A 115,343-nucleotide genomic window follows, 5' to 3' on the forward strand; every position below is an offset into this window, starting at 1 on the left:
GGCAAAATTCTGCCGTATCTGGACATTCCGTTGCAGCACGCCAGCCCGAAAATTCTGAAAGCGATGAAACGCCCCGGCGCAATCGACCGCACTTTGGAACGGATCAAAAACTGGCGTGAGATCTGTCCTGAATTAACATTGCGATCCACCTTTATTGTCGGCTTTCCGGGGGAAACCGAAGAAGATTTCCAATTGTTGCTGGACTTTCTACAACAAGCCCAACTCGATCGTGTCGGTTGTTTCAAATTCAGCCCGGTAGACGGTGCGCCGGCAACAGAAATAACGGAACAAGTCCCCGAAGCCGTGAAAGAAGAGCGGTTCCACCGCTTTATGCAGTTGCAACAACAAATTTCAGCGCAACGATTGCAACAAAAAATCGGCAAAACGTTGGCGGTTATCATTGATGAGATCGATGCCGACGGTATTATCGGTCGCTCCATGGCGGACGCACCGGAAATCGATGGTGTGGTCTATCTGGAAAATCCGCAGCAAAGTGCGGTCAAAGTCGGCGATATCGTTCGGGCGACTATTCGTCATGCGGACGAATACGATTTGTGGGGAGACATTGTCGCCTAACCCAAACCGCACTTTGGATTTAAAACCAACAAAAAACGGCAGCCGATTACGGGCTGCCGTTGTTATTCGGCCAAGCATTACTCTTCTAAAACGACTTTGCCGATATAGCCCAAATTACGGTACTGCTGGGCATAATCAATCCCAAAGCCGACGACAAACTCATCAGGAATGGCAAAACCGACCCAGTCGACCGGCACATCGACTTCACGGCGAGAAGGCTTATCTAATAACGTACAAATCGTCAATGATGCCGGTTCCCGCAACAACAGGATTTGACGGACTTTGTCCAGGGTATAGCCGGTGTCGATAATATCCTCCACAATCAGCACGTGCTTGTCTTTGATATCACCGTCCAAATCTTTGGAAATTTTGACATCGTGGTTGGAATACATACCTGTACCGTAACTGGTCGTCGTCATAAAATCCAGTTCGGTCGGAAGATCAATTGCACGCACCAAATCCGCCATAAACATAAACGAACCTTTCAGCAAACCGACTACAACCATTTTGTCGGCATTCTGATGTTGATAAAAACGGGTGATTTCAGCGCCCAGCTCCTGCACGCGAGAGGCAATTTCAGCGGTTGGAATCAGGGTTTCAACGTGATGTTTTTTCATTAAAGCTACCTTTGTCTAGTCAATTTCGCTGGGCGCTATCATAGCATAGTAACGCGCCGCTAAACCAGAATCAGCATTTCCGTCTGCGTATTTATTCTGTCTTTCAGCAAAAACAAAGGCTGGAGCAAGCTCCAGCCAGTGACCCTAACGAATTTACTTTTTACTCTACATCTGCTCGACTGCTATCACAATCTTTGCGGACTTTTTGTTACACCCTGTGTAACTGGCATTCATCATAACAGCTTAAGCTAAGTTGTCAATGATAATTATTCTTATTTGATAAAAATAATTTAATTGCCTGAAATTTTCATGTCGTCCAGCAGAATCGATCCGGTCTGAATATTAGAACGATGCTCCACATCGTCCGCCGTCGCCACCAGATTCGCCAACATGGTTTGCAGTTGTCCGGCAATGGTGATTTCATGTACCGGATACTGAATTTCGCCGTTTTCCACCCAGAAGCCGGAGGCGCCGCGCGAATAATCCCCGGTTACCAGACTGACACCCTGCCCCATTAAATCGGTGACCAGCAGACCGGTTCCCATCTGTTTTAAAAGTGCGTCCAACCCGCCTTTGCTGTTCGGTTTCACCAGCCAGTTATGAATACCGCCGGCATGTCCGGTACTGCGCATACCCAACTTTTTGGCGCTGTAACTGGTGAGTAAGTAAGTTTGCAAAATACCCTGTTCGACAATATTACGCGACTCGGTACGCACACCCTCACTGTCAAACGGCGAGGAAGCCAGCCCGGCAAGCAAGTGCGGTCGTTCACTGATTTCGAACCAAGACGGCAAAATTCGCTCGCCCAGCTTATCCAGTAAAAAGCTGGATTTACGATAAATACTGCTGCCGCTTGCTGCGCCGACCAAATGCCCGATTAAGCCGGCGGCAACATCATTATGAAAAATCACCGGCGCCATTCGAGTGGTCAATTTTTGTGCCGATAATCGCGACACAGTTTTTTGCGCACACTGTTCACCAACCCATTGCGGCGATGCCAAGTCCTGAAAGCGGCGTGAAATAGTGTATTCATAGTCCCGTTCCATTTGTTGTTCCGCCGCCGCAATCACGCTGCATGACAAAGAGTAACGACTGGAAAGATAGCTGTTCAATACACCGCGCTTATCGCCATAGGTATTCCCGTAAACCCGAATTCCGTAATGCGCGTTAAAACCGGCGCCCTCGCTGTTAACAATACGGGAATCGCTTTCTAACGCCTGTTTTTCCGCCTGCACCGCCAACTGTACCGCACTTTCCACCGCAATCTCATGCGGGTGATAAAGATCCAGATCAGGCGGTGAAACGGCCAGTAAATTCTCATCAGGCAAGCCGTTATACTCATCTTCCGACGTATATTTGGCAATGCTTAAAGCCGCCTCGACCGCACTTTGCACCGCTGGCGGTGATAAATCGGAGGTCGATGCATTACCCTTCCGCTGCCCTAAATAAACCGAAATACCCAACGCCCCGTCATTATTGAATTCAATATTTTCAATTTGTTGCAAACGGGTAGAAACCGACAAGCCCGAACTTTTTGTCGCCCCGACTTGGGCTTGCGCACCGGCACGCTGCGCCAATGTCAACGCCAATTCCGCCGCCGCCAATAAATCATGCTGTTGTGATCGCAATAAATCCTGTTTATGTTGTTTCATATCTTGTTCCGTCTCTGTTTTTGAGCGCTATTCTATCCTATTTTGTCGCCTTTTTCCCAATTCTCTGTTAGCGTAAAATTCAGCATTGCCATACGCAAAACCGGCCGGCAAAATTCCCCGCCCCGTTTCACAAAAATTTATGCTATGATGAGCCACTTTATGCTTTAGCAATAAGCGATATTAACCAAGAGCCATACCATGAAGAAAGAGCAAGAAACCGATTTTTTAGACCACGACGAACAACAAGACGAGATTATCTGGGTCAGTAAAAGCGAAATTAAACGTGATGCCGAAGCACTGAAAAAATTCGGCGCTAAACTGGTGGCGCTGACACCGGCGAATCTGGAAAAAATTCCGTTGGACGAAAAACTGGCTGATGCTATTGCTTTGGCACAACGTTCGCAGCGCGGTGCTTTGCGCCGTCAATTGCAATATATCGGCAAACTGCTGCGCAATACCGAAGTTGAACCGTTGCAAGAAGCGCTGGATAAACTGGAAAACAAGCATAATCAGCAACAAGCGGTCTTTCACCGTTTGGAGCAGCTGCGCGATCGTTTACTGGAGAGCGGCAATAACGACACGTTATCACAGCTGATTGCCCAATATCCCGAGCTGGATATTCAACATCTGCGCAATTTGATTCGCGGCGTACAAAAAGAGCGGGCAGAACAAAAACCACCTAAATTTTACCGTGAAATTTTCCAATATTTGAAAACATTGGAAATCGGCGAATAACCTGACGGAATACCGACAAAAACCAACAATAAATCTCAATTATTAGCATAGGTCAGCATTTACTCAACTTGCGTAATCGCATAAAATTCAGCGCGTTATTTTAAGACTAAAATACTGCAAATGAATAATTCGATTAGATTTCCATCCGCAAAAACCATGTTTCCGCTTGCCGGAAAAAAATTAACCAAAGCGGCGCTGATCCGCACACGCTATTATTTGCGTTACGCGCTCAGTGCCCGCTATTGCAACGGTTTTGTGAATTTCCTGAATGCCCATTCTTTATGGAAATCACTTTTTTATCAAAACCCTTACCGTTTCAACAGCATTCTGTATCGCTTTTGCGACAAGCGCTTTAGCCCGAAACAGCGGCTGACCGCACTTTGTTATAATTTTATATTTGCCGAACAGTCTGTCGGCGTTTCATTGTGCCGAAAACTGGTCAATGAAGAGTCGGTATTACTTACCGCACTCGGCGATGAAGTCTCTGCCTATCTCAATATCAACAAAATCGATCCGCTGGAAGGTTTTTTTTCAATCAGTTTACGCAATCAGCATCAGCAGCGTTTATATGATCTGTCGTTTTCATTTCTGCCTCGACGCCGCTTGTTGATCACGTCCATTCAGGGACCGAAAGGCCAAGAGGCGCAAGAACAAGTACGCCGCCTCACCAAACAGCTACACGGAGTGCGTCCGGCTTATATGTTGCTCACCATGATAAAAATGATCTGTCAGGCACTGAATTGCAGCTTGTTGGGAATAAAACACAAAAACCAGGCAAAATACCGCTGGAACGATCATTCGCGTCTATTGTTCAATTATGATGAATTTTGGGCTGAAAATGGTGCGATACTCAATCCGAAAACACAGTATTGGCAATTGACGACCGCCATTGAACGTCGTGATCTCAATGAAATACAAAGTAAAAAACGCAGCATGTACCGTAAACGTTACGACATGTTTGATCAGTTGCAATATGCGGTCAATGCACTATTCACGCCGGGAAGGCGCTGACCGCACTTGGCACTCAGCGAATTTCCCGACGCCCCAAAAACGAGTGCGAGAGCGTTGTTCCGTCAACATTCTCCAGTTCACCACCGACCGGAATGCCGTGCGCAATCCGCGTCACATGAACCCCGAATTGCCGACACAGCTCGGCAATATAGTTGGCCGTTGCATCGCCCTCTACGGTAGGATTGGTAGCCAGAATCACTTCCTCAAACGCATCTTGCTGTAATCGTTGTTGCAACAAATCCAATCCGATATCGCGCGGGCCAATGCCGTCTAGCGGCGAAAGATGTCCCATCAACACAAAATACCGGCCGGAATATTGCCCCGTCAGCTCCAATGCCTGAATATCCGACGGCATTTCAACCACACACAATTGCTTGTTTTGCTGGCGGCGGGGATTTTTACAAATAGCGCAAGATTCTTCTTCGGTAAACGTTCGACATTGACTGCAATGCCCGATTTTACTCATTGCTTCCTGTAAAGCCTGCGCCAAATTGATGCCGCCGCTCCGATTGCGCTGCAATAGATGATAAGCCATGCGCTGCGCCGATTTCGGCCCTACGCCGGGCAGGCAGCGCAACGCTTCCATCAAGTGTTCCAGTAACGGGCTGATTTGCATAAATGATCCTTAACAAACAAAACCGCACTTGAAAGTGCGGTCGATTTTACGCTGAACGGCGATTAAAACGGCATTTTAAAGCCCGGCGGTAATTGCATACCGGAAGTAACGGAAGCCATTTTCTCTTTTTGTAGCTCTTCCGCACGGCGCACCGCATCATTGAATGCAGCGGCAACCAAATCTTCCAGCATGTCTTTGTCGTCTTCCAGTAAAGACGGATCAATTTCAACTCGGCGGCAATTATGCGCCCCGTTGACCGTCACTTTCACCAAACCGGCACCGGATTCGCCGGTCACTTCCAATTTGGCAACCTCTTCCTGCATCTTCTGCATCCGCTCTTGCATTTGCTGGGCTTGCTTCATCAAATTACCCAAACCACCTTTTCCAAACATAATTTACTCTCTTTTTGTCGGATTGTTTTTGAGGCGTCATTTTACCTTAAATTTATAAACCAGAAAAGAAAGCATATGTGCAACTAGCCGATGATAGTTTTATTCTTTCACCATCACAGGCAAAAAAAATTAGATAAAAACCAAAAAACAATGCATTATTTTTAATAAAAATAATTACAACCGCTTTTTTATTAAGAAAAATTTCATTCATTTCGTTTTTATGATAAAAATTTAAACATGCTCCCGAAAGAGCGTGGAAATTGGACAGGGTTCAATCAAGTAGTTTTAAGTGTATAGGTGTTATTATGTCACAAGCTAAAAAAGGATTATTTTCTTTTTATTTTCAATCAAATTTATTAATCAGAATTTTAATCGGATTAATTTTAGGGGCGATTTTCGGGATTGTGTTCCAAAACGCCACCGAAATGATCGCTTTTTTAACGCCGTTTGGCGATTTATTTATCCGTTTGCTCAAAATGATTATGATCCCGGTTATCGCCTGTACTCTAATTGTCGGCGCAAGCACCATCTCCCCTGCCCATTTAGGCAGAGTAGGCAGCAAAGTCATCGTCTATTATATGCTTACTTCACTCTTTGCGATTATCATCGGTCTGGCGGTAGGGGTGGTTTTGAACCCGGGATTGGGGCTTGAATTGACCGCCAACCAAAGCACAACCATAAAAGAAACCGTTGCGCCAAGCCTGTTATCGATTTTACTCGATATTATTCCGACAAATCCGATGAACTCATTCTCGGAGGGCAAAATCTTACAGATTATTTGCTTCTGCCTGTTTTTCGGGATCGCCTTAGCGTTCGGACGCGACAGCAATGATGAAAAGATCCAATCGGCTTCAGACACCGTCTACCATTTCTTTGAAGGTGCCAGCCATGCCATGTTCAAGGTAGTCGGTTGGGTCATGCAGTATGCACCTATCGGGGTTTTTGCCTTGATTTTCATTGTTTTTTCCCAAAACGGGGCGGCTGCTTTCGGCTCTCTTGCCAATGTCACATTCAGCGTTTACGTCGGATTAGTTTTACAAGTCGTTTTAGTCTATTGCGGTATCTGTTTACTGTTACGCCTGAGTCCGATAACTTTCCTTAAAAAAGTCAGAGCGCCGATGATTACCGCCTTTGTAACCCGCTCTTCAGGCGCCACGCTCCCGGTTTCCATTGAAACCGCAGAAAAGCAAATGGGCGTGCCAAAAAGTATTTACAGTTTCGGTCTGCCGGTCGGTTCAACCATCAATATGGACGGAACCACAATCTATTTGGGTGTCTGTGCGATCTTTATTGCCAATGCCGTCGGCGTGCCGCTGGATTTCAGTCAACAGCTCACCATTGTCTTGACCGCTGTTTTGGCTTCCATCGGAACGGCCGGCGTACCGGGCGCGGGCGCAATTATGCTATTGATGGTGCTTGAATCGGTCGGGCTGAAAGTCGAAGCCGGTAGTATGGTTGCCGTCGCTTACGGTATGATTTTAGGCATTGATGCCCTGCTCGATATGGGGCGTACCTCAATGAACGTTGTTGGTGACGTTATGGGCGTTGTCGCTGTCGCCAAAAGTGAAAACGAACTGGACGAAGAGGTTTGGAACAGCTAAATGAAGCGCCTTGGCATTATGGGGGGGATGGGGCCGCTTGCCACCCTTGACTTATATCAGAAAATAGTCGCAATGACGGCGGCTCAAAAGGATCAGGATCATATCCCGGTCATCATCGACAGCTATCCGCAAATCGAGGATCGCACGGCTTATATTTTAGGGCATGGAAATACACCGCGGCCGAAAATGCTGGAAAGTGCGGTTCGTTTACGAAATGCGGGCGCACAAGCACTGCTCATCGCCTGCAATACAGCCCATTATTTTGCCGATGACATCGAAAAATACGTGAATTTACCGGTCATTCATATTGCTAAAGTCAGTATCGAAGCCATAAAACAACGTTACCCCGATGCACAAAATATTGCGGTGATCGCCACCGACGGCACGCAAAAATCAGGCATTTACAGCACGCTTTTAAAGCAAGACGGCTTCAATTGCGTTGAATTGAGTGAGCAGCAACAAAAAAAGGTGATGGCCTGCATTTATGACGGTGCTAAAGCCGGAAATGTGGAGGGTTATCAGGCACTGTTTAATCACGTGATTGAACAGCTCGATGCCGATATCTTTATTGCAGCCTGTACCGAAATCCCGTTATTTTTGCCGAAATTGGAAAAGGCGACGCTATTCCTCGATGCGACATCCGAATTGGCGGCTCAGGGGATAAAATTCGCATGCTCATAACGCCGACGCAGGCGCAGGCGTTTTTTTCTAACCGACCGGGCGAATGCTGTCCGGTTCCAATACCGCATCAAACTCCTGTTGCAGCAAGTGGATTTGCGGATCTTGCTGCAACATTTCTCTGGCCTGATCGCTGAGTTCCTGATAAATCAGACGTCGCTGTTCCAACGGCGTCAAGCGTTGCGGATCGGCTTCCGTCACGATATTCAACCGCACTTCGCGCCGATAAAACGTGCTGAGTTGCTGTTGTAGTACATTGATATAGCGCACATTATTCAAATTCGATTGTTCAGGGCGCAATCCCAAGGTAACAGAATCCTCATCATGCTGTAATAAGAGGGAATTAAGTCCCAACTGTTTCACCATGCCGCTCAGCGCTAACTGTTCAAGAACATTCGACCAATGATCCCTTTCTGCACTCAATTTAAGTACTTTAGCAACCAATTCCGGCGTTCTTTCCTGCAAAATAGCCTGCTTGATATCGGAAGGGCGTAAGCGGTTACCGCTCTCTTCTTCCAATTCCGGATTAAGCCACTGCCAATGGTAATCTTCGCCGACAGCGTCCGTTTCATCATGCGGCAAACGCTCGCTGTCCTCTTCGGGTGCTACCGCCACGGCAGGTTGTGAAATCGGTGGTTGCTGTCCCGCACTGATACGGCTCAACCTTTCCATCAACTCTAATGATTTATCATTTTTGCCGACGGCAGTTTCAAGGGACGGCCGAACGGAAGCAGGGACTATGTTTAGCTTGTCGGTGTGTTCAACGACAGGGCGGGAATCACGGTTTTTTTTTTGCAATTGCTGACGGGCGCGTAAAGCTCGTAAAGCGGGAGAATCCGCTTCCGCGATGTCATTGACAGGCTGCACCGCACTTTGCACGCTTTCAGCGGCTGCCGCTGTTTTTGCTCCGGCTTCGACCGCACTTGGCGTTTGCACCTTCGCCGAAATATGCGGCGGCTGAAGTTCGGTCTCCGTATCAAGCTGCGAACTCGCCCTGACAGCAGCTGTTTCCTGTTGCGGTAATTGCTGACGGATTCGGTTTAAGTGGTCGGCGGTCTTGTCCGCCTGCTCCGCTTTTACTGTCTGAGTTGCCTCGGACGCCTCGGTATATTTGTCGAATCGGAGCAATTTCGGGTGAAATGCCAATGCACGCAACATCGTCATTTCAACGCCACTGCGTTGATCCGGTGCAAAAGGCAGCTCTTTTCGCCCGTTTAACATCAATTGGTAATAAAACTGGACGTCTTCCGGTGCCAAGTTTCTCGCCAGAAAATCGAGCCGATCCGCACTTTCGGCACTCGGCTGCAATAACTGGCGCATCGCAATCCGGTGCAAATCCGCAGCCACTTGCTGCAATAGCTGATCCCATTCTACCCCGTTGTCCGCCACCTGTTGTATGCTGCGCATCAGCGCTTCACCGTCCGCCAACTGTAAAGCCTGAATAATATCCAGCGCCTGTTCGCTGTCCAGCGTGCCCAACATCCGATGCACAATCTCGGCCGTAATATTGCCCTTACTCATCGCTATCGCTTGATCGGTCAGGCTGAGCGAATCCCGAATACTGCCGCCGGCGGCTTTCGCCAATTGCTCCAAAGCGGCAAATTCGTAAGGTATTTTTTCTTGCAGCAGCAGATATTCCAGATGATCGGCGATCTGCTGCGTATCCAATGCTTTCAGATGAAACTGAATACAACGTGACAGAATGGTAATCGGTAATTTATGCGGATCAGTGGTCGCCAACAAAAACTTAACATAGTCCGGCGGCTCTTCCAGTGTTTTCAACAGGGCATTGAAGCTATGTCGGGAAAGCATATGTACTTCATCGATCAGATAAATTTTATAACGTCCCTGCACCGGTTTATATTGGACGTTATCCAACAGCTCGCGCGTATCCTCCACTTTGGTACGCGATGCGGCATCAATTTCCAGCAGATCAATGAAACGGCCTTCTTCAATTGCCTTACAATTTTCACATTCGCCGCACGGCTCTGCCGTCACCCCCCGTTCGCAGTTCAATCCTTTGGCAAACAGGCGGGCTATCGAGGTTTTCCCCACACCGCGGGTTCCGGAAAACAAATAAGCATGATGCAGCCGATTACTTTCCAGCCCATTGGCAAGTGCGGTCAGCACATGTTCCTGCCCGACAACTTGTGAAAAGCGTTGTGGTCGCCATTTTCTGGCCAGTACCTGATAACTCATAGCGCTGTTTTGCCTTGGTGAAATACGAATTAATGGCCGTCGAAACTGACCAGATGATAGCTGTCGATGCCGACTTTTTTCAGACGTTCCGCACCGCCCAGCTCCGGCAGACTGATGATGAAAGCGGCATTTTCCACTTTGCCGCCCAAGCGACGAATCAATTTGACGGTCGCCTCGACCGTACCGCCGGTCGCCAACAAATCGTCGATGATCAGCACATTGTCTTCGGCGGTTATCGCATCAATATGAATTTCCAGCGTATCTTCACCGTATTCCAACTGATAGTTTTGTGAAATGGTTTCGCGCGGCAGTTTACGCGGCTTGCGTACCAGCACAAACGGCAAGCCCAATGCCAAGGCAACCGGAGCACCGAAAATAAACCCTCTGGATTCCGTTCCGACCACTTTGCTGATACCATGATCCTTGTAATGTTCGGTAATCAAATCAACCGTTGCCTGAAACGCCGCCGGCACTTCCAGCAGGCTGGTAATATCACGAAAAATAATCCCTTGTTTCGGATAATCCGGAATAGATTTAATAGACGCTTTGACTAATTCTAATGTTTGGCTCATGATTATGACCTAAATAAACGTTCTGGATATGTGTTGTGTTCGCAACACGACAAGCAGTTAAGCATAGCAAAACTCCTGTCTGCTGCAAATCGTTTCTTTACGGCATGTTATAAATATCTTGTCCGTCTTTACGGGTTTTCAGCAAGCGCAGAATCCAAACATACTGTTCCGGTGTTTGCGTGACATAGGATTCGATTTCCTGATTCATCAACCTTGCCATCTCGGCATCATTATCGCTCAATGCCATCGGCGGATGAATATCCAGTTGATATTTGCCGGTTTCGGCATCATAACGCGGGAACATCGGGATCACCACCGCCTTTGCAACTTTTGCCATTTTGTTCAAGCCCGGCAAAGTCGCTTTATAGGTAGCAAAAAAATCGGCATAGACACTCAACTCCTCACCGTAATCTTCATCGGGTAAGTAATAACCCAATTCGCCGCGGCGTACGGCATTCAAAAACGGTTTAATACCGTTCTGGCGCGCATGCATTTTACCGCCGAACCGCACTCGGGTAATATTCCACAGCCAGTCTACCAACGGATTACGGTGCGGATTATACATGGCTGCCATCGGCATGCCTTGTGTGTGCAAAATAATTCCCGAAGCATCAATCGCCCAAGTATGCGGCACCAATAAAATGACGTTTTTCCCTTCGTTTCTGGCTTGGCGGATATGCTCTATTCCCAGAAATTCCGTCCGTTTTTGCAAATGTTGTTTGGAACGAACCGCCACTTCGCCGATACCCAGCATAACTTGCGTCACAACAATAAACATTCGCTCAATCACTTGATTTTTTTCCTCGTCGCTCCAATCGGGAAAGCAGTAAGAAAGATTGACCATCGCTTTATGGTGCGGTTTTTTGGCTTTATGGGCAATCACTTTTCCTAACTTCGCCGCCAATCTGTCACGCCAGCGATAAGGCACATATGCCAACAGCACCAGGCCGAAAATCCCCAACCAAATTCCCCAGTATTGCGGCAACAAATATCGCCAGGAAAAGTGCGGTTCATACCCGACCCGCGCAGTCATTCGCTTGTGCTGTTGCGTCATTAGCCAAACCATCCGTAATCAAATGCCAACTTTGTTGCCATGATAAATGCCACGACAACCACCATCGGACGTATCAATTTTTGCCCTTTGCTCAATACCATTTTTGCGCCTAATCTAGCGCCGAGAAACTGCCCCAGCAACATAATGAATCCCAAAAACCACATGACCTGCCCGCCGATGATAAAAAAGATTAACGAAGCAAAATTAGAGGTGAAATTCAATACTTTGGCATGTGCCGTTGCTTTCGCCAAATTAAAACCGAGTAAGGTCACAAATGCCAAACTGTAAAACGAGCCGGCGCCCGGCCCAAAAAAGCCGTCGTAAAAGCCGACACCGAAACCCGCCGTAACGGCAAAGCCCCAATAAGAAATACGGCGCTGTTTATCACTTTCGCCCAGTTTTGGTGTTACCAAAAAATAAATACCGATGGCAAAAATCAAAAACGGCAGAATTTTTCTGAGAAATCCGGTATCAATTTGCTGCACCAGAATCGTGCCTGCTACAGCGCCGAGGAACGTCAGAACGATTAAGATGGAAATCTCGTTTAAATTGACTGCTTTCCGCCGTACAAAATACCAGCTGGCTGACAGTGAACCGCCGCACGCCTGTAATTTGTTTGTGCCCAATGCCATCGCGGGCGGCATACCGACAGCGAGTAATACGGGAATCACAATCAATCCGCCGCCACCGGCAATCGCATCAATAAAACCGGCTATCACGGCAACGGCAAACAACAAGGCATAAATATCAACGCCGAACTCCATCTTGCTTTACCCTCTTCCCTGTTGGGACAAAATCATCTGGCATAACTGCGGTAACGGCGGCGGTATTTTCGGTTTGCCGGTCGTCGGTTTCTGCGGCTCAAACCATGACATTAATTCGGCACCGCATCCTTCACCGGCCGGCACCGGCGATTGTGCTTCGCAATAGCTTGCGCCCTGCGGGCAAGTCAATCTCACATGCAAATGCGCATCATGACCGAACCACGGACGGATTTTACGCAGCCAAGTGCGGTCGCCCTGCACAGTTTGACATAATTTCAACTTAATTGCCGGATTAAGGAAAATACGATCCACTTTCGGATCCTGCGCTGCCAAGCGAATCAGTGTCGTTTGCTGATCACTCCACACTTTTTCATCCACCCGTTGCGCCTTACGATTAACCATCAGCGTTGCCGTCGGGTTTAGTGCCTGTTTATCCGTCAATGGTCCGAAACGGAGCCAAATATCGGCGTCCAGTCCGGTTTGGTGACTGGCATGGCCACTCTTAAAACGCCCGCCTGCCGGCATTCCCATATCGCCGACCAGCACATTCGGCAAGCCGGCTTGTTTGGCGTTTCTGCCCAAGCGGATCAAATAATCCAATAATTCAGGATGTCCGTAATAACGGTTCTTTCCGGCACGGATCACTTGATAACCCTCGCCGCGCAACGCCAGCGGCTTCGCCCCGATAATACAGCCGTTGCTGTAACCGCCGACCGGATTCGGCTCGCCCTGCACCGGCGCTTTAATTTGCTCCCACGGGGAAGCCGAGACAGCCCCCGAAATTCCTGTCAAGGATAACAGCAGGATTTTGAATATCTTGTTATTTAACACAATTCACTCCGTTTTGCGCCCGCTGACGCAATAGATGATCCAACAACACTATCGCCACCATCGCTTCGGCAATCGGTACGGCTCTGATACCGACACAAGGATCATGCCGCCCACGCGTCACAACTTCTACCGCCTGGTTTTCCAAATTGACGCTCCTGCCCGGAATCGTAATACTGGAAGTCGGTTTCAAGGCAATATGCGCTACAATCGGCTGCCCGTTGCTGATGCCGCCCAGAATACCGCCGGCGTGGTTGGAACAAAAACCTTGCGGCGTCATCTCATCACGGTGATCCGTGCCTCTTTGCTCCACCACGGCAAAACCGTCACCGATTTCAACACCCTTGACCGCATTAATGCCCATCAGCGCATGTGCCAAATCGGCATCCAAACGGTCAAATACCGGCTCTCCCAACCCCAGCGGAATATTTTCCGCCACTACCGTTAATTTGGCGCCGACCGAATTCCCCTCTTTTTTCAATTCACGAATTAATTCGTCAAACCGCGCGACCGCACTTGGATCCGGACAGAAAAACGGATTATTGTTGACCTGCTGCCAATCAATCTGATCCAACGCTTGCTCCGCTATTTTAACCGTGCCGATTTGGCTGAGAAAACCCCGCACTTCGACACCGAATTGACCGCGCAAATATTTTTTCGCCACCGCACCGGCCGCAACCCGCATTGCCGTCTCCCTTGCCGAAGAGCGGCCGCCGCCGCGATAATCGCGCAAGCCGTATTTTTGCTGATAGGTATAATCCGCATGTCCCGGACGAAAACGATCCTTGATTTCGCTGTAATCCTGCGAACGCTGATCGCCGTTTTTGATCATCATGCCGATACTGGTTCCGGTGGTTCTGCCTTCAAAAACACCGGACAGAATCACCACTTCGTCATCTTCACGGCGGGGAGTAGTGTAACGCGATGTTCCCGGTTTTCGCCTGTCCAAATCGGGTTGAATATCCGCTTCGCTTAAAGCCATTCCCGGCGGCACGCCGTCAATAATACACCCCAGCGCAATACCGTGCGATTCCCCGAACGTGGTTACTCTGAACAGTTGTCCAATGCTGTTTCCTGCCATGTTTCGTTATTCCTTGATAAATTTATTTCTCAATCTGTAGCTGCTGCCCGTTGTCCAGATTTTTAATATAGACATCCAACTGGTTAAAGGCAATATCAATCCCGTTTTCGGCAAATAATTGATCAACCCTGCGGTTTAAAAAATCTACCGTTGGATTGCGTTCGTGCGTTTTACTGACATAAACCCGTAATTCATGATCCAGCGTACTGGCGCCAAATGCGAGAAAATAAACCACCGGTGCCGGATCGTCCAATACATAAGGCGATTCGTCCGCCGTCTGCAACAACAGTTTTTTGGTTAATTCGACATCCGAACCGTATGCCACGCCGATCTTCAAGACAACCCGAGTAGTGGTGTTGCTGAGCGACCAGTTTGTCAAACGCTCGGTTACAAAGGCTTTATTCGGCACAATCACCTCTTTGCCGTCAAAATCGATGATAGTGGTCGCTCTAATACGGATTTTCGATACCGTTCCGCTGAATTCACCGATTGTGACCAGATCGCCAATCCTCACCGGGCGTTCAAACAGGATAATAATCCCCGACACGAAATTGGCGAAAATTTCCTGTAAACCGAATCCCAAACCAACCGATAATGCCGCAAACAGCCATTGCAATTTGCTCCATGACATGCCTAAGCTGGAAAATGCCGTGCCGGCACCGATGGCGACGAAAAGATAGCTTAAAATCGAGGTGATCGCATACGGCGAACCTTGTGACAAACGCATACGGGAAAAAATTAAAATTTCCAACACCCCGCTTAAATTGCGCACGACCAAATATGTTCCCCATAAAATCACGATTGATGTCAACAAATTGAGTAAGGTGACCGATTCGAGCACCGAAGCGCCGTTTGCATCGGTTGAGGTCTGTTGCCAGAGACTGATATTGTCCAGATAATAAGCCACACTGAGCAAATCCGCCCAAACCCAGTAAAATAATCCCAACAGCAACAGCCATAGCCCGATATCCGTGATTTTAGTAACCTGCCGGTTGACTGTCGACAGTGCGATTTTCTCGTCCTGCGCATCAATCACCGCATCTTCTCCATGCAACTCATTGCGCTCTTCCCGCTCTTGCGCACGCTGTTCTTTCAAGCGGCGATATGCCAACTGGCGTGAAGAAACCCGAATCGCACGGTGGGTCATTTCACGCAGGTTGACCCACAGAATCAACACAACGTAAGTAGAAATAGTATGTCGAATCAATATCAATGCCGTGTAATAATAACCCAATCCGATTAACACAATTAACGCAATCGGTATCAATAGCAACAGCAGTCTTAAAAATTTGAACAGCTTTGAATGCGGCGCTTCTTTCTGTTCTTCCCGGCTGTCGCGCGGAAGAAGCTGATTAACACTGTCAATCGCACTGCTCACCCCAGGTCTGATTTGGAACAGAAAAAACAAAAGTGCGGTAATGATCAATACTTGTCCCAACACATCATTGGCAATCCCTGTCGCCTCAAGCGAAGTAAATGCGGAAGCATTCAGCAATACCACTAAAATCGGGATCGAACGTTTCAAGGTGTGACGAAACTGAGCATTGGTTGTGGCCGAAAAATCAAAATGACGATAGGCGATCCCGTTCGGGCGCAACAATGACAGCGTAAACGCAATAAAAAACCAAAATGCCGACATTTTCAATGCCCACGGCAACAGCCCGAACGGATTTTGAAAACAGAAATAAATCACCAAAATCAAGACTGATAAAAATAACAGCGTACTCGGCAGCGCAAGAATCAAGGTATAAAACAATACAATTAAAGTGCGCCACTGATTGTCACCGCTCAAGGTATTGACCTTGCTGTTATGCCAACTGATTTGACGTTTAATCCACTCTTTGCGCCAACTGATACCTGCCGCCGCCAACAGCAAAAATCCGACCAAAGAACCGATCGGCAGTAGATAATCACGCCAATTGCTGAAATCCAATAATTTGACTATCTGATCCAGCTGTATTTTTGCCAATGATGAAAAATGGGCAATCCAGTCAACATCGATCGGATTATTGCTTTTTACCCAAAAACTTTGCTGTTCCAGTTTCGATTGCAGCGCATTGCTGATACTGATGACCTGTTGCTGGTTTAAGTCGATATTAATGGATTGGTTTAACTGCGCATTCAATTCGGTAATAATGTCCGTCAGCAATTTACGCCGATCTTGCAAAATCGTGGTCAACTGCGTTTTTTCCGCCTCATCAAAAGTCGTTTTTTGATCTTTTTCCAGCTTCTCAATATAACTTGCCGTATTATACAATGCGTCTCGGCGCTCATTAATATCAAAGATCTGTACCCGTAAATCGGTTATCCGCTTCGATAATCCGCTGATCAAACTGTCTTTCGGCAAATCCTGACGCTGTTTATTGATAATACGCGACAACACCAGCGTGCCTTGCAATGCGCTGATCTGTTCATCAATATTGCGCTGGGTTTGCAGCAAATTATCCAACGTATTGCGAATACGCAGCCCCTCTTGCACCAACTGATTATGATTATTAGTCTGCTCAAGTAAAAAGCGGCTCAGTTGGCGATTGCTCTCCGCCTCCTGCCGTAACAGCGGATTATCGCCGTCATTACCGCTACCACTGCTTTGCTGTAACTCGTCGACCTGCTGCTGCGATTGCTGTAAGCGCAGATTATTGATTTTTTCGATCAGCACCGCCTGAATCGCCTGCTGCTGTTTTTGCTCCAGTGTTTTTTCCGCCACTTGCGACTCATACAGCGAGGTCAATTTAGAATTACCGCTCAGGCTTAATTGATTATATTGGTTTTTAATCTCGATCAGCCGTAATTCCGCATGGTATTTATTTGCCAATGAAGGGCTGACCTGAGCGCTGAACAATAATTTATTCAACTGCTGCGTTCTTGCCAGATTCTGAGCCAGTGCCGCCTGCACCCGCTCCGGCACCGAGCGCTGTGTCACCAACATGCCGTTCAAATTGCCCAAATCAAGCTGGATCTGCTGTAGCGTCTGTTCGTTTTCAAGCTGCCGTTTAGCGAGCGCCTCCAGCGACAAGGAATCCCACTGTTGCGACAAAGATTCAACGTTCCCTTCCGCATTCAGCCGATTCAAATCCTCCTGACTTTTTTGTAACGACTTGTCTGCCTCATCAATATTTTTTTGCAGCGTTTCGATACTGTTTTTTTCCTGCTCTATTTGATCGAGCAGTGCTGCCGTATCACGCAAATTTGTGAGCAACAATGCCGTATCCGGCGTTTTATTTTCATTGGCTTCCGCCGCGCTGATGGCAGCTTCAAGCTCGGCCTTGTCCGGCAATACAATATCTGCGGCCAATATATGCCCGCTTAAAAACAGTACGCTAAAGAAAGAAAAAAGAATGCCGACGCGCTTTTTCATAATTGTCCTTTATCACTGATTATCCAATCGCCGTTGCAAATCCAGCTGCAACTGACGGCGTGAAATTTTCATTTGGTTCGGCGAGGCGGTTAACGGATAGTAAGCAACCGGTTGTTTAAAACGTTCAATTTTGTCTTGCAGCCAAAACCGCACTTGTTCCACCAACGCCGTTGAAAACGCAGCGTTGAAACGCAGCATCGCAACCGGTCTGGCGCCGAATTCCTGATCCGCCAACGGCAATACCACCGCCTGTTCGATCTGCGGAAATTGCTGTAACACCGCTTCAACCTCTTCCGGCTGAATATTTTCGCCACCGGAAATAAACATATTATCGATCCGCCCCAGCACCTGCAATTCGCCGTTGTGCCGGCAGCCTCGGTCTTTCGTCTGATACCAGCCTTCTGCGTTCAACAGCGGGACAATCTTTCCGTCCCGCCAATAACCTTGTGCCAAGCCGGCGCCGCGCAGCCAGATTTCACCGTCACGGATACACAGCTCCCGCCCGTGCAATAACCGCACTTCAGGCATCAGCGGATGATTTTTGCGGACATATACCGTCGATGCCATCTCGGTCATGCCGTAACCGCTAAAAGTAGTCAAACCAAAGCGCTCCGCGCGGCGACACAACGCCGGAGCGATATAACTGCCGCCCAACAAAATGGCTTCGGTCAGCGGTTTTTCGTTATCCGCCCCACTGTTGGACAAATAGTCCAAATAGCGCTGCAATTGGGTCGGGACCAGTGATACATGGCTGACTTTGCCGACCGATGCATAAAAATCTTCACCGCTAAAATGCAAAACAGCGCCGCTGCTCAACCAGCGCCAAATAATGCCTTGTCCGGAAACGTGATACAACGGCAGCGACAACAGCCACGATTTGCTGTGGTTAAACGCTAAAAAGCGGTTTACGCCCAACGCATTTTGCCAATGGGCTGACAAATCGTGCACCACTGCTTTCGGATCACCGCCGGAGCCGGAAGTCAACGTTAAGGTCAGGCTCTGTTGCCATAAATGCGGCGAGGTTCGTCGATAGCCGATTAAGCGGTAATCTACCGCACTTGGCACAATCCGCTGCGCACTCGTGGTCGGCAATGGCGGCGCAACATAAAATCCGATTTGGTTTTGTTGCAGAATCCGTTCGATTTTCTGCGGCGGAAATTGCGGATTCAGCGCCATCACCCGTGCGCCCAGCGATAACCCCGCCAAATACAACATCAATTGCTGTACACTGTTTTTCCCGACCAACGCCAAGCCTTCACCGGATCGCACCCCCTGCCCCGCCAACTGATCGGCAACCTGATCAATCGCACAAAACAGCTGCGGCCAATCGGGTTCAAGTGCGGTTTTCCCCGCCTTCGGCAAAGACGACAAAAGCAAGCCAGAATCCGATTTCTCACTTGCTTTTTGAGCCGGGCAATAAAGTGCGCAACGTTTTTCTTCGGCTAAACGAAAAAGGCTGCTGACAACGCCATCCATCGTTTAACCCGAGAAACAAGCTCTAACTTCGTCAACCAATTCCGCCGGCAAATGCATCGACGTCATTGCGCCTTCTAACATTAACATTTTACGCTGACTGTTGGTATTGGTGATCACCCAGTACGGCGTTTCCGGAATCTGTTTCGGCTTAGTGTGATTGCCGGCTTGTAACAACGTGGCTTCATCGCGGGCAAAATAAATACGGGTGCGGCCTTGCAGCGATTCGGCCGCTTGAGCGAAGCTTTCCGGATTGGCTCGATAAAGTGCGGTCAGAATCATCAAAAAACGCACCACGCCTTTGCTTTCCTGTTGAAAATCCGCCGACTGTAAGACCTTGCTCAAACGGTTTACGACAAGCTGAATCGCTTCTTGCGACTGTTTTTTCGGCGTCGCTTCAGCCAATTTTTCATCTGCCGCGGCGAACGGTTGCGCCGGCGGCCGGCTCAAGATTTGCGTTTCACGATTTTCCGCTGTTACCGCCAATGTTTCCTTCACGGGGTTTTTAGACGATGAAAAATGCAGCAAACGGCGCAGAATATCGGAAGCGCTTTCGCCAATCGACTGTGTATTGGCGGCAATATATTGATAAAGTTCTTCATCTACTTCAATAATTTTCATCGTTCTCTCCTTTCTTGTTCTATTGTCCGTTGCCGGGCGGCGATGCCTTTTCCCTGTCGGCTTGAACAGACGGCTTGATTCCCTGGCTAATTTGGCACATTATACCGATTTCATCAACATTAAACCATGACTTAACGGTAGCAAATGACTGAAAATCCATTATTAAACCATCAATTACAACAACCGCAACAGCCCGACCGAAAATTGCCGACGCTGGTTTTTTTGCATGGTCTGTTCGGTGACATGAATAATCTCGGCGTGCTTGCCCGTGCCTATTATGAACGCTTTCCGATACTGCGGGTTGATTTGCGCAATCACGGCCATTCGTTTCACAGCGACCAAATGGATTATGCCTTAATGGCGGAGGATGTCATTCGACTGCTGGATTGGTTGCAACTGGACAATATTATCTTAATCGGACATTCAATGGGCGGTAAAACGGCAATGCGTGTCGCCTCGACAATTCCGCAGCGGGTAGAAAAGCTGGTTGTGCTGGATATCGCCCCGATCAGCTATCAGGAACACCATCATGACGATGTGTTTGCCGCGCTACTGGCGGTTCAAGCCGCCCGCCCCGCCAACCGACAACAGGCTAAGCCGATTCTAAGTCGTTATATCCAATCGGAGGGCATTCAGCAATTTATGCTGAAATCCTTTTCAGCACAACACGAACAGGCTTTTTTGTTCAATCTGACCGCACTTTATCACTGTTATCCCGAATTGATGGCTTGGCAGCCGGTTGCTTGCGACGTTCCGACTTTATTCATAAAAGGCGGAAAATCCGACTATATTCTGCCGCAGTACCGCGATACGATCTTGGCGCAATTTCCGAATGCGACATCATTTACTATTGCACAAGGCTCGCACTGGATCCATGCCGATCACCCAAATGCGGTCATCAATGCGATTAACCGCTTCTTATCGCTTGGGTAAGGTCGCTCGCGGCGATTTATCTTTATGACAAATTGTGCTATAGTGCGCCAACTCAAAATCATTCTCAATTAAGCGGCTTATCGTATTTGGTTTATGGCAAAACAAGAATCAGATTGCATTACGTTGGATTTATTCCATAATCTTCCCAAAGTCGGACGGCCAAAAACCAATCCTTTAACCCGAGAACAGCAGGCTCGGATTAACAAGCGTAACCAATTACGCCGTGATCGCGCCTCCGGTTTAAAACGGGTCGAGTTAAAACTGCACACCGGCCTTATCGATCGCTTACAGCAGTTAGCCGAACGGCAGGGCATTAATCGGGCGCAGTTGATTGAGAACGTACTGACCGAATATTTAAGCATGACGGAACAACAAAAATAGGATAGAAAACATGGCAATTGTTGGTTTATTTTATGGCAGCGACACCGGCAACACCGAGAATATCGCGAAAATGATCCAAAAGAAACTGGGCGATAACGTGGTGGATATTCGTGATATTGCCAAAAGCAGCAAAGAAGATATTAGCGCCTACGATTTTATTTTAATCGGCATCCCGACGTGGTATTACGGCGAGGCGCAAGCCGATTGGGACGATTTTTTCCCTACGCTGGAAGAAATTGACTTCACGGATAAAATTGTCGGCATTTTCGGTTGCGGTGATCAGGAAGATTATGCAGAATATTTCTGTGATGCCATGGGCACCGTCCGCAATATCATTGAACCGCACGGTGCGACCATCGTCGGTCACTGGCCGACCGAAGGCTACAGCTTTGAAGCCTCGCAAGCCTTGGTTGACGGCAATACCTTTGTCGGGTTGTGTATCGATGAAGATCGTCAGCCCGAGCTGACCGAACAGCGTGTCAGTGCCTGGGTTAAACAAATTTATGACGAGATGTATCTGGCTGAACTGGTTTAATCGTCGGAACCTATCAGAATTATTTTAAGTCACTATTTGCAATTGATAAGTATTCCCCATAGAATATGAGGACTATGTACAAATTTATAGCGACTTTAACCGGATTTCATTCCGCCAAGCAACGACAGCTATTCGATACGAGGTTAATATGTCTGAAGAGAACATTAAATTACTAAAAAAAGCCGGGTTGAAAATTACCGAACCGCGCTTGAAAATTTTGGCGTTGATGCAAAATAACCACAACACCGAATACCAACATTTCTCTGCCGAAGACATCTATAAAATGTTGTTGGAGCAAGGGGAAGAAATCGGGTTGGCAACGGTATACCGCGTGTTGAACCAGTTTGACGAGGCCGACATTCTGACCCGCCACAACTTCGAAGGCAACAAATCCGTATTTGAACTGGCGCCTGTCGATCACCACGATCATATCATTTGCATGGACTGCGGCAAAGTGATTGAATTTAGCGATGACGTCATTGAAAAGCGCCAACGTGAAATCAGCAAAGAATACGGTATTCAATTGGAAAACCACAGCCTTTACCTGTACGGCAAATGCAATAACATTAAAAATTGCGACGAGCCGAACAAGAAATAAGCGAAAATTGTTCAAACCGCACTTTGAAAGTGCGGTTTTTAATATTCGGCTTCGGACTTAAAATAGCTCTTTCAAGTGCCCCAGATTGCTTTTCGCCGTATCCACCACGTCAGCAACTTCACCCGCATACAGTTTTTTCGTCATTGATGTCATAAATCCCCGCATTTGCGCCAAGCTCGGATGTGGCGGCAGGCTCAACGCATCAGAATTGGTGTAAATATTCACCAATGCCGGACCATCGTGGGCAAACGCCTGTCGCATCACCGCCTCAACTTCTGCGGTCTTGTGTACCGCAAAACCTTTGATATCCATCAGGTCGGCAATTTTGTCAAACGGCGGGTTCACCATATCCGTTTGCCAATCCACCAAGCCCGACACCTGCATCTCCAGTTTCACCATGCCCAACGCGCGATTGTTAAACAAAATAATTTTGATCGGCAGCTTATATTGCATGATCGTTGCCAAATCGCCCAGCAACATCGATAACCCTCCGTCGCCGCACAAGGCAACTACCTGCCGCCGGCTCGATACCGAAGCGCCGATTGCCATCGGCATTGCATTTGCCATCGAACCGTGGTTAAACGAACCGGTCAGATAGCGGTTTTTCTTACGTTTGATAAAACGTGCAGCCCAAACGGATGTCATGCCGGTATCGACCGTAATCACCGCATCATCGGCTGCCAATTCACTGACCAAATGCGCAACATATTCAGGCTGAATATGGTCTTCACTGCCTTTATTTTCAATATAATGTGCGAAATTGGCTTCGGATTTTCGGAAAGCCTGTTGCATACTGTCCAGAAAAGTGCGGTCGGTATGTTGATCCAGCAACGGCAGCAAGGCACGAACGGTATCACCGACATCGCCTGCTAAACCCAAATCCACTTTGGCACGGCGCCCCAAACGCGCAGGCTCAATATCGACCTGAATAATTTTGTTGTCGGTCGGCAGGAATTCGGCATACGGAAAATCACACCCCAACATCACCAAGACTTCAGCTTTGTTACAGGCATCATAACCGGATTGGTAACCCAACTGACCGTTTAAACCGGCACGATATTCATTATCATCGCTGTCAAAGAAGATTTTTCCTCTAAAGGTATAACAAATCGGCGCCTGCAACTTCGCAGCCAGCATTTTGACCTCTTCGACCGCATGTTGACAGCCGTGACCGCAATACAACGTAATATTTTTATAGTGATTCAACAGTGCGGCAGCCTGTTGCAATTGGCTGTCGCTCGGGCGATAAACCGCACTTGGAGGATAAGTGATTTCCGAAGTCGGAATTTCCACCGCTTTCGCCGAAGCGACATCCCCCGGCAACCCCACTACCGATACGCCTTTTTGCGATATTGCCGTCTGAATCGCCGATTGCATCATGTGTGGGAATTGTTGCGCCGTGTTCGCTACCGCAACAAATTTACTGCAATCCTGAAACAGATAATAAGGGTTGGTTTCTTGAAAATAATCTTGTGCGAATTTGTGAGAAGGGCAGGTACTGGCAATCGCAATCACCGGATTGCCTGAACGATTGGCGTCATATAATCCGTTAATCAAATGAACATGACCGGGGCCGGAACTGCCCATACAGCAACCGATGCCGTTCAGCTCGGCATCCATTGACGCGGCATATGCCGCAACTTCTTCATGCCGAACGTGAATCCACTCTAGTTTTCCGCTGCTGCGAATAGCCGCATTAACCGGATTCAAACTGTCGCCGGTAATCGCATAAACCCGTTTTACGCCGGCCTGTAACAACATATCCACCAACTGATCCGCCACTGTTTTGCCCATATCTTCCTCCTGTTGAAGATTATTTTTTAATCGACAACAAAAAAAATAGCAAAAAAACAACGGTATTAAAAGGATATTTTCCGCAACAATGCGGTTTATTTATGTTTGACCGCCAACATATAATTAGCCCTCACATCTTGATTCAGACGAAAACGACCGCTTAACGGATTATAGTGATAACCGACCATATCCACACACGCTAAATCCGCTTCATCGCACCAGCCCAACAGCTCCGACGGTTTGATAAATTTCTCATAATCATGTGTGCCTCGCGGTAACATTTTCAACACGTATTCCGCCCCGATTACCACCAACGCCCAAGCTTTCAATGTGCGGTTTATCGTAGAAAAAAACAGCACGCCGTTTTTGTTCAGCAGTGCCCGACAGCTTTGCACAACCGCACGGGGATCCGGAACATGTTCCAGCATTTCCATACAAGTAACAACGTCAAATTTTTCAGCTTGTCGTTGCTGTAAATCCGTTAAAAAATCTTCGATTGTGGTTTGACGATAATCAATTTGCAACCCGCTTGCAATCGCATGTTCACGCGCGATTTGAAGCGGCTGCGGCGACATATCGATTCCGATCACGCTTGCGCCTTGTCGTGCCATGCTTTCCGACAAAATACCGCCGCCACAGCCGACATCCAGCACCCGTTTGCCGAATAAACCGCCTGCTTGACGCAGAATATATGCCGAACGCAATGGATTCAAGCGGTGAATCGGCTTAAAATCCCCCTCCGGATCCCACCAGTTTGCCGCCATTCCGGCAAATTTTTCTATTTCTCGTTGATCAACATTTTGCATGATTGTATCCATTTCTCGTTATGACCGATACCGCACTTCGCCTTCATTTCAGAGCGGCGGACAAGCTTTTCATTATGCAGAATTCTTGCATAAAATTCACTATAAAATTAGGGAAAGACTGGCCTTTATGCTATAATTTTTCCACTTTTCATTAACGGTTTACGACTTGAGCAAGCCGTTTTTTGAGCTTTATATTCAGTCAATCAGGAAAACTTTGAATGAGCGAATTTGCAAGTGACATCACTCCCGTCAACATTGAAGAAGAACTAAAATCCTCCTATCTTGATTACGCCATGTCGGTTATTGTCGGGCGCGCCTTGCCCGATGTGCGTGACGGCTTGAAACCGGTGCATCGCCGAGTGCTGTTTGCGATGGGTGTCGGCGGTAACGATTACAACAAGCCGTATCGAAAATCGGCACGTATCGTCGGGGAAGTGATCGGTAAATACCACCCGCACGGCGATAGCGCCGTGTACGATACGCTGGTGCGGATGGCACAACCGTTCTCATTGCGTTATCCGTTGGTGGACGGTCAAGGTAATTTCGGTTCGGTTGACGGTGATTCACCGGCGGCAATGCGTTATACCGAAGCCAGAATGACCAAAATCGCACACTCGCTACTGGCTGATTTAGAAAAAGAAACCGTCAATTTCCAACCGAACTATGACGGCTCGGAACAAATCCCTGAAGTGTTGCCGACCCGTATCCCTGCACTGCTGGTCAACGGTTCAAGCGGCATTGCGGTCGGAATGGCAACCAATATTCCGCCGCACAATTTGGGCGAGGTGATCGACGGCTGTCTGGCTTATATCGATAACAGCAACATCACTATTGATGAATTGATGACTTATATCCCCGGTCCGGATTTCCCGACGGCAGCCATCATCAACGGCCGCAAAGGCATTGAAGAGGCTTATAAAACCGGCCGCGGCAAAATTTATGTCCGCGCCCGTGCCGAAGTGGAAACCGATGCCAAAGGCAAAGAAACCATTATTGTGCATGAAATTCCATATCAGGTTAACAAAGCCCGACTGATCGAAAAAATTGCCGATTTGGTAAAAGAGAAAAAAGTGGAGGGCATCAGCGCCCTGCGTGACGAATCGGACAAAGACGGAATGCGGATCGTCATCGAAATCAAACGTGACGCCGTCGGTGAAGTGGTACTCAACAATCTGTATGCCCTGACCCAATTACAGGTAACCTTCGGCATCAATACCGTTGCGCTGGATCACGGTCAGCCGAAACTGCTGAATTTAAAACAATTAATCGAAGCATTCGTGTTACACCGTCGCGAAGTGGTTACACGCCGCACCGTATTCGAATTGCGCAAAGCGCGCGAGCGTGCGCATATCTTAGAAGGATTGGCGATTGCATTGGCGAACATTGATCCGATTATCGAATTGATCCGTCAGGCGCCGACGCCGGCAGCCGCAAAAGAAGGCCTGTTGTCAAAACCATGGCGACTGGGACACGTTTCGCAAATGCTGGAAGCAACCGGTGTAGACGCCGCCCGTCCGGAAGATTTAGCCCCCGAATACGGTATTCGTGAAAACCTCTATTATTTGACCGAAGTCCAAGCACAGGCAATTTTGGATTTACGCCTGCAAAAACTGACCGGACTGGAACATGAAAAACTGCTGGACGAATATAAAGGTTTGTTGGATATCATCGGCGAATTACTGTTTATTCTGAACAATCCTGAACGCTTGATGGAAGTAATTCGTGAAGAATTAAACGAAATCAGACAACAATTTGACGATCCGCGCCGTACCGAGATTACCGCCAGTTCGGCGGATATCAGTCTGGAAGATTTGATTGCGCCGGAAGATGTGGTGGTAACGCTTTCCCATGAAGGCTACGTGAAATATCAGCCGCTTTCCGACTATGAAGCGCAACGCCGCGGCGGTAAAGGCAAATCCGCCACTAAAATGAAAGAAGAAGACTTTATCGAACGCTTATTAGTCGCCAACACCCACGATACCATTCTGTGTTTCTCCAGCCGCGGCCGGCTCTACTGGCTGCGGGTGTTCCAGCTGCCTCAAGCCAGCCGAGGCGCAAGAGGCCGACCGATTGTCAATATTCTGCCGTTACAGCCGGACGAACGCATCACTGCGATTCTGCCGGTCGCCGAATATGCCGAAAACAAATATATCTTTATGGCAACCGCCAGCGGTACGGTGAAAAAAACCGCCCTGACCGAATTCAGCCGTCCGCGCGCCAGTGGTTTGATTGCGATTAACCTGCGTGATAATGACGAATTGATCGGGGTTGACATCACCGAGGGCAACAATGAAATCATGCTGTTTTCATCGCAAGGCCGCGTAGTGCGCTTCAGCGAAGAGGCAGTACGTGCGATGGGACGTACCGCAACCGGTGTACGCGGGATCCGTCTGGCACTGACTAATGATTTAAATGCGGATGAAAACGACAATGATGACGCCAATGTCGCCGACGATGCGGAAACCGCACTTGATTTGAGTATTGATAAAGTAGTTTCGCTGGTGGTGCCGAAAAATGACGGTGCGATTCTGACCGCCACCCAAAACGGCTACGGCAAACGTACCTTATTGGGCGAATACCCTGCCAAATCACGCAACACTAAAGGCGTAATCTCAATTAAAGTCAGTGAACGCAACGGGAAAGTCGTGGCGGCGGTACAAGTGGCAGAAAACGATCAAATTATGTTGATCACCGATGCCGGCACATTGGTTCGCACCCGCGTGAGCGAGGTCAGCACTATCGGCCGTAATACTCAAGGCGTTCGTCTGATTCGTACTGCCGAAAACGAACATGTCGTTGGTCTGGAAAAAGTCTGTGATTTGGATGAAGAAGATGAAACCGATGAGGTCATAGCCGAAACCGAAGCATAACCACGTCTCAATAAAACGGGCGCAAGAAAGTCAATCTGCGCCCGTTTCTTTTGCTTCAAAACCGCACTTTAGCGGTTAATATCGATAATCATCACTTCCGATTGCGATCCGATTCGGAAAGGAATTCCCCAAAAGCCGTAGCCTGAAGTCACAAAGAAATGCCGTTCGTTCAAATTCAAATAACCGTGATCAAGCGGATAAATAAAGGCGGTGATCAGATTCGCCGGGAAAACCTGTCCTTTATGCGCATGACCTGAAACCTGTAAATCCAACGCCAACTCTGCATTTTGTTTGATATCATCCGGTCGGTGATCAAGTAAAATGCGTAAACGGCCGTCTTGCGGCAATCGGCTGAGTAATTGATCCAGCGGTAAACGGCTTTTGTCGAGATGATCGTTACGTCCGACCACAATAAACCGGTTATCAATCATCACCGCTTCATCAGCCAACACCTGAATACCGGCTTGTGTTAATGCTTGATAAATCTGACGTTGAGCGCCAAAAAAATCATGATTTCCCAACGTTGCATACACACCTAACGGCGCTTGCAATGCCTGCAAGTGCGGCGGCATATTTTCCGCCAGATAATAGTCCAGATTATCATCCATAATATCGCCCGGCATCAGGATAATATCCACCTGTTGTTCGCGCATAATCTCCGCCAGTTTATCCAATTGTTTGCCGCCGAACCATTTTCCCAAATGCAAATCCGCCACCATGCCAATCCGTAAACTGCCCTGTAATTTTTCACTTTGAACGGCATAATGCCGGACATACGGTGTATAGGCGTTATACAGCCCCAAACCGATAAAAAATACATATAATAACGGCGCGGCGACACGCAAAGTGCGGTTCAGTTTCGGTGCCGATATCCATTTCCTGGCGATTAACCACAACAACCATAAAGCCAGAATCAGCATAAAAGCATATGCCAGTAAAAACAGCACAAGTGCGGTTAGCCTGAACTGCGGAAAAATGCGGCTAGCGGTAATCGCCATTAATGTATTCGGTATGATCCACAGCAATAAACTCAGTGCCAGACCGCACTTTTGCCCGCCTTTTGGTTTAAAACAGGGGCTGAAATACCAGCGCAAGCCACGTTGGGTTACATAAATAAACAGTTGGGCGGTAATCATCACAACCGCAAAAATAATCAAATAACGTGGTGGCATGGCAGACTCCGAAAATTAGCGCCGAAAAATGCGTTCAAAAAAATCCCTTAGCAAGGGCTAAGGGATCACAAGTATAAACGTTTAACTATAAATTTTACACTGCCGTCTGGAAAATTACCTCATCGGCTTTTTTCACATAACTGTTAATCTGGTCAAAATTCATATAACGGTAAGTATCCTCTTTATCCGTTTGCAGTTCGGCCGAATAGTCGAGGTATTCTTCAACGGTCGGCAGTCTGCCCAATAATGCGGTAACGGCCGATAATTCCGCCGAAGCCAGATATACATTGGCACCCTGCCCTAAACGGTTAGGAAAATTTCGGGTCGAGGTAGAAACCACCGTAGCGCCGCTCGCCACACGCGCCTGATTGCCCATACATAATGAACAGCCCGGCATCTCCATTCTGGCACCGCTCTTACCGAAAATGCTGTAATAGCCTTCTTCAGTCAACAGTGCCGCATCCATTTTAGTCGGCGGTGCAATCCATAAACGGGTCGGAATCACATCTTTGAATTTATCCAACAACTTGCCTGCGGCACGAAAATGCCCGATATTGGTCATACAAGAGCCGATAAATACTTCATCAATTTTGTCACCGGCCACATCCGATAATTTGCGTGCATCATCAGGGTCGTTCGGTGCGCACAAAATCGGTTCTTTGATTTCATTCAGATTAATCTCAATCACCGCCGCATACTCAGCGTCCGCATCGGCGGCCATCAGCTGCGGATTAGCCAACCATCCCTGCATTCCTTTGATTCGACGTTCCAAAGTACGCACATCACCGTAGCCTTCGGCAATCATCCATTTCAACAAGGTGATGTTGGAATTAAGGTATTCGATAATCGGTTCTTTATCCAATTTGATGGTACAAGCCGCCGCCGAACGTTCCGCCGACGCATCGGAAAGCTCGAACGCCTGCTCGATTTTCAGTTGTTCCAAGCCTTCGATTTCCAAAATACGTCCGGAGAAAATGTTTTTCTTACCTTTTTTCTCAACAGTCAGCAATCCCTGCTGAATCGCATAATACGGAATAGCATGCACCAGATCACGCAACGTGATACCCGGCTGCATTGTGCCGCTAAAGCGTACCAGAACGGATTCAGGCATATCCAACGGCATGACGCCGGTTGCTGCGGCAAACGCCACCAGTCCCGAACCGGCCGGAAATGAAATACCGATCGGGAAACGGGTATGGGAATCGCCGCCGGTACCGACAGTATCCGGCAATAACATACGATTTAGCCAGGAGTGGATAATGCCGTCTCCCGGGCGCAGGGAAACGCCGCCACGGTTCATAATAAAATCAGGTAATGTATGGTGTGTGGTAACATCTACCGGTTTCGGATAAGCCGCCGTATGACAGAAAGATTGCATCACCAAATCCGCTGAAAATCCCAGACAAGCCAGATCTTTCAGCTCATCGCGTGTCATCGGTCCGGTTGTGTCTTGCGAACCGACTGAGGTCATTCTGGGCTCACAATATTGCCCCGGACGAATCCCTTCCACACCGCAAGCCCGTCCGACCATTTTTTGCGCTAAGGTGAATCCTTTATTGCTCTTTTCCGTAGCTTTCGGTTTGGCAAAAACATCGTTTTCTTCCAATCCCAATTCATGCCGCGCTTTATGGGTCAATCCGCGCCCGATAATCAGCGGAATCCGTCCGCCGGCACGCACTTCGTCCAACAGCACATTGGTTTTCAAACCGAATTCAGCCAATACCTGATCAGAATCATGTTTACAAATTTTGCCTTGGTACGGATAAATATCGATCACATCGCCCATATTCAAATCGGCGACATCGACTTCAATCGGCAGTGCGCCCGCATCTTCCAGCGTATTAAAGAAAATCGGCGCAATTTTACTGCCTAGCACCACACCGCCGGCACGCTTGTTCGGGACAAACGGGATATCGTCGCCCATAAACCATAACACCGAATTGGTCGCCGATTTACGTGATGAACCGGTTCCGACCACATCACCGACATATGCCAACGGAAAGCCTTTTTCTTTCAATGCATTAATCTGTTTAATCGGCCCGATTACACCGGCTTCGTCCGGTTGAATACCGTCTCTTTCATTTTTCAACATCGACAGCGCATGTAAAGGAATATCCGGTCGTGACCAAGCATCTTGCGCCGGCGACAGATCATCGGTATTGGTTTCTCCGGTCACTTTAAATACCGTCACCGTGATTTTTTCGTCTAATTTCGGGCGTGACAAATACCATTCCGCTTCCGCCCACGATTTCAGCACCTGCTGCGCATATTGATTACCTGCTTTTGCCTTTTCCACCACATCATGAAAGCTGTCAAACATCAGCAATGTAAAAGAGAGGGCTTTTGCCGCCAACGGTGCCAGCGTTTCATTGTCCAACGCTTTTAACAGCGGTTCGATATTATACCCGCCCTGCATGGTGCCGAGCAGTTCCACCGCTCTTTCGGCGGAAATCAGCGGCGAATCGACATCGCCGCTAGCCAGTGCCGACAAAAACGAGGCTTTGACATAGGCCGCTTCATCAACGCCGGCCGGTATGCGATTTTCAAATAATTCCACTAAAAAGGCTTCTTCACCGGCAATCGGTTTTTTCAATAATTCCACCAATTGTGCGGTTTGTTCTGCGTCCAGCGGCTTGGCAATCACGCCTTGTTGTTCCCGTTCCGCGACATGGGCTCGATAATTCTGTAAGAAATCGGACATCATTACACCTCGTCATCATGATTGTGAGTAAATAGAGTAAACAGTGTTTGAGTGACAACAGACATTCGTCGGATCTATTGTTATTAAATTGTTACATATTACACCCTACAGCGCACTATACCAGCACTTTATGTGAATTCTTTGGGCTAGATCAAGGATTTTTAACAAGAAAATCAGTTTTTATTCCTAAGGTATGCCGCAATCGATAGGCTGTCGATGTTATCCATTCTGTTTAGGTTGTAGAAGTGCGGTTTAAAATGACAAAAAAGCGTATTTTATCAAATACGCTTTTAAAATAATTATTGTGTTATCAGCCGCTTAGGATGAATTACATTATCCGTGATTTCCGCCATGCCCAAAAAACGGGCATCGTCGGCATATAACCGCACTTGCCCTTGTAATTGTTGCGGATTGTCGAAGCGGATACGCCGCCCAAAGCCGATTGCCGTTGTTTGCTCCGTATTCAGCCTCAATGCCGGCAGCCTGTCGACCGCCGTGTCTGTCGACAACAAATGACGATCCAGCAGCGACAAATCCTGTTGTTGCGCCAATTGCTGCAACTGTTCCAACGTTACCATTCTGTCAGCGGGATAATCGGCTACCGCACTTCGCCGCAGCACCGTTACATGGGCGCCACACCCCAGATATTCGCCTAAATCGTCAATCAGAGTACGAATATAGGTTCCTTTCGAACAATGCACATCAAGGGTTAAAAACGGGGCTTGGTAGTCGACAAATTCCAATGCGAAAATGGTAATCGGACGAGCTTCCCGTTCCACATGAATACCGGCGCGGGCATATTCATACAATGGCTTGCCTTGATGTTTCAAGGCTGAAAACAAGGTCGGCACTTGCATGAGTTTGCCGCGAAAGTGCGGTAATGCCCCCAGAATGGCGTCCTGACCGCACTTTACTTCTTTTATGGCGACAAGCTGACCTTCGGCATCGGAGGTGTCGGTACGTTCTCCCAATTTTGCCGTCACTCGATAACGCTTATCCGCATCCAGCAGAAACTGAGAAAATTTGGTCGCTTCGCCCAAACAGATCGGCAACATGCCTGTTGCCAACGGATCAAGCGCCCCGGTATGTCCGGCTTTGTTGGCTTGATACAACCGTTTGACTTTTTGCAGTAAATCATTGGAACTCAGCCCTTGCGGTTTGTCCACCAGTACCACACCGTCAATATCACGCCCGCGTTTTTTTGGTTTCGACACTTGCTTTCCTACTCTTCGCCCGACTCATCTGTTTTATGTTTCGCTTTATCTTCATTCAGCACTTGGCTGACCAGATTCGACATTCTCATGCCTTCTACCAACGAATTGTCATACTCGAAACGCAATTCCGGCACAATCCGCAAGCGCATGGCTTTGCCCAGCAAAGAGCGGATATAACCCGACGCTTTATGCAAACCGTCCATACCTTGTTTTACCGCCTGCTCATCCTGATCAAACAGGAACGTAACAAATACTTTGGCATAAACCAAATCCCGCGATAATTCAACATCAGAGACGGTGACCATGCCGATACGCGGATCTTTCACTTCGCGCTGCAAAATGACCGCGATCTCTTTTTTGATTTCTTGCGCCACTCGCTGTGAGCGGCTAAATTCTCTTGCCATATAATATTTTCCATTCTCAATAGAATAAAGGCGATCCGATGATCGCCTTTTCAAGTTTGCTGCGATTAAATGCTGCGCTTGATTTCAACGGTTTCAAACACTTCGATTTGATCACCGACACGCACGTCATTGTAGTTCCTCACGCCGATTCCGCACTCCATGCCGTTACGTACTTCGCCGACGTCGTCTTTAAAGCGGCGCAGGGATTCCAGCTCGCCTTCATATATAACCACATTATCACGCAAGACACGGATAGGATTGTTGCGTTTCACGATTCCCTCAGTCACCATACAGCCGGCAATCGCGCCCAACTTCGGTGATCTGAACACATCGCGCACTTCCGCCAAACCGATAATCTCTTGTTTGAATTCCGGTGCCAACATGCCGCTCATCGCCGCTTTCACTTCATTGATCAAGTCATAAATAACCGAATAATAGCGCAAATCAATATTTTCCGCTTCGATGACTCGGCGTGCAGAGGCATCGGCACGCACGTTAAAGCCGACCAGAATCGCATTTGATGCGGCGGCCAGTGTGGCATCGGTTTCAGAAATACCGCCGACACCGGAACCAACAATTTTCACTTTCACTTCATCGGTTGACAACTCGACCAAAGATTGACAAATCGCTTCGACAGAGCCTTGAACATCGGCTTTCACCACAATATTTACTTCGGCAACATCGCCTTCCGTCATATTGGTGAACATATTTTCCAATTTGGCTTTTTGTTGACGTGCCAATTTCACTTCACGGAACTTGCCCTGACGGTGTAACGCCACTTCACGGGCTTTTTTCTCATCACGTACCACTGTCGCTTCGTCACCCGCCGCCGGAACGCCGGAAAGTCCTAGAATCTCAACCGGAATAGACGGCCCGGCTTGATCGATTTCTTTCCCGTTTTCATCACGCATGGCTCGTACACGTCCGTATTCCAGACCGCACAGGACAATATCGCCACGATGCAAAGTACCGGATTGAATCAATACCGTCGCCACCGGACCGCGCCCTTTGTCGAGGTAAGATTCGATCACCACACCGCTTGCCATCGCATCGGTTACTGCGGTCAGTTCCAAGACTTCGGATTGAATCAAAATCGCTTCCAATAAATCGTCGATTCCCAATCCTTGTTTCGCCGAAACATGCACGAACTGCGTATCGCCGCCCCATTCTTCGGAAATCACATCATATTGCGACAATTCGTTTTTGACCCGATCCGGATCCGCTTCCGGTTTATCAATCTTGTTTACCGCGACAACCAATGGCACTTTGGCCGCCTTGGCATGTTGAATCGCCTCGATGGTTTGCGGCATCACGCCGTCATCGGCAGCCACCACCAACACCACGATATCCGTTGCTTTTGCACCACGGGCACGCATCGAAGTAAAAGCGGCGTGTCCCGGCGTATCTAAAAACGTGATCATGCCGTTTTCGGTTTCAACATGATACGCCCCGATATGCTGGGTAATCCCGCCGGCTTCGCCGGACGCCACTTTGGTTTTGCGGATATAATCCAACAATGAGGTTTTACCATGGTCAACGTGTCCCATAATGGTCACCACCGGTGCACGCGTCATTTCCACCGCATTGCTGTCTCGATCGCTCAACAACGACTCTTCCAGCTCGTTTTCACGGCGTAAAACGACTTTATGTCCCATCTCTTCGGCAACCAGTTGTGCGGTTTCCTGATCAATCACTTGGTTAATGGTCGCCATTGCGCCCATGCCCATCATCGTTTTGATCACTTCAGTGGCTTTAACCGCCATTTTGGCAGCCAATTCACCTACTGTAATGGTTTCTCCGATAACGACTTCACGGTTAACCGCCTGAGTCGGTTTGGTAAACTCCTGTTGTAATGAGCTGCCGCCACGACGCGGGGTTTTACCGCCCTTGATATTTTTCTGATTACGACGATTAGCTTCACGCTCGGTTTTATTGGTGTCGTCATCACGTCCGCCTTTTTTGGCTTTATTGATTTTTTTGTTACGACCCCGCCCTTCCTTACGACGGGTTTCTTCGTCCTCCGCTTCCTGCGCATAACGGGAAGTCAAACGGGCATCCACCACCGCCGCCGTTTCTTCTGCTTTCGGCGTTTCGTCCTTATCAGTGCTGATTTCTGCCAAACGGCGGGCTTGTTCCGCCGACTCACGGGCTTTTTCTTCCGCTTTCTGTGTCGCCAACTCTTCGGCCTTACGACGTAATTCAGCTTCTTCCGCTTTCAATTTTTCTTTTTCCGGATCCGCTTTTTTACTTTCGACCGCACTTTGCTCCGCTTTGGCAGCAGCTTCCTGTCTGGCTTTTTGCTGTGCTTCACGTTTGGCTTTTTCTTCAGCCTCGGCACGGGCTCTCGCCTCCGCCTCACGTTTCGCCTGCGCTTCGGCTTCTTGACGAGCTTGCTCTTCCGCCGCTTTTTTCTTGACCAAGTCTTCCGCCGATGTCGGGTTGATCACCCGTTTTTTGCGTACTTCAACCTGAACTTCCTTATTTTTACCGCCCGAACCGGCAATTTTCAACGTACTGCGTTCTTTGCGCTGCAAAGTGAGTTTCTTCGGCTTAACGCCTTCACCGCTCAACGACTGTAACAGTCGTCCTTCTTCTTCCACACTGATCGGATCGTTTTCCGTTTTGCTGATCCCGGCATCCGACAATTGTTTTAATAACTGTTCAAGCGGGGTGCTAATCTCATTAGCAAGCTGTTTGACTGTTTTACTCATTGATTCCCCCTAAAATTTACTCTGCATTGTTAAACCAGCAGATGTTGCGCGCCGCCATAATCAGCTGAGCCGCTTTTTCTTCACTCAATTCTTCAATATCGGACAAATCATCAACACTCTGCTCCGCCAATTCTTCCAAATCCGTAATCCCTTTCTCGGCAAATTTAAATGCCAAATGGCGATCCATACCTTCCAGCTCCAGCAATTCCTGTTGGATATTGGATTGCGAAAGTTTTTCCTGTTCAGTCAATGCAATCGTCGTTAAAGCGTTTTTCGCTCGATTGCGTAGCTCTTCGACCAAATCTTCGTCCATTCCGTCAATTTCCAGCAAATCTTCCGTCGGTACATAGGCAATCTGCTCCAACGAGCTGAAGCCTTCGTCAACCAACAATGCGGCAAAATCTTCGTCGATATCCAGATGGCGGATAAACAAATCCAAGGATTTACCGGTTTCTTTTTGGTGCTTCTCACTCAATTCATCGGTGGTCATCACGTTCAATGTCCAGCCGGTCAACTGTGTTGCCAGACGAACGTTCTGCCCGTTACGCCCTATAGCCTGTGCCAGATTGCCGGCTTCCACCGCAATATCCATCGCGTGTTTGTCTTCATCAACTACAATAGAGCTGACATCTGCCGGCGCCATGGCGTTAATCACAAATTGCGCCGGATTGTCATCCCAAAGTACGATGTCCACCCGTTCACCGCCCAATTCGTTGGTAATCGCCTGCACACGAGCCCCGCGCATACCGACACACGCCCCGACCGGATCAATACGGCGATCATTGCTTTTCACTGCAATTTTGGCACGCGATCCCGGATCGCGCGCAGCGCCTTTAATTTCAATTAGTTCTTCGCCGATTTCAGGCACTTCGATACGGAACAGCTCGATAATCATTTCCGGTTTGGCGCGGGTTACAAATAATTGCGCCCCTTTCGCTTCCGGTTTGATTTGATATAACACCCCGCGGATACGATCGCCCGGGCGGAAATTTTCACGCGGCAGCATATCTTCGCGCATAATCACCGCTTCCGCCTGATTACCCAAATCCAACTGAATCGTATCACGACTGACTTTTTTCACCACGCCGGTAACGATCTCGCCTTCTTGGCTGCGGAATTGTTCCAATACTTTATTGCGCTCCGCTTCACGGATTTTACTGCTGATCACCTGACGGGCGGTTTGCATGGTGATACGATCAAATGCAATCGATTCGATTTGATCTTCAACATATTCCCCCAACTGGATTTCAGGCTCTTCATAACGTGCCGCTTCCAGCGTAATTTCTTTAGTCGGCGCCGTCACTTCCTCTACCACCAGCCAGCGGCGGAATGTCTCGAAATCGCCGGTTTTACGGTCAATCACCACCCGCACTTCAATATCCATTTCATGTTTTTTCTTGGTAGAAATTGCCAGTGCGTTTTCCAACGCTTCAAAGATTTTCTCACGAGGTAATAATCTTTCATTCGATACGGCTTCTGCCGCCAGTAAAATTTCTTTGCTCATTTTTGCCTCTGTCTTGATCACCGCGCATCATCGCGCCATAACCACAATTAATGTTCAAATTTATAAATGATATTGCCTTTCTGAATATTGCCGAATGCAAACGCATACGGATTATCGTCGACAAGCAGCGTGATCACATCTCCTTCCACACTCTCCAGCTTACCGCTCCATTTACGCCGATCCGATACCGGCACGCGCAAATGAATCGCGACGTCCTGCCCGATAAAACGCTGATAATGTGCTAACGTAAACAGCGGTCTGTCAAGGCCCGGCGAAGAGACTTCAAGATTGTATTTATCCGCAATCAAATCCTCGACATCCATAATCGCGCTCACTTCACGGCTCACATCGGCACAGTCATCGACACTGACGCCGCCTTGTTTGTCGATATACACCCGCACGGTCAGATAGCGCCCGCTACGCTGGCATTCGATACCGACCAGTTCGCAATCCAGTGCATCTACCGAATCTTGAATCAATTCCTGTATTTTTTGTTCCAAAGTTGCCAAGACAACCCCCAATTCAATCAGTACAATAAAAAATAAGATATAAAAAAAGGGCTGACAGCCCGCTTTAAAATTGCCCGGCACAGGCCGAACAGTCAAAATAAACGCACAAAAAAACCCCGTATCGGGGCTTTATAGGCTAGAACCGGAAGCTCATCTTTTTGTTTTAAAACAGCTAAAACAAAGCACCCGTTGCATTTTGGCTTAACATTAATTTTATCAAACGATAAAATTAATTGGTTGCGGGGGCTGGATTTGAACCAACGACCTTCGGGTTATGAGCCCGACGAGCTACCAAGCTGCTCCACCCCGCGTCCGAAAATATGGGCGTATTGTAATGAGTTCAAAGGCAAATAGCAAGTTTTCAACCGAAGAAAGCGGAATTTAAAATGCTTTTCGGGCAAAAGTGCGGTTTTATCAGAACCCGATCCCGCCGGAAATCCCGAAAGAACCACCGACGCCGAGACTGCCACCGCCAACGTTGCCGTTGACACCGCTGTTGCTGCACCCAGCAACAGCCAGTGCCAGAAAAACGATCATTACCCATTTCATTCGGCTATTCCTCCAGCAAATATGCAAATAATTTTAAACTTGCCAGCAAATCTTTACCGGCAATCGGATAAAACGGTCTGAACAAGCGATAGAATATCCGCCATTCCTTGACGAGTGCAACCGCCTGCTGCCAAACCTGCTCACCGTCATGTCGGCGATAAGTTGCCACCGCACTTTCGATCATGTCTTGCGGCAAGTTGCCTTGGCGGTAGAGGTCATGAATAAAAATCAATAAATCACGAATTTTATTCCGCTGTAAACGCCTAATTTTCAACTTCGACTCAAAATCGATAAAACGAACATTTCCGTTCGCCCACCCCATATCGCGTGTTGCCGGTCTACCGTGCACCAAATTCAGGCGGTGCAATTCCGCCAGCGCACGGGCGCAATCATTGAGAATGTTGGCTTTTTTCGCCTCGCAAACCGTTGGGTTCTCCAACCATTGATTGACCGTCGTGCCGACATCTTTCAACACTAGATAGCCTTCGCCTATCGCCACCAGTTCCGCACAGGGAGCGTCGAGTTTATTCAAATGCTGTAACGCTTCCGTTTCGTGCCGCAATGCCTGTTTCGGATTGGCTTTCAACAAGCACATAAATCCGCTCAGATGCTCCGTTTGTTTGAGCCAGTATTTTTGATTGTCGAACTCAAACGAGACAACCCGCACATTGCGATTCTTATCCAATACCCGACTGATGGTTTCTGTCAGATTCATAACGCTTAAAAACCAAAAGAACGGTATTAAACCGCTCTTTTGATACTCCCGATAAAACTATTTTTGTGTCAGCGTCAAGCCGGCAACACGTTCGCCTTCCAGCTGACAATCCATATTATAATATTGATTACCGTTTAAACGGACATCCGCAGTCAATCGGCTGCTGCTGTTGGCTTTATTCGCGGAACTACGGAAAACCCGTTTGGTCGAAGCCACTTGCTGAATCTTGGCGATACACAGATAATTCAGTTTGGCATCACCGCCGGTTCTGACTGCGCCGACACCGCGATCAGCGGCATTGGTACCCAACATAGCCGATAATTTTTTGCCAAGTGCGGTCAGCTCTTGTTGTTTTTTCGCCAATTCTTGCGCAGAAAGCGTCACCGCTTTACCGTTGCCGTCCAATACGGTAACCAATTTTCCCGCCGCATCGAATTCATAACTTCCGTCCGCATCTTGCACGCCATACAATTTCCCGCCTTTATAGAAAACTTTACTGCTGCCGTCTTTGGTTTGTCGGCTGATATAATTCACACTGCCGCCGCTGAGATAAGCCTGATAAACATCATCGTTCAAGCGGTATTGAAAACGGTTTTGCGTGGCGGCCGCCTGCTCCAATTGAGCAAACGAACGGGTCAGTGCCGTGTCCGCCGCCGAAGAAGTTGAACTTGTTCCGCTTTCGCCGGTCAAACTGCTACACGCAGTCAAGGCCAATACTGTCGATAATAACGCTGCTTTTGTGATAGAGTGTTTCATATCATTCCTTACTGGGTCAAAACCAAGTGGTTAATAGGGTTTGTCGTGTAAAACGGCTTTATTCTATCTTTTTTTTCTGTGAATTTAAACCGTCGAGGAGACTTTTATGCTGGCAATGCGTTTTATCAAAACAGGGTTTGTCCTACTTGCGCTCGTGTTGTTTTCCGCCTTTCCGCGACAAGCTCAAGCGGGCAATTTTGAAATCAGCGAAGGGCAAATTAATCAATACCTCACGAAAAAACTGGGCTTTAATGATCAATTCAATCTGCCCGGCATCCTGAATATCCGTTATCAAGTGGATCAAATGCAGGCCAAAGTGGGAAAGAATAGCAGTAATAAAATCGAGCTGGACGGCATTGTCAGCGCCGGTTTCAGCTATAACGGCGCTGAATTCGACAGTCGGATCAATCTGGTGTTGGATGTCGAACCGGAATACGATGCCGAGCAAGGTGCGGTCTATCTGAAAAACCTGCGTATGCTGCGCTGGTCGTCGGAGCCGCAGCAATATGCCGATCAGCTGCAACTGATTATGCCGATGCTGAACGGCACGGTGCAATCCCTGTTAAACCGCTTTCCGGTTTATACCTTGAACAGCGCCGATCCGACACAGCATTTAATGAAAAACATGGTGAAGAAACTCACCGTCCGTGAGGGCAAAATTGTGTTGGAAACCGCACCCGATATTCTTTAAATATTCCGGCTGCCGCCGCGGCACGGAAACGGCGGCTTATTTTCGACCCCGAACCGAAGTGCGGTCTAACGGCTTAAGAACAGCGCCGCCGCACCGCGTACGCCGCCGGAATCACCGTATTTGGCTTTTTTAATCACCGGCACAACCGCACTTCGCATCAAATGTGCCGGCAATGCTTTCGGCAACGCTTGATATAAATAATCGAAATTAGACAGGCCGCCGCCGAGTACAATCATGTCCGGATCAAGTGCGGTGATGATATTGCCGATACTGATTGCCGTCAGTTCTACAAACATCTGCACAAATTTCAGCGCAGTTTGATCGCCGGCATAAAACCGTTCAATGATCACTTTTGCCGGTAACGCTTCCCCTTCCAGATCACGATACAACATCTCGAAACCACGTCCTGACAAGTAAGTATCCAAGCAGGCTCGATTGCCGCAACCGCATTCATAAATCGGCGCATTATCCCAACCAAGCAGTTTTAACGCATGATAGTTCAGTTGGATATGCCCCAATTCCCCCGCCATGCCGACATGCCCCGAATGCGCCTTTCCGTTAAAAACCAGCCCGCCGCCGAATCCCGTACCCAAAATCAACCCTAATACGAACGGATATTGCTGATTTTCTTCCGCCCACGCTTCGGAAATAGCAAAACAGTTGGCATCGTTTTCGGCGCGCACTTCACGTGCCAGTCGCTTGCTCAAATCAAAAATGATCGGGCGGTTGTCTGCGGCACGAATGTTGGTGATTTCCGCCAGACCGGTTTCACGATTCACAAAACCGGGAATGCCGATCCCCACCGTTCCCTTGCAGTCAAAGCGGCTGTCGGCACGTTCAACCAGCCCGGCAACGGCTTCAATCCACTCGTGATAATCCTCTTTCGGGGTGTTTACCCGCTCGGAATGCAATTTTTCCAATTTTTGATTAAAAACCGCCAGTTCGATTTTCGTACCGCCGATATCCAAACCGTAATAGTACATGGTAAGCTCCTTCGTTGTTTTTGCCGATTCTACCGAAAATTTTCACATTTTTCTTTGACTAACCGCACTTTCTGCAAAAAAGATAACGGGTTGCGGCATTTGCTTTGCGTTTGGTTTTATCGTCTTAATCAACAATGGTTATCGGTGCAAGATTAAAAAAAGAGATAATCAATGCCGCTGAAAGGGGTTATACTGAGCGCCGTTAAAACAGATTCCCGACAGATTAACCAATCATCTCATGCTTGAGGAAAAATTCATGTCCAAAATTCAATTAGTCGCAGAAGCCAAACTCCCCACTAAATTCGGGATTTTCCGAATGGTAGGCTTCGAATTTGCCGACAGCCGTAAAGAACACGTTGCTCTCGTGATGGGCGACATCAGCAACAGTGAAGAGCCTGTACTCGCCAGAATCCATTCCGAATGCTTGACCGGTGATGCGCTGCATAGTCTGAAATGCGATTGCGGTTTTCAACTGGAAACGGCGCTGACCCAAATCAGTCACGAAGGGCGCGGTGTTTTGATTTATCACCGTGAAGAAGGACGCGGCATCGGTTTAATCAACAAAATTCGCGCCTATGCGCTGCAAGATCAAGGCATGGATACGATTGAAGCGAACGAAGCGCTCGGCTTTGCCGCCGATGAACGTAACTTTGCCGTCTGTGCCGATATTTTCGATTTATTGGGCATTCATAAAGTGCGGTTGCTGACCAATAATCCGAATAAAATCGACACCATGCGGAATGCCGGTATCAATGTGGTGGAACGTGTGCCGCTGAATGTCGGCGAAAACCGTTACAATACCGCCTATCTGACGACCAAAGCTGAAAAAATGGGACATTTTATCGTACATGACGAACAGCATGACAACCATCAGCACGGCGTTTGCTGCTCCTGCCAGCAAGAACAACTCAAATCGAAATAATCCAAGCTGCCGACCGCACTTTAGGCTTTGACGATGAGAGGTGCGGTCTCAGGGTTGAGCGACCCTACGGTACAAATCCTGACTATAAATTCCGCTGTTGCCTTGCGCATAACCAGCCAAATCACGTTTAATCAGATAACGGTTATAGTATTGGAACAGCGGCAAGACCACCTGCTCGTCATTCGCCATTTTCTCTATTTCAGCATAGCGCTGTTGCCGCTTCGGTTCGGTCATATCGCCAAGGCTTTGCTGTAGCCCTTCGTCCAATCGAGCGTCGGAGAATCCCGTTTTATTATTGCGGCTTTGGCTATGCAGAATATTCAAAAATGCCGACGGGTCGTGGTAATCGGCGCACCAGCCGGCACGAATCAAGTCAAAATCACCTGCCGCCCGTTTTTCCAACAACTGCTGACGGCTTAAGGCTTCTCCTTGAATGTGAATCAAATCCGATTGTGACAACATTCGAATAATCTTTTCGGCGATTTGCGGATGCACGCCCTGCTGTTCGTAACTTAAGCGTAAACGCAATGGGTTTTGGCTGTTGATACCGGCTTGTGCCAGCAGCCGTTCAACAATAATCGGCGTCCAGCCTTCTTCACTTTCCTGCCCCTGCATTTGACGCGGTAAAAATTTGGCATTGGCACGCACCTGCGGCATATCGGCGACAATTTCCGGCAACGAAATCATACCGGCAATCGCTTTGCGTACCGCACTTTGCTTTAATTGCGGATGGCGAAAATTAAATTCATAATAATAATTGCATAATGACGGTAACGACAGCAGCTGCATATCCGCCGAATCCGCCGTAAGTGCGGTAGCCTCGAATGGAAGCGGCACAAGATCAAGTCCGTCCGGCAAACTCGGATCCGATTCAGCATTTTCCGCCAACGCAAGATAGCTGACATGGCGAAACGAAACGCCGTCGGCATGCCAATAGAACGGATTTTTTTCCAATAGCAACGATTGCTCATTGCCGTAAAGGAGACGATAAGCGCCGTTCGTTACTGCCGTGCCGTTATCTTCGCCCTGATAAAGCGGCGAGAGTGCAATATGGCTCAACATCTGCGGCAGATAAGGAACCGCCTGCGATAAACTCAGCTGTAAGGTTTTATCATCCAGCGCTTTAATGCCGAGCATTTCAACACCGACACGCTTATCCAACACCTCGTCCACATTTTCCAACGCCATAAAGCGCAAATATTCGCTCAGCGGATTTTGATTCCCCTGCACTGCCAAGGCATACCAGCTTTGCACGAAATCCTGTGCCGTTAACGGTTCGCCGTTCGACCAACTTAAGCCCGCTCGCAAATGAAATGTCCAAATTTTATTATCCTGCTGCTGCCAAGATTCCGCTGCGCCGCCTTGCACAATGCCGTGCTTATCGATGCGCACTAAGCCTTCGTACAAATCCTGCAACAGCGGTAACTGCCGTTCATCATGCAAATGTTGCGGCTGCAGATTAAAAGAAGCGCCAATCAACCCGCGTTTTAACAGTTGGCGGTTTTCATCACTTTTCGGCTGGGTTTGCGGCGTTGTCTCCTCTGTTTTACGCCCGGAAAGCGATGCCCACCAATCACAACCGCTCAGGAACAGCAGCAGTAACAGCGCCGAATAGCGCCACAACCGTTTTAACGGGGTAAGCTGCGCCATCATCAATGTACCAACCCCGGAAACAGATTGCCGATTCCGGCGGCGGCAACCTCAATTCCCAATGCCATTAAAATCACGCCCATAATACGGGTCACCACGTTACTGCCGGTGGTGCCGAGTGTTTTTACCACAAACGGCGCCGACCGGAACAGAAAATAGCACAGTAGCGCAAACACTAAAATCGCCACGGTAAATCCGATAAAATCAAGCCAGGTAGGATAACGGGACGCCCAAACGATGGTCGAGCTGATCGTGCCGGGCCCGGCCATAATCGGCATCGCAAGCGGCACAACGGCAATATTGCCGTAATCGGACAAATCGGTACTTTTTTCTTCTTTATTTTGTTTCTGTTCGCCCAGTTTACCGCTGATCATGCTCATTGCGATCGACACGATCAGAATACCGCCGGCAATGCGGAAAGCATTTAGAGAAATGTTAAACAGATTGAGAATGATTTGCCCCAAATACAGGCTGGTCAGCAGAATCACCGCAACCGCAATACACATCTGCAAATTGGTTTTATTGCGTTGCGCTTCGTATTGATTGGAGGTCATGCCGACAAAAATCGGCAATACGCCGAAAGGATTCACCACGGCCACTAAACCGATAAAAAACTGAATATAAATCGAATAATTAAAATCCGGCACAGTACGTTTGTCCTTTTTTCAATAGCGCTTTTTTCAATAGCGCACACTGGTGTGGCTATTATGCCATATCAAGCGAAAAACCGATCACTTAAAATCAACCTAATTGATTCAGCAGAACGCTGTAACCGATAGCAAGCGAATGATCGTCTTCTTTGATTAACGTAGCCGAACACACGGCATTTAACAACCAGCGTTGCGCCGTACCGCGTGCCGGCTGTTGCCAGGCGATGTCGGGGGCAAAAACCTGCGTTTCGCCGGTGCCTGCAGTATAGGTATATACGATCGCCGTCACATATTCGCTTTGCCGACAGTTATAAATATTCAAATTGGAATAGATGTTGTTTTGATCGCTGGAACCTAACGTCGCAATGCGCAGATGGCGGAATTTTCCCAATCCGATCCGCACTTTTCCCAAACGCACGTTATAGTCGTCAATGTACAGATAGGCATTGGGATTCACACTATCCACATCGTCCAACGCGATCGGTGACTGCTGCTCGACAGCAATACTCTCGGCATCAATCTGATTGAGCCGTTGTCTGGCGCTCTGCAAACGAGCCAAGTTCTCCTGTTCAACCCGATTGCCGTTAGCCGCACTAAGCACATATGAAATTTTAATCACCTTTTCGGTATTGCCGCCCACCCGTACAACCGGATGAGCAGTTGTCGCATTATTCCATTTTGTTATCCCGCCGGTCTGGCAGGCGGTGACGAACAGAGATACTGTTACAGCCAACAGAATTTTAATCCAATGCATTTTTTCTTAGACCACTATTATTTATTCGAATTTTATTCAGGTTTGTTGATAGCAAAAAATTCACGCAACGCAACCATCACCTTAAGTTCGCACCATTCTATAAGCAAACCCCCGAATGCCGAAAGACTTTTTTCAGCCCGTTCGCAATTAAAACCGATTTCTTGCCGACAGCCGCAATTAAAATTACCTGATCCCCCGCAGGTTTGGTAGAATTAGCTCTATTTTTTAACCTTGAACTGAGATAATAGAAGTTGATATGGCGACTACCTCGAATTACCAAGCTGACGATATTACCGTTCTGAAAGATCTGGAGCCGGTGCAACTGCGTCCGGGCATGTACACCGACACCACCCGTCCCAATCATCTGGGACAGGAAGTGATTGACAACAGCGTCGATGAAGCCCTCGCCGGCCATGCGAGCAAGATCGATGTCATATTACATGACGATCAATCATTGGAAGTGATTGATAACGGACGCGGTATGCCGGTGGATATTCACCCGATCGAAAAAATCTCCGGTGTCGAGCTGATTCTCACCAAACTGCACGCCGGCGGCAAATTTTCCAATAAGAACTACCAGTTTTCCGGCGGTTTGCACGGGGTTGGCATTTCCGTGGTCAATGCGTTGTCCGATCGAGTGGAAGTCACCGTCAAGCGCAACGGCGAAATCTACAAAATCGTGTTTGCCAACGGTAAAAAAATTGAAGATTTACAGGTAATCGGCAGCTGCGGACGGCGCAACACCGGCACCACGGTGCGTTTTTGGCCAAACCCGAAATATTTTGACTCCGCCAAATTTTCTGTACAACGCTTGAGCCATTTATTGCGCGCCAAAGCCGTTCTCTGCCCGAAACTGGAAATTTCGTTTCTTGATAAAATCAACGGCACGCAACAAACTTGGTGCTATCAGGACGGTTTGTCCGATTATTTGCAAGAAAGCGTACAAGGCTTCGACACCATTCCCGACACCCCGTTTGTCGGTCAATTCAATGCTGAAACCGAAACCGTGACGTGGGCATTGATGTGGCTGCCGGACGGCGGTGAATTATTGGGCGAAAGCTATGTCAATCTGATCCCCACACCGCAAGGCGGCACACACGTCAACGGCCTGCGCCAAGGACTGCTCGATGCCATGCGTGAATTTTGCGAGTTCCGCAATTTATTACCGCGCGGCGTCAAACTGACTGCCGATGACATTTGGGAACGCTGCGCTTATGTGCTGTCACTCAAGATGCAGGATCCCCAATTCGCCGGACAAACCAAAGAGCGGTTATCCTCCCGCCAAAGTGCGGTTTTTGTCGCCGGAACGGTCAAAGATGCGTTCAGTTTATGGTTGAATCAAAACGTGCAACAAGCCGAATTACTGGCGGAAATGGCCATTAATTCGGCACAACGCCGCCTGCGTGCCGCCAAAAAAGTAGTGCGCAAGAAACTGGTCAGCGGCCCCGCCCTGCCCGGCAAACTGGCGGATTGCAGCAGTCAGGATTTGAACAAGACTGAATTGTTTTTGGTTGAAGGGGATTCTGCCGGCGGCTCCGCCAAACAAGCGCGCGATCGCGAATTTCAGGCAATTCTGCCGTTGCGCGGCAAAATTCTAAATACGTGGGAAGTCTCTTCCGATCAAGTACTCGGCTCACAAGAGATCCACGATATTGCCGTTGCGCTGGGAATCGATCCCGACAGCGACGATCTGTCTCAGCTGCGCTACGGTAAAATCTGTATTCTGGCCGATGCCGACTCGGACGGCCTGCATATCGCCACCTTGTTATGCGCGCTGTTCCTGCGCCATTTCCCGAAACTGGTACGCCAAGGGCATGTGTATGTCGCCATGCCGCCGCTTTACCGCATTGATTTAGGCAAAGAGGTGTTTTATGCACTGGACGAAGGCGAAAAAGACGGCGTTCTCGACCGCCTGAAAGGCAAACGCGGCAAACCTAACGTGCAGCGCTTTAAAGGCTTGGGCGAAATGAATCCGCTGCAATTGCGCGAAACCACCATGGATCCGAACACTCGCCGCCTGGTGCAACTGACTTACGAACTACCGGACGAGCAAAACAAAAATCAGGCGCAAAGTGCGGTCAACGGCATAAATGAAACGCTGGAATTAATGGATATGCTGTTGGCGAAAAAACGTTCGGAAGATCGCAAAAGCTGGCTACAAAATAACGGCAATCAGGCCGATCTCACCGTCTGAGTGTGATGAATAAAGGATAAAAAAGTCATGAGTGAAGAGATTAACTACGAAGGCGTCGAGCAAATGCCGCTGCGGCATTTTACCGAAAAAGCCTATCTAAACTATTCTATGTACGTCATCATGGATCGCGCCCTGCCGTTTATCGGTGACGGCCTGAAACCGGTGCAGCGGCGAATTATTTACGCCATGTCGGAACTGGGGCTGAATGCTTCCGCCAAATATAAAAAATCCGCCCGTACCGTCGGCGATGTATTGGGGAAATTCCACCCGCACGGCGACAGCGCTTGCTATGAAGCAATGGTGTTGATGGCACAGCCGTTTTCCTACCGTTATCCGCTGGTTGACGGTCAAGGCAACTGGGGGGCGGCGGACGATCCGAAATCCTTTGCCGCAATGCGTTACACCGAATCACGGCTGTCGAAAATTGCCGAAATGCTGCTGTCCGAATTGGGGCAAGGCACGGTCGATTATCAACCGAACTTTGACGGTACATTAGAAGAGCCGCAATACCTGCCGGCTCGCCTGCCGCATATCTTACTCAACGGCACAACAGGCATTGCCGTCGGCATGGCAACAGACATTCCGCCGCACAACATCAATGAAGTCGCCGATGCCGCCGTGTTATTGTTGGATAATCCGAATACCACGCTAGATCAGCTGCTGGAAATCGTGCAAGGTCCCGATTTCCCGACTGAAGCGGAAATTATCACGCCGAAAGACGATATTGCCAAGATTTATCAAACCGGACGAGGCTCCATCAAAATGCGGGCGATCTGGAAAAAAGAAGACGGTGAAATTATCGTGACCGCACTTCCGCACCAAACCTCCGGTTCAAAAGTGATCGAACAGATTGCAGCGCAAATGCGCAATAAAAAACTGCCGATGGTGGACGATCTGCGTGATGAATCCGATCATGAAAATCCGACCCGTATCGTGATTGTCCCACGCTCGAACCGAGTTGATGCCGAACCGTTGATGGATCATCTGTTCGCCACCACCGATCTGGAAAAAAGCTACCGCGTCAATATGAATATGATCGGGCTGGATCAAAAACCGGCGGTAAAAAACCTGCACCAAATTTTAACCGAATGGCTGACCTTCCGCCGCACCACCGTTACCCGCCGCCTGCAATATCGGCTGAATAAGGTGTTGGCACGTCTGCATATTTTGGACGGTTTAATGATCGCTTATCTCAATATTGACGAAGTAATCGAGATTATCCGCAACGAAGACGAACCAAGAGCGGTATTGATGCAGCGTTTCAATCTAAGCCAGACTCAGGCCGATGCGATTCTGGATTTGAAATTGCGCCATTTGGCAAAACTGGAAGAGGTCAAAATTCAAGCGGAACAAGACGAGTTGGCGCAAGAACGTGATCAATTACAGCTAATTTTAGGTTCGGAACGCCGCCTGAATACATTGATTAAAAAAGAAATTCAACAGGACGCCAAAACTTACACCAGCCCACGCCGCTCACCGATTGTCGAACGTGCCGAAGCCAAAGCGATTTCCGAAAGCGAGATGCTGCCGGCAGAACCGGTTACGGTAATCCTATCGGAAATGGGCTGGGTGCGCTGCGCCAAGGGACACGATATCGATGCGCAAGGTTTGAATTACAAAAGCGGTGATAAATACCTGCAACACGCCTACGGCAAAAGTAATCAGGCTGCGGTATTTATCGACAGCAGCGGACGCAGCTATGCGCTTGATCCGCTCACCTTGCCGTCCGCCCGCTCACAGGGCGAGCCGCTGACCGGCAAACTCAGCCTGCCGAACGGTGCTGTGATTGAGCAATTGGTGATGGACAAAGAAGAACAAGCCTATCTGATGGCATCGGATTCCGGCTATGGCTTCGTGTGTAAATTTGAGGATTTGGTATCGCGCAACAAAGCGGGTAAAGCGCTCATCAGCCTGACCGAAAATGCCAAAGTCTTGCCGCCGCAAGCGGTATTCGACGACAACATGTTACTGGTCGCTATTTCCTCTATCGGCAAAATGCTGATTTTTCCGGTTGCCGAGCTACCGAGCCTGTCGAAAGGGAAAGGCAATAAGATTATCGCTATTCCGTCCGCCAATGCCAAAGCACGTGAGGAATTGCTGAGCCGAATCCTGCTGATCAACGCGGAAAACAGCCTGATTTTCCACGCCGGACGCCGCAAAATCACCTTAAAACCGGAAGATCTGGAAAAATTCAGGGGCGAACGCGGCAGACGCGGCGGGCAACTGCCTCGTGGTTTGCACAGCGGGGTTGAGATTGAAGTGGTGTAATGCGGATTAACCGCACTTTCGAACACGAAAAAAACCTTGTATCAAATGATACAAGGTTTTTTAACAATTTCAGTAGAACTAACGGTTAATTCTTCTGAATCCAATGATCCATGTCGGTTTTCAGATTTTCCGATTTAGTACCGAAAATCGCCTGAATACCACTGCCGACCACGACGACACCGGCCGCACCCAACTCTTTCAAACGGGCTTGATCGACTTTACCAACATCGTTTACACCGATACGCAGACGGGTGATACAGGCATCCAAACCTTTGATATTTTCTTTGCCGCCAAACGCCGCAACCAGATTCGCCGCCATCTCATCGCCGGATGAAGCGCCTGCAACGGCGGTATTTTCACTCTCGTCTTCACGTCCCGGGGTTTTCAGATTCAACGCTTTGATCACCACGGTAAAGACGGTGAAGTAAATCGCAGCATAGATTGCACCGACAACCGGGAACAACCATAGCTTTTGTGAATTGGCGGACAATACCGTGAAATCAATGAAGCCGTGTGAAAAGGTCATACCATGCACCATACCCAGCGTATTGGTTACCACATAAGCGGAACCTGCCAGCAAGGCGTGGATAACATACAGAATCGGCGCCACGAACATGAAAGAGAACTCTAACGGCTCGGTGATTCCGGTCAGGAATGAGGTCAATGCCGCTGAAATCATGATCCCGCCGACACGGGCACGATTTTCCGGTTTTGCCGCACGCCAAATCGCAATTGCCGCAGCCGGCAAACCGAACATTTTGAACATATAACCGCCTGCCAATTGCCCGAAATACCCCATTTCGGCAGTACGCGATGCTTCGGTTGCAGACAGGAAGCAGGTTACCACACCGTGTTGTGTCACACCACTGGCATCAACACAAGTTCCGGCTTGAAAGAAAAACGGTACGTTCCAGATATGATGCAGGCCGAACGGGATTAAGCTGCGCTCAACCACGCCGTAAATGCCGAATGCCAATGCCGGATTTTGCTCTGCCGCCCAGTGGGAGAAGCTATCGATTAAGCTGCCGATCGGCGGCCAAACCAAAGACAACACCACGCCTAGTACGATAGCTAACGATCCGGTAACAATCGGTACAAAACGTTTTCCGGCGAAAAAGCCCAAATAGGCCGGGAGCTGAATACGGTAGAAACGGTTAAACGCCCATGCGGCGACCGCACCGACCAGAATACCGCCCAAGACCCCGGTTTCAATATTCTCGACACCGACTATCGGCGCCATGACTTTTAACGTCGCCACCATGATACCGTAGCCGACCACGGAAGCCATTGCGGCCACACCGTCATTGTTGGTGAAGCCCAGAGCCACCCCGATAGCGAACAGCAGTGCCATTTGGCCGAAAACCGAACCACCGGCCTGTTCCAACAAATTGGAAACCACCTCCGGCATCCAGCTGAAATGCGCCGCACCGATCCCTAATAAAATCCCTGCAATCGGCAATACCGACACAGGCAACATTAACGATTTACCGATCTTTTGAGCAGCGGCAAACAGATTACTTGACATGATAACTCCTGATAGATTTCTTCTTTTGATGAGAGACGGGTTTAATTACCGGTCGTCCCCGCACTACGCCCGACAGATAACAACTACAGCGTAAGTGGTGCGAACTATAAACGATTCAGCCGCAAAGTACCAACCACTTTTGATAACTAAAACGCTAAAATAAAAGCTAGATCACATTTTTTTAAATAAAAAAAATAAATCGGCAAGCGAAAACCGAGTTATGCGATAAAACGGTTGAAGATCTTTTCAATATTGACTTGAAGTACCGATTTACCGGCGATGTCTTCATTCTGCCAACTGCGCAGTAAAATGTCGGCATTAAACTGCGCCCGAAACTGCTCCGCCGCCGGTTGGTAGCTGAGATGCCACGGTTCACGCCCGACACCGGCTGTTGATGCGGCTTGAAATGGCAAGGTGAAATCAAATTGCGTTATGTTTTCAACCAACCACTGCGACAGATCATAAAAATAGCCCTGCGCTTCATACTCCCACGGTTCCAGTTGTAAAGAGTGTCCCTGCGGTAAACGCGTGGGATCATAAATATCGATTTCCGTGCCCCAATGGTGACGACTGGCGCCCGGCAATGCCGACCAACGTAAAATCGCCGCGCATTTTTGCCAATCGTCAAGACCGCTCAAATCGAGCGGATTGCCATGATCGTCATGCACTTTACGTTGACAACGAAATTTGGCATTCCAGATCTGTTGCTGACGTGAAAAGTCACGAAAACTACTGGCAGGCTGCAAATCGAACCCGGCGCCGACCGCACTTTGCCGAAGTGCGGTAAAGGCATTTAAGGTATCGGCTTGTAATTTATGATGGGCGGCATACGGAGAAGGCAACGGCAACAAATGCGCCTCACTTTTGCCGGTCAACATCGGTTCACTGAGTTTACTCTTCTCCATTCGGCTTTATCCCAACACGTTTTGCAATAATTGGCGATGCACCAGTCCCAAGCGGTATAAGGCATCGCAACCGACACATTCGTCCACTTTATGAATGGTGGCGTTCAACGGCCCCAGTTCGACCACTTCGGTGCCCATTTGCGCAATAAAACGCCCGTCCGACGTGCCGCCGCCGGTATCCAGTTGCGGCGTAATCGCCAGATGTTGTTCGACCGCACTTTTCACCGCTTGAATAAATTCACCTTGCGGCGTAACAAACGGCAGCCCGGAGAGATTCCATTCAATTCGGTATCGGCATTGATGTTTCTCTAATAACGCCGCCACGGTTTGTTTGATCGACTGTTCGCTGACTTCGGTGGAAAAACGCAAATTAAACTGTACATACAACTCCCCCGGAATCACGTTGTTACTGCCGGTTCCGGCCTGAATATTGGCAATTTGCAAACTGGTGGGCGGGAAAAAGTCATTGCCGCGATCCCATTGGTATCGCACCAGCTCGTCCAGCATCGGCAGAGCATTATGCACCGGATTATCCGCCAAGTGCGGATAGGCGACATGCCCCTGAGTACCTTCAATATACAGATTCGCCGTAATCGAACCCCGTCGCCCGTTTTTGATCATATCGCCCAATCGAACCGCACTTGACGGCTCGCCGACCATACAGAAATCCACTTTTTCACCACGTGCAGTTAAGGTTTCCACCACTCGCACCGTGCCGTCTTTTGCCGCCGCTTCTTCGTCCGACGTGATCAAAAAAGCGATACTGCCGCGGTGATTCGGGTTGGCTTGCACATAGTGTTCCGCCGCAATCACCATTGCCGCCAACGATCCTTTCATATCCGCCGCACCGCGCCCGTACAGCATATCGCCAACAATTTCAGCCGCAAACGGCGGATATTGCCAGTGTTTTTCTTCGCCGACCGGCACTACATCGGTATGTCCGGCAAAAGCGATGCACGGACTTTCCGTGCCGCGTCTCGCCCATAAATTCAACGTGTCGTTAAACGGCAACCATTCAAGTTGGAAACCGCACTTTTCCAGCCGTTCGGCGATCAGCCGCTGGCAGCCCAAATCCTGCGGGCTGATAGAGGGACGGCGGATTAACTCCTGCGCTAAGGCAATAATATGTTCTTTCATGCGACCGCTCTTTTAATGATTTTAATGACCGAAAACATCGCCATATATTTTGGCATTAAAGCCGATTAACGGTTTACTGCCGCCCAATACAATCGGACGCTTAATCAAGGTCGGCTGCGCCAGCAAGACTTCAAGTGCGGTCTGTTGATCCAGATTTTGCTTAATAGCATCGTCCAGATTGCGCCACGTGGTGCTGCGTTTGTTCACCAGTTCCTGCCAACCGAACAGCTGTTCTACCCGTTGCAGATAAGCCTGATCAATGCCGTCTACGCGGTAATCGTGCAAGTTGGCCTGCACGTCGTTGTCCGCCAGCCATTGCAGGGCTTTTTTCACCGTATCGCAGTTTTTGATGCCGTAAACCGTAACCATTATTGCCCCCACACCTCTTCGCTGACTTCACGAATAAAATTCAGCTTATCCCATTGCTGTTGTTCGCTCAGAATATTGCCCTCTTCAGTAGAGGCAAAGCCGCATTGCGGGCTTAATCCCAGCTGATTGATGTCGACATACTGCGCCGCTTCTTTGATTCGTTCGATAATCGTGGCTTTGTCTTCCAGCTCACCGCTCTTTGAGGTCACCAGACCGAGAATAACCTGCTGATCTTTGATAAAACGCAACGGTTTGAAATCGCCGGAACGATCGTTATCGTATTCCAAAAAGAAACCGTCCACATTGCAATGCCCGAATAAAATCTCCGCCACCGGTTCATAACCGCCGGACGAAAACCAAGTCGAGCGGAAGTTGCCGCGACAAATGTGCATGGTAATCGCCATATCTTCAGGGCGATCGGCAATCGCATCATTGATCATTTTCACATAATCCCGTCCGATTTGATCAACATCGAAACCGCGCTCGGCATAAGCGGCACGTTTTTCCGTCGAACAAAACTCGCCCCAACTAGTATCGTCCAGCTGCAAATTACGGCAACCCAACGCATAAAACGCCCGAATCACCTTTTTATAAGCGGCGGAAATATCCGCCAATAATTGTTGATTATTGTCTTGATAACGGGCAATCGGCTGATAATCGGTGGCTCGCACACAGCAAATCAGGTGCAGCATACTCGGAGACGGAATGGTATATTTCACCGGAAAATCACCGGCAATCCGTTGCAACGCCTGATAATGCTGTAGAAACGGATGTGCGGAAAAATCCACTTTATCGACAATTTTCAATGTTTTCGGACGCACGTCTTTGTCTTTAAACTGTACGGAAAATTTTTCCGCTTCGACCTCCTGCACACCGTCCAACGCTGCCAGAAAATCCATGTGCCAGAACGTGCGACGAAATTCGCCGTCGGTGACTGCGTGCAAACCGACCGCTTTTTGCCGTTCAACCAATTTAGCGATTTCCGCATCTTCAATAATACTCAGTTCCGCATGGCTGATATCACCGCAACTGCACTGCGCACGGGCTTGTTTTAAATTTTCCGGGCGTAAAAAGCTGCCGACAATGTCATAACGAAAAGGCGCTTTGCTACGCTGCACAGCATGTTCAAAAAGTTTGCTCATCATCTCTTCCTGTCTGTTTTCTGATTAAACCTAAAAAAATATCGCAAAATAATAACAAATTCAGGCGTATTTTGCAGGTTTGTTTATATAAAAACGCCTTATTCAAATGAACAAGGCGTTCAAGCGTAAATCCTGATCAAGCTGCGGTTGAAAAAATAACGACCGCACTTTGCTTGATTTTCTATATTAAACCGGAGCGACCGGCTGTACGATTTCACTCGGATAGCAGCCGAGCACCTTGAGATAGGTGCTGACTTGTTTTAATTCGTCAAGTGCGGTTTGGGTTCGCGGATCGTGGATATTGGCTTCGATTTCCAGATAGAACATCTCTTCCCACGGGCGGCCGTAAATCGGGCGGGACTCCAGTTTACTCATTTGAATATGGTGGTTTTTAAACACCAACAACGCGTCCACTAAAGCCCCGGCTTTCTGCTCCGTACTCATTAACAGTAGGGTTTTGGTTTGGAGTTGCGCTGAAACGACAATCGCTTTTCCGGCAATGACGATAAAGCGGGTGATATTGTTCGCCTGATTGGCGATGTCGGTTTTCAGCACGCGCAAACCGTATAACTTGCCGCCGTCGGCATTGCCCAAAGCCGCCATATTCGGTTTATTGAGCTGTGAAACCAATTGCATGGCATGTGAGCTGCTTTCGCAATAATGAATATGTACCTTTTCCAGCCGCTGAATAAATTGGCTGCATTGAGTAATCACCTGCGGGTGGCTGTATAGGGTGTCGATTTGCTCAAGTGCGGTTTCTCCGGCGACCAACACACAATGCCGAATCGGATAAGTCAGCTCACCGACAATCGACAATTCGGTGTGCTGCAACAAGTCGTAAACATCATTAATGGCGCCGGAGGTAGTATTTTCCAACGGCAAAATGCCGTAATCCGCTTCGCCGTTTTCCACTTTAGCGAAAATTTGCTGGAAACTGTCGCAGCTCAATTCAACCAATTGTTTTTTATAGCGTTCGGCATACTGACGTGCCGCCAGATTGGAATAGGAACCGCGCACGCCGAGAAAAGCAATGCTGATGCTGTTTTCACGCTGTTCGTTCAGTTTGTTCTGGAGATAGGCTTGTTGGGTCAGTACCGAATCTTCAATGACTTTTTGAAAAATTTGGGTGATATATTGCGGCTCAAGCTGATAGTTTTGCGCCTCGGCAAAATGAATCAGCTCCTGCAATAACTGTTGTTCACGCCCGACATCACGCAACGGTTTTTTGCTTTCTTCCTTGCTGCGCACCACATCGTATGCCAAACGATGACGTTCGGATAACAATTTCAGCAGGCTGCGATCCAGTTGGGTAATTTGTTGGCGGATCTCGTTCAAATCTTTCGGCATAACGTTTTCGCTTCCTCGTTTCTTTTTCGTTATTCTATGTAGTAAACCGATTTTTCACAAGTTTCGTCATTGAAAAGCCGAAAAAAACCCGACATCTCGTCGGGTTGAAAATCGGCTTAGATAGCGGTTATTCGTCGACAAAAGAATCTTTTAAGCGCTCGTTCGCACGCCGTGCTTCGCCTTTATGCTGTAATTTATTCAGTTGACGCTCCAGCTTTTCTTCCAGATCGTTAATAGTTTTGTACATATCTTCGCCTTCGGCACTGGCAAATAAATCGCCGATCGGTGTGCCGATTGACGCTTCAGCGGCAAAACCTTGAGGTGTTTTGTTCAAAATAAAGTGCGGATTAATCAGTTGGGTTTGCCATTTTTCCAGTTTGGCGACACGTTCTTCAACATGAGCGCGAATTGCAGGGGTAATTTCCATTTGTTTGCTTGTAATTTTTACTGTCATAGTATTTTACCTCTTTATTTTAGGTAGGTTGCCGAGTGCCGGCACTCAAGAAAAATCCGTTTAGCTTTAGTTACAACATAGTCCTACTGCTGAGAGATTTCAAGCTCTTTTCTTTGATCTATAACACAATTTAATAAAAAATAGGCATCGGACGAAAAATGGAGGAATTTCCCTTTTATTTTGAATGAAAGTTGTTATGATAATCGGGATTGCCATTCTGTCTCAGCCCGTAACGCCGCCATTTTTTTATCCTTAAATTCTTTTTTCACGCCGCATTTTGCTTTCGATATAGCTACAACTCGGCCGTACTTGATAGCCTTTTTGATCAACAAATGCGATAAACGCCCGATACAGTTCATCGGCTATTCCTTGACCGCGCAGACGTGAATCAACAAAGGTGTGATGGGCATCAAGCCGGTTATCGCCTAAAGTGCGGTATGTCAATTCGGCGATACGTGAGCCGTTTTGTTCGATAAAAAATGCACCCTGTTCTGAATTATGTTGATGTTGAATTTGCATTGCGCCGCTCCTTTAATGCTTTACCCAATCTTCCCCGCCGCCGACAGCGCTGTCAATGGCAAAATCCGCCGTATCCGACGGAATACTTTTTTCTTCGTTCGCCCATTCGCCTAAATCGATCAGTTGGCAACGTTTGCTGCAAAACGGGCGGTACGGGCTGTTTTCGCTCCATTCGACCGATTTATGGCAAATCGGACAAGGAACGTTGGTGATTTCATTGTTTTTTACATTCTTTTTCATGTTGTTTTCCTGCTGCCGAATAACATTGGTGCAATTTTTCCACTTGTCGCCGTAAATCGGCTTCCGCCTCATCTAAAGTGCGGTCATTATTGATCACATCATCGGCTTTTGCCAACCGCTGTTCACGGCCGGCTTGCGCCAGCATGATTTTTTTAATCTGTTGCTCATTGTTTTTATCACGCCGAACCGCTCTTTGCAGCTGGGTTGATTCGCTCACATCCACCACCAAAACCCGATGGCAATATTCGGTGAGGTTATTTTCAATCAGCAATGGTACAACCCACAGCACATAAAGTGCGGTTTGTTGTTGTAGTTGCTGCAACATTCGTTCGCGAATTGCCGGGTGCAACAATTGATTCAGCCACTCGGTTTTGCTTTTGTCGCCGAACACCAACCGGCGTAATGCGGTGCGATCCAGTTCACCGCTCGCCGTCAAAACCTGTCGTCCGAAATAATCGACAATTTTTGCTAACAGCGGCGAACCTTTCGCCACCACTTCTCTGGCGACAATATCCGCATCAATAATCGGCACGCCCCGCTCGGCAAACATCGCCGCAATAGTACTTTTTCCGCTACCGATGCCGCCGGTTAAGCCCACGATATAGGTCATTTTTTAACTTTTTCCACCTTGCAAAAGGGCGGATATATAATCCGCCCGATTTTGTTTTATCACCGTTATTTATGCTATTACAATGCTTTCAAAATATCGTCCACACGCTCTTTGGCATCGCCGAACAACATTTGGGTGTTGTCTTTGAAGAACAGTGGATTTTGCACGCCTGCGTAACCGACCGCCATCGAGCGTTTGAATACGATGACGTTTTGTGCTTTCCACACTTCCAACACCGGCATACCGGCAATCGGACTGTTTGGATCGTCCAATGCCGCCGGATTGACGGTGTCGTTAGCGCCGATGACCAATACCACATCGGTTTCCGGGAAATCTTCGTTGATTTCATCCATTTCCAACACAATATCGTAAGGCACTTTGGCTTCCGCCAACAGCACGTTCATATGCCCCGGCAAACGCCCTGCAACAGGGTGAATCCCGAAACGGACATTAACGCCTTTTTCCCGCAATTTTTGCGTAATTTCTGCGACCGGATATTGCGCCTGCGCCACCGCCATGCCGTATCCCGGGGTGATGATCACCGAGCCGGCATTTTTCAGCATTTCCGCCACCTCTTCAGCATTGGTTTCACGGTGTTCGCCTTGCTCTTCATCGGAACTCGCTTGTACGTCATTACCAAAACCACCGGCAATCACGCTGATGAAAGAGCGGTTCATCGCTTTACACATGATATAGGACAGAATCGCACCGGAAGAGCCGACCAACGCACCGGTTACGATTAACAAGTCGTTGTTCAACATGAAACCCGCCGCCGCTGCCGCCCAGCCCGAATAGGAGTTCAGCATAGAGACCACCACCGGCATATCCGCACCGCCGATTGACGCCACCAAATGCCAGCCGAATGCCAAGGCAATAATGGTCATTAAAATTAACGGGAACAAACTTGCATCACCGACAAAGGTGATCATCAGCAATACCGAAACCACTACTGCCGCCAAATTCAGCTTATGACGATGCGGCAATGCCAACGCTTTGGAATTAATGATCCCGCGCAATTTGCCGAATGCCACGATAGAACCGGTGAACGTTACCGCTCCGATAAAGATACCTAAAAAGACTTCGACATCGTGAATATTCTGCATCACGGAATCGGTGATGCCGTGCGGTGCGAAATAGCTGTTGAAACCGACTAACACCGCCGCCAAACCGACGAAGCTGTGTAGAATCGCCACCAATTCAGGCATTTCGGTCATTTCGACTTTCAGCGCACGTTGAATCCCCAACACCGCACCGATCACCATGGCAATGATAATCCACCAGTGACCATGTGTTTCCGGGCCGAAAATAGTTGCCACCAACGCAATCGCCATCCCGACGATCCCGTACCAACAACCTGCTTTTGCCGTTTCATGTTTAGAAAGGCCCGCCAAACTCATAATAAACAGTAGCGCAGCTACAATATAAGCGGCTTGTACAAAACCTGCTGACATTCTTTTCTCCTTAACCTTTTCTAAACATCGCCAACATACGTTGGGTTACTTTAAAACCACCGAAAATATTGATGCTCGCCACCAAAATCGCGATAAAAGACAGGAATGTTACCACGCCGTTTCCATGCCCGATTTGCAGTAGGGCGCCGACGATAATAATCCCCGAAATCGCATTGGTTACCGCCATCAACGGCGTATGCAGCGCATGGCTGACATTCCACACCACATAGTAACCGACCACGCAAGCCAGTACGAATACGGTGAAGTGTGACAAAAATGCCGCCGGCGCCACCGAAGCAATCCATAAGAAGACCACCGCTACCGCCGCCATAATGCCGTATTTCACCGCAGGATTGACCGGTTTTTCTTCTTTTTTCGCCGCCGGTGCCGCCGGCGCTTTTTGTTGTGGTTGTGCCGACACTTGAATCGGCGGTGCCGGCCAAGTGACTTCACCGTCACGAATGATGGTCACGCCGCGCAAAATCACGTCATCGAAATCAATATTGATGTTACCGTCTTTTTCTTTACACAACAGTTTCAGTAAATTGACCAAGTTAGTGCCGTAAAGCTGTGAAGACTGGGTCGGCAATCGACTCGGCAAATCGGTATAACCGATAATTTTGACCTGATTATCGGTTACCACGACTTCGCCGGCTTTGGTCAACTCACAGTTGCCGCCGGTTGCCGCCGCCAAATCGACAATCACGCTGCCCGGTTTCATGCTTTCGACCATCTCTTTGGTGATCAAGCGCGGAGCCGGTTTGCCGGGGATAAGTGCGGTCGTGATGATAATATCAACCTCTTTCGCTTGCTCGGCATACAATGCCAATGCACGACGGTTAAATTCATCGGACATGACTTTGGCATAACCGTCGCCGCTGCCGCCTTCTTCTTTAAAATCAATTTCTAAGAACGAAGCGCCCATACTTTGCACTTGTTCTTTCACTTCGGGACGGGAGTCGAAAGCTCGCACGATCGCACCCAAGCTGTTTGCCGCACCGATTGCCGCCAACCCCGCCACACCGGCGCCGATCACCAACACTTTTGCCGGCGGTACTTTGCCGGCTGCGGTAATTTGTCCGGTGAAGAAACTGCCGAACTCATGGGCGGCTTCAACCACCGCACGATAACCGGCAATGTTCGCCATTGAACTTAACGCATCAAGCGATTGTGCGCGAGAAATACGCGGAACGGATTCCATACCCAATACATTGATTTTTTTCTCGGATAATTTTTTGACTAAATCCGGATTTTGAGCAGGCCAAATAAAGCTGACTAAAGTTGCGCCCTCTTTAATTTGGGCAATCTCCGCCTCAGTCGGCGCATTGACTTTAAAAATAATGTCAGAATTCCAAACCTCATTTGCCGTGCTAACCGTTGCTCCGGCTTCGGTAAAGGCGGCATCTTCAAAACTGGCTTTAAAACCGGCATCACGTTCCACGACAACCTCAAACCCTAGCTTTAAAATCTGCTGTACGGTTTTCGGTGTTGCCGCTACCCGACTTTCATTGTCGAGCAGTTCTCTAGGTACACCAATTCGCATAATCGTTTACTTCCTTAATTGGCTGGTTAACAACAGCTTGAATACCGACGGTATTCAACCCAAAAAGCGCAGACTGACTCCAATCTTTGCTGAAATTCCTGTGTCGGCGATAATACCAACAACAAAAATCAAATCGGTTTAACTTTATCACTTATTGTTACGAAATGGGGAAAATTTTTGCAAAAAATCTGTCGGTTTGATATTAAATATGCTATTAAAATCATTCCAACCACGCATCAATAACATCTTATGCAATTACCTCTGTTACAATCCGCTGTTTTGCTCCGCCGCTACAAACGTTTTTTATCCGATATTGAACTACCGAACGGCGAAATTATCACCATTCATTGTGCTAACACCGGCGCAATGACCGGCTGCGGCGAGGCTGGCGATACGGTTTGGTATTCCACTTCCGATAATCTAAAACGTAAATATCCGCATTCTTGGGAGCTGACCGAAAAACCGAACGGCGATTTAGTGTGTGTGAATACGATTCGGGCGAATCAAGTAGTACAAGAAGCGTTGCAGCAGCAGCGAATAGCCGAATTAGCCGACTACCAAACGATTTTGCCGGAAGTCAAATACGGCGCGGAAAACAGCCGGATTGATTTTCTGCTGCAACAAACCGCACTTGCGGACTGCTATGTCGAAGTGAAATCCACTACGTTGATGGAAAGTGCGGTCGGCATGTTTCCCGATGCCAAAACCGAGCGCGGTCAAAAGCATTTGCGCGAATTAATGCAAATAAAACGGCAAGGCAAACACGCTGTGATTTTTTTCGCTGCGCTACACAGCGGCATTCAGGCTTTCCGCGTTGCCGGACAAATTGATCCGACATATGCCGATTTACTACGACAAGCGCAACAATGCGGAGTGCAAGTGCTGAGTTATGCTTGTGTTTTCCATAAAGAACAGGGTGTTCCCAGCGCACTTGAGCTGACACACCGAATTCCGCTCATCGATAAGTAAAGAAATGTAATTTCACTTCCCAATATTAATGATAACAATTATCATTAATAACACTAGATAACTCGAATAAATCTAGATAATCACTCCAACATTTCATGCCTCTCCCCACAAGAGGCTTTTTTTTGCCTGAAATTCGGCACAGTGCCGACATCGCGCTATTCACCGATTAAAGACGGCTTGATTAAAATATCCCCGATAAGCGCTTTCTATTTGATTTTTTATGCTTATAATAATTCGCTTATTGTTTTATTCAAAATAACCATAGCCGAGAAAATTATGACAGACCTAAACACCACCCTCGCCGAACTGAAACGCGGCGTTGAAGAAGTGCTTTCCGAAGCCGATTTGATTGAAAAACTGAAAGAGAACCGCCCGCTAAAAGTGAAACTGGGCGCAGATCCGACGGCGCCGGACATTCACTTGGGGCACACTGTCGTTTTAAACAAATTACGCCAATTTCAACAATTAGGGCATGAAGTTTATTTTCTGATCGGTGATTTCACCGGCATGGTCGGCGATCCGTCCGGCAAAAACAGCACTCGCCCGCCACTGACTCGTGAAGACGTGCTGGCGAATGCGGAAACCTATAAACAGCAAATTTTCAAAATTTTAGATCCACAAAAAACTAAAATCGTATTTAACTCCGACTGGTTGGGTAAATTGGGCACGGAAGGCATGATTCGCCTCGCTTCCAATTACACCGTGGCGCGAATGTTGGAACGTGACGATTTTAAAAAACGGTTTGCCGGCAATCAACCGATTGCTATTCATGAATTTATCTATCCGCTGTTGCAAGGGTACGATTCCGTTGCATTGGAAGCCGATGTAGAATTGGGCGGAACAGACCAAAAATTTAATTTATTGGTCGGACGTGAATTGCAAAAATCTACCGGACAAAAACCTCAAGTCGCCATGACCCTGCCGTTATTGGAAGGATTGGACGGCGAGAAAAAAATGTCTAAATCACTGGGCAACTATATCGGCATCAGTGAAGCCCCGGACGACATGTTCGGCAAAGTGATGTCGATTTCCGATGACTTAATGTGGCGTTGGTATGACCTGCTATCTTTCCGTCCGTTAAGCGAAATTACCGACTTAAAAACCGACGTACAAAACGGTCGTAATCCGCGTGATGTAAAAGTACTGCTGGCAAAAGAGATTATCGCCCGTTTCCACAGCGAAGCCGATGCTGATGCTGCCGAGCAAACGTTCATCAACCGCTTCCAAAAAGGTGCGATGCCGGACAACATGCCTGAATTTGAATTTTCGGGCGAAATCGGCTTGGCGAATTTATTGAAAGACGCCGGTTTGGTCGCCTCCACTTCGGAAGCCAACCGCATGGTACAACAAGGCGGGGTGAAAATTAACGGCGAAAAAGTCGAAGACGCTAAATTGGTTATCACTGCTTCAAGTGCGGTTTACCAAGTCGGCAAACGCAAATTTGCCCGAGTAACCGTCAAATAACGTTTTACTTTCCGACGGCAATAGACCGCACTCTTGTCTGTTGCCGCCTGTTTTCGGCGCCGTTTGAGCATAAAATTTCCCCGTTTTAACCCGCTCGTCCCCGCTAAAAAATAGGCATTTACTGTTTTTTTTGTTATGCTGAACACGATTTATTCCCAAGACTAAGGAGTTTATATGAAAAAGATTGCGTTTAAATCCTCTATCTTAGCTTTAGTTTTCTTGTTTATCGCCGGTTGTTCGAACATGACAACCAGACAGAAAAACACCGCAATTGGTGCGGCCGTCGGCGGTGTCGCCGGGAATGTTATCGGCAACAGCACCGGCGCCACATTAGGCGGTGCGGCTCTCGGCGGCGTTATCGGCAGCCAAGTCGAATAAAATTTACGGGCGGATCAGATACCGCCCGTTATTTCCCCTTCCACATGATATCCCGTCCTCCCGCGCGTTAGCCGATACCTAAACCGACAAATTTTCTCTTAATTCGGAGTACACATGAAAAAAATCCAAAAATATCAACCGATGGTCAAAGTCGACGCCTACCTGATTCCCGAAAGCGAAGCGGAACAATATATTGCCGACCGCACTTTAGCCGCCAAACGCTTGGAAGAGGCCATGCTGACTTTCTGCGAACGGATTGAATACGGCGGCAAAGGTTCACAAGACGGTGAATTTATTACCGGTATCGATCATGACGGCGAATATATCGTCTTAATGCACCTCAGCCCGGACGAAGTAGAAGCGGTAACCGCCTGTCAAACTCAAGCGGAGCTGGTTGCACTGTTGAAAGCACAGTAACGGTAGCAAGTGCGGTTATGATCTGACCGCACTTCAATTAACAATAATTAAAATAACGAACCTGCAAATAACCATTCACCATCAGGTTGTTTTATCGCTTCATAGCCCCACCCTGTGCTTTCCTGACTTTGCGGCGAAATATATTGCACTTTAAAATAGACCACATTTGCCGCTTTGCGTTTAATGTTGTTAATTCGTAATATGTCTAAACAGCCCGATTTATGGTAAGGCATAGCATTAAACGGTGAAACTATATTCCAAGTTCCACTATCGGGATCGGCATAGGCTTTTAATTGTGCATCTTTTGTTCCACAAGCAATTAATCCGATAAAATGAGAAATAGCCGGTTTTGCTTGTTTAAAAAGTGTCGCGGCTCCCGCCGAAGGTTTTGCTTTATTTAGTGCGGCATCAACAGAATTTTGTGCCGATTGCGTAACATACACTGCGTCGCCGGACAGCCCCGTATTAACTTGATTTAAAATCCCTCTCATTGTACGACTTGTTTCCAGCAATTGCTGACAACCCGACAAAGCTAAACATATCGCGATCATCATAAACAACTTATACGTCTTCATATTCTATAACCCCTTAATAATAAAAATAAAAATCGTTTGATTTTACAGCACAGCACAGCACAAGCACTTAGCAACACTTTTTTAAAAATAGTCATGTATTGCTTTACGTTTTAGTTCGCGCTCAAAAAACATTGCAATCGAAAAGCGTGATAACGACGAATATAAAATTCGCCGCTATTTGTCAATTTATGCTAAAGTTTGCCTCATATTTGGTTGTCTATCGGGAATCCGCCTTATGTCGCTTGTTTTGCCTGCTCAATTAAACTCTCTGCAAACACTTTTTACCCTGCTCGAAAACCCCGCTTTAGCGAATGAAATCAAGACAAGTCCGTTTCGGTCACAGCTCGAAACCGCACTTGCCCTTTCCGATTTCGTATTTGAAGTGTTACGCAAACAGCCTGACTTGCTTTCTCGATGGCGGCAAACGCCGCCTTCATTACAGACCTGTAGCAATTATGCCGAACGGCTTGCTGCCGAGTTGCAAGAAATTCATGAAGAAGAACAGCTTTATCGGGTGCTACGACAATTCCGTAATCGGGAAATGGCGGCATTGAGTTTTTGTCAAAGTTTGAATCTGATGTCGGTGGAACAAACCTTTACCACACTTTCACAACTGGCGGAAAGCTTGATTGTTGCAACCCGTGATTGGCTGTACCCGAAAATTTGTCAGGAATTAGGTACACCGATGAACAAGTGCGGTCAGCCGCAGCCGCTGCTGATTCTCGGCATGGGCAAATTGGGCGGATTTGAACTTAATTTTTCTTCCGATATCGATCTGATCTTCACCTATCCCGAAAAAGGCGAAACCGTCGGTGCACGGCGCAGCGTGGATAATTCGCAATTTTTTATCCGTCTGGCACAACGGATTATCAAAGCGCTGGATCAACACACCATTGACGGTTTTGTCTATCGGGTCGACATGCGGCTACGTCCGTTTGGCGATGCCGGCGCACTGGCGCTCAGTTTTGCCGCAATGGAAGATTATTATCAAGAGCAAGGGCGAGATTGGGAGCGCTATGCCATGATCAAGGCCCGTTTAATGGGTGATGAAAGCACCAATCCTTATTATGCACAATTGAAAAAAATGCTGATGCCGTTTGTTTATCGGCGTTACATCGATTTCAGCGTCATTCAGTCGCTGCGTGATATGAAAGCGATGATTGAGCGTGAAATCCGCCGTCGCGGATTGATGGATAATATCAAGCTTGGCGCCGGCGGTATTCGTGAAGTCGAATTTATCGTGCAGGTATTCCAATTGATTCGGGGCGGCAGAGAACCGGATTTACAGCACCGCTCGTTGTTAAAAATCCTACCGCACTTGGTGCGTCTGAACCTGATTCCCGCACCGGAAGCGCATGCGTTGCAGGCAGGCTATCTGTTTTTGCGCCGGGTTGAAAACGTATTACAGGCGATTGCGGATCAACAAACTCAGCAATTGCCGCAAAATGAAACCGATAAAGTACGGTTAGCCCACGCCTGCCGATATTTCACGGTGTTGGATCCGCAAGGCGAGGTGATCGATATTCACTACCCGATTCACGATTGGAACAGCTTTTATGCCTGCTTGCAGCAGCAACACCAAAATGTGCGCAATGTGTTCAGCCAGTTAATCGGCGACGAAAACGACAGTCAGGAGAACCGACAACACGAATCGGTTTGGAATGATTTTATCCATCTCGGCAATCATCATGAGTATTTGGACACCGCATTGCAGCAATATGCGTTTACCGCAGAACGGAATGAAACCCTGAAAGCGGAACTCAGCCGCTTTTACAACGACATTCAGCGCCGCCAAATCGGTCAGCGCGGACGTGATGTACTATATAAACTCATGCCCTGCGTACTGGATAAACTGCTTGCGCACCCGCAGGTAGAAAGCGTGTTACCGAAAATCCTGAACATTATCGGCAAAATCGTCACCCGCACCACCTATCTGGAGCTGTTGCTGGAACACCCTTCCGCCTTGAATATGCTGATTCGTCTCTGTGCCGCATCGCCGATGATCGCCGAACAGGTCGCCAATTATCCGATTCTGCTGGACGAACTGCTCGATCATAAAACGCTGTTCAATCCGCCGCCGTTCAGCGAATACCGCAACACCTTAAAAGAGTATCTGCTGCGGATCCCGCAAGACGATGAAGAGCAGCAGATTGATGCACTGCGCCAATTCAAACAAGCCACCTTGCTACGCACCGCCGCCGCCGATATTTTAGACGTGCTGCCGGTGATGAAAGTCAGCGATCACCTCACCTATCTGGCGGAAGCCATTGTCAGTGCCGTGGTCAATCTGGCATGGCAGCAAACCACCCGACGCTTCGGCACGCCGGATCACCTGCAAGCGAATGAAAAAAACTTTCTGGTGATCGCTTACGGCAAGCTGGGCGGTATTGAGTTGGGTTACAATTCCGATTTGGATTTGGTGTTTTTGTATGACGCCCCGCCGAACGGTCAAACGATCGGCGGTAAACGTTGCATTGACAGCAGCCAGTTTTATTTGCGGCTGGCACAAAAAATCGTCAGTATTTTTAATATCAATACCCGCGCCGGCATTTTGTACGAGGTTGATATGCGGCTGCGCCCGTCCGGTTCGTCCGGGCTGTTGGTCAGCAGTATCGAAGCGTTTGAACAATACCAACAACAAGATGCCTGGACTTGGGAGCGGCAAGCGCTGGTACGCACCCGTGCGATTTACGGCGAAACTGTACTTCAAGTGCGGTTTGCGCAAATTCGGGCAAGCATTCTGGCGACGGCGCGCGATATATCGCAATTGAAAAATGATGTCAGTGAGATGCGTGAAAAAATGTATCAACACCTCGCCAACACGCAACCGGGCAGGTTTAATATCAAAACCGATGCCGGCGGCATCACCGATATTGAATTTATCGCCCAATATCTGGTACTCGCCAATGCCCCGCAGCACCCCGAACTCTGTCGCTGGTCGGACAATGTACGGATTTTCGACAGCATGGCTGAGGCACAAGTGCTAAGTGCGGTTCAAAGCAAAACATTAAAACGCTGCTATGTCGATTTGCGCAATCGGATCCACCATCTCAATTTGATCGGTCAAAAATCCGTTGTCAGCGAACAAGAGTTTGTGACGGAAAGAGCTTTCGTCAGAGAAATCTGGCAATGGCTGTTTAACCATTAGAATGCAGTTGCACCGCATTGCATAAAAATGCAAAATATCGAAATAACGATTTCCCGTGGGACAAAATATGATACGTGATACCGAATTAGTCGAATGGTTCAGAGAATCCACTCCTTACGTCAGCCTGCACCGTGACAAAACCTTTGTCATCATGCTCGACGGCAATACCATCGCCAGCAGAAACTTCATCAATATAATCAATGACATCAGTTTACTACACAGCTTGGGAATCAAACTGGTGGTGGTTTTCGGCGTGCGTCATCAAATCAACGAAGCCCTACAGGCGCACAATATCGATCCGGTTTATCACAAAAATATTCGTGTGACCGACACTGAAACGCTGGAGCTGGTCAAACAAGTGGTCGGAAAGCTGCAATTCGACATCAGCGCCCGCCTGTCCGTCCGCACTTTCAATGCCGGCAATCACAGCAACAACAGTATCAATGTGGTCAGCGGCAATTTTGTGATTGCCCAGCCGATCGGCATTGATGACGGCGTGGATTACATGTTGAGCGGCAAAATTCGCCGTATCGACATTAAAGCCATCAAACAACAATTGGATAACGATGCGATCGTGCTGCTCGGCCCGATCGGAGCGTCGGTCACCGGTGAAAATTTCAATATGCCGTTTGAAGACATCGCTACTCAGGTAGCGATCAAACTGAATGCGGAAAAATTGATCGGCTTCTGCGCCGACAACGGTATTCGTGACGAAAACGGCGACATTATTGCCGATTTGTTCCCGCAACGTGCGGCGGTTCACCTGCACGAATTAATCGAAAACGGGCATTATCACAGTTCGCAAGCCCGTTTCCTGCAAGCGGCGATTGATGTCAGCCGTGCCGGCATCAAGCGTTCACACTTGCTCAGCTACGAAGAAGACGGCACGCTGCTGCAAGAGCTGTTCTCACGGGACGGGATCGGAACCCAAGTCTCGATGGAAAGTTCAGAAACCATTCGTCTCGCCACCATTCAGGATATCGCCGGTCTGCTGGCGCTTATCCAACCGTTCGAACAGCAGGGCATTCTTGTCAAACGTTCACGCGAACAGCTGGAAATGGAGATCGGCAACTACACCATTATCGAACGTGACGGCGTGGTCATCGCCTGCGCCGCGCTCAATGTGTACGAAGAAGAAAATATGGCGGAAATGGCGTGCGTGGCCGTTCATCCGGATTACCGCAACTCCTCACGGGGCGATATTTTGCTGGAAGAGCTGCAAAAACGCGCACGCAAACTCAAAATCAGACAACTGTTCGTTTTGACCACCCGCACCGTACACTGGTTCCAAGAGCGTGGTTTTAAAATTGCCGACGTGGAAGATTTACCGAAAGACAAACGGGAACACTACAACTATCAGCGCAAATCGAAGATCCTGATTCAAAATCTGTTTGAACATGAGCACGAGCGCCATCGCAGTGAACGCTGATTTTCTGCACCGACATCCCTACCCGCCTTTTATCCCGACAACCGCCGACAAACTGATTGTCGGCACGTTGCCGCCGCCCCGTTTTTCGCAAGGCTTACTCAAAGCGGACGATGTCGATTTCTGCTACGGCAGCCGCGACGGGCAATTATGGCTGATTCTGGGCAAGATTTTCGCTATTGATTTTTTGTTTGAAAACAGCCAAAGTGCGGTAGAACAGCGGCGTGATTTTTTGATTAAACACAGAATCGGGATTTGTGATATGGTACGGCAGTGCCGCCGACAAAAAATTGATGCATCCGATAGCGGCATGAGCCAAATTATCCTCCGCCCGCTGCTGCAATATCTCGCCGAATACCCCATGATTAAAACGCTACTGTTCACTGGCGGCAACAGCAAAAATAGCCCGGAATACTTGTTTCGCCAACACCTGAAAAATGCGGGACTGACGTTGGATTTGATTGACGGCAATATCCCTCGGATTCATCAATTTGACTGGCAGAACCGCACTTTTACCACGGTCTCGCTCACCGCCCCTTCCGGCGCGGCCAACCGTGCTGTGGGTGCAATGGCGGAATATAAAACGTTAAAAAAACAAAATCCCGCATTCAATACGATTGATTTCAGGGTGATGCAATACCGCCGATTTTTTATTTAGCCGGCTGTTTATTCTGCATAACTCCTTTATTTATAAGCGAAAGTGCGGTCAGGCTTTAATATAAAAACACAAAATACAACGCAATAGCGACCACGAAACGATAAATCGCAAACGGGACGAAAGAAATACGTTTAATCAATGCCAACAGCCATTTAATCGCCAGCATCGCCACAATAAACGCCATCACAAAACCGACCGCAAACATCGGCAGATCTGCAAATGACAGGAAATGCCAGCTTTTATACAAATCCAACACCGTTGCGCCCATCATCATCGGCACCGCCAGCATAAAAGAATACTCCGCCGCCGCATGGCGACCTACCCCCATCAGCAAACCACCCGAAATCGTCGCACCGGATCGGGAAAAGCCCGGCGACAGCGCCAGACACTGAAACAGTCCAATGGCAAATGCCTGTTTATAACTGATTTGATCCACCGTATTCGCCGTCACCCGCGGGCGGAATTTTTCCGCGATCAGCAACAAAACCCCACCGACAATCAACGAATAAATCACATTCTGAATGTTAAACCACGATTTAATCGTGCTGTGAAACGCCAAGCCGATAACCACCGCCGGGACCATTCCCAAGATAATATGCAGTAAGGTCAAGTGCGGTTGGCTGTGATCCGGTTTCACGCCGAAATGAATGCCGATCAAACCGAACATTTTGCGCCAAAACACCACCACTACCGCTAAGATCGATCCCAATTGGATAATCACTTCGAAGGTAGCGGCTTTTTCACCGGTAAAACCCAAAAAATGGGCGGCAATAATTAAATGTCCGGTAGAAGACACCGGCAAAAACTCGGTAAGCCCTTCCACAATACCTAAAATTGCCGCAATAAAAATTTCTGACATCTTTTTTCCTTAAAATCAACCGATCTTTTATCGTCCGATATGAATTGCTGCCGGTGTTCAATCCCGCTAAATTCAAATCGCTTATGCATTTGCCAAGCTAAAGCTGATCACCTCGGCAATATCCTGTTGCCCCAACGCAATCATCATTAATCTGTCAACACCGAGTGCAACGCCTGCGCACTGCGGCATACCGGATTGCAGGGCGGAAATAAAACGCTGATCAATATCCCGTTGCCGCAGCCCCAGCTGCGCCCGCTGTTTGTTGTCGCGTTCAAAACGGTGCAGCTGTTCGGCGGCATCGGTCAGTTCATTAAATCCGTTCGCTAATTCCAACCCTTTGTAATAGAACTCAAACCGCTCCGCCACGCGGTGATCCTCCGAGCTGATCTGAGCCAACGCCGCCTGTGAGGTCGGGAAATAATAAACCGCAACCGGCCTGTCCCGTCCGATTTGCGGTTCCACTACTTGGCTGAACAAAAATTGCAGTAAGGTATCCCGACTCTCGTTTTCCGCCTCGATCAAGCCGTGTTCTTTGGCTTTTTTCGCCAGTTCGGCTTTTTCGGCAGAAAGCGGATCCAATCCGACATATTCTTGAAAAATAAATTGATAACTGAACGATTCCGCCGGCTCGCAATCCAAAATCTGCTGAAGCAAGTCGTCTACCTCATTAATCAGTCGATACATATCAAAGTGCGGTCGGTACCACTCCAGCATGGTAAATTCCGGATTATGTCTGCGCCCGGCTTCCTCGTTGCGGAAAACCTTGCAAATCTGAAAAATCGGTCCGCTACCCGCCGCCAACAGGCGCTTCATATGATATTCGGGGCTAGTCGCCAAAAAGAGCGGTTTCGATTGGTGTTGGAACGGAGCGGCAAAGCAGGTTTCAAATACTGAAAGGTGAACATCGGTCACACCGTATTCGCTTAAAATCGGCGTTTCCACTTCCAACAGCCCGCGATCAATAAAAAACCCGCGCAGCTCCGCCATAATTTTGGCGCGCGCAATCATGTTTTTTATCGGCGCACTCGGCTGCCATTGCTGTTGTAAAATCATAAACAAACTCTTCCGTCTTGATTTAAAATCGAAAACGGCATTTTATCGGGATTCCCGCCACGCGACAATCGAATATTCTGCCTCGGGGGTAACCGCCGCCGTAACAGGGCGTTTATCCGTATCGCCGCAATACTTGACTATTAGAGTAAATTATTAAATCTACTCACTTTTTTGAGGTAGATCACGAAACCCGTCCTTTTCCGGAGCATTTCATAAAAAACAATTAAGTTGTTACAAAAAAAATGGCAAAATGACCTTGATCAAAAACCCAAACATTTGTTTATTTTACTTTTTGACTTTATATCATTACCTTTTTACTTACATCTGAGACTGGAGGAATATCGTGCAAACTATCAATGTCGATATTGCAATTGTTGGTGCCGGTGGTGGTGGTTTACGTGCTGCGATTGCAGCGGCGGAAGCAAACCCGAACCTGAAAATTGCCTTAATATCAAAAGTATATCCGATGCGTAGTCATACCGTAGCTGCCGAAGGCGGGGCTGCGGCTGTCATCAAATCCGAAGATAGTTATGACAAGCATTTCCACGATACGGTTGCCGGCGGCGACTGGCTTTGCGAACAGGATGTCGTCGAACATTTCGTTGAACATTCACCAATCGAAATGACCCAACTGGAACGTTGGGGTTGCCCGTGGAGCCGTCGTAATGACGGTGAGGTCAACGTTCGTCGTTTCGGCGGTATGAAAATCGAGCGCACGTGGTTTGCGGCCGATAAAACCGGCTTCCACTTATTGCATACGCTGTTCCAAACCTCTATCCAGTTTCCGCAAATTATCCGTTATGATGAACATTTCGTACTGGATATTCTGACCGATGACGGTCATGCACGCGGTGTCGTTGCCATGAACATGATGGAAGGCACACTGGTGCAAATCAATGCCAATGCGGTGGTTATCGCCACCGGCGGCGGCTGCCGTGCGTTCCGTTTCAACACCAACGGCGGTATCGTCACCGGCGACGGGCTGTCAATGGCTTATCGCCACGGTGTGCCGTTGCGTGATATGGAATTCGTGCAATATCACCCGACCGGCTTGCCGAATACCGGTATCCTGATGACGGAAGGTTGTCGTGGCGAAGGCGGTATTCTAGTCAACAAAGACGGTTATCGTTATTTACAAGACTACGGTTTGGGGCCGGAAACGCCAATCGGTAAACCGGAAAACAAATATATGGAACTAGGGCCGCGTGATAAAGTCTCGCAAGCATTTTGGCAGGAATGGCGCCTCGGTCGCACCCTGAAAACCGCCAAAGGTGTGGATGTAGTGCATCTGGATCTACGTCATCTGGGCGAAAAATACCTGCACGAACGTCTGCCGTTTATCTGTGAGCTGGCAAAAGCCTATGAAGGCGTGGATCCGGCAAAAGCACCGATTCCTGTTCGTCCTGTGGTTCATTACACCATGGGCGGTATCGAAGTGAATCAGCAGGCGGAAACCCGTATCAAAGGCTTGTTCGCTGTCGGCGAGTGCGCCTCTTCCGGTCTGCACGGCGCTAACCGTTTAGGCTCCAACTCATTGGCAGAACTGGTGGTTATCGGTAAAGTCGCCGGCGAATATGCGGCACAAAGAGCGGTTGAAACACAACATGTCAACACTGTTGCCGTCGATGCGCAAGCCAAAGACGTGGTCGGCCGTCTACAAGCGTTATTGGATCAGGACGGCAATGAGAACTGGTCAAAAATCCGTGATGAAATGGGCGATTCGATGGAAGAAGGTTGCGGTATCTATCGTACCGAAGAATCAATGCAGAAAACCGTGGATAAAATCGCCGAACTGAAAGAGCGCTTCAAAAAAGTGCGGATTTCCGACCGTTCCAGCGTATTTAATACCGACATTCTCTACACTATCGAATTGGGCACTATTCTTGATGTGGCGCAATCCATTTCGTCCTCTGCCATTGCCCGGAAAGAATCGCGCGGTGCGCACCAGCGTTTAGACTACGTCGAGCGTGACGACACCAATTATTTGAAACACACTCTCGCCTATTACAATGCGGACGGCGCACCACGAATTGAGTACAGTGATGTGAAGATTACCAAATCTCAACCGGCCAAACGTGTATACGGTGCGGAAGCAGATGCGGCGGAAGCGGCAAAGGCAAATAAGGAGTAAGCCATGGGTGATCTAGCAAGCAAAACAATGACTGTCGAAGTGCTTCGTTATAATCCCGAAGTTGACAAAGAACCCTATTTGAAAGCCTACCAAGTGCCTTATGACGATCAAACGTCATTATTGGACGCATTAGGTTATATTAAAGATCAGCTTGATCCCGAGCTTTCTTACCGTTGGTCTTGCCGAATGGCAATCTGCGGTTCTTGCGGCATGATGGTGAACAACAAGCCGAGTCTGGCGTGTAAAACCTTTTTACGCGACTACAGCGGTCATATGCGTGTTGAAGCGCTGGCAAACTTCCCGATCGAACGCGATCTGGTGGTGGATTTGAGCCACTTCATCGAGAGCCTCGAATCGATCAAACCGTACATCATCGGTAACAAAGCGCCTCCGGGCGAACGCACCAAACAGACGCCGGCACAACTGGAAAAATACCGCACTTTCTCAATGTGTATCAACTGCGGATTATGTTATGCCGCTTGTCCGCAATTCGGCTTAAATCCTGAATTTGTCGGGCCGGCCGTGTTGACATTAGGGCATCGTTATAATCTGGATAACCGCGATAACGGCAAAGCAGAACGGCTGAAAATCATGAACGGCAAAAACGGGGTTTGGAGCTGTACTTTCGTCGGCTACTGTTCCGAAGTCTGCCCGAAACACGTTGATCCGGCTGCCGGCGTGAACCAAGGCAAAGTCGAGTCTGCCAAAGACTACGTGATCGCCATGCTGAAACCGCAAAAGTAAGGGGGAAAGAATGACTACGACAACCAGCAAACGTAATAAATACGTGCGCGAAATGAAATCAAACTGGTGGCAAAAACTGGATTTTTACAAAATGTACATTTTACGTGAATCCACGGCTCTGCCGACCATTTGGTTCTGTATCGTCTTGCTTTACGGTTTCTTATGCCTCGGCAACGGCACTTTTGAAACCGGCTTCGTTTCGTTTTTGAAAAATCCGTTAGTGATTATCCTGAGTGTAATCACCATGGCAGGCGTGGTATTTAACACCCTGACTTGGTTTGGTTTGACCCCGAAAGCACTAAACCTGATTTACAAAAGCCAACGTGTACCGCAATCTGCAATCAAAAGCCTAATGTGGGTGATTACCATTGCCGTTTCCGTACTGACCCTTGTTCTTGTGTATATTTAAGGAGGAAAATAATGAAACAAGCTCCAAAACGTTCCAATGAACCTGTCGTATGGCTATTATTCGGCGCAGGCGGAACTGTCAGCGCCATTGTTTTCCCGATATTGGCATTAATTCTATTGTTTCTCTACCCGTTGGGATTGGTAGACGCCAATAATATGATCGCATTTGCACAAAGCATTATCGGCAAGTTGATTCTGTTGGTGGTTGCCATTTTTCCAATGTGGGCCGGAATGCACCGCCTGCATCACGGAATGCACGACTTCAAACTGCATATTCCGGCAAGCGGCGTAATTTTCTACGGTCTGGCAACGCTCTATTCGGTACTGGTCTTCTTTGCGGTGATTAATATTTAATCAACCGCACTGAGATAGAGACGACAAAATGCCCAAACTTGGTTTGGGCATTTTTATTTTGCTATCGGCTTAAACTTAAGCCACCACCGACACACTTTTCACCTGCGCATAAACCCACATGCCGGCAGTCAACTTCAATTCTGCCAGCGCCCAACGGCTGATGAGCGCTGCAAACTGCAAACCGTCGGCATTTAACCGCACTTCAACCTGCCGTTGATGTTGATCTACCGCGGTAATCCGACACGCCAGCACATTGCGAATACTGCTGCCCTTTACCGGTTGCAGGACAATCGACACATCGGAACTGTAAATACAAATCCGCACCTGCTCGCCGAGACTTTTTTGCGACATTTCGTGAATCCACAGCATTTGTCCGGCAAAATTGAGCGCCGTCATCTGATAAATCGGGTGATGCATTTCAATCGGCAGACTGAAAACCGCACTTTGTTGCTGTTGCTCTTTCCACGGCAGAAAATGATCGCTTTGCCAGATATTTTCTAATTCATCAAATGCCAAGACACTGCCCTGCCGCATCAAAATCACCCGTGTTGCCAAGCGCAATAACTCTTCTAAACTGTGGCTAACATACAAAATCGGAATATTAATCTCTTTTGCCAGCCGATCCAGATAATCCAGCAACTCATTTTTACGCGGTAAATCCAGTGCCGCCAACGGCTCGTCCATCAACAATAGTTCGGGATTGGTCAACAACGCCCTGCCGATGGCAACCCGTTGTTTTTCTCCGCCGGAAAGCGTTGCCGGATAACGATTCAACAAATGCCCGATTCCCAACAATTCGACCATATCCCGATAAGCTTCCTTGCCGATATTTTTCATGCCGTAAGCCAGATTACCTTTCACCGTATAATGCGGAAACAGCCTCGCGTCCTGAAAAACATACCCTAAATGGCGCTTTTCCGGCGGCAAATGGATCTGCCTGTGACTGTCCGCCAAGGTGCGATTGTTTAATCGGATATACCCCTGATCGGGTTTAATCAAACCGCTGACCAAATTGATCAACGACGATTTGCCACTGCCTGACAAACCGAAAAGTGCGGTAACGCCTTGTGACGGAATCTGCACATTTGCACGCAACGTTAACGCACCCAATTGCTTTTTTACATTAATTTCAAGCATCTGTTTCCCTTACTCCGCCGCTTGTCCCAAGCGGTATTTCGCCCGACGTGCCAACCATTCGGAAAATACCAACGACAACAGGGCAATAACAATCGCAATTACGCATAATCTGGCGGCGGCGCCCTCTGCCGACGGGGTTTCAATAAAGGAATACATCGCAAGCGGAATTGTCTGGGTTTCCCCGATAATATTGGAGACAAACGTAATCGTGGCGCCAAACTCCCCTAGCGAGCGGGCAAAACCAAGCACCATGCCGGCCAAGATACCGGGAAATGCAAGCGGCAAAGTAATGCTGAAAAAAACACGCCACGCAGAAGCGCCAAGGGTTCTGGCCGCTTGTTCCAGTTTGGGGTCCACATTTTCCAACGCCAGCCGAATCGCCCGCACCACTAACGGAAATGCCACCACAGCGGAAGCCACCACCGCCCCCCGCCAACTGAATGCCACACTGAAATCAAACCATTGGTTCAGATATTTACCGATAAAACCGTTACGCCCGAACGCAACCAGCAACAAATAGCCGATGACCACCGGCGGCAACACCAACGGTAAATGAATAATTCCGTCGAGCAAATTTTTTCCGTAAAACTGATGACGGGCGAAAAGCCAAGCAAAAAATACGGCAAAAGGCAGACTCAGCAGCATGGAAAACAGCGCCACTTTTAGACTAAGCTGAATCGCACTCACTTCCTGCGGGCTTAACGTCAGGGTTTGAATAAGGCTATCGAGCAAAACGGCTCCTTGATCTTGACTGGAACAAAGCAAAAGTGCGGTCTACTACACCGCAACAAAACAGACTTATTCTACGCTGAAACCGTATTTCTGCAAAATCGCCTTGCCGTTATCCGATACCAAAAACCGCATAAAATCACGGGCGGCTTGGCTGTCATGTTCAGTCACGATCGCTGCCGGATATTCTACCGCATCATAAGTGCCGTCCGGAAAAATACCGACCACCTGCACCTTATCACTCGCCACAGCATCGGTGGCATACACAATCCCTAACGGCGCTTCACCACGCTCAACCAAAGTTAATGCCGCCCGCACATTGGCGGCGCGTGCCAACTGTCCTTCCACTTTATTCCACAAATCTAACGTGGTTAATGCCGCTTTGGCATACAATCCCGCCGGAACATGCTCCGGATCACCGACAGCCAAGAAATTTTTACCCAAATACTCCAACCATTGCGCTCGGTTCAGGTCAAATCTCAGCGCCCCAGCACTTTCCGGCGCAATCATAACCAATTTATTACCGGCAATAATTTTGCGCGAATCAGGAATAATATTGCCTTTTTGCTGCAAAAAATCCGCCCACTTCAAATTCGCCGAAATAAAAATATCCGCCGGTGCGCCTTCTGCGATCTGACGTGCAAGCACCGATGAAGAAGCAAAAGAAAACACGATTTTGCTGTCCGCCCCGCTGTTTTGATATGCGCCTGCCATCTCCTGCAATACATTTGTCATCGAAGCCGCAGCAAATACCGTGACTTTCTGCTGTGAAAACGCCGACAACGAACAAAATACCAACAGACATACCAATACTATTTTTTTCATGATATTCAACATAACTACCTCATCTCCTCGATTACGAATCGTTATAAAATAAATTATATAACGTTATTCAGCAATGTCTATGTGAAAAACTATTGCAATAACGTTTTTTACTTTAAAATACCGCGATGATCACAGTTTCACGAGGCGGACATGGCGGATATTGATATCGAATTGAGTATCAGGCTGCAACAGCAGCTGTTTGTCGATCCGAGACGGATCTCACTATTACGCGAAATTCAAAAGTGCGGTTCCATTTCACAAGCGGCCAAAAATTGCCGTCTCAGCTATAAAACCGCATGGGATAATCTGAATGCAATGGATTTGATTAGCCCGAAACCGTTGCTGCAACGCAACAGCGGCGGCAAAGAGGGCGGCGGTACGCACCTGACCGCTTATGCCGAGCGGCTGCTGCGTCTGTACGACTTGCTGGAACAAACCCAGCGGCGCGCCTTCCGTATTTTACAAGACGAAAACGTACCGCTTACCGGTTTGCTTGCCGCCACCGCCAAATTCAGTCTGCAAAGCAGTGCCCGCAACCAGCTGTTCGGCACGGTTTCAAGTCTTCGTAAGCAAGGATTAAACCGCGAAGTCGATATCATCGTCGAAGGTTTGAGCAATCCGATTACCGCCAGCATCACCAAAGCCAGCTGCGAACGGCTGCAATTACAGACAACGCAGGAAGTGTTATTGATGTTTAAAGCGCCTTGGCTGACATTGCATCGCAATCGACCACAACACTCCAATAGTTTTCAGGGCGTCATTACCGCACTTCAACAACAGCAAGACGACCATGAAGCCCTGATTCGGCTCACACCGGTAATTGAACTGTGTGCCGGTTATCATGACAGCGAAAGCTATCAAATCGGTGAAACAGTGTTCGTCAGCATTGAACCGCAAAATATTATTCTGTTGGCGCTATAAAAATCAGGACTGTCGCAACAGCCAAGAGCGGTGCAAACGGCAACGCCAAATTTTTCAAGCCCGTTCTGTGGCAACATAATGCCCACAACAGCCCCATTGCACTTGCGACAAACAGCAACAACGGCAACTGTGAGCAAGGAAAAAATGTGGCAAGTGCGCAAATCAACCAGCAGTCTCCTTCGCCAAAAACTTCTTTGCGATAAATCCATTTACTGATGAAAAAAAACAGACCAACCGGCACCAACGCCACAAACAGGCTTTCTACGCTTTGTGTCAATGTCAGCGGCGCAATGCCGAGCCAACTGCCGAATAATGCCGACAAAAGCAGATGGAGACACAGCGTAGTAGAAATCAACCGGTAATAATAATCCGCCAAGGCGATTGCCGTCAGCAATGCCAGACAATATAACTGCCAAATGCGAGCAAAAAATTCCAACGGCAGCAACAACGACGGACACAGCAACAAGGTAAAAATCAGCGGCAGATATTTCAATTCTCGCTGCGGCAACGGTTGTAACCAGTGGTATTCGGAATCAAGCGGTTTTGCCACTACATCAGCATAATAATCGGCATAATTTTGTTGCAAAGTGCGGTTCAGATTATCGGCAAAGCGCTGCACATACTGCCGTATCAGGCAGCCGAGCAGATAAATCGCCGCCGTCCACACTAAAAACACGCCCGAATTCATTATCCCAACATCGCCCCCATATCAAAAATCGGTAAATACATACCCAACATCACCGCCCCGATTAAACCGCCGATCAGCAACATTAATAGCGGCTCCAACAACTGCGACAACAAATCGATTTGATGATGCAGCTGGCGCTGATAAGTGTCGGCGACATGCTGCAACATCTGCCCTAAGCAACCGCTCTTTTCCCCGACCGCCAACATTTGCTGAGCCGCTTGCGGAAACCAATCGCTACCGACACTTTGCGAAAAGCGGTATCCCTGCTGCAACAGTTGCAAACTGGATTCAATCTCACGCTGCAATCCGCTTTTCCGAACGCCACTATGCGCCAGAAAAGTCTGTAACGCCTGATTCAGCGGAATGCCGGCGTTCAGCATTAATGCCAGATTACGGCTGGAATCCACCACATTACGCAGTTGCTGTAAGCGTCCGAAGAGCGGTATTTTTTGCCCGATTGCCGCTACTGTCGCCCGACATCTTGGATTGTGCCGATAGCAACGCAGTCCGCCGACAACAAACAACAATGATAAGATTGCCAATCGTCCGCCATAATCCTGTAAAACAGCAGAAATCGACAACAACCCACGGGTAAAATAAGGCAGCTGCTGTTGGTTCTGCTGATACATTTCGGCAAATTGCGGAACCACAAACAGCAATAGCAACACCGTCAACAACAGTGAAACCGACAAAACAATCAGCGGATACAGCATGATCTTCTGCAATTTTCGCTGTAATGCCACTTGCTCCGCCTTATCTTCGCCGATTTGTCGGCAAAGCTGCGGCAAACGGCCGCTCGCTTCCCCAATACGGATTAATTGCCTGTCGCGCTCGCTCAGAAATTGCGGATATTGCTGCAACACCTGTGAAAAGGCATAACCGCTCTCGATACCGTGCAATAATTGTGCCAGCCAGTTCCGTAACTTTTCCTCACGGCAATCTTGTTGCAGAATCTGCAAAACCGCTTTTAACGGCAATGCCGCCTGCAATAATACCGCCATCTGCCGCATCAATTCGCAAACGACAACCGGACTGATTTTACTCGGCAGTCGCCAATTACGCTGTATTTTCACCTGTTGCAAGCCACGGGACAGCAACAGCATTTCTGCTTCTTCTGCACTTTTTGCCGATAAAATACCTGTTTGCGGACGTTGCAAAGCGTTGAACGCCCGCCAACGAAATTCTGCCATTATGCTTCCTGCCTGCCCAATACCCGTTGTAATTCTTGGCGGTCGGTTATCCCTGCTTGTACTTTTTCCAAGCCGCTATGATGCAACGTGTCAAAATCCAGCGAATAAGTGAACGCCTGTTGCTCTGCATACGGACGTAAAAACTGGTAAGTGCCGATTCGTCCGTAATAACCTTGCTGACAAATGCCGCATGGCGTTTCACGCTCCGTTTGCCGACAAGCGCAAACCCGCCGTAATAGCCGTTGTGCCACGACCAACAACAAGCCGGACGCAATTTCATACTCTTTTATGCCGAGCTGCTGTAAACGCCCGATGGCCGAGGGGGCATCATTGGTGTGTAGCGTCGACAACACCAGATGTCCGGTTTGAGCAGCCCGAATCGCCATCGCCGCACTTTCTTCGTCGCGAATTTCTCCTAACATGATGATATCGGGATCCTGACGTAAAAATGTTCGCAACAAGTGCTTGAAATCTAAGCCGATAGCCGGATTCACCTGTGTTTGTATAATACCCGGCAAGCTGATTTCGATCGGATCTTCGGCGGTAACAATGTGTTTCTGCGGTTGGTTCAGGCTATGAAGTGCGGTATAAAGTGAAATACTTTTGCCGCTGCCGGTCGGGCCGGTCACTAAAATCAGACCTTGCGGCTGTTGCAATGCCTGTAGAAACCAGTGCTGCTGTTGTCGGTTCATGCCCAATTCCGAAAACGCCAATTCTACCGGTTTGTTCTGTTGCAAGCGCAATACCGCTTTTTCACCAATCTGGGTCGGCAAAATTGACAAACGAAAATCCAGCACGTCGTTAAACGCCGTCGTGAAATGAAAACGCCCGTCTTGCGGCAGGCGATGCTCTGCAATATCCAAATGCGCCAATAGTTTCACCCGCGAAATCAAGCGTGCGGCAAAATTGCGGCTTACCTGCCGAATCACCGTCATCACCCCGTCAATCCGAAACCGCACTTGTAATCCGTCGGCATTCGGCTCAAGGTGAATATCCGAAGCGCGCATTTTCAGTGCCTGTTCAAACAGTTTTTTCAGCAGTTGCACTATCGGCTCGTCCTGCTGTTGAGCTTCAGTCTCGATCGGGTCGCCCGCCGTCTCATAACGATAAACCGCCTGTTCATAATCCTGCACTTGCTCGTTCGCCGTCACCAACTGTTGAAGTGCGGTTTTCAATACCGCACTTTCCAATATCACCGGCTCAACCGTTTTATCCTGCAAAAATGCGAACACTTCACATGCGTTCAAATTATTGGCGGAATCCACCCCCAGCCATAAACAGCGTTCGTCTTCTTTTAACGGTAAAGCGAAATAGCGCAGCAGTAACTGCTGTTCCCGACGATTTTTCTGCCACAGTGATTCCGTTATCTGCAACGAATCGCCGTCGGCAGTCAGCAAGGCATAACCCATTTTCACCCCTTACTATGAACAAAAACCAGCCGGAAAAATAGCGGTATCGCTACCGCTGCAATCGGTGGTCCAAGTAATTTCACTGCCGTTACCGCCGCCGGCAGTCATTTCATAGCTGTAACCGTTCAGACTGCCGCGCCCCTCCACCGTAATTTTTCCTGCCGCCGTGGTGATCGTTTTAATATATTTGGATTTATTGCTTTCCGCTTTATTCGCTTGAATCCCGTTACTGCCGGCACTGCAATTGCTCGTATCACCGGTGTGATAGATGCAGAGTTCCACTTCGCCGCGATACGGCGTAGAAGCCTGCAATAACTCGGACATCGCCGCTTTTCGGGTATAATTTTGGTAAGAGGGAACCGCTATGGTCGCCAATACGGCAATAATCGCTATTACAATCATCAATTCCACCAAGGTGAACCCTTTTTTCAGCGTGAAATTCGAAAATGTTTTCTGTGTCGTCATCTAAGCGTCCTTATATTTGAGTGAATCATGAAATAAATTGACGGCACTAAAATGACAAAGCAGAATAACAAAAGCCAAAACAGCAAAAAATAGTTGGAATCCGGATCGCAAATTTATGATTATCTCCCCTAAAAACAAACCTCAAACTATTGAAAACGGTTGGTTGCATCCAGTACGGCTGCGGTGTTCACCGCACTTCGACCAGCGCCCGGATCCGTTCGACATTTCACTGCTGGTGATCCACTACATCAGCCTGCCGCCGGAGCAGTTTGGCGGCGATTTTATCGACCGCTTCTTTCTCGGCACGTTGGATCCGAATGAGCATCCGTATTTTGCCGAAATTCAGCCGCTACGTGTTTCAGCCCATTGCTTGATCAATCGGCAAGGGGAAATCACCCAATATGTCGCTTTTCATGATCGCGCTTGGCACGCCGGTTTATCCTGTTTTCAAGGGCGGGAAAAATGTAATGATTTTGCTATTGGCATTGAACTGGAGGGCTCGGACAATCAGCCGTTCACCGACGGGCAATACCGCACTTTACGGCACTTAAGCCGTTTACTGATGCGAGCCTACCCGGCAATCAATCCGCAACGTATTGTCGGTCACTGTGATATTTCACCCGGCCGCAAAATTGATCCGGGCAAATTTTTTGATTGGGAACGCTATTTATCCAAGCTATAAAAAATCCGCTATGTGTTTATCACATAACGGATTTTTCATTTGTTGCGGGAAATTACGAAAAACTGAAAAAGTCTTTCATCGATCGCCACCAGCCTTTATGCTCTTCCAGTTCCAACGGTTTAATATCCGAATTCCCTTTTTCCGGTAACGGTTTGTCCAGTTGGAAATCACTGACCACGCCGCGCTGGTTGAAGTTGACGCTCAACGTGTGTTGCTGCGGCGCTTCATAGCCTTTTTGCTGTAGATAAACATAATACCAAGTGTAGCTGCTGTACGGATCGGTCAACATCGGTGTGCCTAACAAATACTGCACCTGTTCCGGTGTCATACCGTTTTGTAATTGCGCCACCTGTTCCGCTTGCAGATAGTTGCCCTGCGGCACATCGATACGATAAACCAATTTATTGTATAACGAGCATGAAGTCATACTGATACTGATCAACAGAATGCCCAAAACCGATTTCAATCCCATGTTTTTTTCTACCTTTTTATTTGAATTGTTAGCGATAATACCTAAAGTTACCGCGAAATACCAGAATTTCTCTTTCAGCAAACGTATCCTACTTGGCAAAACGCTGTAGCTGATCACGCAAATTCGCCGGTAATCCCCTGATCGTCAAGCTATCGCCCTGTTCGTCCCAAATAATCCGTTCGTTGAGCAATGCCGAATCGAAACTCAGCGTCACCCCCTTTCCCGATCCTGAAAATTTAGTCAGCGATTTCAAGGCGCCCTGCATCGGTGGAATGCTGTCCGCCAGTTCATATGCATTCTCACGGCTGAATTGGTTAAAATCCTGTTGGTTTAGGCTCGGCAAGGTGTCGGAAAGTTCCTGCAAGACAATCTCTTCCCCGACTTTCAACTGCCCTTTACAATAGTCAAAGGCCTGTTTTTTAACCTCTTGGGTTTGCTTGCTGTCCAAGTCGCCCTGCTGACAAAAATCGTCCACCGCCTGCAATAAAGTCAAATTCTGCTGTTTCGGATCAAAACCGCTCTCTGCCCCCAGAAAATCCATAAAAAAATCAGAGACTTTTCTGCCGACACGCCCTTTGATAAAACTCAAATAACGGTTAGACGCCGCTGATAATTTCAATTCGGTCAAATTAATCCGTGCGGCAATGTCATACTGGCTGATATTCAGATAAGACGTTTGCTGGATATCCAGTTTTTCGTCCACCAACATACTGTACCGACTGTCGAGCAGTGCAATAAACAGATAATCGGTTGCCAAAAAAGTGTACTCGCAAAAAATAAACGTGCCGTTTTCCGCAAAGGCATATTTCCCTAATTCTTTCCCCAACTGCTGTGCGCTTTGTCGACTGAACTCCAAAAACGACAAACTATTCTCTAAAAATCGGTTTAACTCGCGGGCAAATGGCGATTCGGTTTTAAATACGCCGTAAGCCTGCGCCTTGCCCTGATAATTCTGATGCAGCTGCAACATCATCTGCCGGATTTCGTCGTTGACCGGCAGCAATTGCGCCCGCAATCGGGTTTGCAGGCGATCCGTTTCAGCCTCACTGTTTTCACTGAATGACAATTGATGCAGAATAATCTGTTTAACTTCTATACTCATTGGGTTATCCGTTTATTTTTTATTGTTAAAACCTGAATGATTATACCCAATTGACCGTGGCTTTTTTAGCGGTAACGTAAAAAATATGCTAATATCGCCACAAACAACATTCCCGCAAAATATCAACCCGAGTGGAATTTATGGCAAAACAATCAAAATACAGCGATCAGCAAGTGCAAGCCCTATTAAACGATTTGGCGGCGGTTTTGGAAAAACATCAAGCCTCGGTGGATCTGTCGCTGATGGCATTGGGCAATACCGTGACCAATCTGTTGCATTCCAGCGTCGGGCGTCATCAGCAGCAAGCCCTTGCCGACGCCTTTTGCAGTGCGCTGAAAAATACCTTAAAGCCTCACGAATAACCGCACTTTGGCAAAGGTCGGCTTATGTTGAAAATACCAAGACAATATTGGGAAGCCACTTCACAAAAAATCTCGTGGGGTCACTGGTTTGCTTTCTTTAATATTATCTGCGCCATTGTCATCGGCTCGCGCTATGCGTTTATTGCCGACTGGCCCGCCACCTTGATCGGAAAAATTTATTTCTTTTTAAATATTCTCGGACATTTCAGCTTTATCGTCTTTGCACTCTATCTGTTGATTTTATTTCCGCTCAGTTTTTTAATTAAAAATCCCTACACTTTCCGCGCCGTCAGCGTGGTACTTTCTACACTGGGGTTAACCCTACTGCTACTCGACAGTGAAGTGTTTAACCGCTTTCACCTGCATTTATCAGTGCTGATCCTGAATATTTTGATCAACCCCGATAACGGCGATTTGGCACGCAACTGGGAGCGCTTCTTTGTGCCGATGCCGCTGATTTTCCTGATCGTGACGCTGTTTTCCCGCTGGTCATGGGACAAACTGCGCAGCTTGGAACGGCAAAAATGGATTCACAAAGCGGTCTATTTGCTGATGTTCTGTTTTATTGCGTCCCACTTACTGTATGCTTGGGCGGATGCCTACTTTTACCGTCCCGTTACCGTGCAGAAATCCAATCTGCCGCTCTCTTATCCGATGACGGCAAGAACTTTTCTGGAAAAAAACCAACTGCTCAATCGGGATAGCTATCAGGCTCAACTGCTAAACAGCGGACGCTTAGACGCCCCCTATCTCGACTATCCGAAACAGCCGTTACACTATGGCGCCGATCAGCAAAATGCCAACATTCTGCTGATCAATATTTCAGGTTTGCGCTACGATGCCGTCAACGGCAACGACATGCCGAGCCTATCCAGTTTTAGTGAAAAAACGTTGGACTTCCAAAATAATTACAGCAGCGGCAACAGCCAGAACGGGGCGCTGACCGGCTTGTTTTACGGTTTGAACGCCAATTACTTTGACAGCCTGTTGAGCCAGCGCCAAGGATCGGTGTGGATTGAACGAATGCAACAACTGCACTATCGGTTCGGTTTGTTTGTGACGGCGACAAAATCTCCGCTGTACAGCCGTTCGCTGTTCAAACAACAAACAACGGTATTCAACAATTCAAATCAACAAACCACACAACAATGGCTGGATTGGTATCGGCAACACACGGTACATAGCGGGCAACAACCTTGGTTCGGCTATCTGCAATATGATCTCTTGGGTGTGATGAGCAATTATCCGGCGCAGGATCCGGAAGCGCAGCAGCAATTTTATCGCCGCCAGTTACTTGAAATCGACCGCCAGTTAAGCCGGATTCTACCGCACTTGACCGACAATACGGTGGTTATCATCACCGCTGATCAAGGATATTCCTATCGGATCGACAATAACCGCAACCCGAATTATTTCGGACGGGATCGCATTCAAGTGCCGATGTTAATCGCATTGCCGAATCATGCGCCTGAACAAATCGACCATATCAGTTCACAGATGGATCTGCTGCCGACCTTAATGCAACACCTGTTCGCAGCCGAAAATCCGTTGCAGGATTATACTCAAGGAGATGATTTGCTCAACAGCGACGGCGACCGTGACAACTGGATTTTTGTTTCAAACCCGCGTTGGAATGTGATTATCACCGCCAACGGTGAACAATATCACATTGATTCACAAGGGGAATATCAAAAATATAGCAGCGAATACCAACCGCTCACTTCCGAAAAACCACCGCTGGCGCTGTTCCTACAAGTGTTTAATCGCGAGCGTAATTTCCTGCTTCGTTAAACGGAGACGGCATAGACAATAAATAATGTTGCCGAAAGTGCGGTCTGACCGCACTTTCGGCGGTTAAGACGCACAGATCCCTTCGGCACACACATAGGCCGAACTCCATGCCCATTGAAAGTTATAGCCGCCGAGCCAGCCGGTGACATCCAACACTTCACCGATAAAATACAGCCCGTCAATGCCGTGCGCCTGCATGGTTTTAGAAGAGACGGCGCCGGTATCCACGCCGCCCAACGTCACTTCTGCCGTGCGATAACCTTCTGTGCCGTTCGGTTCAAATTGCCAATGGTGAACCCACTGCTCCAGTTGCTGTAACCGCACTTTCGACAGTTGTGCCACCGCTTGATCATCAAATTTTTCCATGTCCAGCCACAATTCGACCAACCGTTTCGGCAACACCCGCCCAAGTGCGGTTTTAAGCTGTAATTTCGGCGATTGGCGGCGCAAAAGATGTAAATATTCAGCGATGTTATGATCAGGCAACAGATCAATCTTCAGTGATTGGCCGGGCTGCCAATAATTGGAAATTTGCAACATCGCCGGTCCGGAAAGCCCCCGATGGGTAAACAACATTTGATTCTGAAAACGGCTGCCCGCTTCGGCTTCAACCGTTACCGCCAGAGAAACACCCGCCAGTTGCGCATAGCGTTTGTCCTGCTCACGCCAAGTAAAGGGAACCAGCCCTGCACGCGGTGCAACCACTTTCAAACCGAATTGTTCGGCTAATTTATAACCAAATGCCGTAGCGCCCAACGCCGGCATTGATAAGCCGCCGCTGGCAACGACCAAATGACGGCAAGCAAACTCGCTGCCGCTGCTTTGCAGCCGAAACCGCACCGACGAATTCCGCTCAATGCGCTCGACTTCAGTAACCTGCTGGCGCAGCTGAATGTCGACATCCCCCTTACGGCATTCGCTCAACAATAAATCGACAATCTCCTGCGAGCTGCGGTCACAAAATAACTGTCCCCGTTCTTTTTCATGATAGTCGATACCGTATTCCGCCACCAAGGCGATAAAATCCCATTGGGTATAGCGTGCCAGTGCCGATTTGACAAAGTGCGGGTTTTGGCTGAGATAGTGCTGCGGCGTGATATCCAGATTGGTGAAGTTACAAAAACCACCGCCGGCCATCAAGATTTTACGTCCGATCTTTTTGCCGTTATCCAACACCAGTACCGACTTCCCCGCTTGCCCCAAGCGTGCGGCACAGAACAACCCGGCAGCACCGGCACCGATAATGATAACGTCATAGTGATTTTTTGGCATAATTCGGTAATTTTCCGACAGAAATAAAGCGACATTATAGCGCAATACGGGCGATTCGTCTCACCCAGCGCTCACTGCATACCCCCTAACATCTCCGCCGCTTGCAAGTTCTGAATCAGATTACGGCGATCCAAATCATGATGGTTACTGTCCAGCAGCTGCCGCCAATAACGACCCGCCTGTGGATAATCCCCTCGAGAGAAGGCATCTGCCGCCAGTAACGACAAGGCTCGCAGCTGATTCGGATTTTGTTGCAGCGACAAATCAAGCCAGGCTTTTGCCTTGTCAGTCAGTTTGTTATTCGATTGATAATAAAGTGCGGTTGCCGCCGCCGCCAGTAATTCACTGTCGGCACCGAGCAAATATTCGGCGCGGGAAAACGATTCCAACGCATTGGTATATTGCTCGTCCTGCAAGTAAGTTAAGCCTAACAGATACCAGTTTTCACCATGATTATGATCGACAGTCAACGCATTTTGCAACGCCTGCCGATGCTGACGGCGCTGTTCCTCCCCGCTTTGCACCACTGTTTGCGGCATTGCCGCCCCTTGCTGAAAAACGGCATAACGCGGCGTCAGGCAGTAAATCAATACCGCACTTGAAACTATCGCCAAACACAATCCCCCCGCCGGCAAAGTACGGCCAAACCACCTCGTCTGAACGGTGTTTTTTCGCTTCACTCCGCAAGGTTTGGCAAGTGCGTTTGCCGCCTGCGGCGCAATATCGGACTTATCTCTGCCGGCATTGCGCCACAACAACAAAAACGCCAACAGCAACAAAGCGAAAGGCGCACCCCACAATAATAAGGTTGTCGCTTTAAACGGCGGGTCATAACGCACAAAATCACCGAATCGGGCAGTCATTCGCTCAATAATCAGCTGATCGCTTTTGCCCTCGTCCGCCATTTTGTAGACTTCAAGCCGTAAATCGTAGGCTATCGGTGAATTGGATTCGACCAAATTTTGATTTTGGCATTGAGGACAGCGCAATGATTTTGCCAAATTGACCGCTCTGGCACGGGTTTCCGGCGATTGGAAGCGGTAAGTATCGACAATGTCGGCCTGTAACATTTCAAACGGAAACAGCACGCTGAGCGCCAGCCACAGCAACATACCGAAATAACGCCGCATGCTTATTTCTCCTTTTGCCCTAACTGTTCGAACAACGGCACAAACTGCCGTTGCCACACCTGTTGGTTCAACTCGCCGGCATAGCGGAAACGGATAACGCCGTTGCCGTCAATCAAATAGGTTTCAGGCGCGCCGTAAACGCCCAACGCCAACGCCAACCCGCCTTGCTGATCATGCAACACTTCGACGAAAGGGTTTCCCTTTTCAAGCAGCATTTGTCGTGCGGCTTGCGGATTATCACGATAGTTCAAGCCGTAAATCAGAAAACCCTGCCGCTTCAACCGCATTAAAAAGGGGTGCTCGACCAGACAACTCGGACACCAGCTGCCCCAAACATTCAACAGAAACGCTTGTGAGGGCAAAGTGCGGTTATCGATCTGCCGTGTCGGCTGCAACAAATCGGGCAGGCGGAATTCAGGCAGCGGTTTGCCCTGCTGTACCAACGCCAATTGCGACGGATCACGCTGTAGGCCGATAAACAGCATCAACGCTAAGGCAAACAGCCCCAACAGCGGCAAAAACAGTTTTAAACGGGTTTTCATGCATTTTCCTTCCCGGCTCGATAACGCAGTACGACGGCAGAAAATGCCGCCAATACCATTAAGATACCGCCGCCCCATAGCCATTGGATCAACGGTTTGTAGTGAAAACCGAAAGCATACTGCTGTTCGGGGGATTTATCGCCCAACACCACATACAAATCGCCGAGTAATCCCGGTTTGATCGCTACTTCGCTCATCATGCCGTTGCGAATATCATAAAAACGTTTTTCCGGATACAGTGCAAAGCGTTTATCGTTTGCCGTTACCGTCAGCAGTGCGGTTTCGGTGGTATAGTTGGCGGCAAGGCGGTATTCGCTGTCGACAAAATCAAAGCGGTAGCCGTGCAGTTGTGCGCTTTCGCCCTTTGTCATTTTAATGCCCAAATCAGACGAATAATACCCGCTCATCATTGTTGCCGTCACGACCAACGCCAATCCGCCGTGCCCCAACACCATCGCAAGTGCGGTTTGCAAATGCTGCCGACGATAGGCTCGCACCACATAGCGCACCAAACTGAACAAGAGCCAACATGCCAATAAAGTGAATAAAAACGGCAAGAACTGCCATTGTTTCAACGGATCCAGCCGAATATTCCAACCGATAAGCCCGAGCGTACACAGCAAGGCGGCAGCCAAACCGAATAAATACGGTTTGCGTCCGTTTAGCCGAAACAGCATTGTCAATAAACACAGCAACACCAACGGAATAAACACCGTATTGAAATACGGCGCGCCGACAGAAATCGAGCCGAAACCAAACGCTGCGAACAATAACGGATAAAACGTTCCGAGTAGAACGCTGAAGGCGGCAACTGCCGTGAGCACATTCAACAGCAATAAGCCGCTTTGCGGTGAGAACCAACGCCACTGCACGCGTGCCTGTTCGGTTTTGGCATTCAGCGCAAACACCGCCAAGCCTGTCGCACTAAACACAACAAACATCAGTAACAGCGCATACCCCCGTGACGGATCGATGGAAAAGGCGTGTACCGAGGTAATCACGCCGGAGCGAACGATAAATGTCCCCAACAGTGAAGCGGAGAAGGTCAACAGCGACAACAGCAGGCTCCAATACGGGTATAACCCTTGCCGTTCGGTTGCGATTAAACTGTGAATCAAGCCTAATCCGAGCAACCAAGGAATTAATGATGCATTTTCCACCGGATCCCAAAACCACCAGCCCCCCCAGCCCAATTCATAATACGCCCACCATGCACCGAGCAAAATCCCGCCGCTCAGCCAGCCCCAACTGAGCAATGCCCAACTGCGGCTGTCAGCGGCAAACCGTTTACTCTCGGTTTTGCTCAACAAGGCGACAATGGATAAGGCGAAATTCAGCGCAAATCCGACATAGCCCAGATACAGCAACGGCGGATGAAAAACCAAGGCGATATCCTGCAACATCGGATTGAGATCACGCCCCTGAAACGGCGCCGGAAACAGGCGTTCAAACGGATCGGATAAGATCAGGGTATACAGGCAAAGTGCGGTATAGAGCAGCGCCAAAACCGCCACCACCTTAGCCTTAAACAGCGGATCCGGTGTACGGCCGAAATAGGCGAACAACAGCGTCCACAGTGAAAGTGTTACCAACCAAAACAGCATGGATCCTTCGTGTCCGCCCCACGTCGCCGCCAATTTAAACAACAACGGCAATTCGCTATTTGAATGGGCGGCAACATACAGTACCGAAAAATCATCTTGTGCGAAGCTATATGCCAAGATGCCGATCGCAGATAACGCAAACAGGAATAATAATAACGACAACCAACCGAGCGGCAATATCGCATTTTTTTTCGCAAAAAACGGCGGCAGCAACAGCAAAAGTGCGGTCACGCCACTGCAAATTAACGCCAAATAGCCGATTTCAGGAAGCATAATTTGGTTTTCACTCAATCAATAAAAAAGCGGGATGAAGCCGACAACATCCCGCCGTTCCGACAATTTGTCATGCCAGCGTCATTTGTCCGGTGTAGAGGATAAAAAAGCGCAGACAAAATACCCCGAACAGGGTGCAAAGTGCGGTAAAGACAATAAATCCTTTACGGTGTTTAAGCATTTCACTACCGACGGCACTCAGCAATAAAGGCAACAGTAAACCGATTGACACCACGCCTATCCAAAAGACCCAAGCCCAAAACCCGCCGCCGATTGCAGTTACCATCGCAACCGTTTTTTGCCCGCCGCCGAAATAAAGCCCGACAAAGAAGGCAAATAACAGGAAAAGCTCAATCAAAACCACCGGCGTTTCAACCTTATGCAAGAAACCGACGGAAGCGGAATGCGTCGACTCGCGGCAGCCCCACACCGCCGCCAGCAACAGCGCGGCAATCCCCGACGAAGTGCCGGATGCCAGAAATAAAATCGGCAATACCGGATTATTCAGCATCGGGTAGCTGATCAGCGCCGATAGCAGGAAGCCGGTATAAGCGCCCAGCAAAACGGACAATAAAATCAAAATCAGCTCAATCGGATTACTCCATTTTTCAACGCCGTTAATGATTTTCGTCACGAAACCCAACGCCGGTACATAGCGTTCGATCCAATCGGCAAGCAAATGCTTAAACACAATAGCCAGCCATAAAAACAGGAACAGCATATAGATTTGAAACAGCATCACCCCCATCGACATCACCGAGTGCGGTTGATAATTAAACATCAACAGCCAAAATGTCCACGGTTTGGTCAAATGGAAAATCAAAATCGTCAAGCCGACAATCAGGCTGACAGGCGCAATAATCGCCGCACTGCGAATAATATTGTTACGGTCGGCATCACCGTCTGCGACAATTCGGCTGCGTTTCAACAGCACCGCCAACAGCGTAGCACCGGCAGAAATGCCTAACAGGAAAAGATAAATCGCAATGATTTCATCCCATACAAGTGACGGGAAGTGGAATGGATCGTTCATCGTCTGATCTCCCCTGCTTTAGCCGGTACATGATATAAATTCGGTTTGGTACCCAGTTCGACTTTGGTTTGATATACCTGTTTTTCTCGAATTTGACGGGAAATCTCACTGTTCGGATCGTCCAAATCGCCGAATGTCAGTGCCTTGGTCGGACAGGCTTCAACACAGGCGGGCAAACGTCCTTTCGCTAAATTGGTATCACGGCAGAAATTGCATTTGTCGGCGGCTTTGGTTTCCGGATGGATAAAGCGCACCCGATACGGACAAACGGCAATGCAATACTGACAGCCGATGCACAGATCGGCTTTCACATCGACAATGCCGCTGGACATATCAATAAACGACGCGCCGGTCGGACAGACGTGTACGCAAGGCGCATTACTGCAATGCTGGCAAGAGTGGCGGTAAAATTCATAGGTTACGTCGGGAAACTCCCCTTGCGGTTCTCCGCGGATAATTTCCAGACGTGAAACGCCTTCGGGTACACGGTTGACTTCACGACAGGCGTCCATGCACGCGGTACAGCCGATACAACGTTTTTCGTCGTGCAGCATACCGTAACGTACATCGTTAATCGTCAAAGTCTGAGCCAGACTTTGTGCGGGTTTTCCGGTCATCAGGATAAGCGCTCCTGCCCCGATGCCGGAAACAAAGTTTCGGCGAGAGCAACTCATTTGGGATCCTTATTCTGAATAACAGATTTCCGGTTAGTCTTTTCATCTAATAACGCTTGTTGTTTACCGTGGCAGTCAACGCACAATTTTACTTGATCTTTATGCGGAATATCCTGCATCGGATCGGTTTTCGGATGCAAAGTATGACAGCTGGCACACGGTAGTTTCATGGCGTGCACATCATGCGCCCATAAGCTTTCACGCAATTTTTCCGGCTGATGACAAGAAAAACAGACCTGATTTTGCTCCCGCACACTGTACATCGGCGTTTTGCCGTCAAAAATATCACCGTGGAAACGCATCACATCTTTCACTCCACGCCGGTGATCTTCGGAAATATTGCCGTGACAACTGACACAGTTTATCGGTTTGCCGGTTGACGGATTGCTCTTGCTCAAATGGACGCCGTGAAACTGTTCGTCATTAAATTTATGGCACTGTGCGCAATATTTATTCGGATCACGTTGATTGTCGAGCGACGGCTGATACGTCAATTCATTGCTCATTTGTGCGCCGACATCTGCCGCCGAACCCGTTGTCGCCAACAAAGCCGCACCTAAAACGGCTATCATTCCGACAGCCTTTAACAGAATATTTGCCCTCATTATCTCTTCCTCAATATTAAATGGTTATTCGGGTCGCTACCGCACTTTAGCCTATAAAAGTGCGGTACGCTTCGCCATTATTCACTAATCAAGCCTTTCTCTTTGGCTTCTTTATCCCATTGAGGTACGAGGGTTTTCAAAAATTCGTCTTTTGCTTTTTTCTCTTTTTCATAATCAATCCCCATCACTGCCTGCGCTTTTTCTTTGGTTGAAATGTCAGGTATAACGACAGGCTGGCCGACATGGTGGGCGCTCAGTACACGCGCCAGTTTAACCCGAGCATCCCCCGCTTTGTCGATACCGGTTCCCAACACGCGCAACATCACGTCCGGTGCGTGCATATAACCGCCGTGACTGGCGGCGGCATAATCCCAGCGCCATTGGGCATGACGAATATCCTGTAATGCGGATTTCATTTCATCTTCGCTTGCGCCCGCATCCCATGCCGCTTTCGCTTCAAAATGCGCTTGCACCAACTGATCTTCCAAGCGGACCATCACATCTTTCACTTCATGCTTACGCGATGCCACAATGCCCTGCAATTTTTCTTTGCTTTGATCGTGGCAGTTGGCACAGGTATTTTCAAACGCATCGAACGGATTGCCGATTTTATGATCGGTAAAGACTTTGCCGTCGGCCGTTTGTGTTTTCGGCATGTGGCAGTCAATACAAGTTACCCCGTTTTTGCCGTGCATACCGGCAGACCAGATTTCAAAATCAGGGTGCTGCGCCTTCAGCATCGGCGCTTTGGACAGAGAATGAATCCAGTCGTGGAAACCGATTTCATCATAATAGGTTTCGATTTGATCTACCGTGGTGCCTTTATCCCAAGGGAAGGTCACCGCCTTGGTATCGCCTGCAAAATAGTATTCCACGTGGCAGTTGGCACAAACCGCAGCCCGTTGATCGGTTTTATCCAAATTGGCAAACGGTTCGCCGATTTTGTCTAATGCGCGCAGCACATGCGGACGAGCAATTCGCAATGCCGGTTTGCCTTCGGCAAAGTCGGCAGACGTGGTATCGTGACAGTCGGCACAGCCGATGGAATTGACAACTTCAGCCCCGCCTTTCGCCCATTTTCCGCTGAAATAACCGTCTTCCCCCCATTCGGCAATCAAACGCGGTACATCTGGCCCTTTACACGTCCAACACGCCATCGGCTGCGGTCCGTCATTCGGTCCGGTCGGTGCGCCGGTACGCAAAATTTCCCGTACATCTTTGATCGCATAAAAATGACCGCGCGGCTTATTATAATCGTGAGAAAACAAGTAACCGCCCCACAAAACAACCATACGGGGATCTTCTTCCAACGCCGATACGATTTCATCGGATTCGGAAGTGGCTTTCCAACCGTTAAATTGCAGCGGATATTTTTCTGCAAATTGCTGATTGTTTGACTGAATAACAACATTTGGATTGGCTTCGGCTTTTTGTTCTTCCGCCATGACATTTTGTGCAGCAAACCAACCGCCGCCGATTAAAGCAACAGTGCCTAAAAGCGAGGTCAGTTTTTGTTTTGCCATATTCACGATAATTTCCTCCGTAGAGACTTTCCCACAAGAATTAGAGTTAAAATGCCGTGTCAGCCGTCTGTCCGAATGCTAACATTGCAATAATCGGTTAAAGTTCTTCGAAGTTAAATTAGCAAATACCCTTATATTTTGCATAGATATATTCGTGATATTTGTTTTTGATCAAACTTATCAAACAAAATACCTCTAAATGAGTACTCGCCATGCATAAAAAAACCGCACTTTCAGCCTAAAAAAACAGCAAGTGCGGTTAGTTATTATTAATGCTATCAATAAGTAAGGATTATTTGACTTCCATGCCCTGCGCCTGTAAATCCGCATGGTATGACGAACGTACAAACGGGCCGCAAGCGGCATGTTCGAAGCCCATAGCAACGGCCTTCTGTTTCATTTCGTCAAATTCCGTCGGCGAAACATAGCGATCCACCGGTAAATGGTGGCGGCTCGGCTGCAAATATTGCCCCAAGGTCAGCATAGTAACGCCGTTATTGCGTAAATCCTGCATCACCGCCAAAATTTCACTGTTGGTTTCTCCTAAGCCGACCATTAAACCGGATTTAGTCGGAATGTGCGGAAACAATGCCTTAAACTCGCGCAACAAACGCAACGACCACTGATAATCGGCACCCGGGCGGATCTCTTTATACAGGCGAGGAATATTCTCCAGATTATGATTGAACACATCCGGCGGATTTTTAGCCAAAATATCTAAGGCGACATCAATCTTACCTCGAAAGTCAGGCACTAAAATTTCAATCTTAATCGCCGGATTCAACTCGCGAATCGCTTTGACACACTCGCCAAAATGTGCCGCCCCCCCGTCCCGTAAATCATCACGATCGACTGAAGTGATTACTACATAGCGCAGCTTCATATCACGGATGGTCATGGCCAGCTTTCTCGGTTCGTCCTGATCCGGCGGCAGCGGCTTGCCGTGCGCAACGTCACAGAACGGACAACGACGGGTACAAATCGCGCCTAAGATCATAAAGGTTGCGGTACCGTGATTGAAACATTCCGCCAGATTCGGGCAAGACGCTTCTTCACAGACCGAATGCAACCCATGCTTGCGCATTGCATTTTTGATTCCTTCGATTTTCGCACTACTGGCAGGCAATTTTATCTTCATCCAAGCAGGTTTCGGCAGCAGCTCTTGATCGGGATTGATGTTTTTGACCGGAATAATTGATGTTTTGGCCGCATCGCGATATTTCACGCCACGCTCCATTTTAAAAGGTTTACCCATTGCTATACTCGATTTATTTTAATGGTCGGAAAGAGTGTCCGAATATCGGATCTGCCGATAATCCATTACGTTAATAAAATGTTGCAGTAATTGTGGAGCAACCTGTTCGCAAAGTAAAGCCTGATCGCCGATTAATTCGCTCAGCTGGCACATTTCCAGCCCGGCATAACCGCACGGATTAATATAATGGAACGGCGTTAAATCCATATTGATGTTCAATGCCAAGCCATGAAAAGAGCAGCCGCGCCGAATACGCAGCCCCAGAGAACAGATTTTTCGTCCGTCGACATAAACCCCCGGCGCATCGGCTTTGGCACAGGCTTTAATGCCATAATCGGCTAGTGTTTCAATCACGCAATTTTCCAATGCCGATACCAGATGGCGGACACTGAAATCGTGGTTGTCCTGCGCTTTTTTACGCTTGATGTCCAGCAACACATACATCACTTGTTGCCCGGGTGCATGATAGGTAATCTGCCCGCCGCGATCCGACTGTACCACCGGAATCGCAGAATGTTGCAGCAAATGCTCCGCTTTTCCCGCCTGCCCTTGGGTAAACACCGGCAGGTGCTGCACCAGCCAGATTTCATCGACAGTCTCCTCGGTGCGATTATCGGTAAACTGTTGCATTTGCCGCCATACCGTTTGATAAGGTTTCAGCCCCAATCGACGTACAATCAGCCGTTCGGCAAGTTGCATGACGCACTCCTCTTTTACATTGTTGCTACCGCACTTTGGCAGTCATTTTGCTATAATACCATTCTGACAATATCAATTTCCGCCAATTCTTTATACAGGGTTTCGATCTGCTCGACATTATCCGCTCTTACCGTAATCGAAACGGAGTGGTAGTTTCCCTTACTGCTCGGCTTGATTGTCGGGACATAATCGCCCGGAATGTGCTTTTGCACTACGGCAAGCACTTTATCCTGCAATTCAGGCTGTGCCAGCCCCATTACTTTATACGGAAAATCACAAGGGAACTCCAGCAGTTCGTGTAATTTGGTTTTTTGCATATTTTTCCTCTTTTCCTCAATAAACGAATTAAAAATCCCTGCAAAGCAGGGATTGATTGTTATGTGAATATGGCGATTTCTCCGCTCGAATTCAAGGCTTGTACCCAACTTAGCTGAACAGGCTTTTTACCGTTAAAATAATCCAGTCGATAATTTTGCCGAAGAAGCCGGCCTCTTCGACCGGTTCCAGCACTTGCAGATTAATTTTCGCCACGTCTTTACCGTCCAGCTGATAAATCACTTGCCCGACCACCGATCCTTTTTGTAACGGCGCTTCAAGGTATTTTCCTGCCAATTCGTAACGCGCTTTCAGCTCCGTCATTTTTCCTTTCGGAATCGTGATATAACCGTCTTCAATGGTCCCCAGCTTGACTTTGTTTTCCTTGCCGTAATAGATACTCTGTTCGGACACGACCGTGCCGGCCTGTAACGGTTTCAAGGTTTCGAAATGATTAAAGCCCCACTGCAACAGTTTTTTCGTTTCGACTTCACGCCCCTTAATCGTCGGTACGCCCATCACCACGGTAACAAAGCGAGTATCGCCGTCAACCGCCGAAGAAACCAAGTTGTAGCCGGCTTGATCGGTATGACCAGTTTTCACTCCGTCGACTTTCAAGGTTTTATCCCACAACAGACCATTACGGTTTTGCTGTTTGATTTTATTAAAGGTAAACTCTTTTTGCGCATGAATGGCGTATTCTTCCGGCAAATCACGAATCATATGCGAAGCCATGATCGCCATATCTCTGGCGGAAGAGTATTGATTTTCAGCATCCAATCCGTGAACAGTCGCAAAATGCGTATTTTTCAAGCCGAATTTCTGCACATACTGATTCATAATATCGATAAAGTTTTTTTCAGTGCCGGCAATGTGCTCGGCAATCGCTACACAGGCATCATTGCCCGATGCAATAATAATACCGTGATTCAAATCATTCACGCTGACTTGCTGGTTGACATTCAGGAACATTTTTGACGAACCCGGAAAATTTTTGCCCCATGCGTTTTCACTGACCGTGACCATGTCGTCATTATGGATCTTGCCCTGCTTAATCGCATCACCGACCACATAACTGGTCATGATTTTAGTCAGGCTGGCAGGCGCTTGTCGCTGATCCGGATCTTTTGCCGCCAACACAGCGCCGGTGTGATAATCCATCAGGATATAAGTCTGTGCGTTTAACTGCGGCGGCGCAACATTAAACACAATGGCATCGTCGGCAAAAGTCGGGATTGATGTCAGTAGCGCCGTTGCCAGCAAGGTTGTTTTCAATTTACGTCCATAAAACATAGCAAACAAAATCCTTTCATTATTGAGCGTTGTAAGAATATAAAATATTATCGTGTTGACCGTTTTGTACCAATTCGGTTTTCAGTTGGTTGACTTTTTCACGCGAATTGATCGGGCCGAATTTGACTTTAAAATTAGCGCCTTCCTTAATAATTTCACTGTTGACGTTTTTCATCGACAACTGTGCGATCAGCGCTTTCGCTTGGAGATCACTGTCCAGATTGACACTTTGCAGCTCATAGGACAGGTTATCCGCAGTTTTTGACAACGATTTATGTCCGCTGCTTGCCGTCACCGAATCCGTCATATTTTGAGCTTCCGCAGCACCTGATTTTTTAGCCGGTTTTGCTGCCGCAAGTTGTAGTCCCGATTTTTCATTATCTTTATCTTTCGGCAGCGGTAACGTTTTATTTTTCGCCAGTCGGACTAATTTTTCACCGCCCGGCCCGCTAATTTTACCGTTTTTATCCACATGGACGACTTCCATTTTGACTTTTGCCGTTCCTTTACCCAACATTCCGAGTTCTTTAGCCGCCGCTTTTGACAAATCGATTTTACGATCGCCGACAAACGGCCCGCGATCGTTGATGCGAACCACAACCTGACGCCCGTTTTTGATATTGGTAACCAGCACATATGACGGAATCGGCAAACGTTTATGTGCCGCCGTCATCAAATTTTCATTATAAATTTCACCGCTCGAGGTTTTACGTCCGTGAAATTTGCTGGCGTAAAAACTCGCTGTTCCCGTCATGGCATACTCTTTCGCTTTTTCCCGATTCAGGGTTTGATAGGTTTTGCCTTTGACCGTGTAAGTTTTGCTGTTGCCCGTCCCCACTGTTGAGGACAATTTCTTCGGACCGTTCACACCAAACAGATTTTGGGTAGACGTTGCCGCCTGCGCCACGCCGACGGTTAGAGCAAACATCATTAAACAGCCATAAACGGTTGATTTTAAAAATGTCATAAAAAATTTCCTATTTTCACGTTAAAATTGTGTTTATCTAAAATGCGTCAGGCGCCGTTTATGGCTGTAAACCGACATAATCAGTCCGAAGCCGGCCATTAACGTGACAAACGATGTCCCGCCGTAACTCACTAGCGGTAAAGGAACGCCGACCACCGGCAAAATTCCGCTTACCATTCCGATATTAACGAAAATATATACAAAAAAGATTAAGGTGATTGCACCTGCCAAAATCCTGCCCGACGCCGTTTGCGCCTTGGCAGCAATTATCAATCCTCGAATGATAATAAATATATAAACGGCCAGTAGGATCAGCACCCCGACCATTCCGTGTTCCTCGCTCAGAACCGAAAAGATAAAATCCGTATGCGGTTCCGGCAAAAATTCCAATTGTGACTGCGTACCCTGCATCCAGCCTTTGCCGAACATCCCGCCCGAGCCGATCGCAATCTTCGACTGAATAATATGATAGCCCGCACCAAGCGGATCCGACTCCGGATCAAGTAAGGTCATTACTCGGGTACGTTGGTAATCATGCATTAAAAAATACCACATGATCGGGATAAATCCGGCCAATCCTACTACTGCCACCGCAATCAGTCGCCAACTCATTCCGGCTAAGAATACAACAAATATGCCGGAGGCGCTAACTAAAATCGATGTGCCTAAGTCGGGCTGAATCGCCACCAAAACCGTCGGCACAAAGATTAACCCCAGTGCTATCAATGTATTCGCCAATGTCGGCGGCAATTTTTGCTTACCTAAATAAGCCGCAACCATCAGCGGCACCGACAGCTTGACAATCTCCGACGGCTGAAAACGGAACAGCCCCAAATCCAACCAACGCTGGGCGCCTTTGCTAGTCGTACCGATTAAATCTACCAAAACCAGTAAAACGACACCCGCAATATAAAGATAAGGCGCAATTTTTTCATAAAAACGCAGCGGAAACTGCGCCATTACCAGCATAACGCCAAAACCGAGCGAGATTTGAAGCAAACGGCTTCTAAACATGGTTTCACTGCCGCCGGAAGCACTGTACAACACTGCCAATCCACACGCCGTGATTGCAGCCAAGCCGATCAGCAGCAAGAAGTCCAAATGGAAACGCTGCCACAAGCTGCTGAAAATATTTTTTTCTTCTTTCATCGTACGACCTTATCCGTCTGCTTCAGATTATCGGCGACCGCACTTTGCTGCAAATTTCCCATATTCAATAAATAATAATCCATGATTGAACGCGCTATCGGCGCCGCCTGACTGGAGCCGCCGCCGGCATTCTCTAAAAATACCGATAAGGCAATAGTCGGGTTGTTATAAGGGGCATACGCAATAAACCAAGCATGATCATGTAAATGCGACGCCAGATTCGATGCGTCATACTTCTGATTCTCTTTCAATCCGAAAACTTGCGCCGTTCCTGATTTGCCCGCCGCCAGATACGACATATTACTAAAGGCTTTTTTAGCGGTTCCGGTGTTGCCGTACAACACACTGTACATCCCTGCTTTGGCCGCATTCCAGTAAGCTTGCGGCACACCGCTGATGTCGTCGTACAATTTCGGATCTTGGTACGGTTGCGTTTCATTACCGATCACTTCCTGCATAAAGTGCGGTGTGTCGACCCGACCATTATTAATCAGCACACTCAATGCTTTCGTCAACTGTAACGGCGTTGCAGTCCAATATCCCTGCCCGATACCGACCGGAATGGTATCACCGATAACCCACGGTTTTTTATAGCGCTGCTGTTTCCACTCCCGAGTCGGCATCACACCGCTGGTTTCCTCACGAATATCGACTCCCGTCGGCATTCCGAAGCCAAAACGTTTCATCCAGTCGGAAAAACGGTTAATTCCCATATCGTAAATCAGCTGATAAAAATAGGTATCTGCCGACTCCATAATCGCCTTGTTTAAATTCAAACGCCCGTGACCGCTTCTCAACCAGTCTCGATAACGCCGATCCGTTCCCGGTAGCACCCAGTACCCCGGATCATAAATCGTACTGTTAGTGGTAATGATTCCGTCTTGCAGGGCTGCAACCGCAATAAACGGTTTCACGGTGGAGGCAGGCGGAAATGCGCCTTGCGTTGTTCTACTGTATAACGGGCGCTCAGGATTATTTAACAGCGCATTATAATTGGCGGATGAAATACCGCCGACAAACAGATTATTGTCATAACTCGGGCTGGAAACCATCGCCAGAATACTGTTGTCGCGCGGGTCGAGCACAACCACCGCCCCACGCCGTCCGTCCAGTAACTGTCGGATATAACGCTGCAATGTCAGATCAATCGTCAGTTTGATGCTTTTCCCCGACACTGCCGGCTGCTGGCGTAACGTACGGATCACTTTACCGCGGTTATTGACTTCAACTTCTTCAAACCCCACCTCGCCGTGCAACTGCTCTTCATAATAACGCTCAATGCCCAGCTTACCGATATCGCCGGTTCCCGCATAGTTCGCCAATTTGTCTTCTTCCTTCAGCCGCTCGACATCTTTATCGTTAATCTTCGCCACATAGCCCAAAATATGCGTTAAATCTTCGCCATAGGGATAATGCCGTTTAAAATACGGACGAATTTCCAAGCTGGGAAAGAGGTGCTGATTAACCGAAAAACGCGCTATCTGCTCTTCGGTCAAATCCGATTTCAATAAAATCGGCGTATAGCGTGAATTACGGCGCCGCTCTTTGGTAAAAGCCTCGATATCCTCATCACTCAAGCCGACGATTTGCCGCAGTTCATCGTAAGTTTGCTGCAAGTTTTCGGTTTTTTCCGGCACAATATATAAACCGAAAAAAGTCAAATTCTCTGCCAACACCCGATTATTGCGGTCATAAATCAGCCCTCGTGTCGGCGCAACCGGCAGCAGTTTGATCCGGTTGCCGTTAGAACGGGTCTGATAATTATCATAATCCCGCACTTGCAGATTATAATTGTTCAACAACAGCACCGACAACAGCAGCAAAACACCGATAAACGCTACCAGCACCCGTCTTAAAAACAGGTTCTGTTCCGCTTTATTGTCCCGAATAATCTCTTTTGCCATGTCGAATCATTTTTTGTCTGTTTTTTATCCGCTACTCGCGATGATAGGGGTGATTGGCGCTTAAACTCCATGCCCGATACAGGCTTTCCGCCACCACAACCCGCACCAACAGATGCGGCAATGTCAACGGCGAAAGCGACCAACTGCGTTCTGCCGCCTGCTTACACTGCGGTGATAATCCTTCCGGCCCGCCGATCAACAGGCAGACATCACGCCCGTCCCGTTTCCAGCTGTCCAACTGTTGTGCCAATTGCGATGTCGTCCACGGTTTACCCGGAATATCCAGCGTTACAACCATGCTGTTCTTCCCGCAAGCCGCCAACATCTGCTCGCCCTCTTTTTCCAAAATCCGCTTAATATCTGCGTTTTTACCGCGCTTACCGGCGGCAATTTCCACCAGCTCAAACGGCATATCTTTCGGAAAACGGCGCTGATACTCCTCAAATCCGGCATTTACCCAAGCCGGCATTTTCGTTCCGACCGCAATCAGCTGAATTTTCATTCCGCCTAGCCCCAGAGCTTTTCCAGTTGGTACAAATCACGGCTTTCCTGCTGCATCACATGTACAATCACCTGTCCGAAATCCACCACCACCCAATCGGCGGTTTCAATGCCTTCCGAACCGAACGATTCAATGCCTTTTTCTTTACAGCTGTCCGCCAAATTTCGGGCGATCGCACCGACATGACGGCTTGATGTTCCGGTACAGATAACCATATTATCGGTAATACCGTTATTGCCGCGCACATCAAAAATCGAAATGTCGCCGGCTTTTAAATCATCGAGCACCTCAATGACTGCTTTGACTAATGAATTTTGCAAAAGTTTCCTCATAATTTCATTGTTTAGAAAGATGAAAGCCACAAATTCTAGCACACTTGGTAAAAACCCCCAATGCCATATGCGGCTCATGGCGTCTCAGTGACGGAAAACCACTAACTTCTTGGTCTCGGACGCCGATTGTTGCTATTACCTCCGCCACGCTTTTGATTCGTTCGGCTGCCGACAGTGCTGCGGCGCAACCGGAACGGTCTCGGCAAATCCTGTAACAGGGCATCGGCATCATACTGGCTGACGGGAATGGTGTGATCGATATATTCTTCTATCGCCGGTAAATTCATCGCATAAGCTTCACAGGCAAAACTGACGGATTTTCCGCTTTCACCGGCACGGCCGGTTCGCCCAATCCGGTGCACATAGTCTTCGCAATCGTCCGGTAAATCGTAGTTAAACACATGAGTTACCGCCGGAATGTGTAAGCCGCGTGCGGCCACATCCGTAGCGACCAGAATATCCAATTCCCCACGGGTAAATTTGTCCAACAGCGCCAAACGTTTTTTCTGCGCCACATCGCCGGTCAACAAGCCGACACGATGACCGTCTGCCGCCAGATGCCCCCAAATGTCCTCACACCGGTGTTTGGTATTGGCAAAAATAATACAGCGCTCCGGCCACTCTTCTTCCAATAACGTTTGCAGCAAGCGCATTTTATCCTGATTGGACGGATAGAACAGTTCTTCCGTAATGCGGTGTCCGGTTTTTTGTAACGGCTCAACTTCCACATATTCGGCGTTATTCATGTCTTCAAATGCCAACTCGCGCACACGAAAAGAAAGCGTTGCCGAAAACAGCAGCGTCAGCCGTTGCTCTACCGGCGGACATTTTCTCATTAAATAGCGAATATCACGAATAAAACCGAGATCGAACATTCGATCCGCTTCGTCCAGTACCACTACCTGAATATTATCCAGCTGAATAATGCCCTGTTTGACATAATCGATAACCCGACCGGTCGTGCCGATCAAAATATCAACGCCCTGTTCAATCGCCTTTAATTGCTTATCGTATCCGTCACCGCCATAGGCAAGTGCGGTTTTCAGGCCGGTACGTGCCGCCAATTTTTCCGCATCGTTATCGATTTGCACCGCCAATTCACGGGTCGGCGCCAAAATCAATGCACGCGGCCGATTTTTTTGATACTGCCCGTCTTCGTGTTGTTGACTCAACAATTGATGGAAAGCGGCGATCAAAAACGCCATGGTTTTCCCGGTGCCGGTTTGTGCCTGCCCGGCCACATCGCGTCCGGCTAAAGTCAACGGCAGCGTTAGCGCCTGAATCGGAGTGCAGTATTCAAAGCCGCTGTCATGAAGTGCGGTCAGCACTTGGGGATTCAGTGCGAAATCACTAAACCGCACTTTGCTTAAATGTTTATTGGTCTGCATATTTTCTGTTTGCATGGCAACTCTAATTATAAAGGGTTTGGAATTAACGGAATGAACATAGCTCATTCCCATCACTAAAATCTCCTAAGGATAGCACGAACCGCACTTTAGCATGAAAACAAATCGTCTTCTCAGCCAAATTTTCAATCCTTTTACTGTTTTTAGCCGGTTTTCGCCGTCGACCGGCATAAAAATAACATTAATCCGAATTCTAACTGGACAGTTTCCGCTTTTAGTGGTAATTTTATCGCCACTCAAAAAGTCTATGTCATACTTTCAGTGACGACACTCACTTACCATTAATCTAATTTCTAACTAATCTAACTTAATTTTCTTCTTATTATGAATCTTACAGAATTAAAAAACACACCAATCTCCGAACTTGTGCGCATCGGCGAAGAACAAATGGGTTTAGAAAATTTAGCCCGTCTACGCAAACAAGACATTATATTTTCAATTTTAAAACAGCACTCCAAAAGCGGGGAAGACATCTTCGGCGAAGGTGTACTGGAAATTTTGCAAGACGGCTTCGGCTTTTTGCGCTCTGCGGACAGTTCCTATTTGGCCGGTCCCGACGATATTTACGTCTCGCCAAGCCAAATCCGCCGCTTCAACCTGCGCACAGGCGATATGATCGAAGGCAAAATCAGACCACCGAAAGAGGGCGAGCGTTATTTCGCCCTCTTAAAAATCAAAGAAGTCAATGCCGACCGTCCTGAAATCTCACGCAATAAAATCCTGTTTGAAAACCTGACGCCGTTACACGCCAATTCACGCATGAAAATGGAACGCGGCAACGGCTCCACTGAAGATCTGACCGCACGTATTCTGGATCTGGCAGCGCCGATCGGCAAAGGTCAGCGCGGCTTGATCGTAGCGCCGCCGAAAGCCGGTAAAACCATGTTGCTGCAAAATATCGCACAAAGTATCACCTATAACTATCCGGAATGTATTCTTATCGTTCTGTTGATCGACGAACGTCCGGAAGAAGTGACCGAAATGCAGCGTTTGGTGAAAGGCGAAGTAGTTGCCTCCACCTTTGACGAGCCTGCGGCACGCCACGTACAAGTTGCTGAAATGGTAATCGAAAAAGCCAAACGTTTGGTCGAGCACAAAAAAGACGTGGTAATTCTGCTGGACTCAATCACCCGCTTGGCGCGCGCCTACAACACCGTTACCCCGGCTTCCGGCAAAGTGTTGTCCGGTGGTGTCGATGCCAACGCCCTGCACCGTCCGAAACGTTTCTTCGGGGCGGCTCGTAACGTTGAAGAAGGCGGCAGCTTGACCATTATCGCCACCGCACTTGTCGATACCGGCTCGAAAATGGACGAAGTGATCTACGAGGAGTTTAAAGGAACCGGTAACATGGAATTGCATCTGTCACGTAAGATTGCAGAAAAACGTGTCTTCCCGGCCATCGACTTTAACCGTTCCGGCACACGTAAAGAAGAGCTTATCACTACACCGGAAGAGTTACAAAAAATGTGGATTCTGCGCAAAATCGTTCATCCGATGGGTGAAATCGAGGCGATGGAATTCCTTATCGATAAACTCTTAATGGCAAAAACCAATGAAGAGTTTTTCGAGATTATGAAGCGTTCATAATCACCGTAGCGACAGAAAAATGCCCACGATTGTGGGCATTTTTGTTGCTGAAAAACGACCAAGTGCGGTTGGATACTTTGCCAACCGCACTTTGATCCCGATTAAAACAGTTCTTCCACTCTCGGACCGCTGCCGTCGCCGGGATTGACCATGATTTGGTAACCCTGCTCACGGATATAGCGGCGTGTCGGTTCAGTGCCTTTGATAAAATATTCGATTCGACCACCGCCGCCGGTGAGCAAGCCGCTGGATTTGTCGATACGCTTTTCAATGATTCCGGGCGGCAGCGGATCTGCACGTTCCGGTTTGTTTTCCAACGCTTTTTTCATATATTGCTGCCATGCCGGCATGGCGGTGCTTGCGCCCGCTTCCCCCCGTCCCAATTCATATTTATTGTCGTCAAAACCGACATAAACCGCTGTTGCGAAATTCGCACCGAATCCGGCATACCATGCCACTTTCGAATTGTTGGTGGTGCCGGTTTTTCCGCCGGTATCGCCACGTTTGATCTCATTAGCCATGCGCCAACCGGTTCCTCTCCAGCCGCTGCCCTGCTCGCCGTAAATGCCTGATTGCAAAGCGCTACGAATTAAAAAGGCCAATTCGCCGCTAATAACTCGCGGCGCGATTTGCGGTGTCTGGCTTTGCATACGTGATTGCGCCAGTAATTGCGGCCCGTTTTCCAACTGACTATTGGCAATTTGCAGTTCGGGAATATCCGGTACGGTTTCCGGCTGTTGATCCGGATCGCCATCCGCCGCAGATTCTCCGCCTTGCAATGCCGTATCGGTTTGCAGATTTTCCTGTACCTGATCCAACAGATCCAGTTTTTGCTGTTCGCCGTAAATCACCGGAATATCATGGCAGCTGAAACACGCCACCTTCGGGTTGGCAACATAAATTTCCTTACCTTCGTTATCCAAAATTTTCTCGATGATATACGGATCAATCAAAAAGCCGCCGTTATCAAACACCGCATAACCGCGCGCCATTTCCAGCGGAGTAAATGATGCCGCCCCCAGTGCCAACGCTTCCGTTGCCTGATATTGATCACGTTTGAAACCAAAACGCGGCAAGAAATCCGCCACATAGCCGATTCCCACCATTTGCACCGCACGCACCATCATCACGTTTTTCGACTGCGCCAATCCTTGACGCAAACGCAACTGCCCGTCGTAACGGTTCGGCGAGTTTTTGGGCGACCACGGTTTTTGCCCCGGAATACGAATGGTAATCGGGCTGTCATTCAAAATCGTCGCCAAGCTTAGTCCTTTATCCATCGCCGCGGCATAGATAAACGGTTTAATCGAAGAACCGACTTGCACCATCGATTGTGTCGCACGGTTAAATTTACTCTGACCGAAACTGAAACCGCCGACAATCGCCTCAATTGCTCCATTATCGCTGTTTAGGGAGACCAATGCCGAATTGGCACGCGGCAACTGCCCCAATATCCATTCCTGCTTACTGTTTTGGCGAATCCAAATCTGTTCCCCGACTTTGATCCTTAAATTCGATGCCGTCGCCCCTGCCCATTTCATGGCGGAAAGCGGCAATGCCATTTTTTCGCCGGACGCCAGCAACAGCTCTGCGCCATTGCGATCCGTCGCAATAACCGCGGCGGCAACCAACGGCTCCGAATTGGGTATTTTTTTCAGAAAACCGATGATTCTATCCTGTTCCCATGCGGTTTCACCGCTCTTCCATAATGGTGCGCCGCCACGATAGCCGTGGCGCATATCATAATTAATCAGATTGTTGCGCACAGCGATTTGCGCATTACGCTGATCTTCGGAATCAACGGTGGTATACACTTTATAACCTTTGGTGTAGGCATTTTCTTCACCATACAATTTCACCATTTCCTGCCGCACCATTTCGGTCACATAATCGGCGTGGAAATCGAGCTGGCTGCCGTGATAACTGGCAACCAACGGTTCATTGCGTGCCTGCTCGTATTCCTCGCGCGTGATATAATTTTCATCCAGCATTCTGCCCAACACCACATTACGGCGCTCAGTCGCGCGCTGCAACGAATACAGCGGATTCATGGTAGAAGGCGCTTTCGGCAAACCGGCGATCATCGCCATTTCGCTCAGGCTTAACTGATTGAGATCTTTGCCGAAATAAGTTTTCGCTGCCGCCGCCACGCCATAAGAACGGTATCCCAGATAAATTTTGTTCAAATAGAGTGCTAAGATTTCATCTTTGCTCAGGTTTTTCTCAATTTCAATTGCCAAAATCGCTTCCCGTATCTTTCTGATCAAGGTTTTTTCCGGCGTCAGGAAAAAATTACGCGCCAACTGCTGAGTGATGGTACTGGCTCCTTGTGAAGCGCCCCCGTCGCTCAGCGCCACTTTCAGCGCCCGCGCAATGCCGATCGGATCCAACCCGTAATGAGTATAGAAACGGCTGTCCTCCGTTGCCAGCACCGCCTCTTTCAGCTTTTGCGGAATCTGATCCAATGCCACCGGAATACGGCGCTGCTCTCCCACCTCCCCGATTAATTTGCCGTCTGCCGTATAAATCTGCATGGGTTGCTGCAACTCGACCGTGCGCAACGTGTTGACCTCCGGCAAACCGGACTTGATATGGAAATAAGCAACAGCCACTACCACACAGCCCAAAATTGTCAAGGTTAATAAAGTACTAAATATTAATTTTACGATCTTCACCGAAAACTTCTCTCTCAAAATTCAACAAATAAACCGATTTACGCCACACTGTCGGCAGATATTCGGACGACTAAACACGGTTATCCGAAAAATTAATGACACAACGTCGACAACACAACCATTTTACACGTTATCCAGCAAACGTTGAGGATATTTTTACTGATGCGCCACATGCTCTTCTCACCGCCGCCGCTGCCTATCGGACTGTATCCGAACGGGCAAACCGTCAATATTGCCTTTATCGACAAACGGCAACAAGCCTGTTTCTGCCAAATCGAATCGACGGATCTGGCAAGGCTGCCGTCATTACTCAGACAACAATTTGCCGAGAAAATATCCAAAAGACAATCTTTTTTTTACATTTCCTGTCTGGAACCGCACTTGCTGTGGCAAAAACACCTGCTGTTGCCGCACACCTCGGCGGCAGAACGCTACCGACAAGTGCGCCTGATTGTACAGCAGCAATTGCCGTTGGAAGAACAATTGCTGCAATTCGATTTTAACGCCGCCCCGCTCCAACATATCGGCACAGCGCGGCAAATTGATTATGTACAGATTTATGCGGCCAAAAAACAAAATATCCGGCGCTACTGCGCACAATTCTCCCCGTTGAAGCTCAACGTACTCGATGTCCATGCCCACGCCTTACTGCGGGCTTTTGCTTACGCCGGCAACAGTGCGATTGACGAGAATACATTACTGATTTACCACACGCCGCATCAAAGCGTACTACTGCAACAATATCAAGACAAACTATTTCAACATTACGCCGATTCTCAGTCGCCGGAAACGCTTTTGCAAACCTTTTACCGGCAAAATCCGAAAGCGCAACTCAAGCGTTATCTGATCTATGCCGATGCCGCTGCGTTAGCCGCATTATCGGCCGACATCACGACAAATGCCGACATCATCTCATTGGATCCGCAACATTATCCCAGCCTGATCGCACTAGGCTGCGCATTATGGCGGGCAAACAAGGAATAAACATCATGTTGCCGACAACATCCATAAACCTGTTAGACTGGCGTATAAACCGATTACAACAACAAACCTTCAAATTTATCCGGTTTTGTTTTTGGGTCGGCGTGGTGTTGCTGACGGCGATAACCGTCTTAAACCGTTATCAGCAGCGACTTACATCACAGATCAACGAACAATATCGGCAGCAGACCGCACTTCGGCAAACCAATCAGCAGCTGCAACAACAAATCAACCAACTGCAACAACAAGCGGTTTTCAACGATACGCCACAGGCGCTCATTGAAGCACCGGCATTATCGCTGTTTCGTACCCTTCTCACCCGCCTACCGATGACACAAGGGCGGCTTACATCGGCTTCGCTGACAACAGACGCCGATACTTATATTTTCGCTTTACAAGGTTATACCGCCTCCGCCGATGAATTCAATCGCTTGAAAAACCATATCGAGCAACTGCTGCCGCAAGGCGCAATAGAACTGACGCAATTTGAACTGCAACAGCAACATTTGCAATTCGGCGTTCATATCCGGCTGGCGAATCCCCTCCCTGTCGACGAGGTGGCAAAATGAAATGGCGCCTACAACCCTACTCTTCGTTCGCCCGTTTGGTATCGGCGCCATATCGGCTGAAATTGTTTTACGCCTGCCTGCTGCTGATATTCGTTTGCGGCTACGGTACGCTTGAATTGATACGGCAGCAACAGCGCTTAACCGAAATCACTGCCGAAAACCGTCAACTTACGGCAGAAAAACAGCAAAAACAACAAGTTATTACATTATTACAGCACAAAGCCGATGCAGAAAAAAACACCTTGGATCCCAAAATTGCAATACAAATCGCCCCATTGGATCAACGTCTACAAAGTGCGGTTAACGCCATTCACGGCATCACTGTCGAGCGGCAACAATGGCATTTTTCCGCCACACCGTCGTTACAACTCGAATTGCGCGGACGATTTTACGCGCTTAACCATGTGCTACAGCAACTGCAAAACGAATTTCACGCCTTAAAACCGTTGAACCTCGTATTCACCCACGCTGACAATCAGCCGCAAACCACGCTTAAACTGACATTACGCTTTATCAAGGAGCTTGATCATGCCGATTAAATTTTTTCTGACCGCACTTTTGCTGTGCTGCCGCCCGGCACTGGCCGCCGACCAAACCGCACTTACCGATCCGTTTTCGCCGTCATCTGCCGCCAATGCCGATTCGTCCCTTTCTCCGCTGCAAACGATGGCAAACCAGTGCGGTGATAGCGCCGAATGGCTGATGGATAACTTGCCGCTGCAACAGCTGAAACCAATCGGTTTGATTCACTATCCGCAATATGCGGTTGTGCTCTGGCTGACACCGACCGAGGTGATTATCGACAGCCGACTCAACCATGTTATCGCCGAAGAACAGTGGCAAATCGTCAACATTGAAAATCGACAAATCCGCCTGCAAAACTGCCAAAATCCGGCGCAGCAAAAAACCATCCATTTATAAGGAAATACACATGCGCTTACTGTTAACCCGAATCACATTATCCGTGTTGTTAATCGCGTCCCCGTTTGTCGCCGCAGCGGAAAAAAAGGATTTGCCCCCCGACCGTTTTACCCTAATCCTGAAACAGGCACCGTTGGTCGGCACTTTGCATTATTTAGCACAGCAGCATGATGTCAATCTGGTGTTGGACGACGATTTGAAAGGCAATATCAGCCTGCATTTAAAGCAAACGCAGTTTGACCCGCTCTTAAAAGCGATCAGTAAAATTCACCCGCTGGAAATCGAAACCTTCGGCGGCAATTATTTTATCACCGCCAAAACCGCGCCGGAGACGCCAACAACCGCACTTGCCGCCGAAAACAAACTGCAAACGGTGAAAATCGCCCTACAGCACGCTAAAGCCGCCGACATCATGCAATCGTTGAACAGCGGCAGTGGATCATTACTCTCGGCAGGCGGCAGTATTACCTTTGACGACCGCAGTAACAGCCTGATTTTACAAGATCAGCCGCAGGCAATCGCTAATTTACGCCGAATTATCCAACAATTGGATCAGCCGACACAACAAGTGTTAATCGAAGCGCGCATTGTCACTATCAGTGATGAAAGCCTGCGTGAGCTAGGCGTACGCTGGGGATTATTCAAACCAAGCGGACAATCGCACCGTCTTGCCGGCAGTCTGGAGGCTAACGGTTTTGCCGAGATAGAAAACCAGCTGAATATCAATTTCGGCAGCGAATACAGCAACGCCGCCGGCGTTTCACTGCAAGTCGCCAAAATCGGCAGCCGCCTGCTGGATTTGGAACTGACCGCACTTGAGCGGGAAAATAACGTCAATATCATTGCCAGCCCGCGTTTACTCACGACCAATAAAAAAAGCGCCAGTATCAAGCAGGGCACTGAAATTCCTTATTTAGTCAATAATACCCGTAACGACACCCAAAGCGTTGAATTCCGCGATGCCGTGCTGGGGCTGGAAGTCACACCGCACATTTCCCATGACAACACCATTTTACTCGACTTAATGATCAGCCAAAATTCGCCCGGCAACAGTGTTGCTTACGGCAATAATCAAATGACGACAATCGACAAACAGGAGATCCAAACTCAAGTTTTTGCCCGTCACGGTGAAACCATTGTGTTAGGCGGCGTTTTTCACGACACCATCGTCGACGGGCAAGACAGCGTGCCGCTATTGGGCGAGTTGCCGGGCATCAAACATCTGTTCGGTAAAGAAACCAAACGCCATGCCAAACGGGAACTGGTGATTTTTGTGACGCCGCACATCGTGCAACCGCAGCAAATACCGGCACTGCAAATACCCACCGCCCCCAAACAACCGATACGCCCGTTTGTCTATGGATTTTAACGTTGTCGAAAGCGGCTTTTCGGTCAAATTTGTGTTTTTGTTAATTAAAAAGGGAAATATCGGGCAAGACAGTTGAAAACAAGGGCGGTTTATTGCGATAATTGCCCCCTTAACTTAAAAGTTGAAGTTTGTGGGGTGCTTTACAGCTTAAACTGCCGATATTCGGCACACACTTTTGCCCGCGTTTTTATTCCTTCAACAGCATGTTTGCAAATAGCAAACCCTATTAATCATAACATTAACAAGAATTTAGAATAACATGGCTGAAAAACGTAATATCTTTTTAATCGGTCCTATGGGTGCAGGGAAAAGCACTATCGGGCGTCAACTTGCCCAGATCCTTGGAATGGAATTCATCGATTCCGACGGCGAAATCGAACAACGTGCCGGCGCCGACATCAGTTGGATTTTTGATGTCGAAGGCGAAGCCGGTTTCCGCAAACGTGAAGAACGCATTATCAACGAACTTACCCAACGGCAAGGCATCGTCTTGTCCACCGGCGGCGGTGCTATCGTATCGAAAGAGACGCGCAATCACCTCTCTGCACGCGGCATTGTGGTCTATTTGGAAACGACAGTAGACAAACAGCACCAGCGCACCTTGCGCGATAAAAAACGTCCGTTGCTGCAAGATGTGGCTGACCCTCGCCAAGTATTGGAAGATTTAGCGAAAGTACGCAATCCGTTATACGAAGAGATTGCAGACATCACCATGAGCACCGATGAGCAGAGTGCCAAAACGATGGCTAATCAACTAATTGATTTACTGGAAGAATTTTCCTCCGTCAATTAATTTTATTCCCTTTAAACCGAGATGACACCATGAGCGAAGCCGACAACGATGTGATTGAAGTAAATGTCGAACTGAAAGATCGCCGCTACCCGATTCGGATAGGCAGCGATATTCTGACACAGCCACAGCACTATGCACCGTTAAAAAGCGGCGACAACGTCATGATTGTTTCAAATCCCAACGTGGCAAAACACTATTTGGCAACCGTCAGTGAGACCTTACGCCAATTAGGTTGTCGGGTGGAATCGGTTTTGATCCCGGACGGCGAACAATACAAAA

At 48.4% G+C, this 115,343-nt stretch carries 109 protein-coding genes, 1 tRNA gene and 1 pseudogene (2 of these 111 running past the window's edge); 37 read left to right on the forward strand and 74 right to left on the reverse strand.

Going from position 1 to position 115,343, the window contains the following annotated elements:
- Positions 1–576: the 3' end of a 30S ribosomal protein S12 methylthiotransferase RimO gene (gene rimO, locus OA57_RS09255; RefSeq protein ID WP_034616746.1), read on the forward strand. The gene continues 762 nt to the left of window position 1, outside the view; 576 of the gene's 1,338 nt are visible here — the last part of the coding sequence; the start codon falls outside the window, past its left edge; its stop codon occupies positions 574–576.
- Between the two features lie 77 nt (positions 577–653).
- Here rimO and hpt read toward each other — a convergent pair whose 3' ends face one another.
- Both hpt and pmbA read right to left on the reverse strand, forming a co-directional pair.
- Positions 654–1,193: a hypoxanthine phosphoribosyltransferase gene (gene hpt, locus OA57_RS09260; RefSeq protein ID WP_034616748.1), complete on the reverse strand. Its 540-nt coding sequence runs from the start codon at positions 1,191–1,193 to the stop codon at positions 654–656.
- Positions 1,194–1,483: 290 nt separating this feature from the next.
- On the reverse strand, positions 1,484–2,845 hold the full coding sequence (pmbA, locus tag OA57_RS09265; protein ID WP_034616751.1) for a metalloprotease PmbA: 1,362 nt from the start codon (positions 2,843–2,845) through the stop codon (positions 1,484–1,486).
- Positions 2,846–3,043: 198 nt separating this feature from the next.
- Between pmbA and yjgA the strand changes: the two genes are divergently transcribed.
- Complete coding sequence (gene yjgA, locus OA57_RS09270) at positions 3,044–3,580, forward strand: ribosome biogenesis factor YjgA (protein ID WP_034616753.1); 537 nt, start codon at positions 3,044–3,046, stop codon at positions 3,578–3,580.
- A gap of 156 nt (positions 3,581–3,736) precedes the next feature.
- Positions 3,737–4,591 carry a VirK/YbjX family protein gene (locus OA57_RS09275; RefSeq protein ID WP_152596744.1) on the forward strand — a complete coding sequence of 285 codons (855 nt, stop codon included), beginning with the start codon at positions 3,737–3,739 and terminating at the stop codon, positions 4,589–4,591.
- Between the two features lie 13 nt (positions 4,592–4,604).
- Here OA57_RS09275 and recR read toward each other — a convergent pair whose 3' ends face one another.
- Complete coding sequence (gene recR, locus OA57_RS09280) at positions 4,605–5,207, reverse strand: recombination mediator RecR (RefSeq protein ID WP_034616758.1); 603 nt, start codon at positions 5,205–5,207, stop codon at positions 4,605–4,607.
- Positions 5,208–5,269: 62 nt separating this feature from the next.
- Positions 5,270–5,599 carry a YbaB/EbfC family nucleoid-associated protein gene (locus tag OA57_RS09285; RefSeq protein ID WP_034616760.1) on the reverse strand — a complete coding sequence of 110 codons (330 nt, stop codon included), beginning with the start codon at positions 5,597–5,599 and terminating at the stop codon, positions 5,270–5,272.
- A gap of 305 nt (positions 5,600–5,904) precedes the next feature.
- Here OA57_RS09285 and OA57_RS09290 point away from each other — a divergent pair, with 305 nt between their 5' ends.
- On the forward strand, positions 5,905–7,200 hold the full coding sequence (locus tag OA57_RS09290) for a dicarboxylate/amino acid:cation symporter (RefSeq protein WP_034616763.1): 1,296 nt from the start codon (positions 5,905–5,907) through the stop codon (positions 7,198–7,200).
- Positions 7,201–7,881 (forward strand): cysteate racemase, encoded by a 681-nt coding sequence (cuyB, locus tag OA57_RS09295; protein WP_034616766.1) that lies wholly within the window; start codon positions 7,201–7,203, stop codon positions 7,879–7,881. It abuts the gene before it with no gap.
- A gap of 27 nt (positions 7,882–7,908) precedes the next feature.
- Here cuyB and dnaX read toward each other — a convergent pair whose 3' ends face one another.
- From dnaX to OA57_RS12980, 10 genes and pseudogenes are all read right to left on the reverse strand, one after another.
- Entirely contained in the window at positions 7,909–10,077 is a 2,169-nt protein-coding gene (dnaX, locus tag OA57_RS09300; RefSeq protein WP_034616769.1) for a DNA polymerase III subunit gamma/tau, read from the reverse strand.
- Positions 10,078–10,106: 29 nt separating this feature from the next.
- Complete coding sequence (apt, locus tag OA57_RS09305; RefSeq protein WP_034616772.1) at positions 10,107–10,649, reverse strand: adenine phosphoribosyltransferase; 543 nt, start codon at positions 10,647–10,649, stop codon at positions 10,107–10,109.
- A gap of 97 nt (positions 10,650–10,746) precedes the next feature.
- Positions 10,747–11,703 carry a lauroyl-Kdo(2)-lipid IV(A) myristoyltransferase gene (lpxM, locus tag OA57_RS09310; protein WP_034616775.1) on the reverse strand — a complete coding sequence of 319 codons (957 nt, stop codon included), beginning with the start codon at positions 11,701–11,703 and terminating at the stop codon, positions 10,747–10,749.
- On the reverse strand, positions 11,703–12,467 hold the full coding sequence (locus OA57_RS09315; RefSeq protein ID WP_034616778.1) for a TSUP family transporter: 765 nt from the start codon (positions 12,465–12,467) through the stop codon (positions 11,703–11,705). The genes lpxM and OA57_RS09315 overlap by 1 nt, the downstream gene beginning before the upstream one ends.
- A gap of 6 nt (positions 12,468–12,473) precedes the next feature.
- Positions 12,474–13,283, reverse strand: coding sequence for a penicillin-insensitive murein endopeptidase (gene mepA / locus OA57_RS09320; protein WP_235424666.1), 810 nt, complete (start codon positions 13,281–13,283; stop codon positions 12,474–12,476).
- A 4-nt stretch (positions 13,284–13,287) separates the two neighbouring features.
- Positions 13,288–14,376 (reverse strand): chorismate synthase, encoded by a 1,089-nt coding sequence (aroC, locus tag OA57_RS09325; RefSeq protein ID WP_034616783.1) that lies wholly within the window; start codon positions 14,374–14,376, stop codon positions 13,288–13,290.
- Between the two features lie 22 nt (positions 14,377–14,398).
- On the reverse strand, positions 14,399–17,734 hold the full coding sequence (gene mscK / locus OA57_RS09330; protein ID WP_034616786.1) for a mechanosensitive channel MscK: 3,336 nt from the start codon (positions 17,732–17,734) through the stop codon (positions 14,399–14,401).
- Between the two features lie 12 nt (positions 17,735–17,746).
- Positions 17,747–19,210 (reverse strand): o-succinylbenzoate--CoA ligase, encoded by a 1,464-nt coding sequence (gene menE / locus OA57_RS09335; RefSeq protein WP_084589914.1) that lies wholly within the window; start codon positions 19,208–19,210, stop codon positions 17,747–17,749.
- Between the two features lie 3 nt (positions 19,211–19,213).
- Positions 19,214–19,768: a replication initiation negative regulator SeqA gene (seqA, locus tag OA57_RS09340; protein WP_407637103.1), complete on the reverse strand. Its 555-nt coding sequence runs from the start codon at positions 19,766–19,768 to the stop codon at positions 19,214–19,216.
- Positions 19,769–19,771: 3 nt separating this feature from the next.
- Positions 19,772–19,828 (reverse strand): annotated as a pseudogene (locus tag OA57_RS12980) (hypothetical protein); the annotation flags it as partial.
- A gap of 144 nt (positions 19,829–19,972) precedes the next feature.
- On the opposite strand from OA57_RS12980, the gene OA57_RS09345 reads away from it, so the two are divergent.
- The 4 genes from OA57_RS09345 to fur all read left to right on the forward strand — a co-directional run bounded on the left by OA57_RS09345 (position 19,973) and on the right by fur (position 22,275).
- On the forward strand, positions 19,973–20,761 hold the full coding sequence (locus OA57_RS09345; protein WP_034616792.1) for an alpha/beta fold hydrolase: 789 nt from the start codon (positions 19,973–19,975) through the stop codon (positions 20,759–20,761).
- Positions 20,762–20,854: 93 nt separating this feature from the next.
- Positions 20,855–21,142 carry a LexA regulated protein gene (gene ybfE / locus OA57_RS09350; RefSeq protein ID WP_034616795.1) on the forward strand — a complete coding sequence of 96 codons (288 nt, stop codon included), beginning with the start codon at positions 20,855–20,857 and terminating at the stop codon, positions 21,140–21,142.
- A gap of 10 nt (positions 21,143–21,152) precedes the next feature.
- Positions 21,153–21,677 carry a flavodoxin FldA gene (fldA, locus tag OA57_RS09355; RefSeq protein WP_034616798.1) on the forward strand — a complete coding sequence of 175 codons (525 nt, stop codon included), beginning with the start codon at positions 21,153–21,155 and terminating at the stop codon, positions 21,675–21,677.
- Positions 21,678–21,825: 148 nt separating this feature from the next.
- Entirely contained in the window at positions 21,826–22,275 is a 450-nt protein-coding gene (gene fur / locus OA57_RS09360; RefSeq protein ID WP_034616801.1) for a ferric iron uptake transcriptional regulator, read from the forward strand.
- A gap of 57 nt (positions 22,276–22,332) precedes the next feature.
- Here the strand turns inward: fur and OA57_RS09365 are convergent, their stop codons facing one another.
- Both OA57_RS09365 and ubiG read right to left on the reverse strand, forming a co-directional pair.
- Positions 22,333–24,069, reverse strand: coding sequence for a thiamine pyrophosphate-dependent enzyme (locus OA57_RS09365; protein WP_034616804.1), 1,737 nt, complete (start codon positions 24,067–24,069; stop codon positions 22,333–22,335).
- Positions 24,070–24,164: 95 nt separating this feature from the next.
- On the reverse strand, positions 24,165–24,875 hold the full coding sequence (ubiG, locus tag OA57_RS09370) for a bifunctional 2-polyprenyl-6-hydroxyphenol methylase/3-demethylubiquinol 3-O-methyltransferase UbiG (protein ID WP_034616805.1): 711 nt from the start codon (positions 24,873–24,875) through the stop codon (positions 24,165–24,167).
- Positions 24,876–25,093: 218 nt separating this feature from the next.
- On the opposite strand from ubiG, the gene gyrA reads away from it, so the two are divergent.
- Positions 25,094–27,745 (forward strand): DNA topoisomerase (ATP-hydrolyzing) subunit A, encoded by a 2,652-nt coding sequence (gene gyrA / locus OA57_RS09375; RefSeq protein WP_034616807.1) that lies wholly within the window; start codon positions 25,094–25,096, stop codon positions 27,743–27,745.
- A gap of 68 nt (positions 27,746–27,813) precedes the next feature.
- Here the strand turns inward: gyrA and OA57_RS09380 are convergent, their stop codons facing one another.
- The 11 genes from OA57_RS09380 to OA57_RS12435 all read right to left on the reverse strand — a co-directional run bounded on the left by OA57_RS09380 (position 27,814) and on the right by OA57_RS12435 (position 39,980).
- Positions 27,814–28,917 carry a metallophosphoesterase gene (locus tag OA57_RS09380; RefSeq protein ID WP_034616809.1) on the reverse strand — a complete coding sequence of 368 codons (1,104 nt, stop codon included), beginning with the start codon at positions 28,915–28,917 and terminating at the stop codon, positions 27,814–27,816.
- Positions 28,918–29,011: 94 nt separating this feature from the next.
- Positions 29,012–31,618, reverse strand: a complete 2,607-nt coding sequence (gene acnB, locus OA57_RS09385; RefSeq protein ID WP_034616813.1) for a bifunctional aconitate hydratase 2/2-methylisocitrate dehydratase — start codon at positions 31,616–31,618, stop codon at positions 29,012–29,014.
- A 299-nt stretch (positions 31,619–31,917) separates the two neighbouring features.
- Positions 31,918–32,832, reverse strand: a complete 915-nt coding sequence (gene truB, locus OA57_RS09390) for a tRNA pseudouridine(55) synthase TruB (RefSeq protein ID WP_034616816.1) — start codon at positions 32,830–32,832, stop codon at positions 31,918–31,920.
- An 8-nt stretch (positions 32,833–32,840) separates the two neighbouring features.
- The gene (gene rbfA, locus OA57_RS09395) at positions 32,841–33,236 is read right to left on the reverse strand and encodes a 30S ribosome-binding factor RbfA (protein WP_034616819.1); all 396 of its coding nucleotides are present in this window, start codon (positions 33,234–33,236) and stop codon (positions 32,841–32,843) included.
- 65 nt (positions 33,237–33,301) lie between these two features.
- Positions 33,302–35,947 carry a translation initiation factor IF-2 gene (gene infB, locus OA57_RS09400; protein WP_084589915.1) on the reverse strand — a complete coding sequence of 882 codons (2,646 nt, stop codon included), beginning with the start codon at positions 35,945–35,947 and terminating at the stop codon, positions 33,302–33,304.
- Positions 35,948–35,963: 16 nt separating this feature from the next.
- Complete coding sequence (gene nusA / locus OA57_RS09405; protein WP_034616822.1) at positions 35,964–37,451, reverse strand: transcription termination factor NusA; 1,488 nt, start codon at positions 37,449–37,451, stop codon at positions 35,964–35,966.
- Positions 37,452–37,498: 47 nt separating this feature from the next.
- Positions 37,499–37,960: a ribosome maturation factor RimP gene (gene rimP, locus OA57_RS09410; protein WP_034617166.1), complete on the reverse strand. Its 462-nt coding sequence runs from the start codon at positions 37,958–37,960 to the stop codon at positions 37,499–37,501.
- A gap of 234 nt (positions 37,961–38,194) precedes the next feature.
- A tRNA-Met gene (locus tag OA57_RS09415) sits at positions 38,195–38,271 on the reverse strand.
- Between the two features lie 103 nt (positions 38,272–38,374).
- Entirely contained in the window at positions 38,375–38,509 is a 135-nt protein-coding gene (locus tag OA57_RS12905; protein WP_268746708.1) for a hypothetical protein, read from the reverse strand.
- Between the two features lie 4 nt (positions 38,510–38,513).
- Positions 38,514–39,224, reverse strand: a complete 711-nt coding sequence (locus tag OA57_RS09420) for a phosphotransferase (RefSeq protein WP_034616825.1) — start codon at positions 39,222–39,224, stop codon at positions 38,514–38,516.
- Positions 39,225–39,281: 57 nt separating this feature from the next.
- Positions 39,282–39,980 carry a hypothetical protein gene (locus OA57_RS12435; protein ID WP_034616828.1) on the reverse strand — a complete coding sequence of 233 codons (699 nt, stop codon included), beginning with the start codon at positions 39,978–39,980 and terminating at the stop codon, positions 39,282–39,284.
- A 106-nt stretch (positions 39,981–40,086) separates the two neighbouring features.
- On the opposite strand from OA57_RS12435, the gene OA57_RS09430 reads away from it, so the two are divergent.
- Positions 40,087–40,671 carry a DUF1439 domain-containing protein gene (locus OA57_RS09430; RefSeq protein WP_034616831.1) on the forward strand — a complete coding sequence of 195 codons (585 nt, stop codon included), beginning with the start codon at positions 40,087–40,089 and terminating at the stop codon, positions 40,669–40,671.
- A 65-nt stretch (positions 40,672–40,736) separates the two neighbouring features.
- On the opposite strand, the gene nagK is transcribed toward OA57_RS09430, so the two are convergent.
- Complete coding sequence (gene nagK, locus OA57_RS09435) at positions 40,737–41,654, reverse strand: N-acetylglucosamine kinase (protein WP_034616834.1); 918 nt, start codon at positions 41,652–41,654, stop codon at positions 40,737–40,739.
- 256 nt (positions 41,655–41,910) lie between these two features.
- Here nagK and ribA point away from each other — a divergent pair, with 256 nt between their 5' ends.
- The gene (ribA, locus tag OA57_RS09440) at positions 41,911–42,576 is read left to right on the forward strand and encodes a GTP cyclohydrolase II (RefSeq protein ID WP_034616836.1); all 666 of its coding nucleotides are present in this window, start codon (positions 41,911–41,913) and stop codon (positions 42,574–42,576) included.
- A gap of 48 nt (positions 42,577–42,624) precedes the next feature.
- Here the strand turns inward: ribA and OA57_RS09445 are convergent, their stop codons facing one another.
- The 3 genes from OA57_RS09445 to OA57_RS09455 all read right to left on the reverse strand — a co-directional run bounded on the left by OA57_RS09445 (position 42,625) and on the right by OA57_RS09455 (position 45,630).
- Positions 42,625–44,229, reverse strand: a complete 1,605-nt coding sequence (locus OA57_RS09445; protein WP_052122460.1) for a peptide ABC transporter substrate-binding protein — start codon at positions 44,227–44,229, stop codon at positions 42,625–42,627.
- A complete protein-coding gene (locus tag OA57_RS09450; RefSeq protein ID WP_034616839.1) occupies positions 44,229–44,873 on the reverse strand; it encodes a YchE family NAAT transporter in 645 nt (214 codons plus the stop codon). Before OA57_RS09450 ends, OA57_RS09445 begins: the two co-directional genes overlap by 1 nt.
- Positions 44,874–44,967: 94 nt before the next feature.
- Positions 44,968–45,630 carry a hypothetical protein gene (locus tag OA57_RS09455; RefSeq protein ID WP_034616842.1) on the reverse strand — a complete coding sequence of 221 codons (663 nt, stop codon included), beginning with the start codon at positions 45,628–45,630 and terminating at the stop codon, positions 44,968–44,970.
- A gap of 256 nt (positions 45,631–45,886) precedes the next feature.
- Here OA57_RS09455 and parE point away from each other — a divergent pair, with 256 nt between their 5' ends.
- Together parE and parC are read left to right on the forward strand one after the other, a co-directional pair.
- Entirely contained in the window at positions 45,887–47,824 is a 1,938-nt protein-coding gene (gene parE, locus OA57_RS09465; protein ID WP_034616849.1) for a DNA topoisomerase IV subunit B, read from the forward strand.
- A gap of 27 nt (positions 47,825–47,851) precedes the next feature.
- A complete protein-coding gene (gene parC, locus OA57_RS09470; RefSeq protein ID WP_034616852.1) occupies positions 47,852–50,092 on the forward strand; it encodes a DNA topoisomerase IV subunit A in 2,241 nt (746 codons plus the stop codon).
- Between the two features lie 85 nt (positions 50,093–50,177).
- On the opposite strand, the gene ptsG is transcribed toward parC, so the two are convergent.
- From ptsG to pntA, 12 genes are all read right to left on the reverse strand, one after another.
- Positions 50,178–51,617, reverse strand: a complete 1,440-nt coding sequence (gene ptsG / locus OA57_RS09475; RefSeq protein ID WP_034616855.1) for a PTS glucose transporter subunit IIBC — start codon at positions 51,615–51,617, stop codon at positions 50,178–50,180.
- 218 nt (positions 51,618–51,835) lie between these two features.
- Complete coding sequence (locus OA57_RS09480; protein WP_034616858.1) at positions 51,836–52,522, reverse strand: M15 family metallopeptidase; 687 nt, start codon at positions 52,520–52,522, stop codon at positions 51,836–51,838.
- 6 nt (positions 52,523–52,528) lie between these two features.
- The gene (gene dapE, locus OA57_RS09485) at positions 52,529–53,659 is read right to left on the reverse strand and encodes a succinyl-diaminopimelate desuccinylase (protein ID WP_034616860.1); all 1,131 of its coding nucleotides are present in this window, start codon (positions 53,657–53,659) and stop codon (positions 52,529–52,531) included.
- A gap of 21 nt (positions 53,660–53,680) precedes the next feature.
- Complete coding sequence (locus tag OA57_RS09490; RefSeq protein WP_034616863.1) at positions 53,681–54,028, reverse strand: ArsC family reductase; 348 nt, start codon at positions 54,026–54,028, stop codon at positions 53,681–53,683.
- Positions 54,028–55,170, reverse strand: a complete 1,143-nt coding sequence (locus tag OA57_RS09495; protein ID WP_034616865.1) for a 5-methyltetrahydropteroyltriglutamate--homocysteine S-methyltransferase — start codon at positions 55,168–55,170, stop codon at positions 54,028–54,030. The genes OA57_RS09490 and OA57_RS09495 overlap by 1 nt, the downstream gene beginning before the upstream one ends.
- A gap of 186 nt (positions 55,171–55,356) precedes the next feature.
- Positions 55,357–56,517 carry a chorismate mutase gene (locus OA57_RS09500; RefSeq protein WP_034616868.1) on the reverse strand — a complete coding sequence of 387 codons (1,161 nt, stop codon included), beginning with the start codon at positions 56,515–56,517 and terminating at the stop codon, positions 55,357–55,359.
- Positions 56,518–56,644: 127 nt separating this feature from the next.
- Complete coding sequence (gene raiA / locus OA57_RS09505) at positions 56,645–56,971, reverse strand: ribosome-associated translation inhibitor RaiA (protein WP_034616871.1); 327 nt, start codon at positions 56,969–56,971, stop codon at positions 56,645–56,647.
- A gap of 252 nt (positions 56,972–57,223) precedes the next feature.
- Positions 57,224–57,490 (reverse strand): GNAT family N-acetyltransferase, encoded by a 267-nt coding sequence (locus tag OA57_RS09510; RefSeq protein WP_034616874.1) that lies wholly within the window; start codon positions 57,488–57,490, stop codon positions 57,224–57,226.
- A 12-nt stretch (positions 57,491–57,502) separates the two neighbouring features.
- The gene (gene yacG / locus OA57_RS09515; protein ID WP_034616877.1) at positions 57,503–57,730 is read right to left on the reverse strand and encodes a DNA gyrase inhibitor YacG; all 228 of its coding nucleotides are present in this window, start codon (positions 57,728–57,730) and stop codon (positions 57,503–57,505) included.
- Complete coding sequence (coaE, locus tag OA57_RS09520) at positions 57,705–58,340, reverse strand: dephospho-CoA kinase (RefSeq protein ID WP_034616880.1); 636 nt, start codon at positions 58,338–58,340, stop codon at positions 57,705–57,707. The genes yacG and coaE overlap by 26 nt, the downstream gene beginning before the upstream one ends.
- 77 nt (positions 58,341–58,417) lie before the next feature.
- Positions 58,418–59,791: a Re/Si-specific NAD(P)(+) transhydrogenase subunit beta gene (gene pntB / locus OA57_RS09525; RefSeq protein ID WP_034616882.1), complete on the reverse strand. Its 1,374-nt coding sequence runs from the start codon at positions 59,789–59,791 to the stop codon at positions 58,418–58,420.
- Positions 59,792–59,801: 10 nt separating this feature from the next.
- The gene (pntA, locus tag OA57_RS09530) at positions 59,802–61,334 is read right to left on the reverse strand and encodes a Re/Si-specific NAD(P)(+) transhydrogenase subunit alpha (protein ID WP_034616885.1); all 1,533 of its coding nucleotides are present in this window, start codon (positions 61,332–61,334) and stop codon (positions 59,802–59,804) included.
- A 249-nt stretch (positions 61,335–61,583) separates the two neighbouring features.
- Here pntA and sfsA point away from each other — a divergent pair, with 249 nt between their 5' ends.
- The 4 genes from sfsA to OA57_RS09550 all read left to right on the forward strand — a co-directional run bounded on the left by sfsA (position 61,584) and on the right by OA57_RS09550 (position 64,562).
- The gene (gene sfsA, locus OA57_RS09535) at positions 61,584–62,303 is read left to right on the forward strand and encodes a DNA/RNA nuclease SfsA (protein ID WP_034616888.1); all 720 of its coding nucleotides are present in this window, start codon (positions 61,584–61,586) and stop codon (positions 62,301–62,303) included.
- 276 nt (positions 62,304–62,579) lie between these two features.
- Entirely contained in the window at positions 62,580–63,767 is a 1,188-nt protein-coding gene (gene tyrS / locus OA57_RS09540) for a tyrosine--tRNA ligase (RefSeq protein ID WP_034617170.1), read from the forward strand.
- Between the two features lie 174 nt (positions 63,768–63,941).
- Positions 63,942–64,145, forward strand: coding sequence for a glycine zipper 2TM domain-containing protein (locus tag OA57_RS09545; protein WP_034616891.1), 204 nt, complete (start codon positions 63,942–63,944; stop codon positions 64,143–64,145).
- A 114-nt stretch (positions 64,146–64,259) separates the two neighbouring features.
- On the forward strand, positions 64,260–64,562 hold the full coding sequence (locus tag OA57_RS09550) for a hypothetical protein (RefSeq protein WP_034616894.1): 303 nt from the start codon (positions 64,260–64,262) through the stop codon (positions 64,560–64,562).
- 47 nt (positions 64,563–64,609) lie between these two features.
- Here the strand turns inward: OA57_RS09550 and OA57_RS09555 are convergent, their stop codons facing one another.
- Positions 64,610–65,137 (reverse strand): hypothetical protein, encoded by a 528-nt coding sequence (locus OA57_RS09555; protein WP_034616897.1) that lies wholly within the window; start codon positions 65,135–65,137, stop codon positions 64,610–64,612.
- Positions 65,138–65,372: 235 nt separating this feature from the next.
- On the opposite strand from OA57_RS09555, the gene glnE reads away from it, so the two are divergent.
- From glnE to OA57_RS09570, 3 genes are all read left to right on the forward strand, one after another.
- Complete coding sequence (gene glnE / locus OA57_RS09560) at positions 65,373–68,285, forward strand: bifunctional [glutamate--ammonia ligase]-adenylyl-L-tyrosine phosphorylase/[glutamate--ammonia-ligase] adenylyltransferase (protein WP_034616900.1); 2,913 nt, start codon at positions 65,373–65,375, stop codon at positions 68,283–68,285.
- 70 nt (positions 68,286–68,355) lie between these two features.
- Positions 68,356–69,714 (forward strand): amino-acid N-acetyltransferase, encoded by a 1,359-nt coding sequence (gene argA / locus OA57_RS09565; protein WP_034617173.1) that lies wholly within the window; start codon positions 68,356–68,358, stop codon positions 69,712–69,714.
- Positions 69,704–70,369, forward strand: coding sequence for a hypothetical protein (locus tag OA57_RS09570; RefSeq protein ID WP_200883620.1), 666 nt, complete (start codon positions 69,704–69,706; stop codon positions 70,367–70,369). The genes argA and OA57_RS09570 overlap by 11 nt, the downstream gene beginning before the upstream one ends.
- A gap of 55 nt (positions 70,370–70,424) precedes the next feature.
- Here the strand turns inward: OA57_RS09570 and bacA are convergent, their stop codons facing one another.
- A complete protein-coding gene (gene bacA, locus OA57_RS09575; protein WP_034616906.1) occupies positions 70,425–71,228 on the reverse strand; it encodes an undecaprenyl-diphosphate phosphatase in 804 nt (267 codons plus the stop codon).
- 81 nt (positions 71,229–71,309) lie between these two features.
- Positions 71,310–72,281 (reverse strand): elongation factor P--(R)-beta-lysine ligase, encoded by a 972-nt coding sequence (gene epmA, locus OA57_RS09580; protein WP_034616909.1) that lies wholly within the window; start codon positions 72,279–72,281, stop codon positions 71,310–71,312.
- A 343-nt stretch (positions 72,282–72,624) separates the two neighbouring features.
- On the opposite strand from epmA, the gene frdA reads away from it, so the two are divergent.
- The 4 genes from frdA to frdD are packed head-to-tail and all read left to right on the forward strand — an operon-like array spanning position 72,625 to position 75,918.
- A complete protein-coding gene (frdA, locus tag OA57_RS09585; RefSeq protein ID WP_034616912.1) occupies positions 72,625–74,412 on the forward strand; it encodes a fumarate reductase (quinol) flavoprotein subunit in 1,788 nt (595 codons plus the stop codon).
- Between the two features lie 3 nt (positions 74,413–74,415).
- On the forward strand, positions 74,416–75,156 hold the full coding sequence (locus tag OA57_RS09590) for a succinate dehydrogenase/fumarate reductase iron-sulfur subunit (RefSeq protein WP_034616915.1): 741 nt from the start codon (positions 74,416–74,418) through the stop codon (positions 75,154–75,156).
- Between the two features lie 10 nt (positions 75,157–75,166).
- Complete coding sequence (gene frdC / locus OA57_RS09595) at positions 75,167–75,565, forward strand: fumarate reductase subunit FrdC (RefSeq protein ID WP_034616917.1); 399 nt, start codon at positions 75,167–75,169, stop codon at positions 75,563–75,565.
- An 11-nt stretch (positions 75,566–75,576) separates the two neighbouring features.
- Positions 75,577–75,918 carry a fumarate reductase subunit FrdD gene (frdD, locus tag OA57_RS09600; RefSeq protein WP_034616920.1) on the forward strand — a complete coding sequence of 114 codons (342 nt, stop codon included), beginning with the start codon at positions 75,577–75,579 and terminating at the stop codon, positions 75,916–75,918.
- Between the two features lie 75 nt (positions 75,919–75,993).
- Here the strand turns inward: frdD and modC are convergent, their stop codons facing one another.
- The 3 genes from modC to modA form a co-directional block, all read right to left on the reverse strand.
- On the reverse strand, positions 75,994–77,055 hold the full coding sequence (gene modC / locus OA57_RS09605) for a molybdenum ABC transporter ATP-binding protein ModC (protein WP_034616922.1): 1,062 nt from the start codon (positions 77,053–77,055) through the stop codon (positions 75,994–75,996).
- Between the two features lie 9 nt (positions 77,056–77,064).
- Positions 77,065–77,787 carry a molybdate ABC transporter permease subunit gene (gene modB, locus OA57_RS09610; RefSeq protein ID WP_034616927.1) on the reverse strand — a complete coding sequence of 241 codons (723 nt, stop codon included), beginning with the start codon at positions 77,785–77,787 and terminating at the stop codon, positions 77,065–77,067.
- Between the two features lie 66 nt (positions 77,788–77,853).
- A complete protein-coding gene (gene modA / locus OA57_RS09615; RefSeq protein WP_034616930.1) occupies positions 77,854–78,621 on the reverse strand; it encodes a molybdate ABC transporter substrate-binding protein in 768 nt (255 codons plus the stop codon).
- A gap of 138 nt (positions 78,622–78,759) precedes the next feature.
- Here modA and OA57_RS09620 point away from each other — a divergent pair, with 138 nt between their 5' ends.
- Positions 78,760–79,530 (forward strand): TOBE domain-containing protein, encoded by a 771-nt coding sequence (locus tag OA57_RS09620; RefSeq protein WP_034616932.1) that lies wholly within the window; start codon positions 78,760–78,762, stop codon positions 79,528–79,530.
- On the opposite strand, the gene OA57_RS12285 is transcribed toward OA57_RS09620, so the two are convergent.
- From OA57_RS12285 to OA57_RS09640, 4 genes are read right to left on the reverse strand one after another with little or no spacing between them, the layout of a single operon-like run.
- Positions 79,511–80,218: an A24 family peptidase gene (locus OA57_RS12285; RefSeq protein ID WP_052122461.1), complete on the reverse strand. Its 708-nt coding sequence runs from the start codon at positions 80,216–80,218 to the stop codon at positions 79,511–79,513. The two genes, OA57_RS09620 and OA57_RS12285, sit on opposite strands and share 20 nt — an antisense overlap.
- Complete coding sequence (locus tag OA57_RS09630; protein ID WP_034616935.1) at positions 80,218–81,408, reverse strand: type II secretion system F family protein; 1,191 nt, start codon at positions 81,406–81,408, stop codon at positions 80,218–80,220. The genes OA57_RS12285 and OA57_RS09630 overlap by 1 nt, the downstream gene beginning before the upstream one ends.
- Positions 81,408–82,817: a GspE/PulE family protein gene (locus OA57_RS09635; protein ID WP_034616939.1), complete on the reverse strand. Its 1,410-nt coding sequence runs from the start codon at positions 82,815–82,817 to the stop codon at positions 81,408–81,410. The genes OA57_RS09630 and OA57_RS09635 overlap by 1 nt, the downstream gene beginning before the upstream one ends.
- Positions 82,818–82,829: 12 nt before the next feature.
- Entirely contained in the window at positions 82,830–83,282 is a 453-nt protein-coding gene (locus tag OA57_RS09640; RefSeq protein WP_034616942.1) for a pilin, read from the reverse strand.
- 115 nt (positions 83,283–83,397) lie between these two features.
- On the opposite strand from OA57_RS09640, the gene ampD reads away from it, so the two are divergent.
- The gene (ampD, locus tag OA57_RS09645; protein ID WP_034616944.1) at positions 83,398–83,964 is read left to right on the forward strand and encodes a 1,6-anhydro-N-acetylmuramyl-L-alanine amidase AmpD; all 567 of its coding nucleotides are present in this window, start codon (positions 83,398–83,400) and stop codon (positions 83,962–83,964) included.
- Between the two features lie 52 nt (positions 83,965–84,016).
- On the opposite strand, the gene bamE is transcribed toward ampD, so the two are convergent.
- Positions 84,017–84,436 (reverse strand): outer membrane protein assembly factor BamE, encoded by a 420-nt coding sequence (gene bamE / locus OA57_RS09650; RefSeq protein WP_084589917.1) that lies wholly within the window; start codon positions 84,434–84,436, stop codon positions 84,017–84,019.
- 88 nt (positions 84,437–84,524) lie between these two features.
- A complete protein-coding gene (gene yejK, locus OA57_RS09655; protein WP_034616946.1) occupies positions 84,525–85,538 on the reverse strand; it encodes a nucleoid-associated protein YejK in 1,014 nt (337 codons plus the stop codon).
- A gap of 140 nt (positions 85,539–85,678) precedes the next feature.
- On the opposite strand from yejK, the gene OA57_RS09660 reads away from it, so the two are divergent.
- Both OA57_RS09660 and OA57_RS09665 read left to right on the forward strand, forming a co-directional pair.
- A complete protein-coding gene (locus OA57_RS09660; RefSeq protein ID WP_034616948.1) occupies positions 85,679–85,900 on the forward strand; it encodes a DUF1414 domain-containing protein in 222 nt (73 codons plus the stop codon).
- A gap of 24 nt (positions 85,901–85,924) precedes the next feature.
- The gene (locus tag OA57_RS09665; RefSeq protein WP_034616951.1) at positions 85,925–87,691 is read left to right on the forward strand and encodes a DUF3413 domain-containing protein; all 1,767 of its coding nucleotides are present in this window, start codon (positions 85,925–85,927) and stop codon (positions 87,689–87,691) included.
- A 63-nt stretch (positions 87,692–87,754) separates the two neighbouring features.
- Here OA57_RS09665 and OA57_RS09670 read toward each other — a convergent pair whose 3' ends face one another.
- From OA57_RS09670 to rhlB, 18 genes are all read right to left on the reverse strand, one after another.
- Positions 87,755–88,963 carry a BaiN/RdsA family NAD(P)/FAD-dependent oxidoreductase gene (locus OA57_RS09670; protein ID WP_034617180.1) on the reverse strand — a complete coding sequence of 403 codons (1,209 nt, stop codon included), beginning with the start codon at positions 88,961–88,963 and terminating at the stop codon, positions 87,755–87,757.
- Positions 88,964–89,034: 71 nt separating this feature from the next.
- On the reverse strand, positions 89,035–90,093 hold the full coding sequence (gene nrfF, locus OA57_RS09675; RefSeq protein WP_052122462.1) for a heme lyase NrfEFG subunit NrfF: 1,059 nt from the start codon (positions 90,091–90,093) through the stop codon (positions 89,035–89,037).
- Between the two features lie 2 nt (positions 90,094–90,095).
- On the reverse strand, positions 90,096–90,635 hold the full coding sequence (locus OA57_RS09680) for a DsbE family thiol:disulfide interchange protein (protein ID WP_034616954.1): 540 nt from the start codon (positions 90,633–90,635) through the stop codon (positions 90,096–90,098).
- A complete protein-coding gene (locus OA57_RS09685; RefSeq protein WP_034617183.1) occupies positions 90,632–92,512 on the reverse strand; it encodes a heme lyase CcmF/NrfE family subunit in 1,881 nt (626 codons plus the stop codon). The genes OA57_RS09680 and OA57_RS09685 overlap by 4 nt, the downstream gene beginning before the upstream one ends.
- Positions 92,513–92,582: 70 nt before the next feature.
- Entirely contained in the window at positions 92,583–93,545 is a 963-nt protein-coding gene (gene nrfD / locus OA57_RS09690; RefSeq protein ID WP_034616957.1) for a cytochrome c nitrite reductase subunit NrfD, read from the reverse strand.
- Positions 93,542–94,219, reverse strand: a complete 678-nt coding sequence (gene nrfC, locus OA57_RS09695) for a cytochrome c nitrite reductase Fe-S protein (RefSeq protein ID WP_034616959.1) — start codon at positions 94,217–94,219, stop codon at positions 93,542–93,544. Before nrfC ends, nrfD begins: the two co-directional genes overlap by 4 nt.
- Positions 94,216–94,824, reverse strand: a complete 609-nt coding sequence (gene nrfB / locus OA57_RS09700; RefSeq protein WP_034616961.1) for a cytochrome c nitrite reductase pentaheme subunit — start codon at positions 94,822–94,824, stop codon at positions 94,216–94,218. Before nrfB ends, nrfC begins: the two co-directional genes overlap by 4 nt.
- Before the next feature lie 77 nt (positions 94,825–94,901).
- A complete protein-coding gene (nrfA, locus tag OA57_RS09705) occupies positions 94,902–96,347 on the reverse strand; it encodes an ammonia-forming nitrite reductase cytochrome c552 subunit (protein WP_034617185.1) in 1,446 nt (481 codons plus the stop codon).
- Positions 96,348–96,639: 292 nt separating this feature from the next.
- Positions 96,640–97,602, reverse strand: a complete 963-nt coding sequence (gene lipA, locus OA57_RS09710; protein WP_034616963.1) for a lipoyl synthase — start codon at positions 97,600–97,602, stop codon at positions 96,640–96,642.
- A gap of 18 nt (positions 97,603–97,620) precedes the next feature.
- Positions 97,621–98,301, reverse strand: a complete 681-nt coding sequence (gene lipB / locus OA57_RS09715) for a lipoyl(octanoyl) transferase LipB (RefSeq protein ID WP_034616965.1) — start codon at positions 98,299–98,301, stop codon at positions 97,621–97,623.
- A gap of 50 nt (positions 98,302–98,351) precedes the next feature.
- Positions 98,352–98,618, reverse strand: coding sequence for a DUF493 family protein YbeD (gene ybeD / locus OA57_RS09720; RefSeq protein WP_034616967.1), 267 nt, complete (start codon positions 98,616–98,618; stop codon positions 98,352–98,354).
- A gap of 109 nt (positions 98,619–98,727) precedes the next feature.
- Complete coding sequence (locus tag OA57_RS09725; protein ID WP_034616969.1) at positions 98,728–99,909, reverse strand: D-alanyl-D-alanine carboxypeptidase family protein; 1,182 nt, start codon at positions 99,907–99,909, stop codon at positions 98,728–98,730.
- A gap of 19 nt (positions 99,910–99,928) precedes the next feature.
- Entirely contained in the window at positions 99,929–100,876 is a 948-nt protein-coding gene (locus OA57_RS09730) for a septal ring lytic transglycosylase RlpA family protein (RefSeq protein ID WP_034616972.1), read from the reverse strand.
- A gap of 33 nt (positions 100,877–100,909) precedes the next feature.
- Positions 100,910–102,025, reverse strand: coding sequence for a rod shape-determining protein RodA (rodA, locus tag OA57_RS09735; protein WP_034616975.1), 1,116 nt, complete (start codon positions 102,023–102,025; stop codon positions 100,910–100,912).
- Complete coding sequence (mrdA, locus tag OA57_RS09740) at positions 102,022–103,929, reverse strand: penicillin-binding protein 2 (protein WP_034616977.1); 1,908 nt, start codon at positions 103,927–103,929, stop codon at positions 102,022–102,024. The genes rodA and mrdA overlap by 4 nt, the downstream gene beginning before the upstream one ends.
- Positions 103,930–103,960: 31 nt before the next feature.
- A complete protein-coding gene (rlmH, locus tag OA57_RS09745; protein ID WP_034616979.1) occupies positions 103,961–104,431 on the reverse strand; it encodes a 23S rRNA (pseudouridine(1915)-N(3))-methyltransferase RlmH in 471 nt (156 codons plus the stop codon).
- Between the two features lie 5 nt (positions 104,432–104,436).
- Positions 104,437–104,763 (reverse strand): ribosome silencing factor, encoded by a 327-nt coding sequence (gene rsfS / locus OA57_RS09750; protein WP_034616981.1) that lies wholly within the window; start codon positions 104,761–104,763, stop codon positions 104,437–104,439.
- A gap of 101 nt (positions 104,764–104,864) precedes the next feature.
- Positions 104,865–106,151 carry an ATP-dependent RNA helicase RhlB gene (gene rhlB / locus OA57_RS09755; protein ID WP_052122471.1) on the reverse strand — a complete coding sequence of 429 codons (1,287 nt, stop codon included), beginning with the start codon at positions 106,149–106,151 and terminating at the stop codon, positions 104,865–104,867.
- A 342-nt stretch (positions 106,152–106,493) separates the two neighbouring features.
- Here rhlB and rho point away from each other — a divergent pair, with 342 nt between their 5' ends.
- Complete coding sequence (gene rho / locus OA57_RS09760) at positions 106,494–107,756, forward strand: transcription termination factor Rho (protein WP_034616984.1); 1,263 nt, start codon at positions 106,494–106,496, stop codon at positions 107,754–107,756.
- Between the two features lie 101 nt (positions 107,757–107,857).
- Here the strand turns inward: rho and OA57_RS09765 are convergent, their stop codons facing one another.
- Positions 107,858–110,431, reverse strand: coding sequence for a penicillin-binding protein 1A (locus OA57_RS09765; RefSeq protein WP_034616987.1), 2,574 nt, complete (start codon positions 110,429–110,431; stop codon positions 107,858–107,860).
- Between the two features lie 162 nt (positions 110,432–110,593).
- Here OA57_RS09765 and OA57_RS09770 point away from each other — a divergent pair, with 162 nt between their 5' ends.
- From OA57_RS09770 to aroB, 7 genes are all read left to right on the forward strand, one after another.
- Positions 110,594–111,415, forward strand: a complete 822-nt coding sequence (locus OA57_RS09770; RefSeq protein ID WP_034616990.1) for a type IV pilus biogenesis protein PilM — start codon at positions 110,594–110,596, stop codon at positions 111,413–111,415.
- A 5-nt stretch (positions 111,416–111,420) separates the two neighbouring features.
- Positions 111,421–111,981: a hypothetical protein gene (locus OA57_RS09775; protein WP_034616992.1), complete on the forward strand. Its 561-nt coding sequence runs from the start codon at positions 111,421–111,423 to the stop codon at positions 111,979–111,981.
- Complete coding sequence (locus OA57_RS09780; protein ID WP_034616995.1) at positions 111,978–112,520, forward strand: hypothetical protein; 543 nt, start codon at positions 111,978–111,980, stop codon at positions 112,518–112,520. The genes OA57_RS09775 and OA57_RS09780 overlap by 4 nt, the downstream gene beginning before the upstream one ends.
- Positions 112,510–112,902, forward strand: coding sequence for a hypothetical protein (locus tag OA57_RS09785; RefSeq protein ID WP_034616998.1), 393 nt, complete (start codon positions 112,510–112,512; stop codon positions 112,900–112,902). Before OA57_RS09780 ends, OA57_RS09785 begins: the two co-directional genes overlap by 11 nt.
- Before the next feature lie 10 nt (positions 112,903–112,912).
- A complete protein-coding gene (gene pilQ, locus OA57_RS09790; protein WP_034617001.1) occupies positions 112,913–114,271 on the forward strand; it encodes a type IV pilus secretin PilQ in 1,359 nt (452 codons plus the stop codon).
- 259 nt (positions 114,272–114,530) lie between these two features.
- Positions 114,531–115,064 carry a shikimate kinase AroK gene (gene aroK, locus OA57_RS09795; RefSeq protein WP_034617003.1) on the forward strand — a complete coding sequence of 178 codons (534 nt, stop codon included), beginning with the start codon at positions 114,531–114,533 and terminating at the stop codon, positions 115,062–115,064.
- 50 nt (positions 115,065–115,114) lie between these two features.
- Positions 115,115–115,343, forward strand: the beginning of a protein-coding gene (aroB, locus tag OA57_RS09800) for a 3-dehydroquinate synthase (protein ID WP_034617190.1). The gene runs 863 nt beyond the window's last position; the window shows 229 of its 1,092 coding nt (coding positions 1–229); it begins with the start codon at positions 115,115–115,117; its stop codon lies off the right edge, out of view.

The organism is Chelonobacter oris, from assembly GCF_000772535.1.
GTDB lineage: Bacteria > Pseudomonadota > Gammaproteobacteria > Enterobacterales > Pasteurellaceae > Chelonobacter > Chelonobacter oris.

What these genes read in the sequence shown, in the direction of transcription:
- hpt (WP_034616748.1), bottom strand. Translation starts at nt 1,193, where the DNA reads ATGAAAAAACATCACGTTGAAACCCTGATTCCAACCGCTGAAATTGCC.
- pmbA (WP_034616751.1), bottom strand. Translation starts at nt 2,845, where the DNA reads ATGAAACAACATAAACAGGATTTATTGCGATCACAACAGCATGATTTA.
- yjgA (WP_034616753.1), top strand. Translation starts at nt 3,044, where the DNA reads ATGAAGAAAGAGCAAGAAACCGATTTTTTAGACCACGACGAACAACAA.
- OA57_RS09275 (WP_152596744.1), top strand. Translation starts at nt 3,737, where the DNA reads ATGTTTCCGCTTGCCGGAAAAAAATTAACCAAAGCGGCGCTGATCCGC.
- recR (WP_034616758.1), bottom strand. Translation starts at nt 5,207, where the DNA reads ATGCAAATCAGCCCGTTACTGGAACACTTGATGGAAGCGTTGCGCTGC.
- OA57_RS09285 (WP_034616760.1), bottom strand. Translation starts at nt 5,599, where the DNA reads ATGTTTGGAAAAGGTGGTTTGGGTAATTTGATGAAGCAAGCCCAGCAA.
- OA57_RS09290 (WP_034616763.1), top strand. Translation starts at nt 5,905, where the DNA reads ATGTCACAAGCTAAAAAAGGATTATTTTCTTTTTATTTTCAATCAAAT.
- cuyB (WP_034616766.1), top strand. Translation starts at nt 7,201, where the DNA reads ATGAAGCGCCTTGGCATTATGGGGGGGATGGGGCCGCTTGCCACCCTT.
- dnaX (WP_034616769.1), bottom strand. Translation starts at nt 10,077, where the DNA reads ATGAGTTATCAGGTACTGGCCAGAAAATGGCGACCACAACGCTTTTCA.
- apt (WP_034616772.1), bottom strand. Translation starts at nt 10,649, where the DNA reads ATGAGCCAAACATTAGAATTAGTCAAAGCGTCTATTAAATCTATTCCG.
- lpxM (WP_034616775.1), bottom strand. Translation starts at nt 11,703, where the DNA reads ATGACGCAACAGCACAAGCGAATGACTGCGCGGGTCGGGTATGAACCG.
- OA57_RS09315 (WP_034616778.1), bottom strand. Translation starts at nt 12,467, where the DNA reads ATGGAGTTCGGCGTTGATATTTATGCCTTGTTGTTTGCCGTTGCCGTG.
- aroC (WP_034616783.1), bottom strand. Translation starts at nt 14,376, where the DNA reads ATGGCAGGAAACAGCATTGGACAACTGTTCAGAGTAACCACGTTCGGG.
- mscK (WP_034616786.1), bottom strand. Translation starts at nt 17,734, where the DNA reads ATGAAAAAGCGCGTCGGCATTCTTTTTTCTTTCTTTAGCGTACTGTTT.
- menE (WP_084589914.1), bottom strand. Translation starts at nt 19,210, where the DNA reads ATGGATGGCGTTGTCAGCAGCCTTTTTCGTTTAGCCGAAGAAAAACGT.
- OA57_RS09345 (WP_034616792.1), top strand. Translation starts at nt 19,973, where the DNA reads ATGACTGAAAATCCATTATTAAACCATCAATTACAACAACCGCAACAG.
- ybfE (WP_034616795.1), top strand. Translation starts at nt 20,855, where the DNA reads ATGGCAAAACAAGAATCAGATTGCATTACGTTGGATTTATTCCATAAT.
- fldA (WP_034616798.1), top strand. Translation starts at nt 21,153, where the DNA reads ATGGCAATTGTTGGTTTATTTTATGGCAGCGACACCGGCAACACCGAG.
- fur (WP_034616801.1), top strand. Translation starts at nt 21,826, where the DNA reads ATGTCTGAAGAGAACATTAAATTACTAAAAAAAGCCGGGTTGAAAATT.
- OA57_RS09365 (WP_034616804.1), bottom strand. Translation starts at nt 24,069, where the DNA reads ATGGGCAAAACAGTGGCGGATCAGTTGGTGGATATGTTGTTACAGGCC.
- ubiG (WP_034616805.1), bottom strand. Translation starts at nt 24,875, where the DNA reads ATGCAAAATGTTGATCAACGAGAAATAGAAAAATTTGCCGGAATGGCG.
- gyrA (WP_034616807.1), top strand. Translation starts at nt 25,094, where the DNA reads ATGAGCGAATTTGCAAGTGACATCACTCCCGTCAACATTGAAGAAGAA.
- OA57_RS09380 (WP_034616809.1), bottom strand. Translation starts at nt 28,917, where the DNA reads ATGCCACCACGTTATTTGATTATTTTTGCGGTTGTGATGATTACCGCC.
- acnB (WP_034616813.1), bottom strand. Translation starts at nt 31,618, where the DNA reads ATGTCCGATTTCTTACAGAATTATCGAGCCCATGTCGCGGAACGGGAA.
- rbfA (WP_034616819.1), bottom strand. Translation starts at nt 33,236, where the DNA reads ATGGCAAGAGAATTTAGCCGCTCACAGCGAGTGGCGCAAGAAATCAAA.
- infB (WP_084589915.1), bottom strand. Translation starts at nt 35,947, where the DNA reads ATGAGTAAAACAGTCAAACAGCTTGCTAATGAGATTAGCACCCCGCTT.
- nusA (WP_034616822.1), bottom strand. Translation starts at nt 37,451, where the DNA reads ATGAGCAAAGAAATTTTACTGGCGGCAGAAGCCGTATCGAATGAAAGA.
- OA57_RS12905 (WP_268746708.1), bottom strand. Translation starts at nt 38,509, where the DNA reads ATGAAATGGGTAATGATCGTTTTTCTGGCACTGGCTGTTGCTGGGTGC.
- OA57_RS09420 (WP_034616825.1), bottom strand. Translation starts at nt 39,224, where the DNA reads ATGAATCTGACAGAAACCATCAGTCGGGTATTGGATAAGAATCGCAAT.
- OA57_RS12435 (WP_034616828.1), bottom strand. Translation starts at nt 39,980, where the DNA reads ATGAAACACTCTATCACAAAAGCAGCGTTATTATCGACAGTATTGGCC.
- OA57_RS09430 (WP_034616831.1), top strand. Translation starts at nt 40,087, where the DNA reads ATGCTGGCAATGCGTTTTATCAAAACAGGGTTTGTCCTACTTGCGCTC.
- nagK (WP_034616834.1), bottom strand. Translation starts at nt 41,654, where the DNA reads ATGTACTATTACGGTTTGGATATCGGCGGTACGAAAATCGAACTGGCG.
- ribA (WP_034616836.1), top strand. Translation starts at nt 41,911, where the DNA reads ATGTCCAAAATTCAATTAGTCGCAGAAGCCAAACTCCCCACTAAATTC.
- OA57_RS09445 (WP_052122460.1), bottom strand. Translation starts at nt 44,229, where the DNA reads ATGATGGCGCAGCTTACCCCGTTAAAACGGTTGTGGCGCTATTCGGCG.
- OA57_RS09455 (WP_034616842.1), bottom strand. Translation starts at nt 45,630, where the DNA reads ATGCATTGGATTAAAATTCTGTTGGCTGTAACAGTATCTCTGTTCGTC.
- parE (WP_034616849.1), top strand. Translation starts at nt 45,887, where the DNA reads ATGGCGACTACCTCGAATTACCAAGCTGACGATATTACCGTTCTGAAA.
- parC (WP_034616852.1), top strand. Translation starts at nt 47,852, where the DNA reads ATGAGTGAAGAGATTAACTACGAAGGCGTCGAGCAAATGCCGCTGCGG.
- ptsG (WP_034616855.1), bottom strand. Translation starts at nt 51,617, where the DNA reads ATGTCAAGTAATCTGTTTGCCGCTGCTCAAAAGATCGGTAAATCGTTA.
- OA57_RS09480 (WP_034616858.1), bottom strand. Translation starts at nt 52,522, where the DNA reads ATGGAGAAGAGTAAACTCAGTGAACCGATGTTGACCGGCAAAAGTGAG.
- dapE (WP_034616860.1), bottom strand. Translation starts at nt 53,659, where the DNA reads ATGAAAGAACATATTATTGCCTTAGCGCAGGAGTTAATCCGCCGTCCC.
- OA57_RS09490 (WP_034616863.1), bottom strand. Translation starts at nt 54,028, where the DNA reads ATGGTTACGGTTTACGGCATCAAAAACTGCGATACGGTGAAAAAAGCC.
- OA57_RS09495 (WP_034616865.1), bottom strand. Translation starts at nt 55,170, where the DNA reads ATGAGCAAACTTTTTGAACATGCTGTGCAGCGTAGCAAAGCGCCTTTT.
- OA57_RS09500 (WP_034616868.1), bottom strand. Translation starts at nt 56,517, where the DNA reads ATGCCGAAAGATTTGAACGAGATCCGCCAACAAATTACCCAACTGGAT.
- raiA (WP_034616871.1), bottom strand. Translation starts at nt 56,971, where the DNA reads ATGACAGTAAAAATTACAAGCAAACAAATGGAAATTACCCCTGCAATT.
- OA57_RS09510 (WP_034616874.1), bottom strand. Translation starts at nt 57,490, where the DNA reads ATGCAAATTCAACATCAACATAATTCAGAACAGGGTGCATTTTTTATC.
- yacG (WP_034616877.1), bottom strand. Translation starts at nt 57,730, where the DNA reads ATGAAAAAGAATGTAAAAAACAATGAAATCACCAACGTTCCTTGTCCG.
- coaE (WP_034616880.1), bottom strand. Translation starts at nt 58,340, where the DNA reads ATGACCTATATCGTGGGCTTAACCGGCGGCATCGGTAGCGGAAAAAGT.
- pntB (WP_034616882.1), bottom strand. Translation starts at nt 59,791, where the DNA reads ATGTCAGCAGGTTTTGTACAAGCCGCTTATATTGTAGCTGCGCTACTG.
- pntA (WP_034616885.1), bottom strand. Translation starts at nt 61,334, where the DNA reads ATGCGAATTGGTGTACCTAGAGAACTGCTCGACAATGAAAGTCGGGTA.
- sfsA (WP_034616888.1), top strand. Translation starts at nt 61,584, where the DNA reads ATGCAATTACCTCTGTTACAATCCGCTGTTTTGCTCCGCCGCTACAAA.
- tyrS (WP_034617170.1), top strand. Translation starts at nt 62,580, where the DNA reads ATGACAGACCTAAACACCACCCTCGCCGAACTGAAACGCGGCGTTGAA.
- OA57_RS09545 (WP_034616891.1), top strand. Translation starts at nt 63,942, where the DNA reads ATGAAAAAGATTGCGTTTAAATCCTCTATCTTAGCTTTAGTTTTCTTG.
- OA57_RS09550 (WP_034616894.1), top strand. Translation starts at nt 64,260, where the DNA reads ATGAAAAAAATCCAAAAATATCAACCGATGGTCAAAGTCGACGCCTAC.
- OA57_RS09555 (WP_034616897.1), bottom strand. Translation starts at nt 65,137, where the DNA reads ATGAAGACGTATAAGTTGTTTATGATGATCGCGATATGTTTAGCTTTG.
- glnE (WP_034616900.1), top strand. Translation starts at nt 65,373, where the DNA reads ATGTCGCTTGTTTTGCCTGCTCAATTAAACTCTCTGCAAACACTTTTT.
- bacA (WP_034616906.1), bottom strand. Translation starts at nt 71,228, where the DNA reads ATGTCAGAAATTTTTATTGCGGCAATTTTAGGTATTGTGGAAGGGCTT.
- epmA (WP_034616909.1), bottom strand. Translation starts at nt 72,281, where the DNA reads ATGATTTTACAACAGCAATGGCAGCCGAGTGCGCCGATAAAAAACATG.
- OA57_RS09590 (WP_034616915.1), top strand. Translation starts at nt 74,416, where the DNA reads ATGGGTGATCTAGCAAGCAAAACAATGACTGTCGAAGTGCTTCGTTAT.
- frdC (WP_034616917.1), top strand. Translation starts at nt 75,167, where the DNA reads ATGACTACGACAACCAGCAAACGTAATAAATACGTGCGCGAAATGAAA.
- frdD (WP_034616920.1), top strand. Translation starts at nt 75,577, where the DNA reads ATGAAACAAGCTCCAAAACGTTCCAATGAACCTGTCGTATGGCTATTA.
- modC (WP_034616922.1), bottom strand. Translation starts at nt 77,055, where the DNA reads ATGCTTGAAATTAATGTAAAAAAGCAATTGGGTGCGTTAACGTTGCGT.
- modA (WP_034616930.1), bottom strand. Translation starts at nt 78,621, where the DNA reads ATGTTGAATATCATGAAAAAAATAGTATTGGTATGTCTGTTGGTATTT.
- OA57_RS09620 (WP_034616932.1), top strand. Translation starts at nt 78,760, where the DNA reads ATGGCGGATATTGATATCGAATTGAGTATCAGGCTGCAACAGCAGCTG.
- OA57_RS12285 (WP_052122461.1), bottom strand. Translation starts at nt 80,218, where the DNA reads ATGAATTCGGGCGTGTTTTTAGTGTGGACGGCGGCGATTTATCTGCTC.
- OA57_RS09630 (WP_034616935.1), bottom strand. Translation starts at nt 81,408, where the DNA reads ATGGCAGAATTTCGTTGGCGGGCGTTCAACGCTTTGCAACGTCCGCAA.
- OA57_RS09635 (WP_034616939.1), bottom strand. Translation starts at nt 82,817, where the DNA reads ATGGGTTATGCCTTGCTGACTGCCGACGGCGATTCGTTGCAGATAACG.
- OA57_RS09640 (WP_034616942.1), bottom strand. Translation starts at nt 83,282, where the DNA reads ATGACGACACAGAAAACATTTTCGAATTTCACGCTGAAAAAAGGGTTC.
- ampD (WP_034616944.1), top strand. Translation starts at nt 83,398, where the DNA reads ATGATTATCTCCCCTAAAAACAAACCTCAAACTATTGAAAACGGTTGG.
- bamE (WP_084589917.1), bottom strand. Translation starts at nt 84,436, where the DNA reads ATGGGATTGAAATCGGTTTTGGGCATTCTGTTGATCAGTATCAGTATG.
- yejK (WP_034616946.1), bottom strand. Translation starts at nt 85,538, where the DNA reads ATGAGTATAGAAGTTAAACAGATTATTCTGCATCAATTGTCATTCAGT.
- OA57_RS09660 (WP_034616948.1), top strand. Translation starts at nt 85,679, where the DNA reads ATGGCAAAACAATCAAAATACAGCGATCAGCAAGTGCAAGCCCTATTA.
- OA57_RS09665 (WP_034616951.1), top strand. Translation starts at nt 85,925, where the DNA reads ATGTTGAAAATACCAAGACAATATTGGGAAGCCACTTCACAAAAAATC.
- OA57_RS09670 (WP_034617180.1), bottom strand. Translation starts at nt 88,963, where the DNA reads ATGCCAAAAAATCACTATGACGTTATCATTATCGGTGCCGGTGCTGCC.
- nrfF (WP_052122462.1), bottom strand. Translation starts at nt 90,093, where the DNA reads ATGCGGCGTTATTTCGGTATGTTGCTGTGGCTGGCGCTCAGCGTGCTG.
- OA57_RS09680 (WP_034616954.1), bottom strand. Translation starts at nt 90,635, where the DNA reads ATGAAAACCCGTTTAAAACTGTTTTTGCCGCTGTTGGGGCTGTTTGCC.
- OA57_RS09685 (WP_034617183.1), bottom strand. Translation starts at nt 92,512, where the DNA reads ATGCTTCCTGAAATCGGCTATTTGGCGTTAATTTGCAGTGGCGTGACC.
- nrfD (WP_034616957.1), bottom strand. Translation starts at nt 93,545, where the DNA reads ATGAACGATCCATTCCACTTCCCGTCACTTGTATGGGATGAAATCATT.
- nrfC (WP_034616959.1), bottom strand. Translation starts at nt 94,219, where the DNA reads ATGAGTTGCTCTCGCCGAAACTTTGTTTCCGGCATCGGGGCAGGAGCG.
- nrfB (WP_034616961.1), bottom strand. Translation starts at nt 94,824, where the DNA reads ATGAGGGCAAATATTCTGTTAAAGGCTGTCGGAATGATAGCCGTTTTA.
- nrfA (WP_034617185.1), bottom strand. Translation starts at nt 96,347, where the DNA reads ATGGCAAAACAAAAACTGACCTCGCTTTTAGGCACTGTTGCTTTAATC.
- lipA (WP_034616963.1), bottom strand. Translation starts at nt 97,602, where the DNA reads ATGGGTAAACCTTTTAAAATGGAGCGTGGCGTGAAATATCGCGATGCG.
- lipB (WP_034616965.1), bottom strand. Translation starts at nt 98,301, where the DNA reads ATGCAACTTGCCGAACGGCTGATTGTACGTCGATTGGGGCTGAAACCT.
- ybeD (WP_034616967.1), bottom strand. Translation starts at nt 98,618, where the DNA reads ATGCAAAAAACCAAATTACACGAACTGCTGGAGTTCCCTTGTGATTTT.
- OA57_RS09725 (WP_034616969.1), bottom strand. Translation starts at nt 99,909, where the DNA reads ATGTTTTATGGACGTAAATTGAAAACAACCTTGCTGGCAACGGCGCTA.
- OA57_RS09730 (WP_034616972.1), bottom strand. Translation starts at nt 100,876, where the DNA reads ATGACATTTTTAAAATCAACCGTTTATGGCTGTTTAATGATGTTTGCT.
- rodA (WP_034616975.1), bottom strand. Translation starts at nt 102,025, where the DNA reads ATGAAAGAAGAAAAAAATATTTTCAGCAGCTTGTGGCAGCGTTTCCAT.
- mrdA (WP_034616977.1), bottom strand. Translation starts at nt 103,929, where the DNA reads ATGGCAAAAGAGATTATTCGGGACAATAAAGCGGAACAGAACCTGTTT.
- rlmH (WP_034616979.1), bottom strand. Translation starts at nt 104,431, where the DNA reads ATGAAAATTCAGCTGATTGCGGTCGGAACGAAAATGCCGGCTTGGGTA.
- rsfS (WP_034616981.1), bottom strand. Translation starts at nt 104,763, where the DNA reads ATGAGGAAACTTTTGCAAAATTCATTAGTCAAAGCAGTCATTGAGGTG.
- rhlB (WP_052122471.1), bottom strand. Translation starts at nt 106,151, where the DNA reads ATGCAGACCAATAAACATTTAAGCAAAGTGCGGTTTAGTGATTTCGCA.
- rho (WP_034616984.1), top strand. Translation starts at nt 106,494, where the DNA reads ATGAATCTTACAGAATTAAAAAACACACCAATCTCCGAACTTGTGCGC.
- OA57_RS09770 (WP_034616990.1), top strand. Translation starts at nt 110,594, where the DNA reads ATGCGCCACATGCTCTTCTCACCGCCGCCGCTGCCTATCGGACTGTAT.
- OA57_RS09775 (WP_034616992.1), top strand. Translation starts at nt 111,421, where the DNA reads ATGTTGCCGACAACATCCATAAACCTGTTAGACTGGCGTATAAACCGA.
- OA57_RS09780 (WP_034616995.1), top strand. Translation starts at nt 111,978, where the DNA reads ATGAAATGGCGCCTACAACCCTACTCTTCGTTCGCCCGTTTGGTATCG.
- OA57_RS09785 (WP_034616998.1), top strand. Translation starts at nt 112,510, where the DNA reads ATGCCGATTAAATTTTTTCTGACCGCACTTTTGCTGTGCTGCCGCCCG.
- pilQ (WP_034617001.1), top strand. Translation starts at nt 112,913, where the DNA reads ATGCGCTTACTGTTAACCCGAATCACATTATCCGTGTTGTTAATCGCG.
- aroK (WP_034617003.1), top strand. Translation starts at nt 114,531, where the DNA reads ATGGCTGAAAAACGTAATATCTTTTTAATCGGTCCTATGGGTGCAGGG.